Raw genomic sequence first — 115343 nt, 5'->3', positions numbered from 1 at the left:
CGTAGACCATGCGGCCGCCGGTGTTGGCGATGAGGAGCGGCAGCAGGTAGGTCACCATCGGGCCGACCAGGCCGACGTACGTGGTGAAGGTCGCCCCGTCCTCGCTCTGCGCGAGGGCGGTCATCGCACCCTGCCAGCCGATGGTGGCGGCGTCGCCGAACCCGCCGAGCAGGTTGGCGACGGGGTACCAGCCGCCCAGCCAGCCCGCCGAGATGAAGAGCATCGTGATGAAGCCCCAGGCGATGAACGCCGCGATGTTGGGCATGATCATACCCGACAGGAACGTGCCGAACCGCTGCACGCCGACGCGTGCCCGGTTCACCCCCGTGGTGGGTGTGGACGCCGTTGTCATGGTGTGTTTCTCCTTCGGGTGGACCGCGACTACGCGGCGTGCTGAGCCGCGGCCTGCGCCGCTGCTCGGGCGGATGCCGCGTCATCGGCGGCAAGGGCGGCCTGGGCGATGCGCTGGGCGTCGGCGAGGTCGTACTGCAGAAGCGATGCGCGCACGTCGGCAAGAGCCGTCGGCGCCATCGAGAGTGTCGTCGCGCCCATGCCGACCAGCGCGACTGCCAGCAGCGGGTCGGCCGCGGCCTCGCCGCAGATGCCGACCGGCTTGCCGTTGGCCTTGCCGCCGTCGGTGGTGGCCTTGATGAGGCGCAGCACGGCGGGATGCCACGGGTCCTGGAACGAGGCGACCGACCCGAGCAGACGGTCGGCGGCCATGGTGTACTGCGTGAGGTCGTTCGTGCCGATCGAGGCGAAGTCGGCGATCTCCAGCACACGGTCGGCCATGAGCGCCGCCGAGGGCACCTCGACCATGACGCCGGCGGTCTTGATGCCGTACTCCTTCGCGAGGGTGACGAAGTACCGTGTCTCCTCGACGGTCGAGACCATGGGAGCCATGACCCACAGGTCGGCCTCGGTTGCGGCATCCGCGTTCGCGAGGGCGGTCAGCTGCTCGCGCAGGATGTCCTCGCTCGCGCGGAGGGCACGGAGGCCCCGGAGGCCCAATGCCGGGTTGTCCTCGTGCGCGTCGTTGAGGAACGCGAGGGGCTTGTCGGCGCCGGCATCCAGCGTCCGCACGACGACCTTCTTCCCGGGGAAGGCCTGCAGCAACTCGGTGTAGGCCTTCGTCTGCTCCTCGACGGTCGGTGCCTGCGTGGCGGAGAGGAAGAGGAACTCGGTGCGGAACAGGCCCACGCCCTCGGCGCCGAGTTCGACCGCCTCGGCGGCGCCGCTGGGCTTGCCGAGGTTCGCCAAGAGCGGGACGCGCGTGCCGTCCTTCAGTGCGCCGGGCGTGACGGGGGCGGATGCCGCGGCCGCCCGCGCGTCGGCACGGTGCTGCGCCTGCGCCAGCTCGTCGGGGGTCGGGTCGGTCGTCACGACGCCCTTGGCGGCGTCGACGATGACGGTGTCACCGTCGACGAGGTCCTCCGCGCCCGCGACGCCCACGACCGCGGGGATCGACTTCTCGCGGGCGAGGATCGCGGTGTGCGAGGTGGGACCGCCCTCGGTGGTGACGAGGGCCAGCACCTTGTCGAGGTCGAGCAGGGCCGTGTCGGCGGGGGCGAGATCCTTCGCGACGAGCACGAACGGGTGGCCGGGGTCGGGGACGCCCGGCGCCGGCAGGCCGCGCAGCCGCGCGATGACACGCTGGGCGACGTCGTCGAGGTCGGCGGCGCGCTCACCGAGGTAGCCGCCCATCGCCGCGAGGGTGTCGCGGAAGCTCGCGAAGGCGTCATGGACGGCGAACTCAGCGGTCTTGCCGGCGTTCACCCGGGTCTGGACCTCGGCGTCGAGGGTGGGGTCCTCTGCCATCATCGCCTGCGCCTCGAGCACCTCGCGGGCCATTCCGCCGGCGCGGGAGCCGCGCTCCTCGAGCTCGCGGGCGACGGCGGCGACCGCCTCGCGCACCCGGGCGAGCTCCTCCTCCGGAGTGAGGGTGCTCGCGGCATCCGACGGCGCCGGCAACGGCTCCGCCATCCGGGCGACCGGCCCCTGGGCCACTCCCAGTCCGATCCCGACTCCACGCAGTTGTGCCATCTCTTCGTCTCCTTCGGCTTCAGTTCTCGTCGTGATCGGTGGTCAGCAGTTCGGCGAGGGTGTCGAGCACCTGCTCGGCGTTGTCGCCGTCGGCCGCGAGGGTGACGTAGTCGCCCTTCTCGGCGCCGAGGGCGATGACGCCCAGGATGCTGGCGGCGTTGACCGGCGCCCCCGAGCCCTTGGAGATGGTGACCGGGATGCCGGAGTCCTTGACCGCCTGCGCGAACAGCTTGGCGGGGCGGGCGTGCAGGCCATTGGACGATCCGATCCGGATCGTGCGCGTCACAGCGGTCATGCGGGGTTCCTCTCGGTGGGGGCGTTCTCGGTCTGCAGGGGGCTCGGCGCCGGGACGTCCGGCGCGCCGGCGGCCAGTGCCGCCTCGACGAGCGCCAGCGTGCGGCTGCCGTCGAGGTCGGTGAAGATGTCCGGCGGCAGCAGCACGACGCGGGTCTCGCGGGGTTCCGCCTCCCGACGGATGCGCTCGAGGGCGTGCTGCAGGTGAGGACCCACGAGCACGACATCGGCCGCATCGAGGTCGATCGGCAGCGACTGCTCCGTTCCGGCGACGGCGCTGAACCCGCGCCCGGCCGCCTGCGCGGCATGGCGGATGCGCTGCGCCACGAACGTGCTCGACGCTCCCGCGCCGCACACCACGAGGATCCTCATCGATCCGCCTCCTTCACGGCCATTCTTGTGAAAGCGCTGGGAGCGGACAACCACTCTCCTTTCCGCGGGGGCGGAAACTCCCGGCGGGTCGCATGGTTGACTGGACGACGTGAGCAGAGCGCGCCAGGACCGGGTCATCGCGCTGCTCTCCCGGGAGGGCGACTGGGTCACCGCCGCCGAGCTCGCCGACGTCGTCGGGGTCACGCCTCGCAGCATCCGCAGCTACGTCACGGCGCTGAACGCGCGCGTGCCCGGCGGTCTCGTCGTCGAGTCGGGACCGCTCGGCTACCGCGCCGGGCCGGACGCGACGACCGCGCTGCGCGCCGCCGTCGACACGGCCACCCCCCGCGAGCGCGTGCACCGGCTGGTGCGCGCGCTGCTCGACGGTCGCGACGGCATCGACGTGTTCGAGGTCGCGGAGCAGTTCCACGTCAGCCCCGCGACCCTCGAGGGCGACCTCGGCCGGGTGCGGGCGCTCCTCGGCGACAGCGAGCTGACGCTCGAGCGCACCGGCGCGCGGGCGCGGCTGCGGGGCACCGAGATGGCGCAGCGGCGCCTGCTCAGCAGGCTCGCCCACGACGAGACCGACGACGGCACCTTCGACCTTGAGGCCCTCCGACGCAGCCTCGGCGAGGGCTCGATCGGCGAAGCGGTGTTCGGCCCCTTCAAGGCCGAGCTCGTCTCGGGCCTCGGCGACCTCGGCTACTTCGTCAACGAGTTCGGCATCGGCGACGTCATGATGCACATCGCGATCACCGCCGACCGGGTGGCGCACGACCGCGCACTGGCGACGACGCTCGCCGCCGTCGTGCCGCCCGCGCAGGAGCAGGTGGGGGAGCTGCTGGACCGGCTGTGCGCCCAGTACCTCGGCGTGCAGCTGGGAGCGGGCGACCGCCGGCACCTCGCCGCGCTGGTGCTCAGTCGCGTCGTCGCGCCGGGAGCGGGGGAGCCGGCATCCGTCATCCGCTCCCGCCTGCAGCCCGATGTCGAACAGGCCGTCCGCGATGTCGTGCAGCGCGCGGCCGCAGAGTTCCTCGTCGACATCGCGCACGAGGACTTCGTGCTGCGCCTCGCCCTGCACGTGCAGAACCTCCGTCTGCGCGCGCGGGAGCAGGCATGGTCGCGCAATCCGCTGACGCGGTCGCTGAAGTCGTCGTACCCGATGATCTTCGAGGTCGCGGTGTACATCGCCGACGGACTGCGCGGGCTCCTCGGCATCCCCATCCTCGACGACGAGATCGCGTACATCGCCATGCACGTGGGTGGACGGCTGGAGCGCAGCCGCCGCGGCGGCACGCAGCTGACCGCCACGATCGTCTGCCCGGGGTACTACGAGCTGCACGAGCTGCTGCGCTCGAGCGTCGACCGTTCGCTCGGTCAGGCCGTGGACGTCGTGGGGGTCCAGACGCGCGCCGACCCCGACTGGGACGCCATCGACACCGACCTCATCCTCACGACGATCGACCCGCCGTTCGCGGGCGACCGCGTCGTGCGAATCCAGCCGTTCCTCACGGAGGGCGACGTCGAACGGGTGCAGGCCGCCGCCGGCCGCGTGCGCCGTGCCCGCCGGTTGGCGCGGCTGCGGGCGGAGCTGGAGCGGTACTTCTCGGCCGACGCCTTCGTCGCTGAGGTGCCGCCGGATGCCGACGAAGAGAGCGTCATCCGGATGCTGGGGGCGCGACTGGTCGCGCAGGGCGTCATCGACGAGGACTACGTGGAGCGCACGCTCGAACGCGAGCGGCTGTCGTCGACGGCGTTCACCGACGCGCTCGCCGTCCCGCACGCGCTCGGCATGACCGCGAGCCGCACCGCGATCGCTGTGGCGCTCGCCGATCCTTCGATGCCGTGGGGCCCGCCGTCACCGGCGGGAGATCAGGGGCGCGTGCAGGTGATCGCGATGGTCGCGTTCTCGCAGAGCGACCGCGAGGCGTTCCAGACGGTCTTCGAGCAGCTCGTCGAGGTGTTCAGCGAGCGCGAGAGCGTGCAGCGGATCGTCCGCCGCGGCACGGCGTTCGGGCCGTTCCTCGATGAGCTCGTCGCCGTCGTCGACGGCTGAGGAGCGCGGTGGGGTGGGGTGCTGCGCCTGCCGGTGACTGTGCGCGAGTGCCCGTGCCCGCCGCCGTGCCCGCCCGTGCCCGCGAACTGCAAGGTCGCGTGGGCGACACGCCGCGGATGCCGGGGCGGCAGCGGCGTGCCGCTGACGATCCCTTGCAGTTAGCGCGCGGCCAGCGCGATGAGGCGGGGCGACGGGCGCGTCAGCCGCGGGCGAGGCGCGCCTGCAGTCCGTTGCGGACGGCGGGCCACTCGTGCGGGAGGATCGAGTACACGACGGTGTCGCGCAGCGACCCGTCGGGTCCGCGGCGGTGATTGCGCAGCACGCCGTCGCGCTTGGCGCCGAGCCGCTCGATCGCCGCGCGCGACTGGCGGTTGTGCCAGTGGGTGCACAGTTGCACCGCGATCACCTCGCACGCCTCGAACGCGTGGCCCAGGATCAGCAGCTTCGCGGCGGTGTTGACGGCGGTGCGCTGCACCGTCGGCGACAGCCACGTGTAGCCCACCTCGACCCGCGGGCTGTCGAGGTCGATCCCGCAGAAGGTCGTCATGCCCACGGCGCGGCCGCCGACGATGACGGCGAAGGGGTTCATCCTCCCGGCATCCCGCTCGGCGAGACGGTGCGTGATCTCGTCGGGCACCGATGCCGGGACCGACGTGTACCACGCGTACTCCAGCCCCTCGCCAGCGTCGGTGAGGTCGTCCGCGTGGGCGTGGCTGAGCGGTTCCAGCCGGACGAACGGGTTCTCGAGGACGGCGGGGTCGGTCAGCAGCACGGGTTCGAGCCTACGCGTGTTCCTAACTCAGTCCGCCCGTGCCAGGCCCGCGCGCTCGCTCCCGGGATTCCGGGCTGAGGCTGCCGGGCCCGCGGCGAGGAGACTGAATACGGCCCGGGCCCGGCCCGCCACCCGCCCCGGCGCCACCCGGCCAGGCCCTCACCCGCGCGCCCGCCACCCGACCGCCACCCGCCCAGCCGTCACCCGCCCGGGCGCTCAGGCCCTGGCGGCCGCGATCAGCCCTGCGCCGCCGCGATCAGCTCTGCGCCGCCGCGATCAGCTCCCGCGCGGCGGCGTCGAGTGCGGCCAGACGGGCGGCGGCGTCGGCCGCGGTCTCGCCGCGCACGTCGAGGTACGCCTTGAGCTTCGGCTCGGTGCCGCTCGGGCGCACGATGACGCGCGACCCGTCGGCCAGCCACAGCCGCAGCACGTCGCCGGGCGGGAAGCCGTCCACGCCTGTCAGCAGGTCGTCGATGCGCGTGACGGCCACGGTGCCGAGGGCGGCCGGAGGGGCCGCGCGCAGCACCGCCATGATCCGGGAGATCACCGACACGTCCTCCACCCGCAGCGACACCTGCCCGGACTGGAAGAACCCGAAGGTCTCCTGGAACTGGGTCAGCAGGTCGGCGAGCGTGTGACCCTGTTCGCGCGCCTCGGCGATCATGCCGAGGATCGCGACAGCCGCGGAGATGCCGTCCTTGTCGCGCACCGTCTCGGGATTGACGAGGTAGCCGAGGGCCTCCTCGAAGCCGTAGACGATCCCGGGGGCGCGGGAGATCCACTTGAAACCGGTGAGGGTCGCGTGGAAGTCCAGGCCGTAGTGCTCCGCGACGGTCTGCAGGCCGGGGGAGGAGACGAGCGAGCAGGCGAGCGAGGCTCCGGGGCGGGCCTCGCCGGCCGCGCGCGCGGCGGCGCGCCAGCCGAGCAGCAGGCCGATCTCGTTGCCGGTCAGGCGCCGCCAGCCACCGTCGGCGGCGGCGTCGGGGATCGCGACCGCCAGGCGGTCGGCGTCGGGGTCGTTGGCGATGACGAACTCGGCATCCGCCTGCCGCGCGGTCTCGAAGGCGAGGTCCATCGCGCCCGGCTCCTCGGGATTGGGGAACGCGACGGTCGGAAAGCGCCCGTCGGGCGCGATCTGGGCTTCGACGACGGTCGGCTCGGGGTAGCCGGCGAGATGCAGGATCGCGCGCAGCGTCTCGTAGCCGACGCCGTGCATGGCGGTGTAGACCCAGGTCATCCCCGCCGCTCCCGCCGACGCCGGGGCGACGGTCGCGGTCGCCGCGATGTAGGCCTGCACGACGGACTCGTCCGCCGTCTCGTACGCGCCGCGGGGCAGGTCGGCGACGACGGATGCCGCGGCCACCCGATCGATGTGCGCGGCGATCTCGGCGTCGGCCGGCGCGACGATCTGCGACCCCTCGTCGGCGCCGCCGAGGTACACCTTGTAGCCGTTGTCGTCGGGCGGGTTGTGCGACGCGGTGACCATGACGCCCGCGGCGGCGCCGAGGTGCCGCACCGCGAACGCGAGCACCGGGGTGGGCAGCAGCCGCGGCAGCAGCACGGCGCGCAGGCCCGCTCCGGCGAACAGCTCCGCCGAGTCGCGGGCGAACACGTCGGAGTTCCGGCGTCCGTCGTAGCCGATGACCACCGTGGGCGTCGTCCCGGGGGCCGCCTTCTCCCGCAGGTAGGCGGCGAAGCCTGCGGCGGCCTGCGACACCAGCACCCGGTTCATCCGGTTGCTGCCGGCGCCGAGCCGGCCGCGCAGGCCCGCCGTGCCGAACTGCAGTCGGGCGCTGAACCGGTCGGCGAGCTCGGCCGCGGCATCCGCATCGCCCGCCTCGTCGCGCGCGATCAGGTTGGTCAGCTCCGCCTGCGTGTCGGGGTCGGGGTCCTGCGCGAGCCAGGCCCGCGCGGCGGCCCGCACGTCGCTCACAGCGCGCCGATCACGCGGGCGAGGAGCGCGGAGATGACGGGCTCCGCGGCCTGTCCGGCCTCGATGACCTCGCGGTGGCTGAGGGGCGTCGTCTGGATGCCGGCGGCCATGTTGGTGATGAGCGAGAACCCGAGGAGCTCCATTCCGGCCTGACGCGCGGCGATCGCCTCGAGCGCCGTCGACATGCCGACGATGTGACCGCCGATCGTCTTGGCCATGCGCACCTCGGCGGGCGTCTCGTACTGCGGCCCGCGGAACTGGCAGTACACGCCCTCGTCGAGCGTGGGGTCGATCGTGCGGGCGAGGTCGCGCAGGCGCGTGGAGTACAGGTCGGTGAGGTCGATGAAGGTGGCGCCCTCGAGCGGCGAGTCGCCGGTGAGGTTGATGTGGTCGCTGATGAGGACCGGGGTGCCGGCCTTCCAGGTCGGCTTGATGCCGCCGGCGCCGTTGGTGAGCACCATCGTCTTCGCGCCCGTCGCCGCGGCGGTGCGCACGCTGTGCACGACGCGGCGGACGCCGTGGCCCTCGTAGTAGTGCGTGCGCGCGCCGATGACGAGCACCCGCTTGCCGGAGGGGGTCAGGATGCTGCGCAGCGACCCGACATGGCCGGCGAGGGCAGGTGCGCTGAACCCGGTGACCTCGGTCGCGGGGATCGTCACGGTGGTCTCGCCGACGAGTTCGGCGGCCTTGCCCCAGCCACTGCCGAGCGTGAGGGCGATGTCGTGACGCTCGACTCCGGTGAGGCGGGCGATGTCGGATGCCGCGGCGGCGGCGATCTCGAACGGGTCGGCCGCGGGGTCGTCGAGGGGGTTGCTGTACGAGTCGGACATGGCTCCCACTCTAGGAAACCCGGCCGGTGTTCGGACAGAGCGGGCCGGCTGAGACAATGGAGCAATGTCTTCGAGCTTCGTGAACACCCAGTCGGTCGCCGTCCTCGGCGGCGGCCCCGGGGGATACGAGGCGGCGCTGGCCGCCGCACAGCTCGGGGCGGAGGTGACCCTCGTCGAGCGTGCGGGGGTGGGCGGCGCGGCGGTCATCACCGACGTCGTGCCCTCGAAGAGCCTCATCGCCACGGCGGATGCCGCCGTCGCGATCGCGGAGGCGTCGGATCTCGGCGTGCAGCTGTTCGCGCACGGGGAGTCGGGGCGCCCTCTCAAGCCCGAGATCGCGATCAACCTCGCCGCGGTCAACAAGCGGCTGATGTCGCTGGCGCGCCAGCAGTCCGACGACATGCGCGCCCAGCTCGTGGATGCCGGCGTGCGCATCATCTCGGGGCACGGCCGCCTCGACGATCACCACTCGATCATCGTGGCCACCGGCCCCGGCGGGACCGACTTCGACCGCGTCGAGGCCGACACTCTCGTCGTCGCGGTCGGGGCGTCGCCCCGCCAGCTGCCGAGCGCCATGCCCGACGGGGAGCGCATCCTCACCTGGACCCAGCTCTACGACATGACGTCGCTGCCCGAGCATCTCATCGTCGTGGGATCCGGCGTCACCGGCGCGGAGTTCGCCTCCGCCTACATGAACCTCGGCGCGAAGGTCACCTTGATCTCCAGCCGCGACCACGTCCTCCCCGGCGAGGACCGGGATGCCGCGGCCGTGCTCGAGAAGGTCTTCACGCGCGGCGGGATGACGGTGATGTCGCGCTCCCGCGCCGAGACGGTGGAGCGGGCCGGCGACGGCGTCGTCGTGACCCTCTCCGACGGGCGCACCGTCGAGGGCAGCCACTGCCTGATGGCGGTCGGATCCATCCCCAACACGGCGGGCATCGGGCTCGCCGAGACGGGCGTGCAGCTCACCGACTCGGGGCACATCCGGGTCAACCGGGTCGCCCGCACCTCGGTGCCCAACATCTATGCGGCGGGAGACTGCACGACCTTCGTGCCCCTGGCATCCGTCGCCTCGATGCAGGGACGCACCGCGATCTTCCATGCGCTCGGTGACACCGTGATCCCGCTGGAGCGTCGCCGGATCACCGCGAACATCTTCACCGCTCCCGAAATCGCGACCGTCGGGCGGCAGGAGAAGGACCTCGAGACGGGCGCGATCAACGGCTACGTGCACAAGCTGCCGCTCGCCGCGAACGCGCGGGCGAAGATGATGGGCATCAAGGACGGGTTCGTCAAGATCATCGCGCGGGAGGGGAGCGGCACCGTCATCGGCGGCGTCATCGTCGCGCCGCGCGCGTCGGAGCTCATCTACCCCATCGCGATCGCCGTCGAGCGCCGCCTCACGGTCGACCAGGTCTCCCGCGTGTTCGCGGTCTTCCCGTCGCTGACCGGGTCGATCACCGATGCCACGCGCGCGATGCACCTCGTCAACCGCGACGACGACTTCTTCGGCTGATCGCACCCGGCGCCGCCGGGGGGATCCGCCGCCGTTCCGCGGGAGCCCCGCGCCCGGCAATCCTTCGTCCGTCGCAAATCGCGGCTATGGCCGCGTGATGACGCACTTTGCGTCGGATGAGCACCGCCGCGACGGCGGGCGCGCCCGCGCCTCAGGAGATGGTCAGCAGCTGATGCCCGGCCGACACCGTCGTGCCGGGGTCGGCGTTGATCGCGCCGATGACGCCGTCCTTGTGCGCCTGGATCGGCTGCTCCATCTTCATGGCCTCGAGCACGACGACGAGGTCGCCCTTGACGACCTGCTGCCCGTCGGCGACGGCCACCTTCACGATCGTCGCCTGCATCGGCGCCTTGACGGCGTCGCCCGAGGCTCCGGCAGACACCGTCGGCGCGTGCGAGCGCCGCGACGGCGGCACCGCGGCGGGGCGGCCGATCTTCGTGGGTGCCACGGCGATGCGGTCGGGCAGGCTCACCTCGAGCCGCTTGCCCGACACCTCGACGACGACGGTGTGGCGCGGCTCGGCGTTCTCGGGCGACTCGAGTTCGCCGTCCCACGGCGGGATGTCGTTGTCGAAATCGGTCTCGATCCACCGCGTGAACACGCCGAACCGGCCGTCCTCGGCGGTGAAGGCGGGGTCGCGCACGACCTTGCGGTGGAACGGCAGCACCGTCGGCATGCCGGCGACCTCGAACTCGTCGAGGGCGCGGCGCGCGCGTTCCAGCGCCTCGGCGCGGTTGCGGCCCGTGACGATGAGCTTGCCCAGCAGCGAGTCGAACGCGCCCGAGACGCTGTCGCCGGCGGTGACGCCCGAGTCGAGACGGATGCCGGGGCCGCCGAACGTCTTGAACTGGTGGATCCGGCCGGGTTGCGGCAGGAAGTTCCGCCCCGGGTCCTCCCCGTTGATGCGGAACTCGATCGAGTGACCGACCGGGGTCGGGTCGTCATAGTCCAGCGTGCCGCCCTCGGCGAGACGGAACTGCTCGCGGACGAGGTCGATGCCCGTGACCTCCTCGGAGACCGGGTGCTCCACCTGCAGGCGGGTGTTGACCTCGAGGAAGGAGATCGTCCCGTCGGCGCCGATGAGGAACTCGCACGTGCCGGCGCCGACGTAGCCGACCTCGCGCAGGATCGCCTTCGACGCGTCGTACAGGATGCGGTTCTGCTCGTCCGTCAGGAACGGCGCGGGCGCCTCCTCGACCAGCTTCTGGTGACGGCGCTGCAGCGAGCAGTCGCGCGTGGAGACGACGACGACGTTGCCGTCGGCGTCGGCGAGGCACTGGGTCTCGACGTGGCGCGGCTTGTCGAGGTACTTCTCGACGAAGCACTCGCCGCGGCCGAAGGCCGTGATCGCCTCGCGGGTCGCCGATTCGAACAGCTCGGCGACCTCGTCGAGCTCGCGGGCGACCTTGAGGCCGCGGCCGCCGCCGCCGTAGGCGGCCTTGATCGCGATGGGGAGGCCGACCTGCTGGGCGAACGCGACGACCTCGTCGGCGCCGGAGACGGGACCCGGGGTGCCGGGGGCGAGCGGGGCGCCGACCTTCTCGGCGACCGCGCGGGCGGTGACCTTGTCGCCCAGCGCTTCGATCGCCTCGGGCGAGGGGCCGATCCAGACGAGCCCGGCCGCCTGCACGGCGCGGGCGAAGTCGGCGTTCTCGGCGAGGAATCCGTAGCCCGGGTGGACGGCGTCGGCGCCCGAGCGGCGCGCGACCGACAGGATCTTCTCGATCGACAGGTACGTCTCGGCGCTCGTGGACCCCTCGAGGGCGTAAGCCTCGTCGGCGAGCTTGCTGTGCATCGCGTCGCGGTCCTGGTCGGCGTAGACGGCGACCGAGAGCCTGCCGCTGTCGCGGGCGGCGCGGATCACGCGGACGGCGATCTCGCCGCGGTTCGCGATGAGCACTTTGGTGATCTGCGGACGCGCGGGCGCCGTGTCCAGTGAAGGCATGGATGCCAGCCTACCCAGCAGTGGACCGCCTGCTTTGGATCACTCGCACAAGATCCCCGAGAAATCGTGGGCGGAAAGCTACGACGCGTGGGGGCGGTTCCACAGGTCGGTCCAGCAGATGCCGAGCCTTCCGCACAGGTGCCGCACGGTCGACAGGGACATCCCGACGACCGTGGACGGGTCGCCCTCGACGCGCTCGATGAACGCGCCGCCGAGGCTGTCGACGGTGAATGCGCCGGCGACCTGCAGCGGCTCGCCGGAGGCGACGTAGGCGGAGATCTCGGCATCCGTGATGTCGGAGACGAACGTGACGGATGCCGCGGCCACCGCGGACTCCTCGCGCGGCGCCCGACCGGGCTCGATCCGGATGACGCTGTGGCCGGAGTGGAGGATGCCGGTGCGCCCGCGCATCTGCTCCCAGCGGGCGGTCGCGATGTCGGGGAGGTGGGGCTTGCCGAGCACCTGGCCGTCGATCTCGAACATGGAGTCCCCGCCGACGACGACACCGTCGAAAGCGGGGTCGGCAGCGGCGAGGGATGCCGCGACATCCGCCGCCTTGCGACGCGCGAGCAGCAGCACGTGCTCGTCCGGCGGCAGGGTGCGGCCCTCGGCGGTTTCGGCGGCGGCGATCACGGCCTCTTCGTCGACGTCCGGCGCCTGCAGCAGCGGCTCGATGCCCGCCTGCCGCATCAGCATGAGGCGGGCGGGTGAGGTGGAGGCCAGGCACACGCGCATGGGACCACGCTATCCGCCCCCGGACGGCGGGGGAGCTAGCGTTGAGGGATGCAGCCCGGCGACCTCCTCGACCTCGACGTGACCGGTGTCGCCCACGGCGGTGTGTTCGTGGCGCGTCACGAGGGGCGGGTGGTGTTCGTCTCCGACGCGATCCCCGGCGAGCGGGTGCGCGTCCGCCTCACCGACACCGCGAAGAGCTCCTTCTGGCGCGCGGAGACGGTCGAGGTCCTGGACGCCTCGTCCCATCGCCGCCCGCATGTCTGGACGGCGGCCGATGTCGCCGTCGACCCCGACGACCGTCCCGGCGGCGCGGACTTCGGGCACATCGCGCTGCCCCACCAGCGCGACCTGAAGCAGCGCGTGCTCCTCGAGGCGCTGGAGCGGTTCGGTGGGTTCACCCCGCCCGCCATCACCGTCGCGGGAGCGACTCCCGTGCGCGCGGTGGACGGCGCGGTCCTCGCCGAGGAGACCCCCGATGCGACCCGCTGGCGCACCCGCGTCAGCCTCCACGTCGACGCCGACGGGCGTGTCGGTCCGTTCGCCGCCCGCAGTCACCGCGTCATCCCCGTCGAGGAGCTGCCGCTCGCGACGGCCGAGATCGAGGATGCCGCGCGCGCCCTGTCCGGCGCCGATCACGCGCCGGGGCGGATCGACCTCGTCCAGCCCGCCGACGGGCGGGTGCGTGTCCTCCCGCGCCCGGAGTCCGCGCGCCGCGGAGCGGAGGCCCGTCGCCGCGCCGGCCCCCGCCGCGGAAAGCGGCCCCGCGGCCGCACCGCGGCATCCGCCCCCGCGCCGCACACCCCGGCAGCCCACCCCCCAGCACCGCACGACCCGGCCCGTGAGGTCGTGCTCGAGCGGGTCGGCGACCGGAGTTTCCGCGTCGACGCCGGCGGCTTCTGGCAGGTGCACCGGCTCGCCGCGCATTCCCTCAGCGCGCTCGTCGCCGACGCGCTCGCGGATATCGGCGTCGATCCCGACGCGCACCACCTCGACCTCTACGGCGGGGTCGGCCTGTTCGCGGCGGCGCTGGCGGATGCCGGGGGACCGGCCACCCGCGTGACCAGCGTCGAATCCGATCCGCGGGCGACCGAGCACGCCGGCGAGAATCTCGCGGCGTGGGTCGGCGCGCGCGCCGAGACCGACCGCACCGAGCGCTACCTGACGCGGCTGCTCGCCCAGGCCGGCGCGGCGGAGCGCGCCCGCCTGGCGCACGGCGTCGTGCTGCTCGATCCGCCGCGCGCGGGCGCGGGACGCGAGGTCGTCGAGAGGGTGGCGGCGCTGTCCCCGGCATCCGTCGTGTACGTCGCCTGCGACCCGGTCGCGCTCGCGCGCGACATCGGGACCTTCCGCGCCCACGGATATCAGCCGCAGCGCATCGACGCGCTCGACCTGTTCCCCCACTCGCATCATCTGGAGGGGGTCGCCGTCCTGAGCCGCGACGGTCGCGCTCGATAGGCTGACCCCATGACGCGGGTGGCCCTGATCGACGACCACGAGTCGGTGCGGCTCGGCCTCCAGGCCGCCTGCGCCCGAGCCGGGACGACGCGCGTCGTGTTCTCGGGGAGCACGGTTCGCGCCTACCTCCGCTGGCACGCCGAGAACGGCGGCGCGCCGGCCGACGTGATCGTGCTCGACCTGACGCTCGGCGACGGCACCACCGTGACCGAGAACGTGCAGCGGCTCGTCGCCGACGGATCGCCGGTCTTGATCCACAGCGTCGCCGACCGGCCCACCGCTGTGCGTGAGGCGCTCGCCGCGGGCGCAGCCGGCGTCATCAGCAAGGCGTCCCGCATCGACGACGTGCTCGCGGCGATCCGCACGATCGCGGCGGGAGAGGCGCTCGACAACATCGAGTGGGCCAGCGCCGTCGAGGGCGACCGCGCGTTCGCCGACGCGCAGCTGTCCAAGCGCGAACGCGACGTGCTGCGCCTGTACGCGGCGGGCCTGCCGCTGAAGGCGGTCGCCGAGCGCCTGGGCATCGCGTACTCCACGGCGAAGGAGAACATCACCCGCGTGCGGGTGAAGTACGTCGACGTGGGCCGGCCGGCGCGCACCAAGATCGACCTGCTGCACCGCGCCATGGAAGACGGACTCGTCACGGGCGGCGCCGGCGGCGACGGTGACCGCTGAACCCCTGCCGATCGCCGTCGATCCGGCGGTGCGCCGGCCCCTCGGCGACATCGCCGCCGGTGCGGAGCGCTTCACGCAGGCGCGCGTCGAGCGGATCATCGGCGTCGTCGTCGCCCTCGGCTTCGCCGTGCTGGGCGTCCAGGCGTTCCTGAACGCGCTCGGCTCCACCCAGGAGAGCCCGCCGTGGCACCTCGCGCTCATGATCGGGGTGTTCGCCCCGCTCGCGCTCGCGATCCTCGCCTGCGCGACCGGGATCGGCGTGCGGGTGTGCACGGGGCTGCTCGCGGTCGTGCTGCCGCTCGCCGTGATCGCGTGGCCGGTCGCGACGGCCGGGCGCGGGGCGGATGCCGGAGTCGACGCGGCCGTGACTGTCACCGAGCATCCCTGGGTCTGGTACCTGCTCAACGTTGCGACGGTCGCCGCCGTCATGGCCTTCCGCATGCCGCTGCAGATCGCCTGGGCGGTGCTCGTCCCGGTGCTGTACGCCGCCGCGCGCCTCCTGCAGATGGACGCCGCCGCCGCCGTGACGGCCGCCGTGATCCTCGACGCGGTGTTCGCGATGATCCTCGCCGGGGTCGTGATCGCGCTGGCGTGGATGCTGCGCACCGTCGCCCTCGGCATCGACCGGGCGCGCCGCGACGCGGTCGACTCCTACGCGGCGGCGGCCGCGGCCGACGCCGCCGAGACCGAGCGCATCGCCGTCGCGGCCCTCATGCACGACAGCGTGCTGGCCGCGCTGATCGCCGCCGAGCGCGCAGAGACGCCCCGCGAAGAGGCGCTCGCCGCCGCGATGGCGCGGGAGGCGCTCACCCGCCTCGCCAACGCGGACCACGACTCCGGTGAGGGCCCGGATGACCCGGTCGCGCCCGCCGGTGTCGCGGCGGGGATCCAGGCGGCGGCGCGGGAGCTCGGTGCCGCGCTCACCGTCCGCGCCGAGGTGGCGTCGGATGCCGGGGCGCTCCCCGGCCGCGTCGCGCGCGCGCTCGTGCTCGCGGCGACCCAGGCGATCGCCAACGCGGTGCAGCACGCGGGCGCCGCGGGACTTCAGGTCACGGTGCAGGCGCGCGCCGCCGGCATCCGGGTGCGCATCGCCGATGCCGGGGGCGGTTTCGATCCCGCCGCGATCCCGGAGGACCGCCTCGGGATCCGCGGCTCGATCGTCGCGCGCACCGCCGCCGTCGGCGGACGGGCACGGGTGCAGACGACGGCATCGGGCACGGTCGTCACGCTGGAGTGGGGGCGGCGCGCGTGAGTGTCGGCATCCGCGCCGCGCTGTCGGTGCTCGCGGTCGGCTTCACCGGCTACCTCGCCGTCGGGGCGCTGCTGTGGACGACACCGCCCGCCAATCCGATGGTGCAGCTGGTGGCGGTGGCGTGCTACCTCGTGACGACGTGGCTGTGCATCTTCTGGAAGGCGCAGCGGACCGCTCGCGCCGACCCGATCACCGGGGAGCTCGGCCGCGGCGCGCTGCTGCCGGCGTGGGCGGCCGTGCTGGCGCTCGCGGCGGCGGTGCTCGTCCCCAACGCGAGCTGGGTGGCCGCAGGCCCCGAGGCGCGGTCGCTGGACTTCGCGACGTGGAGTCTCGGGGCGATCGGGGCGCTCATGGCGATCGTCATGGTGCGGGGCCGCCCCTGGGTGGCGTGGACGGGGGTCGTGATCCTCGCGGTGGAGGCGACGGCCTGGATCGGCCCGGCGGCGGCACTGGCGCTGGGTGTTGTCGGGGCGGTGCTGTGGGTGGCGATCGCGCAGCTGCTGACGTGGCTGGTCGACCGGGCGGCATCGGACACCGCCGCGCTCACCGAGCTGCAGCGGGCGGCGTCGGAGTGGCTCGCGACGCAGGAGGGCACGCGTCGCGAGCGCCGCACGCAGGTGCAGCGGGCGCTGGCGCTGGCCGGTCCCGTCCTCACACGCACGATCGAGCAGCAGGGCCGGCTGGATGCCGCGGACAAGCAGCGGGCGCGGATCGCCGAGGAGGCGCTGCGCGACGAGCTGCGGGGCGCGGCGCTGCTCGACGACGCGGTGCGGCACGCGCTGGGGGCGGCGCGTGATCGCGGGGCCGTGGTGTCCGTGCTCGATGAGGGCGGGCTCGAGGGTCTGTCCATCGAGGAGCGCGCCCGGATCCGGGCGGAGCTCGCGCGGGTGCTGACCGGGGCGATATCGGAGCGGCTCTACGTGCGGGCGTCGCGGCATGACGAGATCGCGGTCACGGTCGTCGGGCGGTCGGCATCCGACGACGGAGACGACCGCGTCGACCTCTGGCACGAGATCGCCCGGCAGGCGTGAGCCGGGAGGCGTGAGCGCCTGCGCGCGCGTGCGGCGAGGCTCGTGCATCGAGGAGCTCATGCGTGGAGGAGAGGGAGGCGAGGGGCGGCGAAGCCGCCCGCCCCTCGCCGTGCGAGCGGTTACCCGAAAACCGGCTCGCGAGGGCTGAACACGCTGAGATCAGCGCGGTCAGCCGAACGCAGAAGCGTTCCAGCGGTTCCAGTTTGGCGGCTGGTGCGCGCGCTGTCTGTAGGTATTTTGGGGGACAAGCCCATCGCGACCCGCGCAGGCCTTGCGATGGCCAGCGCGCGCACCGGGCACGGGCTCAGCCGGCGAAGCGGCCCCAGGCGACGTCGCGCCGCAGCGGGGCGCGCAGCGCGCGCGCCGAGACCTGCCACGCGGACGGGCGGGCCTCCTCTTCGGCGACGGCGGCGGACGCCTCGCGTTCGTACGCTTCGGTGACGACGGCGATGACGGCGGCGAGCTCCTCGGGAGTCGGGTCCCCTCGCAGCACGTCGAGACGCACGGCATCCGGTGCCGGGGTCGACGTCGGGGCCCCTGCGGGGCGCTGCTCTGCCGGGCTCACAGCGGGATGTTCCCGTGCTTCTTCGCGGGCAGGCTCGCCCGCTTTCCGCGGAGTGCGCGCAGGGCCTTGGCCACCGAGACGCGCGTCTGCGCCGGCTCGATGATGCCGTCGAGTTCGCCGCGCTCGGCCGCGAGGAAGGGCGACGCGACGTTGTAGGTGTACTCGCTCGCGAGACGCGCGCGGACGGCCGCGACGTCTTCGCCGGACTCCTCGGCGCGCTTGATCTCGCCGCGGTAGAGGATGTTGACGGCGCCCTGCCCGCCCATGACCGCGATCTCGGCGGTGGGCCAGGCGAGGTTGACGTCGGCGCCGAGCTGCTTGGAGCCCATGACGATGTACGCCCCGCCGTACGCCTTGCGGAGGATCACGGTGACGAGGGGCACGGTCGCCTCGGCATACGCGTACAGCAGCTTCGCGCCGCGGCGGATGACGCCCGTCCACTCCTGATCGGTGCCGGGAAGGTAGCCGGGCACGTCGACGAGGGTGAGGATCGGGATGGAGAACGCGTCGCAGAACCGCACGAACCGGCTCGCCTTCTCGCCCGCCTCGATGTTGAGCGTGCCGGCCATCTGCGACGGCTGGTTGGCGATGACGCCGACGGTGCGCCCCTCGACGCGGCCCAGGCCGATGACGATGTTCGGCGCGAACAGCGGCTGCACCTCGAGGAAGTCGCCGTCGTCGACGATGTGCGAGATCACCTGGTGGATGTCGTACGGCTGGTTCGGAGAGTCGGGGATGACGGAGTTGAGCACGCGATCGGCATCCGTCGTCTCCCACTCGAACCCGTTCTCGTAGACCGGGATCTCGGCCATGTTGTTGTCGGGGAGGTACCCGACCATGGTGCGGACGTAGTCGATCGCGTCGTCCTCGTCCTCGGCGAGGTAGTGCGCGACGCCGGAGCGGGTGTTGTGCGTGTAGGCGCCGCCGAGCTCCTCCATGCCGACGTCCTCACCGGTGACGGTCTTGATGACGTCGGGGCCGGTGACGAACATCTGGCTCGTCTTGTCCACCATGACGACGAAGTCGGTGAGGGCGGGGGAGTACACCGCACCGCCGGCGGCCGGACCCATGATGATCGAGATCTGGGGGATGACGCCGGATGCCGCGGTGTTCAGGCGGAAGATCTCGCCGTACTTGCCGAGGGCCACGACGCCCTCCTGAATGCGGGCGCCGCCCGAGTCGAGGATGCCGATGATCGGCATGCCGCCGCGCAGGGCGAACTCCATGACTTTGATGATCTTGTCGCCGGCGACCTCGCCGAGCGATCCGCCGAAGGTCGTGAAGTCCTGCGCGTAGACGGCGACGGTGCGGCCGTGGATCGTGCCGACGCCGGTGACGACCGAGTCGCCGTACGGACGGGAGCGGTCCATGCCGAAGGCGCTCGTGCGGTGGCGCACGTACTCGTCGAGCTCGACGAACGAGCCCGGGTCCACGAGCAGTTCGATCCGCTCGCGCGCGGTCATCTTGCCCTTGGCGTGCTGCTTCTCGCGGGCGACGACCTCGGCGTCGACGACGGCCTCCTGGTAGCGCGCGCGGAGGTCGGCGATCTTGCCGGCGGTCGTGGACAGGTCCGGCTGGTCGGACGAGGCGGACGGCGCGGGCTGGTCGGGCTGCTGTGGCACGCATTCCACCCTAGCGAGCGGGCCGTGCGCGCGGTTGGGGACCTGCGACAACGGGAACGGCGATCCGCTGTGGGGTATGCCACTCGATCGCGCGGTCTGCACCCCCGGCGTAGGGTGGCGGCATGCCGATTCCGTCTGAGGGATTCCCGCTGTCCGCCGCCGTCTCGCCCCGCGTGCACGTGATCGAGACGGTGGACTCGACGAACGCGAAGCTGCTGCGGGATGCCGCGGAGGACCCCGACGGGCATCCGCACCTGTCCGTGGTGGTCACGCGCGACCAGCGCGCGGGCCGGGGCCGGCTCGATCGCGCCTGGACGACCCCGCCCGGGTCGGCGCTCGCCGTCTCGGTGCTGCTGCGGGTGGGCGCCGTCGCCACGAGCGATCGCGGGTGGATTCCGCTCCTCGCGGGAGTGGCGATGGCGGATGCCGTCGCCGCACAGCTCCCGTCGATGCGGGCGGGTCGCGATGTACAGCTCAAGTGGCCGAACGATGTGCTCGTTCAGGGGCTGAAGATCAGCGGCATCCTCGCCGAGGTGCTGCCGACCGACCCGCACACGGTTGTGCTGGGCGCGGGCGTCAATACGACCATGGCGAAGGTGGATCTCCCGGTGCCGACCGCGACGTCGTTCGCCGCGCTCGGGGCGACCGCGGACGAAGACCGGCTGCTCGCCGATTTCCTCACCGGTCTGCGCGACGGCATCGCGCGCCTGGCCGTCGACGGCTCGGCGGCGGTCGCCGACGACGTGGCCGCGCACTGCGCGACGCTCGGCGCAAGGGTCACGGTGTCGCTGCCGGACGGCACGACGCTGCACGGCACGGCGGTGCGCCTCGACGCCGACGGGCGGCTCGTCGTCTCGGCCGACGGGGTCGAAGCCGTCGTGTCCGCCGGCGACGTGGTGCACGTGCGCTGACCTGCGGGCGCGTTGCCGACGCGGGCACGCCGCGCCCGGCGGGATCCGGCGGTCGTGACCCATCTGCCGCCACAATGGTGGGGTGACCCAGCCGATGGCGTACCCGGGCCGCCCCGCGGCCCCTGCTCCGGGCGCCGCGACGCCCGAGTTGCGCATCGCGCGCGTGCGGCCGCACGCGCGCCGACTGTTCTGGTCGGCTCTCGTGCTCGTAGCCGCCGCCGCGGCGGTCGGGTACTTCACCGACAACCTGCCCGAGCCTTTCGAGGACTGGATGCTGTGGGCTGTGGCCGGTGCCGTCGTGCTGCTGCTGGTGGTGCTGCCGTACCTGCGATGGCTCGGTCACACCTACACCGTCACGACGCGACGGGTGATCGCGCAGGCGGGCCTGTTCGGCCGGAACCGGCGCGAGCTGCTGCACGCCCGCGGGTACACGATCTCCGAGCGTCGCGGGCCGCTGCAGCGGATGTGGGGAGCGGGCACGCTCACCCTGTCCAACGGTGTGGACGAGCCGCTGCGGATGGCGAACATCCCGGCCGTGCGGCTCGTGCACGAAGTGCTCAGCGACCAGGTCGAGGTGAGCCAGATCCTCGCCCACCGCGATTCGCACAGCATCCCGGTCATCGGCGATCCGCCGCCGCTTCCCTGATCCGCGCCGCCGGCACCGGCATCCGCCTCGCCTGTGCCGGCCCGCCCGGCGAGGTTCGGCCGCGACGCTCACGCGCCGAAAGAACAACTGCCCGCCGAGGGAACGGGTGTTGCCCGTGCTCTCGGCGCGCAGTTGTTCTCTCGCGGGGGATGGCGCGGTATCCCGCCTGCAGACCTGGGAGGATGGGGGTGACGAAAGGGAGCACGTATGGCGCTGACACTCGGGATCGTCGGGGGCGGGCAGCTGGCCCGAATGATGATCGCTCCGGCGGTGGAGCTCGGCGTCGACGTGCGCGTGCTCGCCGAGGAGCCCGGCATGGCCGCGGCGCTGGCGGCGACCGCGACCGGCGATTACCGCGACCTCGAGACGGTGCGCGCGTTCGCGCGGGGCGTCGACGTGCTGACCTTCGACCACGAGCACGTGCCGCAGGAGGTGCTGCGAGCCCTCGTCGCGGACGGGGTCCGGGTTCATCCCGGTCCGGATGCGCTGCAGTTCGCGCAGGACAAGCTGCTCATGCGGGCGCGGCTGGCCGGGCTCGGCATGCCGCAGCCGGAGTGGGCGAGGGTGACGGATGCCGCGGGCCTGCAGTCCTTCCTCGACGAGCACGGCGGGCGGGCTGTCGTGAAGACGCCGCGCGGGGGGTACGACGGCAAGGGCGTGCGCGTCGTCGCGGACCCCGAGGAAGTCGCCGACTGGTTCGACGGCGGCGAACTGCTCGCCGAGGAACTGGTGGACTTCACGCGCGAGCTCGCGCAGCAGGTGGCGCGGCGGCCGTCGGGTCAGCTCGTCGCCTATCCGGTCGTCGAGACGGTGCAGCGCGACGGGGTGTGCGCCGAGGTCATCGCGCCCGCACCGCACGGGTCGACGCGGCTGACGGAGGTGGCGGCATCCATCGGCACTGCGATTGCGGAAGGGCTGGGTGTGACGGGGATGCTGGCGGTGGAGCTGTTCCAGACCACCGATGACCGGCTGCTGGTGAACGAGCTGGCGATGCGTCCGCACAACAGCGGGCACTGGGGGCAGGACGGGGCCGTGACGGGACAGTTCGAGCAGCATGTGCGCGCCGTGCTCGACCTGCCGCTCGGCGATCCTGCGCCGCGGCAGCCGTGGTCGGTGATGGTGAACATCCTGGGCGGTCCCGCGGACGGCACGCTCGAGAGCCGGTTCCCCGCCGTTCTCGAGGCACATCCGGCGGTGAAGGTGCACACGTACGGCAAGGCACCGCGGCCAGGTCGCAAGGTGGGCCACGTCAACGCCGTCGGCGACGATCTGGACGCCGTCGTCTACGAAGCCCGCGCCGCCGCCGCCTTCTTCGCCGACTGACCCCCGTTCTGGTCGCCCCGCGAGGGAGCGCCAGCGACCGAGACGACACGGCGTGACCCGCCCCGCTGGTCGCCCCGCGAGGGAGCGCCAGCGACCGAGACGACACGGCGTGACCCGCCCCGCTGGTCGCCCCGCGAGGGAGCGCCAGCGACCGAGACGAAACGGCGTGACCCGTCCCGCGCCGCGCGCCGCTCCGGCGATCTTCCAGCCTGCCGCCCTAACCTTGTCGGGTGACACGGCTCCTGCATTCCTCGGCATCCCCTCTCGTCGGCGTCGTCATGGGATCGGATTCGGACTGGCGCGTCATGAGTGACGCGTCGCAGGTGCTCAGCGAGTTCACGATCGCGCACGAGGTCGAGGTCGTCTCGGCGCACCGCACTCCCGACAAGCTGCTGCGCTACGGGCGTGAGGCGCGTGAGCGTGGCCTGAAGGTGATCATCGCCGGTGCCGGCGGCGCCGCGCATCTGCCGGGCATGCTGGCGTCGGTGACGGCGCTGCCGGTGATCGGCGTCCCGGTGCAGCTGGCGACCCTCGACGGGCTCGATTCGCTGCTGAGCATCGTGCAGATGCCCGCCGGCATCCCCGTGGCGACCGTTTCGATCAACGGCGCGAAGAACGCCGGACTGCTGGCCGCGCGCATCCTCGGTGCCGCCGACGATCGCCTCGCCGATCGCGTCGAGCAGTACGCCCGGGCGCTCGAGGAGCAGGTCGAGGAGAAGAACCGCCGCCTGAAGGACTCGCTGTGAGCGTGTCGGCTCCGCCCCGTCCGCCGGCGCCTGCACGGGGAGCGGATGCTGGGGTGATCCTGGGCGAGCAGCCGATCCGGCGCCCCGACACGCGCTCGCCGAAGGTGATGACACGGCGGGCGTGGTGGCTCGTCGCGATGAACTTCCTCGTGCCCGGTTCTGCTCAGGTGCTCGCGGGCAACCGTCGGCTCGGCCGGGTCGGGCTGGCCGCGACCCTCGTGATGTGGGTGCTGGTCGTGCTGACGCTCGTCGCGGCGCTGGTGTGGCCGACGCTGATCGTCGACCTGGGCGTCAACGGGTTCGTCCTCCTCGTGGTGCAGCTCGTGCTGCTGGCGTACGCCGTGCTGTGGGTCGTGCTGACCGTCGACACGCTGCGGCTCGTGCGGCTGGTGAAGACACGGCCGGGGGCGCGTCCGCTTGTCGCGGTGACGGCGATCCTGGGGCTCGTCCTCGGGTCGGGCGGCGCTGTCTACGCCGCGCAGCAGCTTCTCGCGCCCGCGCGGGAGGCCCTGGCATCCATCTTCACGAACAACGCGCCGCCGGTGCCGCCGTCCAACGGGTACTACAACATCCTGCTGCTGGGGGCCGACAGTGGCCTTGGGCGCGATTCGATGCGGTTCGACAGCATCTCCGTGGTGTCGGTGAATGCCGATACCGGGGCGGTGCACATCACCGGCATCCCGCGCGATCTCGCGCACGTGCCGTTCTCGGCGGGGCCGATGCAGGATCTGTATCCCGACGGGCTCGAGGGGCACATCTCGCAGACGTGTGGCTGGGGTCCCGGGATCAATCAGCTGATGAACGCGGTGGAGGTCTGTCGCGAGGATCGTGGCGCGGGTCTGTATCCGGATGCCGCGGCGAACAGTTCCACGCCGGCGATCGAGGCGACGAAGGATGCCGCGGAAGGAATCCTCGGGATCGAGATTCCGTACTATGCCTTCGTCGACATGAAGGGGTTCGCGGACATCGTCGACGCGCTCGGCGGGGTGGACATCACGGTGCAGGAGCGGCTGCCGAAGGGCGGCGGTCCCGCGTATGACGGGCAGAGCGCCGAGGATTGGGCGATCGGCTGGATCGAGGCCGGGCCGCAGCACATGGACGGCGACACGGCGCAGTGGTACGCACGGTCGCGGTACACGACGAGCGACGCCGATCGGATGCGGCGGCAGCGAGAACTGCAGCAGGCGATCCTCGCGCAGGCGAACCCGGCGAACGTGCTGACGCGCTTCCAGGAGGTCGCGGCGGCGGGGGAGGACCTCGTGCAGACGGACATTCCGTCGTCGCTGCTGGGCTTCTTCGTGAACCTGGCCGTGAAGGCGAAGGACCAGCCCGTGCAGACGCTGGAGCTGACGCTCGACGGCGCGGGGATCGACACCGACGAGCCGACGCCGGAGGCGTATGCGCACGTGCGGGAGCTCATCCAGCAGGCGCTGTATCCGCCGTCGCCGACGCCCACCCCGGAGGGCTGAGCCGTGTCAGCCGTGTTGCGGGTCGTGCTGGATCAGGTGGTGTCCCCGACGGATGCCGATTTGGCGATGGCGTCGGGGGAGCTTGCGCGGGCGCTGGTGGCGTCGACGCCGAGCGGGTGCGAGGTGGCGGCGATCGTCCCGTCGGGCGCGGATGTCGCCGGGACGGTGGAGGGCGCGGTGCCGGGGTTGGCCTCGCTTGCGCGGATGCCGCTCGCGCGGCGGGAGCTCGCCGCGTCATGGCAGCTGGGTGTCGCGCCCGGGGTCGGGGGCGGGATGATCCACTCTCCGACGCTGCTCGCGCCGCTCGTCAAGCACGATCGGGTGCACGATCACGATCAGACCGTCGTGACCCTGTGGGATCTGGACGCGTGGGAGCGCCCCGCGGAGCTCGCACGGGGCGCGGTGACCTGGCACAAGGCGATGCTCAAGCGGGCCGCGAAGCACGCCGATGCGGTCGTCGTGCCGACCCATGCCGCGGCGTCTCGGGTGGCGGAGCTCGGTGGTTTCGGGGATCGGATCCGCGTGATCTCGGGGGCGGCGCCGGCAGGGTTCCGAGTGCCGACCGACGAGGTGGGGCGTCGGCGGGCGCTGACCGTGCCGGACGGGTGCGTCGTGATGTCCGGCTCGTCGGCTCCGTCGGCGGGACTTGCGGCGGGCTTCGCGGCCATCGCTGCGGCGGGCGCGGATCTGCCGGTCGTCGTGCTGGGCGCGCCCGAGGGGGACGAGCCGGCGGTGCTCGATCTGGCCGCCGCGGCGGGCGTCGCACAGGAGCGGGTGCACGTGCGCGGTGCGCTGGAGGATGCCGATCGGGCCGCGGTACTGGGCGCCGCTGTGGCGCTGGTGGCACCGTCGGAGTTGACGGCGTTCCCGTGGCGCGTGGTGGAGGCGCTCGCCGTCGGCGTTCCCGTCGTGGCGGCGGAGTCGGAATCACACCGCGAAGTCGTGCTCGATGGGGGAGTGGTCGGCGACATCGCGGCAGGGCTGGCAGAGGTGCTCGGGTCGACCGCGGCCGTCGAGCGCTACGCCGTGCTGGCCGGTGACCGGGGCCGCGCGTTCTCGTGGCTGGGCGCCGCGGAGCGCGTCTGGCAGCTGCACGCGGACCTCTGAGGTCGCTTCGATCGGCGTGTCTTTGGCGTGTCGGGCGGCGGTTAGGTGGTAACAGCAGATTACTTCCGTCACAATGGTCCCATGGTCCCCCGAAGCCAAGCCCCCCGTCGTGCAGTCTGGACAGCGCCACGCACGGCTGTCGCGGCGATTGTGGCGTCAATCGCGCTGATAGGGTCGCTCATCGCTGCGAACCCCGCAATTGCGGCGCCCGGCGCAACGACTGATGCCACGACAGCTGTAGGCGGAGGCTCCCTGGCGGACACCGGAATGGTGAAAGCCGCGGCCGTGGTCGGCTTCAACCCCGAGAACATCATCTCCGACGCGCTGTTCTATGACGGCAATGCGATGACGTCGGCGGAGATCCAGACTTTCCTCGATTCGAAGATCGGTACTTGTCGAAACGGCAAGTGCCTGAACGTACTGACGACCGGAATCTCCTCTCGGGATGCGGTGTATTCGCAGTCCACGGGAAATCTCATCTGTTCCGCCATCCAAGGTGGTTCGATGAAGGTTTCGGAGCTCATCTATCGGGTGCAGGTGGCCTGCGGTATTTCCGCAAAGGTCATCCTCGTAACGCTGCAGAAGGAACAGGGCCTGACGACGAGTAAGGAGCCGTCGGACTGGAACCTCAAGGCCGCCATGGGCGCTTCCTGCCCCGACACCGCGCCGTGCGACCCGGCCTTCGCGGGAGTCGGTCCCCAGATCCTCAAGGGGACGCAGCAGCTGAAGACGTACAAGGCGGCTAAGTTCGCGAAGCAGCCGGGTCGCAACTACGTTGGCTACAGCCCAACCGAATCTTGCGGTGGCACCTACCTGAACATCCAGAACTACGCGACGGCAGCGCTGTACAGCTACACCCCGTACCAGCCGAATGCGGCCGCACTCGCGGCAGGTTACGGCCTGGGCGATGGGTGCTCCAGCTACGGCAACCGCAACTTCTACAACTACTTCACGGCGTGGTTCGGGTCCGCGCAGTATCCCCAGACGGATACGCCATTCGTTGACGTTTCGTCGGATGCCAACTCCACCTGGTTCAGCGTGTTCTCGAGCGACATCGTCTGGATGTTCAACTCCGGCATTTCGCAGGGCTGGCGGTTAGCGCCGGGGTACCAGGAGTACCTCCCCACGCAGAGCGTTACTCGTGACGTCATGGCAGCGTTCTTGTACCGCTTAGCTGGATCCCCGTCGTTCAGCCCGCCATCCGTGTCTCCCTTCGCCGACGTCTCTCCGGCCGATGTGTTCTACAAAGAGATTGCATGGCTGACTATCAACTCTCCCTCGCTTTCGTCCGACGAGAGGTTCCGTCCGAGTGAGCCGGTCACGCGCGAAGACATGGCGGGGTTTCTCTACGACCTTGCCGGTCAGCCGCCCCACGCCGCGGCTGCGCAGTCGCCATTCATTGATGTTGCGGTATCGTCACCCTCCTACAGATCGATTTCTTGGCTTGCGGCGGCGGGGATTAGCAGCGGATGGGATGAGGCTGCGGGGCGAGCGTTCCGACCTGCTGCGCCGGTGACGAGGGACGTAATGGCCGCGTTCCTGCGCCGGATGTACAACTATCTCAACCCGTTCACGGATGTTGCGTCCATGACCTCCCTCGCGACGTACAGCGTATTTGCCAATGACATTGCGTGGCTGGCTTCGGCTGGCATCACGCAAGGCTGGGAAGTAGGCGACCGCACTCGCGTGTACCGCCCCTTCGAGTCGGTCACCCGTGACGTTATGGCCGCCTTCCTCTATAGGCTCGCGGGTTCCCCCGATTTTTCGGCCCCGTCGATCTCACCATTTGCAGACGTTCAGGTTGGACAGGTGTTCTACAAGGAGATCAGTTGGCTCGCCGCGGAAGGCATTAGCGAGGGCTGGCAAGAGGGCGCGACAAGAGTATTTCGGCCTGCCCAGCCCGTCTCTCGCGACGTGATGGCGGCGTTCCTCTATCGCATGGCAGGCTCGCCAGAATCCAGCCCGTCCGGATCTCCCGCTTTCGTTGACGTCGCGGTGGATGGTTCCTTCTATCGGGAGATCGCGTGGATGGCTTCGAGCGGTATCAGTTCCGGGTGGTCTGTCTCGGAAACTCGGAGTGAGTATCGCCCGTTCCAGACTGTATCGCGCGACGTAATGGCGGCCTTTCTCCACCGCTTCAAGCAAATCCTCGAGGAATGAGAAGCATTCGTCAGTCGTGCAATCCCAACTCGCGGATCCTCTTCATCATGATTACGAGTGACTCGCGAGTCATCGGTTGGTTGGGGCGGAAGGCTGGGGGACCAAGCGGATCTTCCCAGCCGCGGGCAACATCCGAATAGAAGAGCCATGCGATTGCCTCGGCTTGTGGTGCGTCCGCGGAAACATCACTGAATGGGATCGGGCCGCCTGGACGCGGTCGGCCTGCGATTGCATATATGTAGCTGGCGAACGCGGCTCGGGAGATCGGCTCTCCCGTGACGTTGAAGGGCCGGACGCTCTCGGCGGCCGCCACAAGCGGATCCTGCGCCGCGAGATCTCGCTCGCTACTCGCAGTCTGATCGAAGTGAGCGCGCAGGACACGCTCGACCGCTCTCAGATCTACGGCTTCGTCCGGGCGGAACTCCGTCTGTCCCGTTGTCGCCGTGTAGGCAGGGAGAACGCCTGATTGTACGAGATCGACGATCTCATCAAAATATGGGTGGGACCGTTCGATGTCCACGAAGGGCGATCGCGAGAGATCTCGGAGTGCTCGGACCGCCTCGGTGGAAGGTCCGTCGAACACCACCTTGCCGTCTTTCAAGACGATGCCGCGAGTGCATAGGCGCGAAACCATCCCGAGGTCATGGGAGACAACCACCAGAGTCTTGCCATCCCTGTGGAGTTCCCGGATACGTGCGAGGCACTTCTTCTGGAAGGGCTCGTCGCCGACGGCAAGGATCTCGTCGATCAGCAGGACGTCGAGTTCCGTGTGAATCGCAACTGCAAACGCAAGGCGAAGGAACATGCCGGAGGAGTAGTGCTTCACCTCCGTGTCGATAAACTGTTCGATCTCGCTGAAGGCCACGATCGCGTCGAACCGAGCGTCGGTTTCCTCGCGCGTCATGCCGAGGATCGCCGCATTTAGGTAGATGTTCTCCCTGCCGGAGAGGTCGGGATGGAACCCCGCGCCGACCTCGATCAGTCCCGCAACGCGGCCACGAGTAAGGACCTCGCCACTGTCGGGTGTGAGAACGCCTGAAATGAGCTTCAACATCGTCGACTTGCCCGATCCGTTGAAGCCGAGCAACGCGACTGACTCGCCCTCGTCAATCGTCAGACTCACGCCGTCGAGAGCGTAGAAGTCCTCGGTGAGCGGCTTTCGCTTGAGGGCGGCGATGAAGGTTTCCTTCATCGAGTGTGTGTGGCGCAACCTGAAGCGTTTGTGGGCTTCTCGTACGACGATGCGAGGACGCACAGCCGAATCAGAGGTCCTGTGCAAATCGACCCTCCAAGCGACGGAATACGAACTGGCCAACAATGAGAAGAATGACGGACGTCGCTAAGGCGTAGCCAGAAAATGACCAGAGGTCGTCGATCGGCGGCGAACTTCGAGGGTCTAGCGGCTCCCAGATGCCATAGTGAAAAAGCTCCACAGCCATGGTTACGGGGTTCAGACGGTAGACGGTGTAGAGCCAGTCAGGTGCAGCCGCAGCGACCATCTCCCAGCGGTACATCACGGGAGAGGCCCATATTGCGCACATGACAATGATCTCGACGAAGCTCTGAGCGTCCCGAAACACCACGTTTATGGCACCGAACAGGAGGCCCAGTCCTACCGCCAAGACGGCCACGATGATGACGGCGAGCAAGAGGGCGGCGATCTGCAGGAACGACGGCGCCCAACCGAAGAAGATCGCGATGGCCACAACAACAACTACTTGAGGCAGCGTGTTTACGAGAGCGACGAGCATGCTCGAAACCGGGAACATCTCGCGGGGGAGATAGATCTTCTTGATGAGCGCGGCGTTGTCGACCAGCGACCGCGTGCTGTTAGAAATCGCCTCGTTGAAGAACGTCACAATGGTGATGCCCGCCAGGATGTATATCGCGTAGTAGTCGATGGCCCTATTCATCGACAGGAACACCCCGAGAGCCACGTAAAACACAACGAACTGTACGAGCGGCTTTACATATGACCACAGCCATCCGAAGAGAGACCCGCGGTAGCGGATCTGGATCTCCTTGCGCACGATGAGCGATAGGAGGTGGCTTCGTGTGAAGATGTCGACGAGTCCGCGGGTTCGTCCCGGTGCCGTGAGTTGGTCGGCTGTGGCGGGCGTTCGCATGTGTGTCAGTCCTTCGCCGGAGTCTTGCCGACCATCTCAGCGCGGGGATTGAAAGCTATGGCAGCCAACAGGCGTCCCGTAATGTGGCGGCGGATGCGCCACGGCAGCCGTCCGCGATGCATAAGAATCTCAACTCGAGCGAAGAAGCGCAGGTACGAGATCAACGACTCGTGGTGGAGGTGGAACGATGCCTCATTACGTGCTCCATACGCGAACTTCCAGAGACTCCGCTCATCGATGCGCGAGAAGTCGCCCGCGATGTTGTCGGGCGTGTCGTGGACTACCTTGCTGTCAAGCACGCACACTCCTGGTCCGACACCCACGCTGGCCATGCGTGCGTACGCCGCATCGTCGAACCAAATGAAGTACTCGCGTAGAGGAAGGCCGATCCGTTCGACCGTCTGCCGCGTATACAAAGCAGAGACGAAGGAGCAGGTCTGGACCAGAATCGCACGCTGACCTGTGACCCAAAGCCGGGCCCATTTCCAATCTGGAGCCGCGATGTTCATCTCGGCGAGTTCGTCATCACCGAAGTGTACGAGCGAGCATGCGAACGGAACGCCGCCGGGCATCGCGGTCATGGCCTCGGCATGGCCCGCGACGAGAGCTTCCAGGGCAGACGCTTCAGGATAGCAATCGTCGTCCATCAGCCAGAAGAGATCAGCGCCGAGGTCATAAGCGTGCTTGATGCCAGTGGCGAATCCGCCTGCGCCTCCGGTGTTGGTCTCCAGTCGCACGATCTCCAAATGCGAGTCGTTGAGCCCGGATAGGTACGCATCGGTGCCGTCCGAAGAGGCATTGTCTACGATGACGATCCACTCCGGGGGCGTGGTTTGTGCGTCTAGCCGGGCGAGAACGGTCTTCAGCTTCTCCAGGCGGTTGAAGGTGACGACGACGGCTGCAACGCGTTGCGACACGGTGTTAAAGGACCTCTCTATAAGACGATTGAGGTGGAGAGTGGATTTGCTCAGCGACCGAAACGGCGTGGACGTAGTTTCTGTTTGAAACGAGCGAGCGCGCGGCGGACTGTTTGCTGGAGGGAATAGTACCTGGCTGTCTCTTCGATGTACCGAGACAGATAAAGCAAGCCGCCGATCCCGTTGCGGTCGATGTAGTCGCTGATCTCGCGGTCCCGGACCAAACGGTCGAACTGGAGGTGTTCCACGCTTTCGCCAAAGACACTGTTGGACGCCGCGCCAGTGGCATGGGGTCGTTGGTGCCAGAAAGCCAGAGGTCTTTCACCAACGAATATCACTCGGCCGTGACGAATGAGTCGAAGGTTGAACTCCCAGTCCCCGACGGCGCGCAGAGTGGGGTCGTACCAACCGATCTCGTCGTATACAGCACGCCGGATCAGCAAGGAAATGGGGACAAAACGGTTCGTCTGCAGAAGATCGTAGAGCGACACCATCTCTGCCGGTGGAACGAAGGGCGCACGGCCGGTCTCCACGTACACCCCACTCTGTAGCCTTTCAAAGATGATCTCCGTGCGTGCCGTTGCGGCGACTGCTTCAGGATCTGCTTCCAAAGCACTGATCATCGTGTCGAGAAAGGTTGGCGCCCACGTGTCGTCGTCATCATGGATAACCACAAACTCCCCCCGCGCACGCTGGGCGCCGAGATTGGCGGCAGCCTCCATGGAGCCAGAACCGCCTTCGACATGTAGAACTTCGAGCCGCCCCTTGAACGCGCCTTCGCGCTCGGCTACGAGCTGATCGACGGGTGCGGTGGCGCCGCCGTCGTTCACCAGGACAACGTGCCAGTCCGTGCAGGTCTGGGCGAGGACGTCGTCGAGCGCGCGCCGGAGAAGGTCGCCACGGTTCTTCGTCCGAATGACGATACTGACGCGTTCGCGGTAGTCAGACACTTAGGAAACCTCAATACTCGGGATACATCACGGGTGTTCGGGGGTCCCCGCGGCAGCGCATTTTCACCAGCGCCACTCAAGCCTACTCGGCGAGGAACGCCGCAACCTGAGCGTCGGCCCGCGGTGGCAGAGGTTTCTCGGGGAGATTCCGCTAGGGTATCCCGCGGCTGAGGTGAACTACCCCCTCGCCGGGAGGATGCGCTGGACGTGTGGTGGGAACTCGCCTGGGCTGCGACCGTGTTGGTGGCGACCCTACTCACGGTCGGCGGTGTCGTCGGCTGGGGATTAGGTCTTCGGGGACTGTGGCTGTACGCCACCGCTCCGGTCATCGCTGTGCCGCTCGTAGGCGGCGCCGCGATTATCGCGCCCCTTGCCGGAGTTTCATGGTCGATACTGCCAGTTCTTGCGCTGGCCGGGATTACGGGCGCCGTGGTGTGGCTAGTCGCACGGCGTTATGGGGCCGTGATGCCCGTCTCGGGAGCTGCAGGGCCACGTATCGCGGTGGCCCTCGTGATCCCGGCGGTCATCATCGCGTGGCAAATCCTGGGAGCGATCGGGTCACCTGAGAACTTCTCCAACACATTCGACAACGTCTTCCACCTAAACGTTGTTCGCTTCATCCTCGACACCGGTAACGCATCCTCGCTCTGGGTCGGCCACTTAACCGACCACTCAGGCACTGCTGCGTTCTACCCCGCTGCCTGGCACGATGTCGTGTCGCTCGTCGCGCAGTTGAGCGGTACGGATTCCAGAGTCGCAGTAAATGCTATGACGTTGGTCATCAGCGCCGTCATCTGGCCAGCCGGCACTGTGCTGCTTACTCGGCAACTCTTCGGGCTGAATCGTGCGGTGCTGCTGTCCAGCGGAGTCCTCGCCGCCGCATTTCCCACCTTCCCGCTGCTGATGATGGACTACGGCGTTCTCTACCCCTACCAGCTCGGCGTTGCGTTGGTGCCCGCTACGCTTGCCGTCACGCTCAGAGCGGTCAAAGTTGGTTCAAGACACCCGTCGATGCCCACGTGGCAGAGCTGGCTGCTTCTCCTAGGGATCATCCCCGGCGTTCTTCTCGCACATCCGGGCGCGTTCGTCGCGTGGATGGCTTTCACGGTGCCTATCGCCACGCTTCTGTGCGTTCGAGCGCTCAACCGTGCGCGCGGTTGGGCCACGCGCGTTGGCGTGGTCGGTGCATTGCTCGCTTACTTGGCGGTGGGCTTCGTCTTGTTGATGGTCCTTCGGCCGAGCAGCGGGAGGGACTGGCCCATCGAGTTGCGCGTGCGCGGTGCCGTCGCAGAGGTGCTCACGGGTGCAGTCTGGTACGAAGTGCCCGCGATAGCTGGCGTGTTCTTAGTCATCTGTGGGGTGGCCTGGGCTCTGGTGCGTCGTCGCCCGGTCGCGACGGTCACCGTCGCGATGCTGGCCGTAGCGGTCGTCCTCTACATCGTGGTGACGGCGCTGCCGTATCCTCACTTGCGGGACGCGCTCACTGGCAGTTGGTACAACAATCGCCCCCGCCTCGCAGCGCTTCTTCCGCTCCTTGCGGTTCCTCTTGGTGCATACGGAGCTGGCGCGACGTGGGTGTGGATCCGCTCTCGTCAGTGGACTCGTGACCGCGCGCGGAAGGCCCCTCGGCTGGTTAGGCGAGCGGTGCCGGTTGCCCTTCTTGCGGCGGTCTGCGTAACGACGCAGTTGCCGACGATCAGTCCGGTGCCCGCCGCAGTGGAGCGGGCTGCAGAGTCCTACCGCACTTCTCCGTCGGCTCGCTTGATCACATCCGACGAGCTTGCTCTTATCGACCGATTGGACGAAAACGTTCCGGCCGATGCCGTCATCGTCGGCAGTCCCTGGACCGGCACGGCGCTCGCGTATGCTCTCGCCGATCGGCGGGTCGTGCTACCGCATATGTTCACGACCACGTCAGCGGCGGAGGACGAAGTGCTCAGCACGTTGAACGTAGCAACGCCAGGGAGTGCAACGTGCGCGGCACTACTCCAGACGGGGGTCGACTACGTGCTCGACTTCGGAACACAGGAGATCCACGGAGCGTCGCACGTCTATCCGGGCTTAACCAGCCTGGACGTATCGCCGGCGCTTGAGTTGGTCGACCAGCAAGGTCAGGCGAAGCTGTATCGCGTGGTTGGCTGTTAGCTGGACGGAGCGTCGAAACCGTGAGGGTTGAGTTGCTGCCAATGCCACGCGTCGCGGGCCATGTCGTCCAGAGTTAGGCGAGCGGACCAGCCCATCTGTTCCTGCGCCAGTGTCGGGTCGGCCCACGCGCTCGCGATGTCTCCAGCGCGACGTTCGATGATGGTGTATGGGATCTTCGTTCCGGACGCGCGCTCGAATGCATCGACAAGCTCGAGGACCGTCGTCGCGACGCCAGTCCCAAGGTTCCAGATGCGCAGACCGCGAGCCTGGTCCAGTGTGGTCAGCGCTGTGATGTGGCCGTCGGCAAGATCCTGCACATGGATGTAATCGCGCGCACCGGTTCCGTCGGCGGTTGCGTAGTCACCGCCGTACACCGAAAGTTCGGGGAGCCGGCCGACCGCTACCTGGGTGATGTACGGCGCGATATTGTTTGGAATGCCGCGCGGGTTTTCGCCGATGAGGCCCGACGGGTGCGCGCCGACTGGGTTGAAGTACCGCAGTAGAGCGATATCCCAGTTCGCCGCCGCACGCGAAAGATCCGAAAGGATGCGCTCGATCATTACCTTCGTTTGGCCATATGGATTGGTGGCCTCGAGGAGGTCCGCGTCCTCCCGGAAGGGAGGAACACGCCGGTCTCCATAGACGGTTGCGGATGACGAGAAGACGAGCCGGCGCACCCCGGCACTCTCCATGGCGTCGACCAGATTGAGGGTTGAGACAATGTTGTTGCGGTAGTAGCGCAAGGGCTCGGACACGCTCTCCCCGACGGCCTTCAGGCCGGCGAAGTGAATCACGGCATCTGGGGCAGCCTCCGAGACCGCACGATCCGTATCGCCGCGGTCGGTTAAATCGATGGCGTGCAACGACGGGCGACGACCGGTGATCTGTTCGATCCGGTCGATAACGACGGGACTGCTGTTTATGAAGCTGTCGACAATGATTGGCTCATGACCAGCCTCGATCAGTTTGACGACCGTGTGGGAGCCGATGAAGCCGGCGCCTCCGGTGACGAGTACACGCATGCGCTCTTGCCTCCTGAGTGGGTTACGTCGGGCGATGGGGCTGACAATGGGTGTAAGACGACACTATCGAGTCGGTACGGCCGTCGCTTCAAGTGCCGCACGACAGATCTCGGCATACTCATGCGCTCGCGTTGGCCACAACCAATCGGCGATCAAGGCGTCCGAGGCGGGTACCCATTCAGTGCCCACGGTGTCACGGAGCACGTCTAGCAGTTCGTTTGAATCTGCATTGCTAGTGACGCGGATCGGCGCTCCGCGGTCTTGGAGCGTTTTCGCGCCGGGGACGTCGAATGTGACGACTCGTCCAGACTCGGCGATGGACTCGAGCAAGGTCGTCTGAAACCCCTCGGCCAGGATGGTCGGATTGACGAGGGTTGCTCCGCGCAGAGTCGCTCGGACCGCGGGTTGCGAGACTCGTCCGTGCACGACAACGACGTCCTTCAAGCCGAGCCTTCCAATTGCTCGTTGGAGGTCGGGCATATCCGGCCCGTCGCCGACGACGTCGGCTGCGACGGCGACGCCCAGCGTTCGAAGAGCAGCCACAGCCTCCAGAAACACATCCCAACCCTTACCTGGGACTAGCCTTCCCACGAACACGACACGATTCACGTCGTGGATGCGCACTGGGTCATCTGCGGTGGAGACGTCGATCGCGTTGTAGAACACTCGTGCCTCCACGCTCGCTAAGCGCATCACAAACGCGGCCACGGATTCGGAGACCGCCAGCACACGATCCGCCCGCCGCAGCACCCATCGTCCGACGGTAAGGTCGACCAACCGACTGGCGACTCGGATCAAGGGTGAGTCAGTAACGACATGGCCGCTTCCGTGCTCGGTGTGCACCACTACTACTCGCGCTCGCCGCGCCGCGCGAACCCCGATAGCAGTGACTGGAAAGAACCGGGTGTGGACCGACACGATGTCCACTCTCTCGTCGCGCAGGGCACGCGCGAGGCGTCGAGTCGAGCCGAGCGGCGGAAACCCGAGCGTGTCCCCGATACGCCAACGCTCGGTCAACGTAGTGACAACGACGGCGCCGTCGCGGCGCGTTCCTGTATCAGGCCCGAGTGTGTATACATGAACTGAGTGGCCCAGGGCAGCGAGCTCGCGTGCTAGCGATTGAACGTGGAACTCGACGCCGCCCGCGCGCGGTGGGTAATTGTTCACGATGAAGGCGATGCGCAAGGATTGCGTCCTTTCGGCGGGAATCAATATTCGTGCCCAGGTCTCGTAACCCGGTGGTAGCGCGCGTACTGCGCCGCGCGCCAGAGGGCGTCGCGGGCAGCAACCGAGAGCCGGTTCATTCCGAGCGCGCGACCAAGTGTGCGGCGCGCAACCGAGATACGCTGGATGTGTAGCCCGTAAGGGGTTGCGCCGCGGCTGAGTTGGCCGGGATGGATGCGGTACTCCGTGAGCAGGGACGTGAGCACCGGCACCGGTCCGAGGACGGACAATCGCAGGATGAGGTCATAGTCCTCCATCTGCTCCAGCGATTCGTCGTATCCCCCTACCTCCTCAAGTGCCGAGCGACGCAGCATCACGGATGAGTGAGGGATGCAGTTAAAAAGCACGAGGTGACGTCGCACGTCGTCGCCGGATGGCATCCTGATGTTGCCCGCGGGCTCCCCTTCGGGTGTGATCCTGCTGGTCGCCGTGCCGACCAAGGGGGCTGTCGGCTGCGCGCGCAATCGCGCGACCTGTTCTGAGAGGCGGAGTGGGAGCATGCGGTCGTCGGCATCAAGACGCGCGACGAATTCTCCCCTCGCGCGCGCGACGCCCTCAATCATCGCGCGCGTCGGCCCGAGCCGCGACCGCTCGTGGACGAGAACGACGCGTGGATCCGCGGTCCACGACCTCGGCTCAAAGGACGCCGGGCCGTTGATGACGACGATCACTTCAATGCTGACATCGGAGCTGTCCAATGCTGATTGCACGGCTTCATCGAGCCACGAGTCCACTCGGTTGGTGGGGATGATCACGCTGACAGTGGGTGTCACCGCCGAGTCTCCTTCCGCCCCCGCAGCGCAAGGATGACGGCCGCCAGGGCAGCTCGCGACGCGACGGCAACCATGACGGCCCAGAAGGCCCCGGCCAAGCCCATCGACGGAATAAGCACGATGCACGCGGCCAGCGAAAGCGCGGTGGAGCCCACCGCCAGTGTCAGCGTGTGCGCGTAGTCGTTTCGGATAGCGACGGCGGTGGCTAGGAAATGCGCGGCCGGGAGAAGAACCACCGCGAAGCCGAGAGGAACCGCCTCGAGGAGCGACAGGGTGTAGGTAGGGCCGAACACGAGCGGAATCAGGACAGATGCGAGGATCAGGCCAACAGCTGTTATCGGGACGTAAGCTATCGTCCACGAGCCCGCGTGACGTGCCGTCACCGCCAGCAAACGCGCGCTTCGGTGAGTGTGCAGCTCGAGTCGCTGGGCCTGTGGAATCCAGGCCTGCGAGACCACCCCTGTCACGATGTCCGCCAACGCATAGATGTACAAGAGAACCGCTAGTCGCGCCGTCTCGGCCTCACCAAAGGCACTCGTCACTATGTACTGAGGCGCCGTGGAAATCAACGACATCAGAGACATCGCAACGCCCAAGGGAAGGCCTGCGAGTACGATGCGTCGAATCTCGCCAGCTTCGGGAGCATGGTACGACACGCTGTCCTCCGCTCCCGCAGTCACCCTTCGAGCGGGACGGAAGAGGAGCACATAAGTGCAGATGAGCGATGACACCGCGAGCGCCGTGAGGCTCGCGGTGAGGTTTCGTGTGGCGTAGATGACGACGGCCGTCGTAATCGATACGAGTGCCGCAGAGAGGAGGCTGCCGACAAAAACCGTGCGCGCCCGGTCGTGCCGCTGCAGTGATCCGGACACGAAATCGGCGAAATTATCGGACACCTTTGACAGACCCGCGCACGCAAGGATCAGGACTGCCACTGCCGAGGCCAGTGACCCGAAAATGAGCGCGGCCACCAGGGCGCCCGCAGCGGCAGTCGCTTGCACGAGCGTGTAGTGGCGGAATCGGGCTTCCGGCTGCAGCGTGAGCGTAACCGTCCGCATGCCGAGCTGGGCGAAGACAAAGAACGGGGTTACCAGAGCCAGTGAGAGCGAGTAAGTCCCGACGGTCTCGGGTGTGGTCAATCGAGCCAGAAGCAGGAGAATGATCAGCGGACCGAGGTTGCGCAGAAACTGTGCGCCAAGTAGGTAGACGGTGCTCGTGGCCGTACTGACGCTCATGGCTGCCTTCCGGCCGCGGCCGACGGGAGGCGCTGGTATGACCATGCGTTACACCTCGGATCCGCCTTCGTGCGCGCCTTCCGGCGTGATGTATAGCTTATCAGCGAGCGTCTAGCGTCAGCCATTCGGGGAGCAGTTGATCGTGGCCGCTCTGTCCATCCGCTCGCCATGGTCGAGGTGCAACGACGGGAGCAGTCGGCTTCCTTCGCGTAAGCAGCCAGGCGGCCCACCAACTGAAGGATGAGTTACTCATCGCGAACGCCGTACCTCGACTCATCGCACGTATGGTCGCGAGACCTCTGAGGTTGCTCGGCTCGTCGACGAAGCTCACGTCTCCGAGATGAGATAGTTCGCGGCGAGCCATTTCGGGCGAATCGGAGAACACGCGAATATGTGAAGTGGGTGCGGCCAGCGCCCGCAACGTTGCAATCGCCCGGGTGAAATAGGCGCCGCTGGCGATTCCGTGGTGCAGCGCCGTCTGCGGGTTCAGGTAGTCACCTCTTCTCACGTGCGCGGTGATGGCGGCCTCGTGTTCAAATGGGCGGAGCCATCGGGACTCCTCGTCGCTCAGGACGGCTTCCTCTAGCGTCGTTGCTAGTTGCTCGGCGACGCGGTCGAAGTATCGAGGTGACTGGAAGTAGCCAAGCAGGGTGGTCCCTGGAGTGACGAGGTTCACCTCCTCGTGATATCCGAATGTTGGTTGTCGCCACACCTTGAGGTGCCGCGAACTACGGCCTGTCCGGCGAATGACGGCTGGCCTGCGGGGTGAGTTGCGATACCACGGAGAGTCCGCTTCGATCAGGATCCCGCGTCCCTCTAGACCTGATAGTTCGTAATCACGCGGAGTCTCCTTGGCCCGCTCGAGCGGGTCACCCGCGAGAAACCGCGAAGCATCGATGTAGAGAGGGCAACTGAGACGGTCTGCCTGCTGCCAAGCCGCAGCCAGGATGAAGAGCTGATTCCCAAAGCCGCCCTGCAGATACGCGCAGATACCGTCGCTGATGTCACGTGCCGAGGTCATGGATTGCTTTCGAGGGGCGCTACTCGCGCGAATTCGCTGAAACTGAGACTCTACTCCCTCCGGTCGAACGCCTTGCCCGCAGCGCGCAGGGATCTCCCGGCTCAGCATCACTAGAATCTCCCCAAGTCTCCCGATATCTGCCCCGAGGAATCATCCATGCCGTCGCCCAACGCCGACACCTGGGTTGTCATACCCCTGTACAACGAGGCTGCCGTCGTACGCGAGGTTGTTCTTGGCGTTCGTGGGGTTTTCCCGAATGTTGTGTGCGTGGATGACGGCAGTAGGGATGAGTCGGTCACCGAGGCGTTGGCTGGTGGTGCGGTCGTAATCAGGCACCCGATCAACCTCGGCCAGGGCGCAGCGCTGCAAACCGGTCTCGAGTTCGCGCTCGAGCAAGCTGGCGCCCGCTACTTCGTCACCTTCGATTCTGATGGTCAGCACCGCGTCGAGGACGCGCTCGCCATGGTGGAGCGTCTGCGCTCGGAGCCGCTGGACATCGTCGTGGGGTCGCGATTCCTCGCTGCAGGGACCAACGCGAGCGCCATGAAGCGGCTTGTGCTGCGCCTCGCGGTTCTGTTTGAACGAGTCTCAACAGGAGTGAAGCTAACTGATGCGCACAACGGGTTGCGTGCACTGAATCGCACCGCGGCAACGAGGATTCGCATTACCCAAAACCGGATGGCTCACGCGAGCGAGATTGTCGCTCAGATTGGTGTCGAGCATCTGCGCTATGCCGAGCAGCCCGTGCAGATTCTCTACACTGAGTACTCCCGTGCAAAGGGGCAGTCGATGTGGAACTCCGTGAACATCCTCAGCGAACTGTTCATTAAGTAAGGCGGCTTCGTGGATCAACTCATCATCAAGGTGCTGCTGATCGCAGCCTTCGTCGTATTTGCAGTGGTGTTGCTGCGCCCCACGGGCTCGGCGCGTGGGCAGGCACTTCGTACGATCGCGCTACTTTTGTTGTTCGTTGCGGCGGTTCTCGCGGTCATCTTTCCGACGATCATCAACGATGTCGCCGTCGCAGTCGGCGTCGGACGCGGAACCGATCTACTCCTCTACGGTCTCATCGTGGTTTTCGTTGCGAATGCTCTCACCGCCGCCCGCCGTCGGCGTGAGCAGGACATCCAGATCACCCGACTCGCTCGACGCGTCGCGCTGGATACCGTGCATTACCCGGATCGCGGCGACGAGCGGACGCTGCCGGATGTCTGACCGCCTCCTCGCGTGAGCGTTCGAATCCATCCTGGTGCCGACGCTGGTTTGGCGCGCCAAACTGCGAAGGGCGGGTTCCGTAAGGACATCCAAGCGCTGCGTGCCCTAGCGATTACGGCGGTCCTCCTAAACCGGCTCTTCGGACATTCGGTGGGGGTGAGGCTCGCCGGGTGAGGTTCGGCGGGTAGGGGTCGAGGTCCCCGAGGATCAGTAGCTCCAACTGCTGCTCCAACCGAGGACCTCGACGTGTCTCACGATAGTTCGGGGTGCGCTGACGCGTGCTCTGCCGCCTGCCCGTGTTCCCGCTGCGACTTGCTGCTCGGCCTCGATGGGGTCCATGTCAAGGACGTTGACCGCCGTGACGGGCTGCTGATCGTGACCGTCTCGAGCCCGGCGGCACCGACCGGCTGCCCGTCGTGCGGGGTCGTCGCGACCGGCCGCGGACGTCGCCGACGGGTGCTTCACGATGTGCCCGGCGTGACGCGGGTGCGGATCGTGTGGCGGCAGCGGGTCTGGCGGTGCGACGAGGTGGGATGCGTGCGACGGACGTTCGTGGAGCAGCTCCCGGGTCTGGTGGCCCGGCGCGGGTCGATCACCACGCGCGCCGTCGGCTGGGCGATCGGGCAGCTGCGCCGCGAGCACGCCACCGTGCACGGTATCGCCCGTCAGCTCGGAACGTCGTGGAAGACGGTGTGGCGGGCCGTCGAGCCCGAGCTGGTCAAACTGGCTGAGGACGAGTCCCGGTTCGAGAACGTCACCACCCTCGGCGTCGATGAGCACATCTGGCATCACACAGACCCCCGAAAGCGCGGCCCGAAGGAGCTGACCGGGATGGTCGATCTCAGCCGCGACAGCACCGGAAAGACGCGGGCGAGGCTGCTCGACCTCGTGCCCGGCCGCTCCGGGAAGGCCTACGCGTCCTGGCTCGCCGAACGCGGCGAAGCGTTCCGGCAGAACGTGAAGGTCGCAGCTCTTGACCCGTTCGCCGGCTACAAGACCGCGATCGACGACAAGCTCGAAGACGCCACGGCCGTGCTGGACGCGTTCCACGTCGTCAAGCTCGGCACCGCCGCCGTCGACGAGGTCCGCCGCCGCGTCCAGCAAGACACCCTCGGGCATCGCGGTCGGACCGGCGACCCGCTCTACGGGATCCAGACCATCCTCCGCGCCGGCGCCGAGAACCTCACCGAGAAGCAGCGGACCAGGCTCGCGGCAGCGATCGAGGCCGACCCCGCGCACGACGAGGTGTTCGTCGCATGGCAGTGCGCCCAGCAACTGCGTTCCGCCTACCACCAGAAGGACCTCGCCGAGGGGCGGCGGATCGCCGAGAAGGTCGTCGACACATTCCACACCTGCCCGATCCCCGAGATCGCCCGCCTCGGCCGCACCCTCCGCCGCTGGCGAGCCGCGTTCCTGGCCTACTTCACCACCAGCCGGGCGAACAACGGCGGCACCGAAGCAGTGAACGGCATCATCGAACTCCACCGCCGCCTCGCCCGCGGCTTCCGCAACCGCGACAACTACCGGCTCTGTGAGTCTTGAACCGGCTGGTCCGGGACCGGCTGCCAGGATGGTGTCGGCCGCCTCGCTCGGCGTGTGACTCATACCGGCTATGTCCTCCTCGTGGAGTGTCTTCATTGCGGACATGTCCACGCTGAGCGGGTGGCCGGCGCCGTCCCGGCCCACTTGGCGACTTGATCAGAAGACTGCCCGATCCCGCGGGGTCGTGGCCCATCACAGAGCTGTCCCAGTGACTCCTTCCCGGTCCGGCACCGGCCTCAGCGACCGGTCCTGTTCCCAGATCAAGGAAGGAGCGTCGATCGCCATGGCCATCGTCGCGCATACCCATCCATTTGTCATCGGAGTCGACGCTCACGCGAAGACGCATACCCTGGCGATCCTCGCTGCACCGTTGGGAGAACTGGTCGACACTGCACAGTTCCCGACCACTCACGCGGGTCTTCAACGCGCAATCGACTGGGCCGGGCGGCGCACCGGCGCGGACCTGGACGTTTTGTGGGTCATCGAGGGGATCGGCTCCTACGGGGCGCGACTCGCGCAGACGGTCGCGCAGACCGGCTACCAGGTCGCTGAAGCACCCCGGATGAATGCGCGCACGAACCGAGGGGTGGGCAAGTCCGACCCGCTTGATGCCCGCCGAATCGCAGCAGCTGCGCTGCCGCTGGAGATCACGCACCTGAGGAACCCGCGCGACGACGACGGTGAACGCGCCGCTCTGCGCGTGCTCGTCACCGCCCGAGAACACATGACCACCGAACGCACCGGCACCATCAACGCGCTCACCGCGCTGCTGCGGACTGTCAACCTCGGCATCGACGCCCGCCGACCATTGACCAGCACTCAGGTCACCGAGATCACCCGGTGGCGTGCCCGGGCCGAAACAGTCGCTGCCGCTACGGCCCGCGCCGAAGCCATCCGTCTCGCCAAACGAGTGACCGCCCTCAATGACGAACTCGCCGAGAACAGGTTACGAATGGAAGCGCTCGTTCATGCCACTCCAGCGGCGACACTGCTTGACGAGCCTGGCATCGGTGTCGTGACGGCCGCGATCACGATGACCGCCTGGTCACACGTCGGTCGGCTCCGCTCCGAGGCCGCGTTCGCGTCTCTCGCCGGTGTCAACCCCATCCCCGCCTCTTCCGGAAACACCGCCCGACACCGTCTCAACCGTGGCGGTGACAGGCGGCTGAACCGAGCCCTGCACATGGCCGTCGTCACCCGCATGCGCTGCGACCCCGCCACCCGCGCCTACGTCGAACGACGCCGCACCGAAGGCCGCACCAACAAGGAGATCCGCCGCTGCCTCAAGCGCTACCTCGCCCGACGGATCTATCGTCAACTGAACCGTGCCGTAACGCCGACTTGACACACATAGAAGAGTCCGCATGCTCCTCGCCGCCGGCGGACTCACCCCATGACCCCCACCGAATGTCCGAAGAGCCCCTAAACCATCTTTGGCCAACGCGTCTTCCCGGTGGCTACGTAGGTGTAGACGTATTCTTCGTGATCTCGGGGTACCTCATCACCGCGCATCTTCTGAAAGAAGTCGTGATGACGGGTGGCATCCGGCTGGGCGCCTTCTATGCACGTCGTATCCGGCGGTTGCTGCCGGCAGCGCTGCTCGTACTCGCTGCATCGGCGACGCTCGTTTTCGTGTACCTGCCGTACACGCGGTGGGAGCGAAACGGCACCGAGATCGCCGCAAGCGCAGGGTACGTAGAGAACTGGTGGCTGGCTCACCTATCCGTCAATTACTCTGCGCTCAATGACTCTGCGAGCGTCGCGCAGCATTACTGGTCTCTTTCGGTCGAAGAGCAGTTCTACCTGGTGTGGCCGCTCCTGATCGTCGCTGCGCTGACGATATTCTCATCCCGCATCGGGGGTACTGCAGCGCGACGTGGGACAGTCGTCGGATTGCTCGCCGTGGTCTTCGCCTCATCGCTAGCCGCTAGCATCGTGTTCACTCAGTTTGAACCGAGCCAAGCCTACTTTGTGACCTTCACGCGAGGCTGGGAGTTTGCGGTCGGAGGTATACTCGCGGCGATGGGCGGCGCCCGTCTGCGAATGCCACAGCCTGTCGCGAACATCATGGCAGTGGCCGGCATCGTAGGCATCCTTTTCAGTCTCCTGGCTTTCGGTCCGGAGACACCCTTCCCTGGGGTGGCTGCGCTCGTGCCCGTGCTCGGCACCGCCGCTATCATCGCCGCAGGGACTCGTGAGGGCGGGCTCGCGCACTCCTGGGTGACTGGCAATGCGTTCACTCAGTGGCTGGGCGGGGTGTCGTACTCGTTGTACCTCTGGCACTGGCCAATCATCGTGATCGCGCCGTTCGTGCTGGGGACGGAACTCACTGGGCTGTCGAGGATCGGTCTACTCGCCATTGCACTCGTCCTCGCCTGGCTCACAAAGGCCCTGGTCGAGGACCCGGCTCGCAACTGGGTGTTCTGGCGGTCCAGCACCCTGAGGTCGATCGTTCTCATGGTGGTCGGGGTACTAGCCGTCTTGGCGTGTGCCGGAGGGCTCCTAATCGGATCCGCGCTGCGCTCGACCGCAGACAGGCCTGACGCGCCTCTAGCAACCGGGTCGTGCGACGGTCCGCATGCGCTGTCCAATGCAGCGGACTGCCCTAGCGTCTTCGACCTTGCCGACTCGCCGTACATGGGGAAGCGCAACGAGTACTTCTTCTACCCCCCACAATGCGGTCCAACACAACCGGATCCACACGGTGGCGATGTAGTCCCCATAATTGTCTGCGACTTCAGTAACGAATCGGGTCCGAAGAGCAACGTGTGGGTCGTAGGCGACTCGCACGCTCAGCAGTGGCAGGGGGCAGTCTTCGAGCTTGCTCGACGAGAGGGCTGGATTGTGACGCTCGCCTACCGCGGTCACTGCCCGCCAGCCGATGTGGCCTACATCGGCTTCCGGACGGTGTTGAGCGCTGGCGAGGTCAGCGGATGTCGCGAATGGAGTCGGGCCGTGACAGGTGCCGTCGAGGAGGCTCGACCGGAGATGGTCTTCACCGGTATGGCCGCGCGTCAGTACCTCGTCGACGATGGCAGCGGCCGCTCGGCAGCGGAACAGATGATCGACGGCATGACGTCCGATTGGGCGGCATGGTCGTCCGTCGGTTCGCGCGTCATTGCAATGGCGGATCCGCCATTCAACGGTGAAGTCAGGGATCCGGATTGTGTGATCCTGAATACTCAGGATCCTGTTGCGTGTGCGCGGCCGCGCTCCGAAGCTCAACCCGCCGACCCAGTAGTTTCCGCCGTGTCCCGAATGGGCGATGAACGTGTCTCCCTCGTCGACCTCACCGATCACTTCTGTGACGTCGACACCTGCTATGCCGTCGTTGGGGGTGTCCCGGTCTACTATGACGCTGACCACTTGAACCTGGTCTACGTGAGAATGCTTGCCGACGATATCGCAGGCGCTGTGGGGATTCGCTGAATGGCTGATCAGCATCTACTGGGCTCATCAGACTGGTTCGAAGCGGAGTTCTCGCAACGTCTGTACATGTGACAATCTCTTACAACGCAGTGCGCGACGCGCACGGTAGCACCGGACCGCACCCGACCAGGCCCGGATTGAGGAAAACCATGCTCCACCGCCGACGAGCACCCGCGCGCCCGTACTACTTGGTTTCCGCAGCGGGGCTACCTAACTACGGTGACGAGATCCTGACACGTGTTTGGCTAGACTGGCTGGCAAAGAATCGGCCAAACACGCCTGTCTGGCTGGACTGCCCAGAGCCGGGTCGCGCGAATCACCTCTTTGCGGATGCGCATCCGCTGCTTCGAACGACCAATACCCTCTGGCACCTTGCCTTCAGCTCCAAGGGACTTGAGCTAAACGAGGCCGCGTCGCGTGCAGAGCAACTTGTGTCGAGCCTGGGCTCTCCGAGATTCGACTTGGGATTGCTCGACCTCCGACAGATGCAATCGGTGCACCTTCTCGGCGGCGGCTACCTGAACTCCATCTGGCCGGAGCACCTGGCGCTTCTGCCTGCTGTGGTGACATTGAAGAAGCTTTTCGGCGTTCCTGCTTTCGCTACTGGTCAGGGGCTCATGCCGCTTGACGATGAAGCGCGTCAACGCGTCTCCGAGTGGGCGAACGCATTCGATGTCTTCGAGACCCGTGATGAGGCCAGCGCTGCGGCCGTCGGAGTTGGCGCCGGGTTTGACGACGCTTTCCTGGCCTTCGCGAATGACCGGATGCTCTACTCGAATGAGGATGCGCCGGAGGTGATGCTGGTGATCCAGGGGGATTTCATGTCACCGGACGCCGCGGAAGACACTGTGGATGCTGTCGAGGCGTTTGTACGGCGACGAGCTAAGGGTCACCGCGTTGGGTTGATTGAGTCCATCCCCCCTGACGACGCCTGGATTCTACATCGCTTGGGGGAGCGTGGCATCGACGTGGAGTTTTACCCTTTTAGTCGAATCTGGAAGGAAGGGCTACCAGCCAGGGCTGGGCAGGAGTGGCTGACAACGCGCTTCCATTTTCACCTGCTCGCGGCTGCGGTAGGGGCGCACGGCGCGGCGATCGAACTTCACCCAGAGTATTACGCTGTCAAGCATGGGTCGCTGCGGTCCCTCGGTACCGGCTGGGCGCAGCCCTCCATCGCAGATGCCGGCAACGTAGTCCCGGCTGCGTCGAAAGCGTTCGCCCATACCGTAAGAGAACTCTCGCGACGCAAAGCGTCACTCGCCAGGTCGCTCTACCCCCGCTGATTGCCAGGTGCGTCTCGGTAGTCCGACGGCGTCCTGGATAGGATAAGGAGCCGCTTCCGCGTTTGCGATTCGGCGAGAACTACGTAGTTGTGTACATCGACGGGATCGAGAAGCAAGTGACCAAGCGCGCACTGATCACAGGTATTACGGGTCAGGATGGCTCTTATCTTGCGGAGCTTCTGCTCGCGAAGGGGTATGAGGTTCATGGTCTGATTCGTCGGGCGTCGACGTTCAACACGTCGCGGATTGACCACTTGTATGTGGATCCGCATGACCCCGAGGCGAAGCTGTTCCTGCATTACGGTGATCTCAGTGATGGCGCTCGGCTGGTGACGTTGCTGGGTGAGATCAACCCGGATGAGGTGTACAACCTCGCGGCGCAGTCGCACGTGCGGGTGTCGTTCGATGAGCCGGAGCACACGGCGGACACGACGGGGACGGGCACGATCCGCCTTCTGGAGGCGGTGCGGATGGCGGGGATCAGTCCGCGGTTCTATCAGGCGTCGTCGTCTGAGTTGTATGGGGCGACGCCGCCGCCGCAGAATGAGGAGACCCCGTTCTACCCGCGTTCTCCGTATGCGGCTGCGAAGCTGTACAGCTACTGGATCACGAAGAACTACCGGGAGGCGTACGACCTGTTCGCCGTCAACGGGATCCTGTTCAACCACGAGTCCCCGCGTCGTGGTGAGACGTTCGTGACGCGTAAGATCACGCGTGCGGTCGCGCGGATCAAGGCGGGGGTTCAGAAGGACCTGTACCTGGGGAACCTCGACTCGATCCGGGACTGGGGGTACGCGGCGGAATACGTCGAGGGGATGTGGCGGATGCTGCAGGCCGACACCCCGGAGGACTACGTCCTCGCGACGGGTGTCGGGTACACGATCAAGGACTTCCTGGAGGTCTCGTTCGGTCACGTCGGGCTGGAGTGGCAGAAGTATGTGAAGTTCGATGAGCGGTATCTGCGTCCCACCGAGGTCGACGCGCTGATCGGCGACTCGACGAAGGCGCAGGAGAAGCTGGGCTGGACGCCGACGATCGACGGTGCCCAGCTGGCGCGGATCATGGTCGATGCGGATGTGGAAGCGCTCGAGCATGAGGGGCGCCCGTGGATCGACAAGGTGTCGCTGGAATCGTGGGGACTCAAGTGACGTTGGCTGCTGAGTGTGGGCGTTTCGGCTCGCTGCGCTCGCTCAACGACCGGTGAGGAACCACCTGTGACTGCATCTGACGGACTGGATTTCACACCCTCCGAGCTGGACCGGGATGCGACGTTCTACGTCGCCGGGCACCGGGGGCTCGTGGGTTCGGCGATCGTCCGGAAACTGGAGGCCGAGGGCTTCGGCAACATCGTCGGGAAGACGTCCGCTGAGCTGGATCTGAAGGACCGGGACGCGGTGTTCGCGTACATGGCCGAGATCAAACCGAAGTACCTGGTGCTGGCGGCGGCGAAGGTCGGCGGGATCCTCGCGAACTCGACCTACCCGGTCGACTTCCTCAGCGACAACCTCCGCATCCAGACCAACGTCCTCGACGCGGCCCTCGCCAACGACGTGGAACGGGTCGCGTTCCTCGGGTCGTCGTGCATCTACCCGAAGTTCGCCGAGCAGCCCATCCGCGAAGACTCGCTCCTCACCGGGCACCTCGAGCCCACGAACGACGCGTACGCGATCGCGAAGATCGCCGGCATCCTCAACGTTCAAGCGGTGCGCCGTCAGTACGGGCTGCCGTGGATCTCTGCGATGCCGACCAACCTCTACGGCCCGAACGACAACTTCTCCCCGAAGGGGTCACACGTCCTCCCCGCGCTGATCCGCCGCTACGACGAGGCCGCCCGTACCGGGGCAGGTACGGTGACGAACTGGGGCACCGGGTCCCCACGCCGCGAGTTCCTGCACTCCGACGACATGGCCGACGCCGTCCTGCACCTCCTCGAGCACTACGACGGCCCGGAACAGGTCAACGTCGGCACCGGGACGGACGTCACCATCAAGGAGATCGCCGAGACCATCGCCACCGTCACCGGCTACCAGGGCGAGACGGAATGGGACACCACCAAACCCGACGGCACCCCCCAGAAACTCCTCGACGTGTCAAAACTCGCAGACGCAGGCTGGACCGCGAAGATCACCCTCGAAGAAGGACTCGACCGCACCGTCACCTGGTACCGCGACCACGCGGACGCACTCCGTCAGTAGCGATCAATGGATCCGTGGTGGTGGCCTCCCGTCAGACCGCGCCTGGCCCGCGCCCACCTCGCCAGTGCTTGTGTTCACTACCCCAGACCAGTGAGCGCCTCCGAATCAGCGGACCTGCGCGGATACACTAGTCCGGGTTGTCGCGCGAGCACACACCAACGCAAAACGAAAGCAGCACATGGATCTCCTGATTGTCGGTTCGGGTTTCTTCGGTCTCACGATCGCTGAGCGAGCCGCTGCGGCTGGCCGGAAGGTGACGGTCATCGATCGTCGTCATCACATCGGTGGGAACGCGTTCAGCGAGGATGAGGCGACGACCGGGATCGAGGTGCATCGGTATGGGGCGCACCTCTTCCATACGTCGAACGCGACGGTGTGGGAGTACGTCAGCCGTTTCACGACCTTCACGAACTACGTGCACCGGGTGTACACGAACCACAAGGGTGTCGTGTTCCCGTTGCCGATCAACCTGGGGACGATCAATCAGTTCTTCCAGGCCGCCTATACGCCGGATGAGGCGCGGGCGTTGGTGCACGATCTGGCGGGGGAGTTCGACCCAAAGACGGCGCAGAATCTGGAGGAGCGGGGGATCGGTCTGATCGGTCGCCCGCTGTACGAGGCATTCATCCGTGACTACACGGCGAAGCAGTGGCAGACGGACCCGAAGGAACTGCCTGCGGAGATCATCAGTCGCCTTCCGGTGCGGTACACGTACGACAACCGATACTTCAACGACACATGGGAGGGTCTGCCGACCGATGGGTACACGGCATGGTTGGAGCGGATGGCCGACCACCCGAGTATTGAGATGAAGCTGTCGACGGACTTCTTCGACGAGTCGCAGCCGTTGAACAAGAAGGCGACCGTGGGGCAGGTGCCGGTCGTCTATACCGGTCCCGTGGATCGCTACTTCGACTACGCCGAAGGTGAGCTGTCGTGGCGGACGTTGGACTTCGAGGAGGAAGTCCTTGACGTGGGCGATTTCCAGGGCACAAGCGTCATGAACTACGCGGATGCCGGGGTGCCGTACACCCGTATCCACGAGTTCAAGCACTTCCACCCGGAGCGCGCGGACCGGTATCCGACCGACAAGACCGTGATCATGCGGGAGTTCTCCCGGTTCGCGACCCGTGACGACGAACCGTACTACCCGGTGAACACTCCGGAGGACCGGGCTGGCCTGCTCGCTTACCGAGAGCTCGCGAAGGGGGAGACGGACGTCCACTTCGGCGGACGGCTCGGCACTTACCAGTACCTCGACATGCACATGGCCATCGGCTCAGCGCTGTCAATGTGGAATAACCACCTCGCCTGAACCCTCCGGCCAACGGAGTCCGCCCGCAAAACGACTAGCGTCGATCCTTTCGCAGGTACTCCCGTAGGACCATCGAGCTATCGCGGGGTGAGAATGAGGTCCGTGTTAGGCGCGCAAGATCGAGGGTGCCGTTTCGAGGGCGGGGCGCTTTCGCACCCGTGTCTAACTGGTGGTACTCCGGCGTCGAGACCGCGGTCACGCGATCGGGATGGCTCCCCAGAAGAGCGAATACTCCGCGCGCGACGTCCGCCCACGACTGAGGTTCGCCCCCACCGGTGAGGTTGTAGGTGCCATAGTCCGCGCCGGTCTCGAGCAGATGACGGATGCCGCGGGCGATGTCGTCGGTGAGGGTGAGTCGGCCGAATTGATCGTCGACGACGTTAGGGTTGACGCCGCGTTCGGCGAGTGTAGCCATCGTACGCACGAAGTTGTTGCCGTCGCCGATCACCCAGCTGGTCCGCACGATGTAATGGCGGGGGACGGTCGATACGATCGCATCACCGGCGGCCTTCGTCTGGCCGTAGACGCCGAGCGGGCAGATCGGGTCGTCCTCGCGGTACGGGCGGTTGAGCGTTCCGTCGAAGACGTAGTCGCTCGAGACGTGTACGAGCGTGATGCCGTTCTCGGCGGCGAGGCGGGCGAGCGCGGCGACACCGGTGACGTTCGCGGCCCAGGCATCCTTGCGCCCCTCGGGGGTCTCGGCGAGATCGACCTTCGTGTAGGCGGCAGCGTTGATGATCGTGCCGTAATCGCGCCAACGACGCGCGGTGGCGAGGTCGGGGGACGAGATGTCGAGGGTCGCGCGGTCGGCGTACTCGATGTGCGGCGCGTCGCCGTATTCTGCGCGGAGCGCCCGCCCGAGCTGGCCGTTCGCGCCCAGCACGAGGATCTTCTTCGGCGGGATCGGCGTGACATCGGCGAGGCGCGGGTGAGCGAGATCCTTCGCCGAGATCTCGACGTCGGTCAGGGGGATCGGCCAGTCGATCGCGGCGGTCTCGTCGGCGAGGTTGAGGAACGAGTATGCGGCGTCCGGTGACCAGTGGTCGTTCACGAGATACGTGTACGCCGTGTCGGGCTCGAGGGTTTGGTACGAGTTTCCGACGCCCCGGGGGACGAAGATCGCCTTCGACGGGTCCAGCTCGGTCGTGAACACGGCACCGAACGTGGGGCCCTCTCGGAGGTCGACCCAGGCCCCGAAGATCCGGCCGGTCGCGACGGAGACCCACTTGTCCCATGGTTCGGCATGAATCCCGCGGGTGGTGCCGACCGCGTCGTTGAACGAGATGTTGTTCTGCACCGGGCCGAAGTCAGGCAGACCCAGCGCGGTCATCTTCTCGCGCTGCCAGTTCTCTTTGAACCAGCCGCGGGCGTCGCCGTGCACGGGGAGGTCGAAGACGACCAGGCCCGGGATATTCGTCTCGGTGACGCCGAGCTGCTTGCCGTACGTGGTCATACCGGTCACTGCCCCTTCGACGCGTAGAACGCCTCGACGCCGTCCTTGTCTGCGGCCCACCACGCCTCGTTCGCCTTGTACCAGTCGATCGTCGCGGCAAGCCCAGCCTCGAAATCGCGGTACTGCGGCTGCCAGCCGAGCTCAGCGCGCAGCTTCGTCGAGTCGATCGCGTAGCGCAGGTCGTGGCCCGCGCGGTCAGTGACGTGGTCGTAGGCGTCGGCCGGCTGGCCCATGAGCTCGAGGATCAGCTCAACGACGGTCTTGTTGTCCTTCTCGCCGTCCGCGCCGATGAGGTACGTCTCACCGATGGCACCCTTGTCGAGGATCGTGAGGACGGCGGACGAGTGATCGTCGGCGTGGATCCAGTCGCGGACGTTCTCGCCCTTGCCGTAGAGCTTGGGACGGATGCCGCGGATCACGTTCGTGATCTGGCGAGGGATGAACTTCTCCACATGCTGGTAGGGGCCGTAGTTGTTCGAGCAGTTCGAGATCGTCGCCTGCACCCCGAAGGAACGCACCCAGGCGCGCACGAGCAGGTCGGAGCCCGCCTTCGTGCTGCTGTACGGGGACGACGGGTTGTACGGAGTGTTCTCGGTGAACCGTTCGGGATCATCCAACTCCAGGTCGCCGTAGACCTCGTCGGTCGAGATGTGATGCAGGCGAGTGCCATGCTTCCGGGCCGCCTCGAGCAGCGTGTACGTCCCGATGATGTTGGTGTCGAGGAACGGGCGCGGATCATTCAGCGAGTTGTCGTTGTGCGACTCCGCGGCGTAGTGGACGACAGCATCCGCGTCGGCGAAGAGTCCGTCGACGAGGGTCGCGTCGGCGATGTCGCCTTCGACGAACGTCAGCCGATCCTCGGGTAGTCCGTCGAGGGATGCCCGGTTACCGGCGTAGGTGAGCTTGTCGAGCACGGTGACGTGATCGTCGGTGTGCTCGATGACGTGGTGGACGAAGTTCGAGCCGATGAAGCCGGCACCACCGGTGACGAGCAATCTGCGCATCAGAGGCCTCTCTCCAGGACATTGAGCAGATAGGAGCCGTAGCCGGACTTGACGAGCGTCTCGGCGCGTTCGCGCAATCCGTCGTCGGTGAGGAAGCCCTGACGCCATGCGACTTCCTCGGGCACGCCAATCGACATGCCGGTGCGTCGCTGCATCGTGCGTACGTACTCCGCGGCATCCGTCATCTGGTCGAAGGTCCCGGTATCGAGCCACGCCGTGCCGCGGGGAAGTACCTCCACCCGCAGTTTGCCGCGATCAAGGTACGCCCGGTTGATGTCGGTGATCTCGTACTCCCCGCGCGGGCTCGGCTGCAGGCCGCGCGCGATCTCGATGACATCGTTGTCGTAGAAGTAGAGACCGGGGACCGCATAGTTGCTCTTGGGTTGAGACGGCTTCTCCTCGAGCGAGACCGCGCGTCCGGTGCTGTCGAACTCGACCACGCCATATGCGGTCGGCTCACTGACCCAGTAGGCGAAGATGGCGCCGCCGTCGACATCGGCGTACTGCTTGAGCTGGCGGCCCAGGCTCGGTCCGTATAGCAGGTTGTCCCCCAAGACCAGCGCGACCTTCTCGTCCCCGATGAAGTCAGCACCGATGGTGAACGCCTGGGCGAGGCCATCTGGTGACGGCTGCTGGGCGAATGACAGCCGGATTCCGAACTGCGAGCCATCCCCCAGAAGTCGTTCGAAGAACGGCGCATCATGCGGTGTCGTGATGACGAGGATGTCGTCGATGCCCGCGAGCATGAGCGTCGACAGCGGGTAGTAGACCATCGGTTTGTCGTACACCGGGATGAGTTGCTTCGAGACGCCTAGGGTGACCGGATGCAATCGCGTGCCCGAACCGCCGGCGAGGATGATGCCTTTCACCAGGCCATCGTGACATAGGAAACCTGGCGTCCCCGTGTTCCAAGGCGAGCTGTGTCTCGGGTGCGTCTCATAGACTCATTCCCGTGACCACCGCCGTCGTCGGCGCTCCAGGCTCGGCCCGGCGCTACCTCCACTCGCTGTGGTTGCTGTCGGCCCGTGACCTGCGGGTCCGCTACGCGACGAGCGCGCTCGGATACCTCTGGTCGGTGCTCGATCCGCTCGTGATGAGCATCATCTACTGGTTCGTCTTCACGCAGGTGTTCCAGCGCGGCGATATCGGAGCGCAGCCGTACATCGTGTTCCTCATCTCCGGACTCCTCCCATGGGTGTGGTTCAACTCCGCCGTCACCGACTTCACACGCGCCTTCAACAAAGACGCCCGCCTCGTCCGGTCGACGGCGATCCCGCGCTCGATCTGGGTCAACCGCATCGTCTTCAGCAAAGGCGTCGAATTCCTCTTCTCGCTCCCGGTGCTCGCGCTCTTCGCGATCTTCGCCGGCGCCACCGTTGGCTGGGGGCTGCTGCTTCTTCCGATCGCCGTTCTCCTGCAGGTCATCCTGCTCGTGGGGCTCGGCCTGCTCGTCGCTCCCCTCTGCGTGCTCTGGAGCGACCTTGAGCGCACGACGCGCCTCATCCTCCGCGCCCTCTTCTACGCCACTCCGATCATCTACGGCGTCGCCGACCTTCCCGGCGTTTTCCGCGATCTCGCGGTCTTCAATCCCCTTGCCGGCATCTTCACGCTCTATCGGGTCGGGCTGTTCCCGCAGGAGTGGGACACGCTCGCTGTGGGCGTCGGGGCCGCCATGAGCGTCGGCATCCTGGCCCTCGGCATCCTCGTCTTCCGCCGCCTCGAGTCCGCCGTGATGAAGGAGCTGTGATGGGCTCCGACATCGCCATTCGCGTCGATGGGCTCGGCGTCCGCTTCCGCCGCAACCGGCGCGGCCGACGGAGTCTCAAGGACCTGTTCGCGGGCTCGACGCGCCGCAATCGCCCGGGGGAGTTCTGGGCACTCCGTGGCGTCAGCTTCGACGTCACGCACGGCGAAGCGATCGGGGTGGTCGGCCGTAACGGCCAGGGCAAGTCCACGTTGCTCAAGCTCGTCGCCGGTGTTCTGCTCCCCGACGAAGGCGGCGTCGACGTGCGCGGGGGAGTGGCGCCGCTTATCGAAATCACCGGTGGGTTCGTCGGCGACCTCACGGTGCGCGAGAACGTCCGTCTCACGGCCGGGCTGCACGGGATGTCCAAGGCCGAGGTTTCGCGTCGCTTCGACGACATCATCGCCTTCGCCGAGATCGCCGATTTCGTCGACATGCCCTACAAGCACCTCTCCAACGGCATGAAGGTGCGGCTGGCGTTCTCCGTCGTGTCGCAGCTCGACGAGCCGATCCTTCTCGTCGACGAGGTGCTCGCCGTCGGCGACAAGGCATTCCGCGAGAAGTGCTACCGCCGCATCGACGAACTGCTCGCCGAAGGCCGCACCCTCTTCTTCGTCAGCCATAACGAGAAGGACCTGCGCCGCTTCTGCACGCGCGGTCTGTATCTCGACAAGGGCGCGCTGAGGCTGGATGCCTCGATCAGCGACGTCCTCGACGCGTACAACGCGGACTACAACGGCTGATGTTGCGCCCTCGCGGACGCGACTGTCCGCTATCAGCGGCAACCCTCCCGCAGTGCGTAGCCCACAGCGGGAGATTTGGTAACGCCGCGCGCGTGACGTGCGGCGACGTCACTCATGGCTGTGGATGATCGCGCCGTTGTGGCTAGATGGTTCCAACTTCGCGTGCTACTACACCTGACGCCAGCGCAGCCGGGCATCCGTCGATGAGACGCTGCACCGCACGAGGACTCCGCCGGACGTGTACCCGTACCAACCAGAGACCGCAACAGAGCAAAATGCTCCGGCGGTGACCGCGCCTTGAATGAGGGGTTTCGGCGGCGGAGCGCATGTGTTGCCGGCGAGCGGTGTTGTGCCACCCGTTTCCGCCCGATAGATGAACGCGGCCATCTCGGAACGGGTCACATTCTGGGGTGACGTCCCCTGGGGTGGTGGGTTTTCCGGCAGGGTCGTCGGCGTCGTAGACGTTGGTGAGCCATCGTGCGATGGTCAGTGAGTACCGATCAAAGTCACTCACAGGAAGACACAAACGCACGATGGCTCTTAACCAGTCTGCCCTCCTCGAGCTCCTCGGGGAACTGAAACTCACCGATGTCACCGACCGGATCCGAGTCGCGACCGAGACGCTCTATCAGGAGCTGATCGACGCGGAAGCGGCGGCGTTCATCGGCGCCGCCCCGTATGAGCGCACCGAGGGCCGCGTCGCGGTCCGCAACGGCTCCAGGCCCCGCACCCTGTCGACGACAGCCGGGGATCTGGAGCTGCGGATCCCGAAGCTGCGGGCCGGGTCCTTCTTCCCGTCGCTGCTGGAACGCCGCCGGAGGGTCGATCAGGCGTTGTTCGCGGTCGTGATGGAGGCCTACGTCCACGGCGTCTCGACCCGCAAGGTCGACGACCTCGTCAAGGCGCTGGGCGCGGACACCGGCATCTCCAAGTCGGAGGTGTCGCGGATCTGCGGCAACCTCGACGAGGACGTCGCGGCGTTCCGGGACCGGCCCCTCGCCGACAGCGCCTACCCGTACGTGTTCCTCGACGCGACCTATTGCAAGGCCCGGGTCGGCCGGCGGGTGGTCTCGCAGGCGGTCGTCGTTGCCGTGGGAGTCGCGGCCGACGGGCGGCGGGAGGTGCTCGGCTTCGAGGTCGGAGACACCGAGTCGCAGCCGTTCTGGACCACGTTCCTGCGCTCGTTGAAGGCGCGTGGGCTGGACGGGGTGAAGCTCGTGATCAGCGACGCGCACACCGGGCTGATCGCAGCGATCGAGACCGTGTTCGTCGGCTCCGCCTGGCAACGCTGCCGAGTGCATTTCATGCGGAACGTGCTCGCCAACGTCCCGAAGACGGCTGGCCCGATGGTCGCGTCGATCATCCGCACGATCTTCGCGCAGCCGGACACGGAGCACGTGTTCGCGCAGTTCCACGAGGTCGTCCGCATGCTCGCCAGGTCGCATCCGAAGGTCGCGGACATGCTCGAGGACGCCAAGAACGACATCCTCGCGTTCTGCGGATTCCCGCAGCAGCACTGGCGGCAGATCTGGTCCACGAACCCGCTCGAACGCGTCAACAAGGAGATCAAACGCCGCACCGACGTCGTCGGAACCTTCCCCAACCCCGCCGCGCTACTGCGCCTGGCCGGGCACGTCCTCATCGAGCAACACGACGAATGGGACGGCGCCGACCGCCGCTACTTCAGCGAACACTCCATGAAGCTCCTGCAAGTCGAAGCAGAGGAGGTCGCGATCCCCGAACTCGCTGCGGCATAATCACAGAAGCTGACCCGCACGGTGTCGAGAAACTCCACCAACCAGCGGGACGTCACCCATTCTGGAACGGACGATACTCATGGCAGCCGTGGCCAGTGTCCCAGCCGGTGGAGATGCCTTCAGACGCCAACCACAGGATCTCATTCGCGAACACGGTCGACCCCGTCACATCGGTGAAGGGACTGATTGTTGTGGCGAGACTCGGGGGCCGGTAGTAGCGATGCAGGAACGCCGCCATCACGTCGCGCGAGGTCGCGGCGAACGGGCGGAACTCCACGCCACCGGGCGTCTCCCATCCCCGGGAGATGCCCGTGCTCGCCAGCCACGCGATCTGCTTGTAAAAAACGAAGTCCGTGGACACATCCAGGAACGGCGAAACGTTCGGAGGAACGTAAGACGGTTCGCCAGCTAGACGGTACAGGAAGGTTGCCATCTCTCCGCGGAGTATCTCTGCGTTGGGACGAAACTCGTGTCGCCCGGGAGAGACCTCCCACCCTTGCGTGATCCCCTTGCCCGCGAGCCAGTTCACTTCCTTCTCGAACGAGTGTCCGGGCATGTCAGTGAACAGTCGAGGGGTAGAGGGCTCGGCGTAGCCAGCCGGCGTGATGCTGCCGTCGGTGTTGGCATGCACGCCGCCAGATGAGAGAGAAATCGGGGTTGCCTCGCCGAGTGATCCCCGTTTATCCCACCACTGCTCACGCGTGTCGGTCCCCGTGGTCGCAAAGTCGCTCTCGAAGCCGACCGTGTAGGTTCCGGCAGGGACTGCGAGCGCGAACGAGGTGGTACCGTTCTGATTCGCGTCGAAGCGGGCGCCATCGTCAGGGAGGCGAACCCACTGGTCGCCGATCCGCTCGTAGAAGAGCGCGCTGCCCAGTACGTTATCAATCGGCGACTGGCTGAAGCCTGCGGTGGTCATCGTGCCGGAGATCCTGGCGTTGACGGGGCGCGCCGTCAGCGTCATTTCCGTGAGTTCCTCGCCAGTCTTGACTGTGAACGTGCTTTCATCACCGTTGCGGAGGTACTGCGCCGACCACGGAGTGCTCTGACTACTCGTCTCATCCCAGGTCGAGCTGGTGACAGCGATGCGGTAAGTGCCCGGTGCGAGACCTGCGAAGTCGAAGCTGTAGCTGTCCTCGGAGATATCGCCGCCCCAACCGGAGTACATGGTGAGACCGTCGTCGCTCATCAGGTAGGTGCCGTAGCTCGGTACATCGTCCGGGACCGCGTTCTGCAGGGCGGTGATATCGATCGAGCCAGCCAGGCGAGCTCCGTAATCGAGCTCCACATCGATGTTGGCTACGTCGCCATCTCGGGTGGATACCGGGGTGGCGGCATCTACGGTTCTGGAGTTGTCGTAGTACTCAGAGGCGAGCCGAGGCTGTGAGTATGCGGCGCCGTTCCAGTACCCACTCGCGGAGAACCAGATTCGATGCTCACCAGCGGGAAGCCTCTCGAGCGTGTAGGCCCCAGTCGCAGGATCGATGGTTGAACCACCTCCGATTGATTGACCGTCTGCCCCGACCGCAGAAACATGAACCTCCCGGAGCAACTCTGAAGGGGCGCCCTCTGGAAGGGAGACGACGCCCGAGATTGCCGTCCCCTCCGCCAGAAACGCGTCCACTCCCGCCGCATCGGTCATCGTCACATCTACGGCTGTCGCTCCGTCGCGAGTCAACGAATCCGGGTAATACTCCGAGACGAGGTTGGGGGTGAACTGTGTTCCTTCCTCGTAGACGGCATTTACGGCGAACTGGAGCACGTACTTACCCGCCGACAGGCCAGCAATCGTGTACCGACCTGTCGTCGGGTCCACGGAGGCGCTGCCAAAGCCGCCATCGTTGTTGGATGCGACTACATAGATCCCTCGCCGCCAACCAGGGTCAATGCCATCAGGGAGCGAGACTGTGCCGGAAATCGAACGTCCTCGAGTAAGGAGTGCGTCGACCCCGGTCGCGTTCGCCGTAGTGACGTCCACCAGTCGCGCGGAGTTGTAGTCGGTGACGTTGTCGTAGTACTCGGACACGAGGTTCGGCGACACCGAGGCAGAACCGTCCCAGTAAGGGCTGACGTTGAAGCGCAACCTGTACGAATCAGGACTGAGCCCAGAGATGATGTACGCGCCCGAACCTGGATCCACAGCGGCGTAGCCCGACGAGGCGCCCGAGGCCGAGGAGGCGGCGACAGATATGCCCCTGGATCGTGTCAGTTTAGTGCCCCACGCCCGGCCGGAGTGCGGCGATGATGTCGGCGGCTTCCCCCGTTGGCGGGGTGGTCGCGGTGAGTTCGTGTCCGTCGATGGTGATCGTGACGTCACGCAGCGGGCGCAGCGCGCGGACGATACGGCGGACCGTCACGCCGGTGGTCTTGTAGAGGTGCCGGCTGATCGCGAGAGCGCAGAACACGACGGTGAGGTGCGCGTGGATCGAGTCCGCGGTCGACGCGAACATCGGCCTCGCCCGCAGGTCGGTCTTTGCCATCCGGAACGTCGCCTCGACCTGGAACAGGTCATGGTAGGCCGCCACGATCTCTGCAGCGGAAGCCGTCGCGGTGCTGAGGTTGGTGACGTACCCCTTGAGGCCGATGTATTCGCGGGCCTTCTCGACTCTTGCCCAGTTCACGCCGGGCTTGGTGCCGAGGGTGACGAACCGGTCCTTCTTCGCCGGGCGGGTGCCGGCAGCGATCTGCTCGGCGCGTTCGATCTGCTTGTTCAACGTGATGTTGTCGCGGATCTTCCGCTTGTGGGAGTACTGCCACACCACTCGCCGCTCCCGCGCGTTCACACCCGCACCCATGGTTCGGGTGGTCTCGACCGTCTCCCCATCGGTGACGATGTTCCCGACGGTCGCGTAGTGCTCGGCGAGATCGTATGGCGCGGAGGAGGTGCGGGAGCCGACGATGAAACCGAACCCGGCGTCCTCCAGCCGGTTCAGGTTCGCTGCGGACAGCATGCCGGCGTCCGCGACGACCACGACCTCGGTCGCGGAGTGACGTTCGCGGAACTGGTCGAGGACGGGCAGCAGGGTGAGAGTCTCGCCCCTGTTGCCCGCGAACTCGTGGACTTCGAGGGGGAACCCGCCCTGGTCCACGAGGAGGCCGACGAGGATCTGCGGGTCGACGCGGCGCTCTTTGCTCATCCCGACCTTGCGGAGCTTGTCTTCACGCTCCGCCTCGAAGTAGAGGGTGGTGACGTCGTAGAGCACGACGGTGAGCGGGCCAGATCGGGTCGCATGCGCGTAGGCTGCGGCGGCGATCTTCGACCGCCAGTCCTGCTCAACGCTGCGGGCGAGGGTCCGCCACACGGTCGACAGCGACGGCGCACCCGGGACACCGAGCTCGTCCCACACCCGCAGCGTGTCCGCCTTGCTGGTCGGCTCGACGACGCGGGCCAGGACCAGCTTCTTGAATGTGTCGTTGCCGACCGCGTCGAACCCGAGACGGGCGTAGGCGTCCTCGAGGACATCCCACAACAACCTGGACCTCGACCCGGTCACCGTCGGCGCGGTCGTGGCCGGCGGCGTCGCGCCCAGCCCGTCCAGATCGAACGGGACATGCCCGGCCAGCTCCGCGATCCGCTCCCGCGCGATCGCGACCAGCACCGCGAGCTGCTCATCGTCGTGCGCGGAGCCGAGGTGCTCCACGATCGTCCGCACACCACGGGTCTTCGACGCGATCTGCACCGCCGTCGCACCCGACGCGGTGCGCACCTTCCGCACGAACCACCCCACCGAGCGAGTCTAGATCGACGCCGTTAGTGCCCCGCACGAGGCACCAACACCCCCGGAAAATCAAGCCTCAACGATCCTCAACCCGCGAAATCACCCGACGGTGACACGATCCAGGTTGTAGTCGGTGACGTTGTCGTAGTACTCGGACACGAGGTTCGGCGACACCGAGGCAGAACCGTCCCAGTAAGGGCTGACGTTGAAGCGCAACCTGTACGAATCAGGACTGAGCCCAGAGATGATGTACGCGCCCGAACCTGGATCCACAGCGGCGTAGCCCGACGAGGCGCCCGAGGCCGAGGAGGCGGCGACAGATATGCCACGTAGCCAGGCCCCGTCGGCGTCGGCGGGGATTGTCACTCTTCCCGCGATCGACATACCTTCGACGGCGGAGGCAGGAGCGGGGCTCACCGCGGCGATCGAAAGCATCGTCGCGAAGGAGACGATAGCTGAGACGAGTGCGTGAACGCGACGATGCGTGTGAGATGAAACCAACGTGGTCTCCAGTCAGATTCCCCAGAAAGCCGACCTGGCAATCAGAGCAAACGTACCAGGCTCACCAGGACCTGAGGGTCCTGAGTAGGCCCCGTGATAGTGGAGGAGAGCGCGCTGCGGGGGATCGTGACTTACGTGCCCGCCGGCACCAGCGCCGGCATCGGCTTCCAGTCGCGGTCGCGGGCGATGGTGCCGCCGTCGCGCAGGCCGCGGAACAGGTTCGACATGCCGCGCGCCTTCCGCTCGACGAACAGCAACCGGATGACCTCCTTGCCGAAGGTCAGCGCCGTGCCGAGCGCGAACGAGACGGGGTGGTAGACCCCGAGCGCCCGGTAGTACTGCTTGATGTGCGCGCGGTTACGCATGATGTAGTACCGGTAGGCGTCGCTCGACGCGTTCATGTGGCGGATGCCCATGTCCCACTGCTTGATCTCGCGAGTGCGGCGCAGCACGAACTCGTCGACGATCACCGACGTCGTCACCCGCGACGCGAGCCAGCCGTACGTCTGATCGTCCCAGTAGATGAAGAACCGGGGGTCCGGCAGGCCGATCTGCCCGACGACATCGCGGTGGATGAACATCCCCTCGAAGCAGCCGGAGTTCATCTCCTTGTACCCCGACTCGTCGAATCCGCTCGGCGCGAAGGGAATGGGGATGCCGAGGCGCTCGGCCACCCGGTACTGCCAGTAGAACTCGCTGCCGTCGAAGTCGTAGCGCCGTCCCTGGATCGACCGGAACCGCGGCGCCCACTTGCCCATCTTCGCCAGGCCATCGGGCACGACCTCGACGTCGTCGTCCATCAGCCAGATCCACGTCGAGCCCAGCTCGTACGCGACCCGCATCCCCTCGCTGAAGCCGCCCGACCCGCCGGTGTTCGTGTCGAGACGCCGGTAGACGATCTCGGTGCCGATCGAATCGCGGAACGACTCCACGACGTCGGTCGTGTCGTCGGTCGACGCGTTGTCGATGATGACGACATGCCCGGGCTTCGGATCCATCGCCGCGATGCTCGTCAGAAGGCGCGTCAACAGCCCGGAACGGTTGAAGGTGACGATCGTGATCGTCGCGCTCGACGGCGCAAACTGCTCGTTCTGAGCCGCGTCGGGGCGCGAAGAAGTGAGTGTCATGACCGGACCATCCTATCCCGGCGCCCTGTGAGAGCCTGAGCCCAAGATCTGCGCGAACGCGCAGAACTGGATGCCGAGACCCGCCGCAGCTGGCTCCAGCATTCTGAATCTGCACGATCGTGCCGACCGCATCCGCTTGGTCGCGCGCACTCTCGCCCACCGCCGCCAGCCGGCGGCGTGAGCGGTCAGGGGCGAAACGGCGGCTGGAGGCCCTCGAACATCGGGAAGTGTCTGGTGTTCAGTGTCGCCACCGTCGCTCCGACCGTGTCTGCCGTCCCTGCGATCAGATAGTCGCCCAGGGAGATGCCTTGGTGGCTGCGTCGGAACTCCCGCTGCAGATCGCCAGCGCGCGCCGCGATGACCTCGCTCACCGGTATCGCGGGCAGCGCTGACAGCAGCGCGCGCACGGCTGTGCGCTCAGCCGAGCGCATGCCGCCCATGATCTCCGCGACGGTCGCGACGCTGATCGCGAGATCCTCATCGGCAGCAACACGCCGGAGCCACGCGTGAGCGCTTGTGGAGCCTCGGAGATGGGCGATGAGCACGTCGGTGTCGACGATGATCACACGGTGTCCTGTCGCAGTCGCTCGAGCCACTGCTCGCGCTCGCTCCCTGCGCGTGCGGGCACAGACAGCTCCGGGGCCGCACCCGCCGACGCGTCGATGGCCGCGAGGAGAAGGTTTCGCCGATCCGCGCCTGTGTCGAGCGCACGGTCGATGAGTCGACGGATGATCTCCGCCCTCGACGTCCCCTCTGCGTCGGCGAGCCTGTCGAGAGCGCGGGTCTGGCGCTCCTCCAGGTAGATGTTCGTGCGCCGCATACACCAGATCATACGCCGCGATCCGCGTCGCTGGCGGCGCGAGGGGCTACCGCGGCAGCGAGAACGACCCCGTCGGGACATCGCCGGTCAGCCGGGCGCGCCACGACCGCGACTGCCCGGCCCGCACCGCGCACAGGCACAGCAGCATCCACCCCACCCCGAACAACGCGACCGACTCGAACACGCTCGTCACCGCGAGCGCCACGAGCATCAGCGGCGTCCACGCATAGACGATCGAGCGCCGCTGGCTCGCGGTCATCCACGACCGCACAAGCGCCACGCCCCCGAGCGCGCACAGCAGCAGCAGGCCCGCCCACCCCAGCTGCAGCAGCACGTCGACGTAGGCGTTCAGCGCCGTCGTGTGATGCTGCCCCAGCAGCTGATTGATCGTGAAGAACGGCTGCTCGTCGACCTCCCACGGCCCGAACCAGCCCCAGCCCTGCACCGGCCGCTTCGACGTGTAGAACCCCGCCAGCGACCACAGTCGCGTCCGCATCGACAGGTCGTCGGTCGCTCCGAGCGCGTCGAGGATCCGCGCGCGCTGCACGTACCCCGCGACGGATGCCGCGGCCACCACCGCCGCGAGCGACCACTGCACCGCGCGGCGTCGCTCCGCCGGCACGGCGCGCACCAGCATGAGCACCGCCGTCGCCGTGCCCACCGCCACCGCGAGCACGAGGACGGTCGGCGACGCCGACAGCAGACCGAGCGCGGCCGCCAGCGTCAGCGACGCGGCCGCCGTCCCCGGCCGCACCGACTGCGTGCGCATCTCCACCGCGAAGGTGATCATCGCGACCACCGTGATGATCCCCAGCATGTTGCGGGTGCCGAAGATCCCCTGGATGGGGCCGAGCGCCGCGATGTTCCCCTGGATCCCGAGGAACTTCAGCGGCACGTCCAGCAGAATGCCGGAGAGCACCTCGAGCCCGAGTGAGAGCCCCAGCGCGGCGCGGAGCACATCGCCGAGCGCCCGCACCGTCTGCAGCGTGTCGCGGATATGCCCGATCGTCACCGCCAGCAGCGCCACCGCCGCCATCGCGGTCCACCGCCCGAGGCTCGTGAACGGGTCGGAGCTCCAGAACACGCTCGCGAACGCCCACGCCACCAGCAGCAGCAGCGTCGTCGGCACGAGGCGCAGCAGCGAGATCTCCTCACGCCGCGCCCAGAGGATGCCGAGGGCGAACACGCACAGTCCCGCCACGACCGCGCGCAGCGTCACGATCCCCGCCAGCCGTTCGATCAGGTGCGACCCCACGAGCGCCGCGAACGTCGTCAGCGTGAACGCTCGCGCGAAATCGGCCGACCCCAAGAGCCGCCGCACCGCACCGCTCGCGTCGCGGCCGCGACCGGCGTCGCGGGGGCCGGTGCCGGCGGCATCCGCCGTCATCGCGCCATCCGTGCGAGCTCGCCCTGCTCGCCGACCAGGCGCTGCTCGGACGGTCCGCGACCGACGAGCGGCGCCTGCTTGATCTTGAACGCCAGCATGATGACGAAGAACCAGCCCCACCCGAGCAGCGGCCCCGACTCGGCGAGCCCCTGCACGAGCAGAATCGCCGCGACGAGCGTCGGCAGCAGCGTCACCGCCGAGTACGGCCGGTCGGCCACGAGGTCCCACCGGGGCCGGTCCACGGCGAAGAACCACGACCGCCAGACGTACGCCAGGAACGTCAGCGCGACCAGGACCAGCCCGATGATCCCCAGCTGGAAGTACACGTCCAGCCACATGTTGTGCGCCTGCATGACGGTCTCGCCGTGGTCGGTGATCCAGCCGTCGAAGAACGGATCGCTCGGCACCCACGGTGTGGAGAAGCCCCAGCCGATCACCGGGCGCTCGGCCGCCTTCTGCGCGACGACCTCCCAGATCCCCTCCCGCCCGGTGAGGTCGGACGACCGCCCCAGCACCGAGAAGATGCGCTCGCGCAGCAGCCACAGGGCCGTGAGCCCACCGATGCCGACGACGGCATATGCCACGTAATACCGGGTGCGCTCGCCGGCGCGCCGGGTCGTCCGCATGAGCAGCGCCGTGGTGAGCACGACGACGACCGCCACCGCGGCCAGCCACGCCGTCGCCGATCCCGCCCGCACGAACAGGAACGCCGCCAGCGCGAACCACGCCACGAGGAGGCTCCGCCTGGGGGCCCGCGACGCGAACCGGATGGCGAAGACGATCATGCCGAGCAACGCCGCATAGGCGAGCGGGTTGGCGTTGCCGAACAGCCCCTGCAGCCGTCCGCCGTCGAACAGGTTGTCGCGCACCCAGTACACGATCGGGTCGTACCGGGTGCTGGGGTCGGGTCGGACGAACCCCGGCAGCATCGGGCCGTGCCAGAAGAGCGACACCCACAGCTCGAGCAGGAGCGACAGGGCGAGGATCCACTTCAGCGCCGACGCGATCGCCCGCACGAGTTCGCGCCAGGTCAGCACCGACCCCACGAACATCGCCTGCACGGTCGTCGTGAGAAGCAGCAGCAGCGTCAGCGTCGTCGCCGACGGATACGCCGTCCACAGCAGCGATGCGACCGCCCACACGACGTACAGCACCGCGAACCACGGCAGGCGCCGCCACTGCACCTCGGGGCGCAGCACCAGCCACAGGACGATCGAGACGATCCCCGAGCCGAACGCGACGACGCCCGCGCCGACGGTGCCGAACGCCATCAACCAGGAGGTGCCCGCGATCGCTGCGGTGATGACGAAGATGCACCAGCCGCGCAACAGGATGTGGCCCGTCTTCTCCCGGATCGGCGCGGACGGCGGCGCCGCGACGGGATGCTTCGTGTGGACGGCCATGGTGTGATCAGGGTATCGCGCGCACCCGTGCCCGACCGGGCGCCGCCGGGACCGTTCTCGGAGCGGTTCTAGGCTGGTCGCATGCTGATCCCGATCTCCAACACCCCGCGCGACTACTCCTGGGGATCGGTCGATCTCATCCCCGCGCTGGAGGGGCGCGAGCCCACCGGGCGCCCCGAGGCCGAGGTCTGGTACGGCGACCATCCCGGCTGCCCCTCCGTCGTCGCCGGCGGGTCGGGACAGACCCTCGACGAGGCCCTCGCCGCCGCCGGCGAGCAGCCGCTGCCGTTCCTGCTGAAGGTGCTGGCGGCGGCATCCTCGCTGTCGATCCAGGCGCACCCGACGATCGCGCAGGCCCGCGAGAGCTTCGCACGCGAAGAGGATGCCGGGGTGCCGCGCGACGCCGCGGATCGCCTCTATCGCGACGCCAACCACAAGCCGGAGATCATCGTCGCGCTCAGCGACGAGTTCCGCGCGCTCGTCGGGATCCGCCCGCTCGACGACACCCGGCGCCTCGTGGCGGCGCTGGGGGAGGGGCCCGCCCGCGCCGCGCTGATGCAGCGGCTCGGGGCGCCTGTCGGTGCGGAGGGCGCCGACGGTGCGGCGACGGGGGCGGATGCCGCGGCCCCGGCATCCGTCGTCCGCGATCTGCTGGCGTGGGCGCTCACCGACGCCGATGCCGACCTCGTCGCGGACCTCGTCCGGGCGCTCGAGCGCGCCGACAGCGATGAGTTCGCCGAGGAGATCGCCACGCTGCGCGCCGCGGCCGCCGACTTCCCCGGCGACCCGGGCCTCATCGTCGCGCTGCTGATGAACCTCGTGATCCTCCGGCCCGGTCAGGCGCTCTTCGCCCCCGCCGGCGTGCTGCACGCCTACCAGTCGGGGCTCGGCGTCGAGCTCATGGCGGCCAGCGACAACGTCCTCCGCGGCGGACTGACCCCCAAGCACGTCGACGTGCCCGAGCTCATGCGCGTGGTCGACGTCGCAACCGGGCCCGCCCCGCTCGTCGTGCCGCAGGAGATCGCGCCGGGCGTCCGCGAGTACGCCCCGCCGGTCAGCGACTTCGCGCTCACGGCCGTCACCGTCACCGCCGACCAGCCGGTCACGGTGGCGCTGCGGGGCCCCGCGATCGTCTTGGCGACGGCGGGCGAGGTCGAGGTGCGCACCGCGGATGCCGTGGTCTCGCTCGTTCCCGGCGCCGCCGTGTACGTCGGGCGCGAAGACCGGGTCGAAGTCTCCGGCGCCGGCGCCGTCTTCGTCGCGCAGCCCGGTCGCGCGTAGGGGCCCTCGCGCGGATCTTGCGCGGATCTCCCGCCGGGTTTCCACCGGCGACACGCCGGGCGGGGCGCGGGTGAAGGTTCAATCCGGCCTTGAGGGTTTACGATCCGCGACTTGACCGCGGCGAATGACAAGGGTGTAATTATCCCAACACGCGCACCAGCGCCAGCCGAAAACGTGGGGAGAACGATATGACGGGTTACCGCTCCGGCGTCCCCGACAACTGGTTCGTCGACCCGGTCAATCTCGGCGTCCCGGGAGTCCGTCGCCCCTCCGCTGTCGATGAGGACAGCGCCCTGGCGTGGCAGGCCGATGCGCTGTGCGCACAGACCGACCCCGAGGCGTTTTTCCCCGAGAAGGGCGGATCGACCCGCGACGCGAAGCGCATCTGCACATCGTGCGACGTCCGTGGCGAATGCCTCGAGTACGCCCTGCAGAACGACGAGCGCTTCGGCATCTGGGGTGGCCTCAGCGAGCGCGAGCGCCGCAAGCTCAAGCGCCGCGCCTGACCCGCGGGGCGTTGGGGCGTTTCGTCTCGGTCGCTGGCGCTCCCTCGCTCAACGACCGTTGGGGTTCGGCGCGTTCCGCACCCGCCTCGGTCGTTGAGCGAGCGAGGAACGAGCGAGACGAAACGGGGTTCCCCAGCCCCGCCGAGTGGGCTCGATCTGGAGACTCGCGGCCGATCTGCGCGGTGCCGGCGAGGCCCCGCCTAGGCTGACGACGTCATGCCCGCCCGAGTACACGCGCTGCTGGTCGTGCGCCCCGAGGGGCGCGTGGCCGCAGATATCCACCTCCGACGCACGCTCGACGCGCTCGCCGCGCAGACCCGCCCGGCCGATGTGCTCACGATCGTGCTGTGCGGCGCGCACGCGACCGACCGCACCCTCGCCCAGATCGCGGGGGAGTCGGGCGCCGAGGGGGTCATCACCGCCGACCGCGGCACCTCCTTCGCCGAGGCGCTGAGTCTCGCCAGCCGCCGCATCGACGGCGACGCGGTGTGGTTGCTCTCGCAGGAGACGACCCCCGCCCCCGATGCCCTGCTTCGCCTGGTCGGCGCGCTGGAGACCTCCCCGTCGGTCGCCCTGGCCGCCCCCAAGCTCGTCCGCGCCGACGACAACGACCGCATCGTCTCCCTCGGCGTATCGTTGTCCCGCGGTGGCCGCACCGTCGGTCTCGCCGACGGCGAGCACGACCAGGGCCAGCACGACACGGGCGATGACGTCCTCGGCGTCGATGTCCGCGGCATCCTGATCCGCGCCGACGCGTGGACGGCGCTGCACGGTCTCGACACCGCCCTCGCCGGCGCCGACGAAGGGCTCGACCTCGGCATCCGCGCGCGTCTGCGCGGCGGCCGTGTCGTGCTCGCGCCGCAGGCGCTCGTCGCGATCGCCGGCGCGCACGCCTCGGCATCCGACCCCGCCCACCCCGGCATGCGCGAGACATACGCCCAGCGCACTGCGCAACTGCACCGCCGCCTCGTGTACGCGCCGGCGTGGGCGGTCGTGCTGCACTGGCTGTCGTACCTGCCGCTCGCCCTCGTCCGCACGATCGGGATGCTGCTGGCCAAGCAGCCCGGCGACATCCTGCCCGAATGGGGCGCCACCCTCACCGTCATGGCGCGCCCGGCCGCCGTCGCCCGCGCGCGTCGCGGCATCCGCACCGGACGCGCCGTGTCGTGGGCGCAGCTCGCCCCGCTGCGGGTGACCTCCGCGCAGCTGCGACAGCGCCTCGACGACGATGTGGTCGAGGGTCCCGGTCGCGGAGAGCTGCGTTTCTTCTCCGGCGGCGGAGCCTGGATCGTGCTCGGCGCCCTGCTCGTGTCGGTCGTGGCGTTCCTGTCGCTGCTGGCCTGGCCGGTCCTCGCCGGCGGTGCGCTCGCGCCGCTGCGGGCGACCCTCGCGCAGTTGTGGGCCGATGCCGCCTACGGCGCCCGCCCGCTCGGCTGGGCGACCATCGGCCCCGCCGATCCCTTCAGCGCCGTCGTCGCCGTGCTCGGCTCGCTGTGGCCGGCGGCGCCTTCGCGGGTCATCGTCGTGCTGTGGGTGCTCGCCCTGCCGCTGTCGGCCCTCGGCGGCTGGTTCGCCGCGACGCGCTTCACCGGCCGCGGCGTCGTCCGCGCCGCCGTCGCGATCGGGTGGGCGCTCGCGCCGAGCCTGCTGGACGCGCTCGTCACGGGGCGCCCTACGGACGTCATCGCGCACCTGCTGCTGCCGTGGCTGCTGTGGACCGCCGCCGTCGCGCACCGCTCCTGGAGCTCGGCCGCGGTGGGATCCATCGCCGCCGTCGGCGTCGTCGCCGCGGCCCCCTCGCTGGCACCGGCGCTCATCGTGCTGTGGATCATCGCGATCATCCTCACCGCGGGCCTCGGCCACGGCCGCGGGCTCGCGCGCGTGATCTGGCTCATCGTCCCGGCGGCGGTCGTCTTCGCCCCGATGATCTGGCACCGCCTCAGCACCGGCGACCCGTGGGCGCTGCTCGCCGACCCCGGCGTGCCGCTCGCGGGCGACGCCTCCACGGACCTCGTGCGCCGGCTGCTGCTCGGCCTCGGCTTCCCCTCCGGCGACGCGAGCCGCTGGGGTGAGCTGATCGGCCCCGGCGCGGCGTGGATGCCGCTCCTCGTCGTCCCGGTGCTGATCCTCGCGGTCGCGGCACCCGTCGTCGCGCGCATCGTCCCCGCCGCGGTCACCCTATTCGCGGCGCTCCTCGGACTCGGCACCGCATCCATCGCCATCGGCATCACCGTGACGACGGATGCCGCCGCGTCGATCGTCCTGTCGCCGGCCCCCGCGCTCAGCCTCTTCTGGCTCGGAGCCCTCGCCGCCGCCGCGCTCACGCTCGACGCGATCCCCGACGCCGCGCGCGTGCGCGCTCCCCTCGCGGCCCTCGTCATGGCGACGCTCGCCGTGAGCGCCGTCCCCGCGCTGACCGCCCTGCCGCGCGGCACGTCCGCCCTCACCGAGGGGGCGACGAGCACGCTGCCCGCCTACGTGGAGGCCGAGGGGCGCGCGGGGCTGCGCAACGCGACATTCGTCATGACCCCGGCATCCGACGGCGCCGTCATCGTCGACGTCGTGTGGGGGGAGACCTCCGCGCTCGGCGGGCAGTCGACCCTGCGGTCGGCACGGCTCGAGGCGGACGCGGGCGATGAGGATGCCGCGAGCCTCGCCGCGGCGCTCATCGCCGACCCGTCGGGCAGCGCCGTGACCGACCTCGCCGACCACGGCGTCGCGTTCGTCCTCCTCGGGACCGAACCCGGCGGCGACAGCGACGCCGCCCGCGCCGTCCGCATCCAGGCGGAGACCGCGCTCAACCAGCGCGACGATCTCGAGATCGTGGGCGATACGGGCAAGGGCAAGCTGTGGCGCATCACGGCGCCGATCACCGACCGGGCGGATGCCGCGACGCCCGCGACCTCGCCGATCGCGCTTCTGCAGCTCGGTGCCGTCGCGATCGCGCTGCTGCTGGCGATCCCCACCCGGCGCTCGCTCGCCGACAGCCGCCGCCGCTCCCGCATCGTCGGCGCCCGGAAGGGAGACGCGGCATGACCGATCCACGCTCCGACGCCCGCCACGAGGTGGGGGAGCCCGCCGGGGACGCCGTGCCCGGGGACGCCGTGGCGGGCGTCTCGCCCGACGCCGCCGTGGCGGCCGCCGGTGCCTCGGCTGACGGGGCGCCGGCTGTGGCGGGCACCGTCTCGGCCGACGACGCCGCGGCCGCGCGGGCAGGAACGGCCCCCGCCGCCTCCGCCGAGGCACCGGTGCGCCCGGCGCCCGCGCCCCGGCATCCGTCCGGCAGATTCGGGCCGGTGCGGCTCGGGATCGGCCTGGTGGTTGCCGTCGTGGCCGCCTCGCTCGGCGTGAGCGTCGCGGTGCTGCCGGTGTCGGGCCTCCTGCCCGCCGCGGCCGGCGACCGTGCCGCGGTCGAGCTGGCCGCGCTGCCGCCGGCGGGACCGTCGATCGCGACCTGCGCCGGACCGGTGCTCGCGGCCGGGCGCGACACCGCCAACGCGTCGATGCTCGCCGACGCGGCACCCCAGGCGCTCACCGACGGCGCGGCCGGGGGCGTCGCTCCCGAGACCACCACGCTCCGAGCGCCCGACGTCGCCGACGGCGCCGGCCCCACCGTCCTCACCGTCCCGCCGACCGACGGGGCCGTGACCGATCTGGCCGCTGCAGGCTCGGCGACGGTCGCGGCATCCGACCTCAGCGGCTTCGCCGCCTCGGCCTGCACGCGCGCCGCGATGGAGTCGTGGATCGTCGCGGGATCGGCCACGACCGGCGCCGCCGACCTCGTCGTGCTGGCGAATCCCGGCGACGTCGCGGCGCGGGTGACGATCACCGTCTACGGCGCGACCGGCCCCGCGGTTCCCGCCGCAGGCGCCGGGATCGTCGTCGCGGCCGGCACCCAGCGCGTCGTCCCGCTGGCCGCCCTCGCCCTCGGCGAGGAGAACCCCATTCTGCAGATCACCGCCGCGGAGGCACCGGTACGCGCGTCGCTGCAGGCGAGCCTCACCCGCATCCTCGTGCCGGGCGGGCTCGACCAGGTCGGCGCCAGCGCCGTGCCGACGGAGCAGATCGTCATTCCCGGCGTGCCCGTCGTCACCGCTCCCGGCACCGCCGGCGAGAGCGACGTCGTGACATCGCTGCGCCTGCTCGCCCCGGCCGCCGACGCCAACGCGTCGGTCGTGATCCTGCGGAACGGCGGGGCCGGCGGCGCTACCTCACAGCCGCAGGACGTCGCCCTCACCGCCGGGATTCCGCTGCAGCTCGACCTGTCGGGGCTCGAGGTCGGCACCTACACGGTGGTCGTGACGGCGAGCGCGCCCGTCACCGGCGCGGTGCGCGCGGCATCCGGCTTCGGGGCCGGCAGCGACTTCGGCTGGTTCGCGGCGGCGGACGAGGTGACGGCGCCGGCACTGGTCGCCGTCGCCGACGGTCCCGTCCCGCAGCTGACGCTCGCGTCCACCTCCGACACGGCGCAGACCGTGGGGCTCACCGGCATCGACGGCGAGCGGACCGACGTGACCGTGCCCGCCGGAGGGAGTGTCACCGTCCCGGTGACCGCCGGTGCGGTGTACCGCATCGAGCCCGGCGACGACGGCATCCGGGCGGCCGTCACCTACGCCACCGGCGGCGCCGTGGCGGGGTACCCCGTGCCCGCGGGGGATGCCGCGGCATCCGCCATCACCGTCTACCCCCGCTGAACCGTCTCCCCGCGCTGGGCGCCGCGTCAGTAGTGGAAGCGGTCGGGGCCGAGGTCCCACGGGTCGCGGTCGAGGTACTCCGCGGCGGCGCGGAAGACGCATGCCTCGATCGCCATGCGCCGATGCAGGTCGTCCTCGCGGTGCAGCTGCCCGAGCCGCTCGATCGGCAGCCGGTACAGCACGATGCGCTGCTCCGCGGGCAGTGAGCTCCAGCGGGGGATCCCGTCGTCGTCGGATGCCGGGGGCATCGCCGCCACCTCGAAGCGCACCTCGCGCAGTTCCGGCCAGGCGCTGCGCAGAAACTCGGCCGCCGTCCCGACGGCGAAGTCGAACCGCTCCTCGCGGGTCTCCAGCGGCAGCAGGGGCGGCCGGACGACGGGGCTGCGGTCCTCGCGGCCGTGCCGGCCGTGGCGGGACGCGCGCCGCGGGGGAGCCGTGACGCGCTTCCTCACCATGCGATCAGTCTAGGCGGGACCGTCCGGGCCGGCGGGGTGGCTGGGGTCGGTGGGGCGGGTGAGGTGGTCGGCTGGGGCGGGTGGGGCGGTGGGGCGGGTGAGGTGGTCGGCTGTGGCGGGTGGGGCGGGCGGGGCGGCTGGGGCGGTCGGGGCGGCTGGGGCGGTCGCGCCGGGTCTGCCGGTCGCGAAAGCAGGCTGAAACGGCACTTTCGCTCCGCCGGGGTGCCCCTTCGGCCGATCGAGCCTGCTTTTGAGACGGTGGCGGCGCGGCACCCGGCCGCGGACGGGGTGAACGGGGCACGGCTCGGCCGTCGGGTCCGGGCGGGCTGCCGGTCTCGTCTGCCGTCGCGAAAGCAGGCTGAAACGGCACTTTCGATCCGCCGGGGTGCCCCTTCGGCCGATCGAGCCTGCTTTTGAGACGGTGGCGGCGCGGCACCCGGCCGCGGACGGGGTGAACGGGGCACGGCTCGGCCGTCGGGTCCGGGCGGGCTGCCGGTCTCGTCTGCCGTCGCGAAAGCAGGCTGAAACGGCACTTTCGATCCGCCGGGGTGCCCCTTCGGTCGATCGAGCCTGCTTTTGAGACGGCGGCGGCGCGGCACCCGGCCGCGGACGGGGTGAACGGGGCACGGCTCGGCCGTCGGGTCGGGACGGGCCGGTGACGTCCCGCTGGTTGGTGGAGTTTCTCGACACCGTGCGGGTCAGCTTCTGTGATTATGCCGCAGCGAGTTCGGGGATCGCGACCTCCTCTGCTTCGACTTGCAGGAGCTTCATGGAGTGTTCGCTGAAGTAGCGGCGGTCGGCGCCGTCCCATTCGTCGTGTTGCTCGATGAGGACGTGCCCGGCCAGGCGCAGTAGCGCGGCGGGGTTGGGGAAGGTTCCGACGACGTCGGTGCGGCGTTTGATCTCCTTGTTGACGCGTTCGAGCGGGTTCGTGGACCAGATCTGCCGCCAGTGCTGCTGCGGGAATCCGCAGAACGCGAGGATGTCGTTCTTGGCGTCCTCGAGCATGTCCGCGACCTTCGGATGCGACCTGGCGAGCATGCGGACGACCTCGTGGAACTGCGCGAACACGTGCTCCGTGTCCGGCTGCGCGAAGATCGTGCGGATGATCGACGCGACCATCGGGCCAGCCGTCTTCGGGACGTTGGCGAGCACGTTCCGCATGAAATGCACTCGGCAGCGTTGCCAGGCGGAGCCGACGAACACGGTCTCGATCGCTGCGATCAGCCCGGTGTGCGCGTCGCTGATCACGAGCTTCACCCCGTCCAGCCCACGCGCCTTCAACGAGCGCAGGAACGTGGTCCAGAACGGCTGCGACTCGGTGTCTCCGACCTCGAAGCCGAGCACCTCCCGCCGCCCGTCGGCCGCGACTCCCACGGCAACGACGACCGCCTGCGAGACCACCCGCCGGCCGACCCGGGCCTTGCAATAGGTCGCGTCGAGGAACACGTACGGGTAGGCGCTGTCGGCGAGGGGCCGGTCCCGGAACGCCGCGACGTCCTCGTCGAGGTTGCCGCAGATCCGCGACACCTCCGACTTGGAGATGCCGGTGTCCGCGCCCAGCGCCTTGACGAGGTCGTCGACCTTGCGGGTCGAGACGCCGTGGACGTAGGCCTCCATCACGACCGCGAACAACGCCTGATCGACCCTCCGGCGGCGTTCCAGCAGCGACGGGAAGAAGGACCCGGCCCGCAGCTTCGGGATCCGCAGCTCCAGATCCCCGGCTGTCGTCGACAGGGTGCGGGGCCTGGAGCCGTTGCGGACCGCGACGCGGCCCTCGGTGCGCTCATACGGGGCGGCGCCGATGAACGCCGCCGCTTCCGCGTCGATCAGCTCCTGATAGAGCGTCTCGGTCGCGACTCGGATCCGGTCGGTGACATCGGTGAGTTTCAGTTCCCCGAGGAGCTCGAGGAGGGCAGACTGGTTAAGAGCCATCGTGCGTTTGTGTCTTCCTGTGAGTGACTTTGATCGGTACTCACTGACCATCGCACGATGGCTCACCAACGTCTACGACGCCGACGACCCTGCCGGAAAACCCACCACCCCAGGGGACGTCACCGGACGGGCCGCGCCGGTCTGGTCTGGTCTGCCGTCGCGAAAGCAGGCTGAAACGGCACTTTCGCTCCGCCGGGGCGCCCCTTCGGCCGATCGAGCCTGCTTTTGAGACGGCGGCGGCGCGGCACCCGGCCGCGGACGGGGTCGGCGGCTACCGTGAAGGCGATGCGTACTCGACTGTGCTCGAAGGTGGGCTGCGCCCGCGAGGCCGTGACGACCCTGACCTACGACTACGGGGACCAGATGGCCGCGCTCGGCCCGCTCGGCGGCGCAACCGATCCGCATGCGCACGACCTGTGCGCGATCCACACCGACCGGCTGTCGGTGCCCAAGGGCTGGGTCGTCGTCCGCCACGAGACCCTGCGCGTCTAACCCCTCTCCCGCACCCTCCCGCGAGATCGCCGCCCCGCGCGCGAGCTTGCCGGCGACCTCGGCGTGAGACCGGCGACCTCGGCGACGAACCGGCGACCCCGGCGTGGAAGAGGCGACCCCGGCGTGGAAGAGGCGACTCCGGCGACGGACCGGCGACCTCGGCGTGGAACCCCGGGGGACCGGGTGAGGCGACGGACCGGCGACCTCGGCGGGGGTGGGAGAATGGGCGGATGCCGACTGCCACCGCCTCCACGCACGACTTCGTCGTCGCCGACCTGAGCCTCGCCGACGCGGGCCGCCACCAGCTGCGCCTGGCCGAGAACGAGATGCCGGGCCTCATGGCGCTGCGCGAGGAGTACGGCCCCAGCCAGCCGCTGGCCGGCGCCCGCATCGCCGGTTCGCTGCACATGACGGTCCAGACCGCGGTCCTCATCGAGACGCTCGTCGCGCTCGGCGCGCAGGTGCGCTGGGCCAGCTGCAACATCTTCTCCACGCAGGACGAGGCCGCCGCCGCCGTCGCCGTCGGCCCCACGGGGACGGCGGACGAGCCCGCCGGCATCCCCGTGTTCGCCTTCAAGGGCGAGACCCTCGAGGAGTACTGGCAGCTCGCCGACCGCATCTTCGACTGGTCGGCGGAGGGCTTCGACGGCCCGAACCTCATCCTCGACGACGGCGGCGACGCCACCCTGCTCGTGCACAAGGGCGTCGAGTTCGAGAAGGCCGGCGCCGTGCCCGCGGCATCCGACACCGACTCCCTCGAGTACCGCATCGTGCTCGACACCCTGCGGGCGAGCCTCGCGCGCGACCCGCAGCGCTTCACCCGCATGGCGGAACAGATCGTGGGCGTCACCGAGGAGACGACGACCGGCGTGCACCGCCTCTACGAGCTTGCCGCGGCCGGAAAGCTGCTGTTCCCGGGTATCAACGTCAACGACTCCGTCACCAAGAGCAAGTTCGACAACAAGTACGGCATCCGCCACTCGCTGCCCGACGGCCTGAACCGCGGCACCGACGTCCTCATCGGCGGCAAGGTCGCGTTCGTCGTCGGCTACGGCGACGTCGGCAAGGGCGCCGCCGAGGCCCTGCGCGGCCAGGGTGCCCGCGTCATCATCGGCGAGGTCGACCCGATCTGCGCGCTGCAGGCGGCGATGGACGGCTTCCAGGTCGCCAAGCTCGAGTCGGTCATCGACCAGGTCGACATCCTCATCACCGGCACCGGCAACACCCGCGTCGTGACGACCGAGCATCTTCAGGGCCTCAAGCACCTCGCCATCGTCGGCAACGTCGGCCACTTCGACGACGAGATCGACATGGCGGGCCTCGAGGCGATCCCGGGCGTGGAGAAGGTGGAGATCAAGCCGCAGGTGCACGAGTACCGCCTGCCCGGCGGCACCAGCATCCTCGTGATGAGCGAGGGACGCCTCATGAACCTCGGCAATGCCACCGGTCACCCCTCCTTCGTCATGAGCGCCTCCTTCACCAACCAGGTGCTCGCCCAGATGGAGCTGTGGACGAAGCCGGAGGAGTACCCCGTCGGCGTGTACGTGCTGCCGAAGATCCTCGACGAGAAGGTGGCGCGCCTCCACCTCGCGGCCCTCGGCGTGGAGCTCACGGAGCTCACCGCCGAGCAGGCGGCGTACATCGGCGTGCCCGTCGAGGGACCGTACAAGCTCGATCACTACCGTTACTGAACGGGCGGATGCCGGGGTGTTCACCCGCCGTTCTACTTTTGTCTAGTTCAAAACAACGCTAGGCTGGGGGCATGACTCCCGCCCACGCCGCCGACGCGCTCCGCGCCGCGGGGCTCCGCGTCACGGAGTCGCGCACCGCGGTATACGACGCGCTCCGGGAGCACCCGCATGCCAGCGCCGAGGACGTCTTCGGGCACGTGCTGCCGCGGCTTCCGCGCGCGAGTCGGCAGTCGGTCTACAACGCGCTGAACGACTTCGCGGATGCCGGGATCGCGCGCCGCATCGAGCCGGCCGGGCGATCGATGCTGTTCGAGCTGCGCGTCAGCGACAACCACCACCACCTCGTCTGCACCCGCTGCGGCGCGGTCCGCGACGTCGACTGCGTCGTCGGCGAAGCGCCCTGCCTCACGCCGTCGCACGACCACGGCTTCGCCGTGCACGCCGCCGAGGTGACCTTCTGGGGTTTGTGCCCCGACTGCGCCGCCGAGCGCGCCGCCTGAACTGAAACCGCTGCCCACCCGACCCCACGGAAGGAACACCATGAGCACCCCCGACGAGACGGTCCAGCCGATCGGCGAGAACCCGACCGACACCGATCAGGCCGTCACCGACATCGACACCCCCGTCGATGACCGCGAGGACGGCGAGACGCGCCCCCGTCCCAACCCCGACGAGGCCGGCGCCTGCCCCGTCATCCACGACGACCGCCAGCCGCACCCGACGACGGGTTCGGCCAACAACCGGTGGTGGCCGAACCAGCTGAACCTCCGCATCCTCAAGAAGAACCCCGCCGTCGGCAACCCGCTGGGCGAGGGCTTCGACTACCGCGCCGCCTTCAACGCCCTCGACCTCGACGCCGTCAAGAAGGACATCGACGAGCTGCTCACCACGAGCCAGGACTGGTGGCCCGCCGACTTCGGCAACTACGGCCCGCTCATGATCCGCATGGCATGGCACAGCGCCGGCACCTACCGCGTGACCGACGGCCGCGGCGGCGGCGGGACGGGACAGCAGCGCTTCGCGCCGCTGAACTCGTGGCCCGACAACGTGAGTCTCGACAAGGCCCGCCGCCTGCTCTGGCCCGTGAAGAAGAAGTACGGCCAGGCGATCTCGTGGGGCGACCTCATGATCCTCGCCGGCAACGTGGCCCTGGAGAACATGGGATTCGAGACGTTCGGCTTCGCCGGCGGCCGCCCCGACGTGTGGGAGCCGGACGACGACGTGTACTGGGGCCCCGAGACGACGTGGCTCGGCGACGAGCGCTACACCGGCGACCGTGACCTCGAGAAGCCCCTCGCGGCCGTCCAGATGGGCCTCATCTACGTCAACCCCGAGGGCCCGAACGGCAACCCCGACCCGATCGCGTCGGCGCGCGACATCCGCGAGACGTTCGGCCGCATGGGCATGGACGACGAGGAGACCGTCGCCCTCATCGCCGGCGGCCACACGTTCGGCAAGACCCACGGCGCCGCCCCCGACACCAACATCGAGGACAACCCCGAGGCTGCGGGGCTGGAGATGCAGGGCCTCGGCTGGAAGAACAACTTCGGCACCGGCAAGGGCGACGACACGATCACGTCGGGCCTCGAGGTCACCTGGACCTACCACCCGACCCGCTGGGACAACGAGTTCTTCCACATCCTCTACGCCTACGAGTGGGAGCTCATGCGCAGCCCTGGCGGCGGCCACCAGTGGCGCCCCGTCAACGGCGGGGGCGCCGATATGGTTCCGCTCGCGCATTCGAACGGGCGCCGCGAGCCCCGCATGCTCACGAGCGACCTGGCGCTGCGCATGGACCCCGACTACGACGCGGTCTCGCGCCGCTTCAAGGAAGACCCCGAGGCGTTCCGTGACGCGTTCGCCCGCGCCTGGTTCAAGCTCACCCACCGCGACATGGGTCCCATCGAGCGCTACCTCGGACCCGAGGTGCCCCAGGAGGAGCTCATCTGGCAGGACCGCGTACCGGCCGTCGACCACCCGCTGATCGACGCCGACGACGCCGCCGAGCTGAAGAAGCGCGTCCTCGACTCCGGCCTCACGGTGCCCGAGCTCGTGTCGACGACGTGGGCCGCGGCATCCACCTTCCGCGGCAGCGACAAGCGCGGCGGCGTCAACGGCGCCCGCATCCGCCTCGAGCCGCAGAAGGACTGGGAGGTCAACAACCCCGCGCAGCTGCACAAGGTGCTGGGCGTGCTGGGCGGCATCAAGGCCGACTTCGACGCGCAGGCCGCCGGCGGCAAGAAGGTGTCCCTCGCCGATCTCATCGTGCTCGCGGGCAACGCGGCCGTCGAGAAGGCGGCGGCGGATGCCGGTGTGTCGGTCGACGTGCCGTTCCACCCCGGCCGCACCGACGCCAGCCAGGAGCAGACCGACGTGCGCTCGTTCGGGCACCTGGAGCCGGCGGCCGACGGCTTCCGCAACTACCAGGGGCCGGCGGCGACGGCGGCGGGCCTCCCCGCGGAGCACCTGCTCGTCGACAAGGCGAACCTGCTGACCCTCAGCGCCCCGGAGATGACGGTGCTCGTCGGCGGCCTGCGCGTGCTCGGCGCGAACTGGGACGGCTCGGACCACGGCGTCTTCACCGACCGCGTCGGCGTGCTCACGAACGACTTCTTCGTGAACCTGCTCGACCTCGGCACGACGTGGAAGCCGCTCGACCCCGGGTCGCACGCGTTCCTCGGCACGAAGGACGCCACCGGTGAGAAGGTCGGCGTCGGCACCCGCGTCGACCTGCTGTTCGGTTCGAACTCCGAGCTGCGGGCGCTCGCCGAGGTGTACGCCTCCGACGACGCGAACGAGAAGTTCGTCCGCGACTTCGCCGCCGCGTGGGGCCGCGTCACCGAGCTCGACCGGTTCGACCTGCACGCGTGAGACGGATGCCGGGGCGCGCGCCCCGGCATCCTCACCACAACGGCCCCGCCTCATCCGAGGCGGGGTCGCTGTCGTGCGGGCGCGGCGGTCAGCGCGCCGGCTTCGCGTCGAACAGGGCGCGGTGCACGAAGCCCGCGAGCAGGCCGCCGACGATCGGGAACACGAGGAACACCCACAGCTGCGCGAGGGCGTCGGGGCCGCCGTAGATCGCGGCCGCGAGCGAACGGGCCGGGTTCACCGACGTGTACCGGGAAGCCGTTCTCGGCGAGGCCGTTGTTCGCTGCGAACAGCGCCGTGCCGACGCCGCCGAAGACGAGGAGGAAGGTGCCCGCCGCCTCGGCGGCGAGCTTCGTGGCGGTCGACGGCGCATCGCGCGTGTCCGCCGCCGCGACGTGCGGCCCGGTCCCAGACGGGTCCGATACTGTGTTCCTGCGCCCTGCCGTGACGACGGCATCCGGCCGACCCGAAGGACGAATCAGGCCACATGACTTCCCGCATCCTCGTTGTCGACGACGACACCGCGCTCGCCGAGATGATCGGCATCGTGCTGCGCACCGAGGGCTTCGAACCCGTGTTCTGCGCCGACGGCGCCGCGGCCGTCGACGTCTGGCGCGCCCAGCGCCCCGACCTCGTGCTGCTGGACCTCATGCTGCCGGGGGTCGACGGCATCGAGATCTGCACCCGCATCCGCGCCGAGTCGGGCGTGCCGATCATCATGCTGACGGCTCGCACCGACACCGCCGATGTCGTCCGTGGCCTGGAATCCGGCGCCGACGACTACATCGTCAAGCCCTTCAACCCCAAGGAGCTCGTGGCGCGCATCCGCACGCGGCTGCGCCCGAGCGCCGAGCCGGAGAGCGGCAACCTGCGCATCGGCGACGTCGTCGTCGACGTCGCCGCCCATGAGGTGCGTCGCGGCAGCGAGGTCATCGCGCTGACTCCGCTGGAGTTCGAGCTGCTCGTCGCGCTGGCGAGCAAACCCCAGCAGGTGTTCTCCCGCGAGATGCTGCTCGAGCAGGTCTGGGGCTACCACTACAAGGCCGACACGCGCCTGGTGAACGTGCACGTGCAGCGCCTGCGCGCGAAGGTCGAGATCGACCCCGACAACCCGAAGATCGTCATGACGGTGCGCGGTGTCGGCTACCGCGCCGGCGCGGTGGTGTGATCGAGGCGTCATGACGCCGACGACGGCGAGCGTGCCGACCCTGACCGGATGGCGCGACTGGCGCGCGTGGCCGCAGCGCGTGCGCTACGCCTGGCGCCGGTCGCTGCGGTTCCGCACCCTCGCCATCACGCTCGGCGCGACGGCGCTGGCGATCCTCGTCGCGTTCGTCGCGATGGCTCTCGCGATCCAGAACGACCTGTTCGAGTCGCGCGTGCAGCAGGTGCAAGGATCGGTGCAGCGGGCGACCGAGGCGACGCAGCGCACGCTGAACGCCGCGCAGGTCGAAGGCGACGCGGTGGCGCTGCAGACGCTGTACGACAACGCCGTCGACGCGATGTCGCGGCAGGCGGGCACCGACCTCATCGCCGGGTTCCGCGTCTCGGGAGCCCCCTCGGCGATCGCCCCGCAGGACGTGCAGCGCGGTGAGATCGCGGGCCTGATCACCCCCGGGCTGCGCGCGGCGGTGCAGCGCGATGGCGAGCAGCGGTGGTGGCAGTCGATCGCGCTGCCGGGCCCCGGCGGCGGTGCGGTCCCGGGTGTCGTCATCGGCCAGCAGGTGGAGTTTCCCGAGGTCGGCGCGTACGAGTTCTACTTCGCCTACGACCTCGCCGCGGAGCAGCAGACCCTGCAGTTCGTGCAGGTGACCCTGTGGCTCGTCGGTGCGGGCCTTGTGCTGCTGATCGCCGCGATCTCGTGGGTCGTGCTGCGCTCGGTCACGGTGCCGGTCGCCGAGGCGGCGCACACCAGTGCGACCCTCGCGGCGGGCGACCTCGGCGTGCGCCTTCCCGTCCGCGGCGAGGACGAGTTCGCGACGCTGGGGCGCTCCTTCAACGCGATGGCCGACAGCATCGAGTCGCAGATCAAAGAACTGGCTGAGCTCTCGCTCGTGCAGCAGCGGTTCGTCTCCGACGTCTCGCATGAGCTCCGGACGCCGCTCACGACGATCCGCCTGGCCAGCGACATGCTCAACGACCAGCGCGAGAGCTTCGACCCCACCACGGCGCGCGCCGCGGAGCTGCTGCACGCGCAGGTGCAGCGGTTCGAGACCCTGCTGACCGACCTCCTCGAGATCAGCCGGTACGACGCGGGCTCGGTGCAGCTGGAGTACGAGCCGACCAGTCTGGCGCACCTCGCCGAAGATGTCATCGCCTCGATGCAGCAGCTCGCCGAGCAGCACGGCACGGACGTGCGCCTCGTCGCCCCCGGCGGCTACTCGCCGGTGGAGATGGACCCCCGGCGTGTGCGGCGCGTGGTCCGCAACCTCCTCGGCAACGCGATCGAGCACGGTGAGGGGCGGCCCATCGTCGTCACCGTCGACAGCGATCAGCACGCCGTCGCGATCGGCGTGCGCGACTACGGGCTCGGCATGAGTGCGGCCGACTCCGAGCGCGTCTTCGACCGGTTCTGGCGGGCCGACCCCTCGCGCAAGCGCACGATCGGCGGCACGGGCCTCGGCCTGTCGATCGCCCTCGGCGACGCGCACCTGCACGGCGGAACTCTGGCAGTGTGGAGCGAGCTCGGTCGCGGCACCCACTTCGTGTTGACCCTGCCGCGGCACGGGCAGCAGCTGGGCGGGTCGTCGCCGATCCCGGTGGACCCGGGCGACGACGGGGTGTCGCTCGACGACCTCGGTCTCACGCAGCCCATCGCCGTCTTCGAGAAGGGGGACCGCCGATGATGCGCCTGCGCGCTCTGGCCGCCGCCGCCGCGACGGCACTCGCCGCCGCCGTCCTGACGGCGTGCGCCGGCCTTCCGACCTCCGGGCCCGTCAACGCCGGCGTCGTCATCAGTGACGACGGCGCGTCGGGCGATGTCGTCTTCATCCCGAAGGGACCGGTCGACGACGCCACCCCGCAACAGGTCGTGGAAGGCTTCATCGCCGCCGGCTCCGGCCCCGGCCCCGGCGCGAACTGGGCGACGGCGCGGGAGTTCCTGGCGCCCGAGTTCCGCGACCAGTGGAAGCCGTCCGGCGTCACCGTCTACAGCCCCGGGCAGCGGCGGATCGAGGAGATCTCCGAGAGCCAGTTCCAGCTCACCGTGACGCCGATCGCCACGGTGGATGCCGCCGGCGAGCTCCTCACCGCCGACAGCAGCGAGATCCCGCTCGACTTCACGCTCGCCCAGCAGGACGACGGACAGTGGCGGATCACCCAGGCGCCGAACGGCATCGTCTTGGACGAGACCCGGTTCAAGACGGTGTTCAAGATGTACTCGCTGATGTACTTCGACTCCACCTGGACCTACCTCGTCCCCGACGACCGGTGGTTCCCCCGTGTGAACGCCGCGACCAGCATCGCGCAGGCGCTCGTCAACGGCTCGCCCAGCCCGTGGCTGGAGGGCGCCGTCTCGACGGCCTTCACGGACGACGCACGCCTGGCGCTGGCGGCGGTGCCGGTCGATGCCGACAACGTCGCCAGGGTGAGCCTGGAGGAGGGCGCCCGGGGACTCGACCAGACGGTGCTGAACCGCATGCAGACGCAATTGACGAGGAGCCTCGCGACCGCCGGCATCCAGGGAGTCGACATGGTCGTCGACGCCCAGACGCTGCCGGCGGAGACGGTGCCGTGGCGCCCCACCACCGTCGACTCCCGGCCGCTCGTGCGCACCGCGGACGCCTTCGGTTTCGCCAGCGGCAGCTCCGCCGGATCGGGCACGTCGATCGAGCCGATCGCGGGGCTGTCGGAGGCGATGCTCACGGTCGACGCCACCGACATCGAGGTGAACGCCGACCGCACGACCGCCGCCGTCCGCGACGCCGCCGGCGCCGTGCTCATGGTGGGCGCCGATGACGCGATCGCGACGCTGGACCGGCGCACGGGACTCGTGGCGCCCTCGATCGACCCGTTCGGGTTCGTATGGAGCGTGCCCGCCGCGAGCCCCACCGCCGTCTTCGCATACTCCGAGACCGGGGCGCAGTCGGCGATCGCCGGCGCCTGGCCGGGGGCGGTGCAGATCGTCGCGCAGCGGGTGTCGCGCGACGGCACGCGCATCGCCGCCGTCGTCCGGGACGGCAGCCGGTACGCGCTGTGGGTCGCCGGCATCCTGCGCGATCGCGACCACGCTCCGACCGCCCTCGGCGCCCCCAAGGTGCTGGCGACGCTCGCCGGTGCGCCGACCGCGCTGGCCTGGCTGGATGCCGGGACGCTCGCGGTCCTCGAGTCCGACGACGCCGAGGCGGTGCTGTATACGCACGAGATCGGCGCGTTCGGCGAAGCGTCGCGCGGGCCGGCGGGCGCGACCACCGTGGCCGGCGGCCTGCCGTCCGGCGTGCGGGTGCGGGCGGCTGACGGCGAGCTGTACGCACAGCGCGGCGCGAACTGGCAGCACCTCGCGTCCGGCATCGAGGTGCTCGCCGTGCAGCAGGGCTCTCCGCGGTGACCCGCACGGGCGGCTGACCCGCACGAGCGGCTGATCCGCTCACCGCCCTCTCCCCAGGCGCCTCGGTTCGCGCGGTGTCCACAGATCGGCCGTGCGCCCCGTCACGGCCGCCGTCGCCGGGCCAGAGTGGAGGGATGCCGACCCTCCCCGAATCCGTGCGCGGTGCGCTCAGCGGCGCGCTGTCGCTGCTGCTGCCCGTCTGGTGCGCCGGCTGCGACGCGCCGGACGTTGTGCTGTGCGGCGAGTGCCGGCGGACGCTGGCGGCCGAGGCGGCGGCGCCCGGCCCGCCGCGCACGCTCCACGGCGGGCTGCGGGTGCACGCCGCCGTCGAGTTCTCGGGCGTCGCGGCGCGCGCGATCCGGGCCTTCAAGGAGGAGGGGCGGACCGCCCTCGCCGGGCCCCTGGGTGCCGCGCTCGCGGTCTCCGCGGCGGCGGCGCTGACCGCAGCATCCGACGACGTCGTCTTCGTGCCCGTGCCGTCCTCGCGCGCGGCGTACCGGCGCCGCGGACACCACATCGCCGAGCTCCTCGCGCGGCGGGCGGGGCTGCCGGCGGCGCGGATGCTGCGGGTGCACGCGCCCACCGCCGATCAGCGGCTGCTCGGTCGCACCGAACGTGCCGCGAACGTCTCCGGAAGCATGCGCGCCCGCGGCGCCGCCGGCGCGGCGGTCATCGTCGTCGACGACGTCGTCACGACGGGGGCGACCCTCGTCGAGGCGGCCCGCGCTCTGCGGGCGGGCGGGGCACGGGTGCTCGGGGCGGCGACGGTGGCATCGACCACCCGCACCGGATTACTCCCAGTGATTCCTACGTGACACCGGCCGTGCGCCCGGATAGCGTGGGACAGACCAAGGCGAACTCAGGGTCCGCCCTTGACCGGGCGGACCGGAACAAGGAGGTCAAGGATGGAAACCAGCATCGTCGGCGTCGGAGTGAGCATCTCCGATCGGTTCCGCACCGTCACCGAGGAGAAGTCCGTCCGGATCGGAACGCTCGCGCCGCGGGCGCAGCGCCTCGACGTCAAGGTCACGCATCGCGCCTACCACAACGGCAGCCGCGAAGAGGAGACCGTCGAGCTCACCGTCACGGGGAAGGGCCCGCTGGTGCGGGCCGAGGCTACCGACGGCGACAAGTTCACCGCGCTCGACCTCGCCGTGGACAAGCTCGCCGAACAGCTGCGGCGCGCGAAGGAGAAGCGCGTCGACTCCCGCAACCACCCCCGCGGAGCGAAGCTCGACAAGGGCAGCGGCTCGCTCGCCGGGATCGATGTGCAGCCGGCATCCGCGGACGTGCTGCGCGCTGTTGCGACCGGCGCCGTGCCGGTCATCGCCGGTGACGAGGCGGACGAGGACTACACGCCCGTCGTCATCCGCACGAAGGCCTTCGACGCGGAGTGGATGACCGTCGAGGAGGCCGTCGACCGCATGGAGCTGGTCGGCCACGACTTCTTCCTGTTCATCGACGCCCGCACCGACCACCCCAGTGTGGTCTACCGCCGCAAGGGCTGGGACTACGGCGTCATCTCGCTGACCGCGAGCGCCCCGCCGGTGCAGGAGGAACTCGCCTCCTGAGCACGCGCGAAGGCCCCGCATCCGCCTCGTCGGATGCGGGGCCTTCGCGCGCCCGGGTCACAACCGCAGCGCCCGGGTCAGAACTGGAACACGAATCCGACCTCGCGCCCGCGCAGGCGGTCGAGGGCGCCGCGGCGCATCCGCTTGCCGTGGTCACGGAGCACCGGATTGCCGCGGAAGTCCACCTCGCCCGACGACGGCAGGTCCAGCATCCCGCGGATGTTCAGCAGTGTCGACGTGCCCGATCCGCTGCGCCCCACGATCGCGACGGTTAACGAGGAGAAGGGCGGATGCCGAGGACCGAATCCCGGCATCCGCCCCGCTGTTGCCGACATCTCCTCGGAATCCGACGGACCGCGGGGTGCGCCCACGGCCGCGGCGCGCGAATGCTCAGTCGAAGATGCCGTCGAGGATCGAGCCGATGACGAGGCCGCCGAGGATGCCGCCGACGACGTCGCCGCCCGCGCCGCGGCGTCCGCCGCCCCAGCCGCCCTGACCGGGGCCGCCCCAGTTGTCGTCGTTGGGGCGCGAGGAGTCGATGTCGCGCTGCGCGAGCTGCAGCGCCTCGGCCGCCAGCTGCCCGCAGCGGCGGGCATCGGCCAGCGCCTGTTCCCGATCGTCCTCGGCGATGGGCTGACCGGTCAGCGTCGACAGCTCGAGACGGATGCGCTCGGCCTCGGCGAGCCGGGTGCGGGCGTCGGCGCCGATCCAGCCGCGGTGGCCGGAGATCACGCTGCGGGCGACACCCAGCTGTCGGTCGGCGTCGTCGATCGCGTGACGCACGTGCGCCTCGGGCGGCGGCGGGTTGGCCGCGCGTGCCCGGGCCTTCGCGACGGCGGCGTCCAGCGCCGCGTTCGCCTCGCGCAGGCGGGTCAGCTCGGTGAACGGGTCGGGCTTCTTGCCGGCCGGCGTCAGCTGCGACAGCTCGCGGTCGAGGGTCGCCATCGCCGCGGTCACGGCCGGCACGTGCAGCAGATCCTTCGCCGCGACCAGGTCGCCGCGGGAGTCCTCCACGATCGCGTCGAGCGTGGACTCGGCGCGCAGCGCCTCCACCTCGAACGCGTCGACGGCGTCGAGCAGGGTCGTGGCACGACGCACCGCCTCGATCGCGGTCTCCAACGCCAGGTTCGCCTGCTCGCGCTGCCCCGACTCGCGCCGGGCGGTGGAGACGTCCGCGCCGTGTGCGGCGAACTCCAGCAGCTGCGCCGCCTCGCGCGGGTTGCCGGCGATCTTGTGCAGGGCCTCGGGGGAGTAGCGCGCCTGCAGTCGCTGCAGCGTCGCCTCGGCGCGGGGCACGCGATCGGTGCCGCGGGCGACCTCGGCTCGGATCCCCTCGATGATCTCCGGCGCCCGCCGCGCGCGGGCGACCGGCTCGGCGAGGGCCTGCAGCCGATCGTCGAGAAGGTCCTCGGCCCAGTCGCACAGCTGGATGATCCGCGCGTTGCGGGTGCGCAGCTCTTCCGGGGTGTCGGGGATGTGGTCGTGGTTGAGCTGGTTCAGCGTGAACGCCTCGCCGAGGTGAGTGCGCACGGCATCGAGCGCGTCGCGCAGGTCGCGGGTGGCGTCCCTGCCGAGTTCCAGCTCGGCGAACAGCAGCTCGTCGGCGGTCGTGCGCAGCCGCTCGTCGGCCGCGACGAGGGCGGCATCGGCACGACGGCCGAGCTCGGCATCCGCCGCGTCGCGCTGTGCGCGTTCCTGCTTGCGGGCACCCCAGAATCCAGCCATATCCCGATCCTATGCGCGGCAGCGACGGCCGCTGCGGTACGGATGCCGGGTGCACAGCCGATTCACCGCGACCGCCGCACTGGGCGGCAGGGCCGGCGCGACCCGCGTCCAGGTGCGGGTCAGCCAAGGAAAGTCACAGCCGGGTAACATGACGAGGTATGCCGTGCGCCGTCGCGCCCGGTACCGGGCGGCACCCGACGTCGCCCGCATCCGACAGATGGAGATCCTCCGTGGCCAACCCCCTCGAGAAACTGCTCCGCGCCGGCGAAGGACGCATCCTCCGGCGCCTCCAGCAGGTCGTGAAGGCCGTGAACGCCCTCGAAGAGGACTACGCGCAGCTCACCGACGAGGAACTGCGCGGCGAGACCGCCGAGCTGCGTGCCCGCCACGAGGCGGGGGAGTCGCTCGACAAGCTCATGCCGGAGGCGTTCGCCGCCGTCCGCGAGGCCGCCAAGCGCACGCTCGGCCAGCGCCCCTACGACGTGCAGATCATGGGCGGCGCGGCCCTGCACCTCGGCAACATCGCGGAGATGAAGACCGGTGAGGGCAAGACCCTGACGGCGACGTTCGCGGTCTACCTCAACGCGATCGCCGGCAAGGGCGTGCACGTCATCACCGTCAACGACTTCCTCGCGAGCTACCAGTCCGAGCTCATGGGCCGCGTGTACCGCGCGCTCGGCATGACGACCGGCACCATCATCGCGGGTCAGACCCCCGAGGTGCGCCGCGAGCAGTACAACGCCGACATCACCTACGGCACGAACAACGAGTTCGGCTTCGACTACCTGCGCGACAACATGGCCTGGCAGAAGCAGGACCTCGTCCAGCGCGGCCACTTCTTCGCCATCGTCGACGAGGTCGACTCGATCCTCATCGACGAGGCCCGCACGCCGCTCATCATCTCGGGCCCCTCCTCGGGCGAGGCCAACCGCTGGTTCGTGGAGTTCGCGAAGATCGCGAAGACCCTCGAGGCGGGCGTGGACTACGAGGTCGACGAGAAGAAGCGCACGATCGGCGTGCTGGAGCCCGGCATCGAGAAGGTCGAGGACTACCTCGGCATCGACAACCTCTACGAGTCGGCCAACACCCCGCTCATCTCCTTCCTCAACAACTCCATCAAGGCGCTCGCCCTCTTCAAGCGCGACACCGACTACGTCGTCATGAACGACGAGGTCATGATCGTCGACGAGCACACCGGCCGCATCCTCGTGGGACGCCGCTACAACGAGGGGATCCACCAGGCCATCGAGGCCAAGGAGAACGTGCCCGTCAAGGCCGAGAACCAGACCCTCGCGACGGTCACCCTGCAGAACTACTTCCGCCTGTACGACAAGCTCGCCGGCATGACCGGTACCGCCGAAACCGAGGCGGCCGAGTTCATGTCGACGTACAAGCTCGGCGTCGTCCCGATCCCGACGAACAAGCCGATGATCCGCAAGGACCAGCCCGACCTCGTCTACAAGAACGAGCAGGCCAAGTTCGCGCAGGTCGTCGAGGACATCGCGCGCCGCCACGAGACCGGCCAGCCCGTGCTCGTCGGCACCGTCAGCGTCGAGAAGAGCGAGTACCTCTCGCGCCTGCTGGCGAAGAAGGGCATCAAGCACGAGGTCCTCAACGCCAAGAACCACGCCCGCGAGGCGGAGATCGTCGCCCGCGCCGGGCGTCTCGGGGCCGTCACGGTCGCCACGAACATGGCCGGCCGCGGTACCGACATCATGCTCGGCGGCAACGCCGAGTTCCTCGCCGTGCAGGAGCTCAAGGCGAAGGGCCTCGACCCGGTCGAGACGCCGGAGGAGTATGAGTCGGAGTGGGATGCCGTGTACACGGCCATGCGCGACACGGTCGCCGAAGAGGCCACGAAGGTCGTCGAGGCCGGCGGCCTGTACGTGCTCGGCACCGAGCGCCACGAGTCCCGCCGCATCGACAACCAGCTGCGCGGCCGCTCGGGACGACAGGGCGACCCCGGTGAGAGCCGCTTCTACCTGTCGCTGACCGACGATCTCATGCGCCTGTTCCAGTCCGGCGCGGCCGAGGCGATCCTCGCGCGCACGAACTTCCCGGACGATGTCGCGATCGAGTCCACGATGGTCTCCCGCGCCATCAAGAGCGCGCAGAGCCAGGTCGAGGCGCGCAACGCCGAGATCCGCAAGAACGTCCTGAAGTACGACGACGTCCTCAACCGGCAGCGCGAGGCGATCTACGCCGACCGCCGCCACATGCTCGAAGGCGACGACCTGTCCGAGCGCGTGCACCACTTCATCGAGGACGCGATCGGCGCGATCATCGACGACCACACCTCCAGCGGTCACGCCGAGAGCTGGGACTTCGACGCGCTGTGGACCGAGCTGAAGACCCTCTACCCCGTGTCGGTCACGATCGACGAGGTCGTCGCCGAGAGTGGCAGCAAGGGCCGGGTGACGGCCGAGGTGCTCAAGCGCGAGATCCTCTCCGACGCCAAGATCGCCTACGCCGCGCGGGAGGAGAAGCTCGGCTCGCCGGCGATGCGTGAACTGGAGCGCCGCGTCGTGCTGCAGGTGCTCGACCGCCGCTGGCGCGACCACCTCTACGAGATGGACTATCTGAAGGACGGCATTGGCCTGCGCGCGATGGCGCAGCGCGACCCGCTGATCGAGTATCAGCGCGAGGGCTACCAGATGTTCCAGGCGATGATGGGCCAGATCAAGGAGGAGTCGGTCGGCTTCCTCTACAACCTCGACGTCGAGGTGCGCGCCACCGGCGACGGCCAGGTCGAGGCCAAGGGGCTGCAGGCGCCTCCCGTGGAGGCGCAGAAGCTGCAGTACACCGCCGCCGGTGCCGACGGTCAGGTCGAGGTGCGCAACGACCGCGGCCAGGTGCAGCAGGCCGCGACTTCCAAGGTGCGCCAGCAGGCGGCCGCGGCCGTCGCCCCGCAGGAGCAGCCCGCAGCCGAGGCGCCCCGCGGCGCGTTCGGTCAGAAGACGGATGCCGCGGCATCCGCCCCCGCCGCCGCTCCGCAGAACCGCGCCCAGCGCCGCGCCGCCGACCGCAAGAAGTAGCCGACGCGGAGTTCTACGTGTCGCCTCCGGTCGATTCGACGCGACTTGTGATTCTGCGTACCACTCGGCAGCGCGGTCGTCGAAGGGGATGCCGACGCCGAACACCCGCTGGAGCTCTTCGAGCGCGGCCATCCGCGCTCCCGCGACGTCGGCGGACCGCGCCATCGAGATCCCGAGGCGCAGCTCTGCATACGTCAGACTGCTCACGGCGACCCGGTCGAACGAGGAGACGGTGAACGCGCACTCCTCCCGGAACAGCGCGATGACCGTCGACCTGTCGAGCAGTGCGCGCTCGTTCATCCCCACAGATCACGCCCGGGCTCGTCGCGCGCAGCGGCCAGGTCGGCCATCAGGTGCGGATCGAGATCGAGCTGTCTCAGTCGCGCCATGACCTCGGCGCCGCTCACTCCGTAAGCGGGTAGACAATTGTCTACGCAGCAGCGAAGAGGCGCCTGCGTCCGTCGCGCTGTGGGTCGCGGGCCACGGCGGGGCGATTGGCATGCGGCCTCAGAACGGGGCGGCAATGCCACGGGCATATCCTGATGCGATGAGTCCCCGCATCCTCGACCAGTCATCCAAACTCAAGGACGTCCTCTACGAGATCCGTGGAGCCGCACTGGTGGAGGCTGACCGGCTCGAGGCCGACGGGCACCGCATCCTCAAGCTCAACACGGGCAACCCGGCGATCTTCGGGTTCGAAGCCCCGTACCAGATCGTCCGCGACATGATCGAGGCGATCCCGCACGCGCACGGCTACAGCGACAGCCGCGGCATCATGTCCGCGCGCCGCGCCGTCGTGTCGCGCTACGAGGAGATCACCGGCTTCCCGAAGTTCGACCCCGACGACGTGTACCTCGGCAACGGCGTCTCCGAGCTCATCACGATGACGATGCAGGCGCTGCTGGACACCGGCGACGAAGTGCTGATCCCGTCGCCGGACTACCCGCTGTGGACCGCCATGACGAGCCTCGCCGGCGGCACGCCGGTGCACTACCGCTGTGACAACGACAACGACTGGCAGCCCGACCTCGAAGACATCCGGTCGAAGATCACCCCCTCGACGAAGGCGATCGTGGTCATCAACCCCAACAACCCCACCGGTGCGGTGTACTCCCGCGAGGTGCTGGAGGGGATCGTGCAGATCGCGCGCGAGCATTCGCTGCTGCTGCTGTCCGACGAGATCTACGACCGCATCCTGTTCGACGACGCCGTGCACATTCCGCTCGCGACGCTCGCGCCCGACCTGCTGTGCCTCACCTTCAACGGGCTGTCGAAGACGTACCGCGTCGCCGGGTACCGGTCGGGCTGGCTCGTGATCACCGGCCCCAAGAAGCACGCCGCCGGGTTCCTCGAGGGCATCCAGCTGCTGGCCTCGACGCGGCTGTGCCCCAACGTCCCCGCCCAGCACGCGGTACAGGCGGCGCTGTCGGGTGTGCAGTCCATCGACGCGCTCATCGCCCCGACGGGCAGGCTCCACGAGCAGCGGGATGCCGCGTGGAAGGCCCTCACCGCCATCCCCGGCGTCACGTGTCACAAGCCACGCGGAGCCCTGTACGCGTTCCCGCGGCTGGATCCCGAGGTCCACGACATCCGCGACGACGCCAAGTTCGTCTATGACTTCCTGGTCGCCGAGCACGTCCTGCTCGTGCAGGGCACCGGGTTCAACTGGCCGACCCCCGATCACTTCCGCATCGTCACGCTGCCCGAAGCCCGGGTGCTCACCGAGGCCGTGGAACGGCTCGGGAACTTCCTCGCCTCTTACCGCCAGTAGCGGGCGAGGCTCACAGCAGGCCCAGCGAGGTCGCCCGCCAGCGGCCGTCCCAGCCCTCCAGCCGCACCGCCACCGCGCGGGTGCGGGCGGGTCCTGCCGTGATGACGACGCCCTCCACGACGCCGTCGGCGGGGGAGGTGGTGTGGGTGGACAGGATGCGGTACGCCGGGCGTGCCGGGGTGACCCCCCGCGCGTTGCGGGCGCGGGCGGAGAGGTTGGCGCGGGTCACCAGCGCGCGGAAGGCATCCTCGCCGAGCCAGCGCGCCAGCTGGTCGACCTCGCGGACGCCGGCGAGCACCTCGAGGACGCCGATCGTGAGGTTCTTCAGCAGCGGCTCGGGGGCGGGCAGCGCATCGGTCGAGGTGCGCTGCGGGGCGAAGTACTCGGCGACGTCCAGCGCCGAACCGTAGCGGGATGCGGCGCCGGGGGCACCGCCGGGGGGAGGGGCCATGAGCCGAACCTCCTGTCGTTGTACCGGATGGGGAGCGGGATGGGTGACGGTGGCATGAGTACAGCACAGCGGCCGAGGCCGTGGGATGAGAATCCTCCAACCTGTGGACAGAGCGCCTGTGGACAGAACGGGCGGCTCCGTCGGCATCCGCGTACGCTCCCCTCGTGCGCTGGGATCGATTCTTCGAAGACCTGGAAGACCAGCTCGACTCCGAATGGGAGGCCGAGCGCGCCGCGCTGGACACCGAGTCCGAGCGGCTGCGGCTGTCTCGGGTGCGGCTGCGCGAGCGGCTCGTCGCGATCGCCGCGGCAGGGTCGGCGCGGCCGGTGTCATGCGAACTCGCGGACGGATCGGTGCTCGACGGCCGTGTCTCGCGGGTCGGGGCGGACTGGTTCGGGCTCACCGGCGCCGCGCACGGCGACGGGGAGCGGCGCCTCGCCGTGCGGCCCCTGTGGATCGTCCCGCTCGCCGCGGTTCAGGCGCTCGCCCTGCCCGTCGAGGACATGCTGGGGAGCGTCCGTGACGCCGCCGCCGGCGACACGCTCGGTCAGCGCATGGGGCTCGGATTCGTGCTCCGCGACGTCGTGCGCCGCCGCGTCGGGGTGACGGTGCGGCTGACCACGGGCAGGGTGCTCCACGGCACGATCGACCGGGCCGGTGCCGACCACCTCGATCTCGCCCTGCACGACGCCGGGCAGCCGCGCCGATCCGGCGCCGTCACCGGGTTCCGCGTCGTGCCGTTCGAGGCGATCGCCGCCGTCGCCCTGGACGCGCCGCTCGATCTGCCCTGACTGCGGCCGCGGAGCGGACCTCAGTCCGGGTTGCGGACCGCGCCCCGCCCCCACAGCTCGGGGAAGCTCGCCGCGTTGGACTCCCGCCACAGCGCGATCCGCCGCGCCTCCTCCGCCTGATCGTCGAGATACCCGGCCAGGCTGTCGGCTTCGATGCGCCACCGGGCGGGCGTGCCGATCCTGGCGCCGCGCAGGCGCCCATCGAGCACCAGCGCGATCACCTCGTCGACGGGGAGCTGCAGCATCTCCGCGACCTGCGACGGGGCGAGCAGGCGCACACCGGAGTCGGTGGGTTCGGGCATGAGGACATTATGCGTGCGTCCCGATCACGGCAGTCCGGCCCACGCCGAGGCTGTGGATAACCTCGGCGCGAGATCGCGCGATCGGTGACGATGAGGACATGAGCGAGCTTCCCGTCACGGCGCGGCCGCGGCCGCGCGCCTTCTGGGCGGACGTGAGATTCCTCCTGGGCATCGCCCTGGTGATCGTCTCCATCGCGGGCGTCTGGTTCGTGGTCGCGGCCGCACGTCAGACCGCGCCGGTGTTCGCCGCGGCGCGCACCATCGTGCCGGGGCAGGCGGTGGATGCCGATGACCTGCGTGTCGTCGAAGTCGCGCTCGGTCCGCTCGAAGACGCGTACGCCTCGCCGGCGACCCTGACCCCCGGCGCCGTCGCGACCCGCACCGTCGCCGCCGGCGAACTGGTGCCGCGAGACGCCGTCGGCGACGCGGCGCAGGCGCGCACGACGACGATCGTGATCCGCAGCGCCACTGCCGTGCCGGCCGTCGTCGCTGCGGGCGCGACGGTCGAGGTGTGGGCTGCGCCGCAGCTCGAGCGCGGCGTCTACGACACCCCGCGCATCCTCGTCGCATCGGCGACCGTCGTGTCGGTCGACCGCGACGAGAGCATGATGGGCTCGGCGGGCACGGCCGTCGAGCTCGTGATCTCCCGCGCCGACGTCGCCGCCGCGCTCGCGGCGGTCGCCGACGGCTCCAGCCTCTCGGTCGTGCCGTCGTCGGGGACGACGCCGTGAGAGTGATCGTCGCGTGCGACGGTTCGGTCGGCGACCGGCTGGCGGAGCGGCTGCGGCGTGAGGACGTCGATGTGCGGCTCGTGGTCGCGGCATCCGCCCCCGCTGCGGCCGCCGCCGACGCGATGACGGGCCGCGCCGCCGCCGAGCTGCTCGGGGAGTTGGCCGGCTCCGACGCGCTGGCCGTCGCCGCGACCCGGGAGGCCCTGACCGCGCAGCTCGTGACGGCCTGCGATCGCTTCGGCGTGCGGATCGTCGCCGTCTGCGCGGATGCGGCAGAGCGCCGCCTGGCGGAGATGTTCGGCGTCGTGGCGGCAGATCCCGACGAGGCGGCGGCGGCCGTCGTCCGACCCGTACCGGCGCCCGAAACACCGCCCGCCCGGGGCCGCGTCCTCACGGTGTGGGGGCCGGCCGGAGCCCCCGGGCGCACGACGATCGCGATCGAGCTGGCGTGCGAGCTGGCGCGCGACGGACGCCGCGTCGCGCTCGTCGACGCGGACGCGCACGCCCCGTCGATCGCGATGCTGACCGGGCTCGCCGACGAGGGACCCGGGTTCGCCGCGGCGTGCCGCGGCGCCGAGCGGGGCACGCTGACCGTGGCGGAGCTGTCGCGCATCGCGGTGCCGCTCGGCGAGATCGAGGTGCTGACGGGACTGAACCGTCCCGGCCGCTGGCCCGAGCTCTCCGCCGCGCGGGTGGGTGCCGCGCTCGACCACTGCCGCGCCTGGGTGGACGACATCGTCGTGGACGTCGCCGCGTCGCTCGAACGCGACGAGGAGATCGTCAGCGACCTCGACGGCCCGCGCCGCAACGCCGCCACGCACGCGGCGCTGGCCGCCGCCGATCTCGTCGTGGCCGTCGTCAGCGGCGACCCGGTCGGGGTCTCCCGGTTCGTGCGCGCCCACGCCGATCTGCGCGCCGCCGTCGGCGCGACCCCGGTGCGCGTGCTCGTCAACAAGACCCGCGCCGCCGCACTGGGCCTCGATGCGCGCGGGCAGCTGCGTCGCACGCTCGAGCGCTACATCGGGCTCGACGAGATCTGGTTCGCCCCGTGGGACCCGAAGGCGACGGATGCCGCCATCCTCGCCGCCGAGCCGGTCGCCCGCGTCGCGGGCCGCTCCGCGCTGTCGGGCGCGGTGCGCCGCTTCGTCGGCGAGGCCGTGGACCCGCCGGTGCCGGTGCGGATGTCGCGGTCGGCGCGGGTGGGGCAGGAGACGGCGCGGCGCGGCATCCGCGGCCGTCGTGCCGCGCGCACGGCCTGAGGCCCGCTCACCTAGTCTGGAAGACGTGTCCACGCTCAGCGACCTCGTCTATGCCCAGGGCCGTTCCACCGACGCCGACGTCGAGTGGCTGCACCGCCTCGCCGGCGACGGGCAGCTGCTGGCCGACCTCGCGTTCGCCGACATCGTCATCTGGGTGCCCACGGCCGACGACTCATTCATCGCCGTCGCCCACACGCGCCCCTCGGGTGCGGCGACCCTGTTCTACCGCGACATCGTCGGCGACCTCGTGCGCCCGCAGTGGCGCACGCAGGTGCGCGACGCGTTCACACGCGCCGAGATCGTCGACTCCGCCTCGCCGGACTGGTTCGAGGAGACCCCGACGCGCGTGCGTGCCGTGCCGATCGTCCGGGAGCGGGGGTCGGCCGAGCATCCGCCCCGTGTCGTGGGCGTGCTCACCCGGCACACCAACCTCGGCGAGGCGCGGACGCCCTCGCGCCAGCAGATCACCTTCAACGACTGCGCCGACGACCTGTTCGGCATGGTCGCCTCGGCCGACTTCCCCGACCTCGCAGCCCCGACCTCGCCGCGCCGCGGCGCGCCCCGCGCGTCGGACGGCCTGATCCGGATGGACGTCGACGGGATCACGACCTTCGCGAGCCCCAACGCGCTCTCCGCGTTCAACCGGCTCGGGTTCGACGACGAGCTCGAAGGCGAATCGCTGCTCGAGGTCGCCACCGGCATCCTGCCGAAGGGACGCGACTTCGACGAATCGCTGCCCATCGTCATGGCCGGTCGCGCGCCGTGGCGTGCGGATATCGAGGCTCGGGGCGTCACGGTGTCGCTGCGGACCATCCCGCTGAAGGACCGCGGCCACCGGATCGGTGCGATCGTGCTGTGCCGTGACGTCACCGAGATCCGCCATCAGGAGCAGGAGCTCATCACCAAGGACGCGACGATCCGCGAGATCCACCACCGTGTGAAGAACAACCTGCAGACGGTCGCGTCGCTGCTGCGCATCCAGTCACGGCGCACCCACTCCGACGAAGCGCGCGACGCCCTCACGCACGCGATGCGCCGCGTCTCGGCGATCGCCGTCGTGCACGACACTCTGTCGGAGGGCCTGGCGCAGAACGTCGACTTCGACGACGTGTTCAACCGGGTGCTCAAGCTCGTCGCCGAGGTCGCCGCGTCGCCGAACACCCGCGCGCGCACCTCGAAGACCGGCACGTTCGGCACCCTGCCGAGCGAGTACGCCACCCCTCTCGCCCTCGCGCTGACCGAGCTCGTCACCAACGCCGTCGAGCACGGCCTCGCCGATCAGGAGGGGGAGGTCGAGATCATCGCCGAGCGCACCGAGGAGCGTCTGGGGGTCAAGGTGCGCGACACCGGCGTCGGCCTGCCGGAAGGGCAGGTCGGGAGGGGGCTCGGCACCCAGATCGTGCGCACGCTCATCCAGGGCGAGCTCAGCGGCACGATCGACTGGCACACGCTCGTCGGTTCGGGTACCGAGGTGACGATCGAGATCCCGATGCGGTACCTCGATCGGACGCGGGCCTGAGGTCGGCGCGGGTCAGCTCGCGCGGCGGGCGCGGGCGGCGCGACGCTTGAGGGCGCGGCGCTCGTCTTCGGAGAGACCGCCCCACACGCCCGAGTCCTGACCGGTCTCGAGGGCGTACTGCAGGCAGATCTCGGTGACCGTGCAGCGGGCGCAGACGGCCTTCGCCTTCTCGATCTGGTCGACCGCCGGCCCGGTGTTCCCGACGGGGAAGAACAGCTCGGGGTCGACAGTGAGGCAGGCGGCTTTGTCGCGCCAATCCATAGGGGTGCTCCTTGATGCGGGATGAGAAGTTTCGGGTTCGGGTCGGACGCCGGGCGTCCGTTACCCTGGTGGGTGTGCGAGCTCTGCTCGCCCCACTTCGCTGTGGGAGCACACGAATAGATCCATGGTCCCATGGCTATTCAGATGAATCAAGGGTGAACATGGCATTTCCTCTAGGAATTGCTGTGGATCGCCTCCACGACGCCGGCTTCACCCGTGCCGGACGCGTGAGACGAGGGGGAGCGCCGTGAGGACGACCGTCGCCGAGCGTCAGGCCGCCGGCATCCTCGGCCTGCAGGCCATCGCCCTGCTCGTGATGGCGGGGTGGGAGGTCACCGCGCTCGTCTCCGGCGACACCGACGACGTCGGCAGCTCCGTCGCCCTGCTCGTGCTGACGGCCATCGGGGCAGCCGCACTGGCGGCCTTCGCCGTCGCCGTCGCCCGCGGCGGGTCGTGGGGACGATCGGGGGGCATCGTCGCCCAGCTGCTGCTGCTGGCCGTGGCGTTCGGCGCGTTCACCGGACCGACGGCGGCACCCGCCGTCGGCATCGCGCTCGCGGTTCCCGCGCTCGCGGGGCTGGGGCTGCTCATCGTCGCCGCCCGCGCGGCCGCCCGCCGCGCCGAGTAGCGGCCGAACCGGCGCGGACCGGGGCCGGTCAGCCGACGCCGAGGAGCGTGCGGATGCGGGCGACGTGCCCGGTCGCCTTGACGTTGTACAGCGCGTGGGTGACGACGCCGTCCGCATCGATGATCACGGTGGAGCGGATGGCGCCCTCGACGAGCTTGCCGTAGTTCATCTTCTCGCCCCACGCCCCGTACGCCTCGTGGACGGCGTGGTCGGGGTCGCTGAGCAGCGGATAGGTCAGCCCGTCGCGCTCGCGGAACGCGCGCAGCTTCGCGGGATCGTCACGGGAGATGCCGACGACGGCGTACCCGGCGGCCTGCAGCGGGGCGAGGCTGTCGCGGAAGTCGCACGCCTCCGTCGTGCATCCCGGCGTCATCGCCGCGGGGTAGAAGAAGAGGATGGCGGGTGCGCCGCGGAGGTCGTGCAGCGAGACCGGGCGGTCGTCCTGGTCCACGAGGGTGAAATCGGGCGCGGGCTGTCCGGGTTCGAGGCGGGGCATGCTTCCAGCGTACGGCTCGCGTGGCATCCTGCTCCCCGCGGATGCGGGCGCGCCCGGTCAGGCGAAGGTGGCGAGCAGACGCTGCAAGGAATCCAGACGCGCCGCACCGCGGTCGCCGAGGCGCCCCTCGGCGACCGCCTCGACGATCGCGCAGTCGGGGGCGTCGGGCATGTGCGTGCAGCCGCGGGGGCAGTCCTCGGCCACCGCGGCCAGGTCGCTGAAGGCTTTGAGGATGTTGGCGGGGTCGACGTGCCCCAGCCCGAACGAGCGCACGCCCGGGGTGTCGATGACCCAGCCGCGGGCGGCCGGGTCGGCGGGGTCGACATAGCGCAGCGACACCGTCGAACTCGACGTGTGGCGGCCGCGGCCGGTCACCTCGTTGACGTGGCCGGTCGCCCGGTCGGCGCTCGGCACGAGAGCGTTCACGAGCGTGGATTTACCGACGCCGGAATGGCCGACGAACACCGTGGCGTGGCCGATCAGCCGCTCGCCGATCTCCGCGACCGGCATCTGACCGCGACCGCTCGTGAACACCTCCAGATCGTCGAGACCCTCGAAATGGGCGAGGAATCCGCTCGGGTCGGCGAGGTCGGTCTTCGTGACGACAAGGAGGGGATGAATGCCGGCATCCAGCGCCGCGATGAGGTACCGGTCGACCAGACGGGGTCGCGGCTCCGGGTCGGTGGCGGCGACGACGATGAGCATCTGGTCGGCGTTGGCGACGACGACGCGCTCCACCTGATCGGTGTCGTCGGCGCTGCGCCGCAGCAGCGACGTGCGCTTTTCGATCCCCACGATGCGCGCGAGGGTGCCGATCTCCCCGCTCGTGTCGCCGACGATGCGGGCGCGATCGCCCGTGACGATCGGCTGCTTCCGCAGTTCGCGGGCCCGTGAGGCGAGGACGGTGTGCTCGTCGGGGCCGTCTTCGTCCACGAGCACCGTGTAGCGTCCGCGGTCGACGCCGATCACGCGCGCGATGCGGGCGTCGGCGTGCGCGGGACGGCGCTTCGTGCGCGGGCGGTTGGCCTTCGGGTTCGGGCGCACCCGCACGTCGGCCTCGTCGAACTCCGGCTCGTCGTCGTCGACGTCGTCCAGCCAGCTCATCTCACCCGCTCACTCCGCGGGGGTGGCGTCGAGCATGTCGTGCCACAGCGCGGGGAACTCCGGCATGGTCTTGGCGGTCGTGCCGATGTCGTCGACCTCCACGCCCGGCACCCGCAGCCCGACGAGGGCTCCCGCAGTGGCGATGCGGTGGTCGTGGAAGGCGCGCCACACTCCGCCGCGCAGCGGACGGGGGTTGATCCGGATGCCGTCGGGCAGCTCCTCGGCGTCGCCGCCGAGCGCCCGGAGGTTCGTCACGAGGGCGTCGATACGGTTCGTCTCGTGACCGCGGATGTGCCCGATGCCGTGCAGCGTGGTCGGCGCGTCTGCGAACGCCGCGAGGGCGAACAGCGTGGGGGTGAGCTCGCTCGCGGCGGTGAGGTCGAGGTCGACGCCCGCGATGCGGGGGCCGCCGACGACCGTCAGCGCCCCGCCGCGGCGGGAGACCTTCGCACCCAGGAGGGACAGGATCTCCGGCAGCAGCGCGCCGGGCTGCGTCGAGCTGGCCGGCCACGCCGGGATCGTCACCGACCCCTGCGTCAGCAGGGCTGCCGCCAGGAACGGCGCCGCATTCGACAGGTCGGGCTCGATCGCGGCATCCCGCCCCCGCGGAATGCCGGCGGGCACGAGCCACTCGTTCGGGGCGGGGCGCTCGACCTGGATGCCGCGGCGGCCGAGCGTCTCGATCGTCATGTCGATGTGCGGCAGCGACGGCAGGCGCTCACCGGAGTGGATGACGTGCAGGCCGACGTCGAAGCGGGGAGCGGCCAGCAGCAGCCCGGAGACGAACTGGCTCGATCCGCTCGCGTCGATCGTCACCTCGCCGCCGCGGATGTGGCCGCGGCCGCGCACGGTGAACGGCAGCGACCACGTGCCGCCGTCGTCGATGTCGGCGCCGATCTCGCGCAGCGCCTTGATCATCTCGCCCATCGGGCGGTGCAGGGCGCTGTCGTGCGCGGTGATCGTGACATCGCCGTGCGCGAGGCCGGCCAGGGGTGCGATGAAGCGCATGACGGTGCCGGCCTGGCCGCAGTCCACGACGGTGTCGCCGCGGAAGCTCGTCGGCGGGACGACGTGCAGGTCGGGGCCGAACCGGCCGGTGCCGGCGACCTCCTCGATCTCGACGCCGAGAGCGCGCAGCGCCCCGATCATGCGCGCCGAGTCGTCCGAGTGCAGCGGCGAGGACAGCACGCTCGGGCCGTCGGCGAGGGCCGCCAGGACGAGCTTGCGGTTCGTCAGTGACTTCGAACCCGGCACGCTGACGGTGGCCTGGACGGGTCCGGTGGCGGGCCGTGCCGGCCATCCGGAATCCGAGGCCGGATGGGGGAGGGAATACCCGGTCGCAGTCATCGGGTTCTACCCTAGCGAACCCGTCCGACGCCGCAGAAAGAAGGTGCCCCAGTTGACAGCGACTCTCGCGCCGGTTAGAGCGGATGCCGCCGACGTAGACTGGGCCCTGATGGAAGAGCAGGCGGCCACAGAACCGCAGACCACCGAGGATCCGCGCACGCAGTTCGAGCAGCAGGCGCTGCCTTTCATGGACCCGCTGTACGCCGCGGCCATGCGGATGACCCGCAATCCGGCCGACGCCGCCGACCTCGTGCAGGAGACGTTCGTGAAGGCGTTCGCCTCGTGGGCGTCGTTCACCCAGGGCACCAACCTCAAGGCGTGGCTGTACCGCATCCTCACCAACACGTACATCAACACGTACCGCAAGAAGCAGCGCGAGCCCTATCAGGGCACGATCGATGAGCTCGAGGACTGGCAGCTCGGCGGTGCCGAGTCGACCACGGCCACGAGCAGCCGGTCGGCCGAAGCCGAGGCGATCGACCACATGCCGGCATCCGTCGTCAAGGATGCGCTGCAGTCCATCCCGGAGGACTTCCGGCTCGCGGTGTACCTCGCCGACGTCGAAGGCTTCGCGTATCAGGAGATCGCGGACATCATGAAAACCCCCATCGGCACGGTCATGAGCCGTCTGCACCGTGGCAGACGGATGCTGCGTGACCTGCTGGCCGATTACGCACGAGAGCGCGGCATCGAGGTGCCCGCCCCCGCATCTTCATCGAGGAGCAGGAAATGAACGACTGCGGCTGCGACAAAGCGCGCAAGGATCTGGAGGAGTACCTCCGCAACGAAGTCTGCAAGACGGAGCACTCCGACATCCGGGAGCACCTGGAGAACTGCCCGGCCTGCCGGGATGAGGCCCTCGTCGCGACGACCCTCACCGCCGTCGTCGCGCGCGCGTGCAAGGAGACGGCTCCCGAGGAGCTGCGCGACCAGGTGCTCTCACGCCTGCGCGCCGAGCAGGCCACCCACCACTGACGGGCTCCGGCCCGGTCACGCGCCGAACACGCGGAGGGCCGCCGGCACCACCTCGACCCGCAGCGGCAGCGCCCCGATCGGGTCGCCGTCGGCGTACGCCGTGACCCCGGGCGAGGACAGCTCCACGGCGCGCAGGCGCCGCGTCTCGACCTCGGCGATCGCGGTGTGCGTCCCGCGGTACACGCGCGGCAGCAGGCGCAGCAGCCGCAGCCGGCCGGCGACGACCACGGCGTCGGCGCCGACCTCCAGCGCGGTGCGCAGCAGCGGCGGCGCGCATCGCGGCGCCGGTGTGGGCGCCCGAGCGCGCGGCGGGCTTCGTGAGGAGCACGACGTCCATGTCGTCCTTCCGGACGGGCCGGCCTCTCGTGTCCTGACGACGACGGGTCGGATGCCGCGGCATCCGACCCGTCGTCGTGCGCGTCTCAGACGGTGAGCGCCTTCTCGATGATCTCGGCCTGCTCGCGGGCGTGCACCTTCGGCGACCCGGTGGCCGTCGACGCGGCCGCCGCACGCGAGACGCGGCGGATGGTCCGGCCGTGGAGGTGCTTGACGACCTCGAGGGCGATGAACGGCCAGGCGCCCTGGTTCTCGGGCTCGTCCTGCACCCACACCAGCTCCGCGTTCGGGTAGCTGTCGATGACCGCGTTCAGCTCGTCGATCGGCGCCGGGTACAGCTGCTCCAGGCGCACGAGCGCGATCTGCGGGTTCGGCTTCTTGTCCAGCTCGGCCTTGAGGTCCCAGTGGATCTTGCCGGAGTGCAGGAGCACACGCGTCACGGCGCTCTTGTCGATGCTGCGGTCATCGTCCAGCACCGGCTCGAACCGGCCCGTCGTGAACGCCTCGACGGGACTCGTCGCCCCGCGCAGGCGCAGCATCGCCTTCGGCGTGAAGACGATCAGCGGGCGGCGCGGGCGGGCGTAGGCCTGACGGCGCAGCAGGTGGAAATAGGATGCCGGGGTCGACGGCCGCGCGACGATCATGTTGTCCTGCGCGCACATCTGCAGGTAGCGCTCGATGCGGCCCGAGGAGTGGTCGGGACCCTGCCCCTCGTAGCCGTGCGGCAGCAGCAGCACGACGCTCGACTGCTGACCCCACTTCTGATCGGCGGCCGAGATGTACTCGTCGATGACCGACTGGGCGCCGTTGGCGAAGTCGCCGAACTGGGCCTCCCAGAGGGTGAGGGTGTCGGGGCGCTCGACGGAGTAGCCGTACTCGAACGCCATCGCCGCGTACTCGCTCAGCAGCGAGTCGTAGACGTAGAAGCGACCCTGGTTCTGCGACAGGTTCGCCAGCGGCAGCCACTCCTGACCGTTCTGACGGTCGTGGAGCACCGCGTGGCGCTGCACGAACGTGCCGCGGCGGGCGTCCTGACCGGCCAGGCGCACGTTGGTGCCCTCCATGAGCACGGAGCCGAACGCGAGCAGCTCGCCGAAGCCCCAGTCGATCTGGCCGTTGCGGCTCATGTCGAGGCGCTTCTCCAGCAGCTGCTGGAGCTTGGAGTGCACCGTGAAGCCGTCGGGCTTGTTGACGAACGCATCGCCGATCTGGTGGACGACCTCCACTGCGACACCGGTCGTCTCCGGCTCGCCCACGGCCTGGTCGATCTCGCCGCTGGCGGGGGAGACGATGCCCGTGGCTCCGGTCTCGGCGGCGTGCGTCTCGGCGAACGCGATCTCCAGGCGGTTCTGGAAGTCGGCCTTGGCCTTGTCGTACTCCTCCTCGGTGATGTCCCCGCGACCGACGAGAGCCTCGGTGTACAGGCGGCGGACGGAGCGCTTGGCCTCGATCAGGTTCGTCATGAGCGGCTGCGTCATCGACGGGTCGTCGCCCTCGTTGTGACCGCGGCGGCGGTAGCAGACGAGGTCGATGACGACGTCGCGCTGGAACTGCTGGCGGTAGGCGACGGCCAGTTCCGCGACGCGGACGACGGCCTCGGGGTCATCGCCGTTGACGTGGAAGATGGGCGCCTGGATGGTCTTGGCGACGTCGGTGGCGTACACCGACGTGCGGCCGTCCTGCGGCAGGGTCGTGAAGCCGACCTGGTTGTTGACGACGACGTGCACGGTGCCGCCGGTGCGGTACCCGCGCAGCTGCGACATCTGCAGGGTCTCCACCACGACGCCCTGACCGGCGAACGCCGCATCGCCGTGGACGAGGATCGGCAGCCACGAGTACGTGCCGATCGGCATCCGGTCCTGCTTGGCGCGGACGATGCCCTCCAGCACGCCGTCGACCGTCTCCAGGTGCGACGGGTTGGCCGCCAGGTACACCGGCAGCTCCTCCCCGGCATCCGACACGAAGGTGCCCTCCGTGCCGAGGTGGTACTTGACGTCGCCGGAGCCCGACTTCGACCCGATCGCGACGGACCCCTCGAACTCGCGGAAGATCTGGCTGTAGGTCTTGCCCGCGATGTTCGTCAGCACGTTGAGGCGCCCGCGGTGGGCCATGCCGATCGCGGCGCCGTCCAGGCCCGCGCCGGCCGCTCCCTGCAGGATCTCGTCCAGCAGCGGAATGAGCGACTCGCCGCCCTCGAGGCTGAAGCGCTTCTGGCCGACGTACTTGGTCTGCAGGAAGGTCTCGAACGCCTCGGCCTGGTTCAGCTTGTCGAGGATGCGCAGCTGCTCGTCGTGGCTCGGCTTCTGGTACTTGACCTCGACGTTGTCCTGGAACCACTTGCGCTGGGTCGGGTCCTGGATGTGCATGTACTCGACACCGATCGTGCGGCAGTACGAGTCGCGCAGCACGCCCAGGATGTCGCGCAGCTTCATCGTGCGTCGGCCGCCGAAGCCGCCCGTCACGAACTCGCGGTCGAGGTCCCAGAACGTCAGCCCGTGGTTCTCGATCTCGAGGTCGGGGTGCGTGCGCTGCACGTACTCGAGGGGGTCGGTGTCGGCCATGAGGTGGCCGCGCACGCGGTAGGAGTTGATGAGCTCGACGACGCGGGACTGCTTGTCGACGCGCTCGGCGAGGTCGACGTTGATGTCGCTGGACCAGTGGATCGGCGCGTACGGGATGCGCAGCGCCGCGAAGATCTCCTCGTAGAAGCCGCGCTGGCCGATGAGCAGCTCGTGCACGATCTTGAGGAACTCGCCGGAACCGGCACCCTGGATGACGCGGTGGTCGTACGTCGACGTGAGGGTGATCGTCTTGCCGATGGCGAGCTCGACGAGCGTCTTCTCGCTCGAGCCCTGGAATTCGGCGGGGTACTCGAGGGCGCCGGCGCCGACGATGCAGCCCTGACCCTTCATGAGGCGCGGCACGGAGTGGACCGTGCCGATGCCGCCGGGGTTGGTCAGCGAGATCGTCGTGCCCTGGAAGTCGGTCGCAGTGAGCTTGTTGCCCCGCGCGCGCTTGACGAGGTCCTCATAGGCGGAGAGGTACTCGCTGAACGTCAGCGACTCGGCCTGCTTGATGCTCGGGACCATGAGGGCGCGCGTGCCGTCGGGCTTCGGGAGGTCGATCGCGATGCCGAGGTTGATGTGCGCGGGTGCGACCACCGAGGGCTTGCCGTCGATCTCGGCGTAGGAGACGTTCTGGCTCGGGAAGACTTTCAGCGCCTGGATGAGCGCCCATCCGATGAGGTGCGTGAAGCTGACCTTGCCGCCCCGCGTGCGGGACATGTGGTTGTTGATCACGATCCGGTTGTCGATCATGAGCTTCGCCGGAACGGTGCGCACACTCGTGGCGGTGGGGACAGTGAGGGACTCGTCCATGTTCGCCGCGAGGGTCTTCGGCATGCCGCGCAGCGGCGTGACGACGTCTTCGCGGGCGGCGGTCTGGGCGGGCTCGTCCTTCGGCGCCTGCGCCGGCACCGGCTGCGGGGCCGCCGGACGTGCCGTGGTGCGGGCGACCGGCTGGGGGCCGCCGACGACGGGGATGGGTGCGGTCAGCGGGCGGGCCTCCGAGGCCGGCGTGGCCGCTGGGGCGGGGGCGGCGGGGGCGGATGCCGCGGGCTGCGCCGCGGACGGGGCCTGCGGTTCACCGGCCGGAGCGGGGGCCGTGCCGGCATCCCGTTGCGTCTTCTCGTACGCCTCCAGCACCGGCCACCAAGCCTGGTCGACCGAGTTGCGATCCTTCGCGAATTGGTCGTACATCTCGGCGACGAGCCACTCGTTGGCCCCGAATTCGCCGTCGCTCGAAGTACCCACGCCGGTCACCTGACTGGACACGGTTGCGCCTGCTTTCATCGATGAAGTTCAGTCCGTACGGGGCATCCAGGAGCCCTCACGCACACATCCATCAAGGGTATCCCAGGTTTTCTGTCGGTACCGTGGGTACATGCAGTTCTCCGGCGCCCAGCCCACCGTCGATCTCACCTATTCCGACGTGTTCCTCGTGCCGCGGCGGTCGGGGATCACGAGTCGCCTGGATGTGGACCTCTCGCCGCAGGACGGCACGTCGGCGACGATCCCCCTCGTCGCCTCCAACATGAACTCCGTCACCGGACCGCGCCTGGCCGCCGCGCTCGCGCGCCGGGGCGGGCTGGGCGTGCTGCCGCAGGACATGCCGCTGCAGGACATCGACGCCGCCATCCGGTGGGTCAAGGAGCAGCCGGTGCCGTGGGACACCCCGCAGGTGCTGACCGCCGACGCGACCGTCGCCGAGGCGGCGGCGTTGCTGCCGGCGACCGAGGGCCACGGCATCGTCGTCGTGGCGGCGCTCGCCGACCGCATCCACGTCGACGACATCCTCGGCGTCGTCCCGGCGAGCCGGCTCGGCACCGCGCTGCCGGATGCGCGGCTCGGCGACCTCGCGCGCGGCCGCACCGCGTCGATCGATGCGGACGACGTGACCGACGCGCGCCACGCGTTCGATCTGCTCGTCGCCGCGGAGGCCGAGACGGTGTGCGTGCTGCACCACGGCTACCTCGTCGGGACGCTCTCCCAGCGTACGGCGCTGCGCTCCACCCTGTACCGGCCGGCGGTCGACGCGAACGGGCGTCTCATCGTGGCCGCCGCCGTCGGCATCAACGGCGACGTCGCCGCGAAGGCGCGCGCGCTCGCCGCCGCCGGCGTCGACGTCCTCGTCGTCGACACCGCGCACGGTCACCAGGAGGGGATGCTGCGGGCGCTGCACACCGTCGCGGGCCTGAACCTCGGGATCCCCCTCGTCGCCGGCAACATCGTCACCGCGGAGGGCGCCCGCGACCTCGTCGCGGCGGGCGCGTCGATCCTGAAGGTCGGCGTCGGCCCCGGCGCGATGTGCACGACCCGCATGATGACCGCCGTCGGCCGCCCGCAGTTCTCGGCCGTGCTGGAGACCGCGCAGGCGGCCGCAGAACTCGGCGCGCACGTCTGGGCCGACGGGGGAGTGCGCTACCCGCGCGACGTCGCACTGGCGCTCGCGGCGGGCGCGGCATCCGTCATGATCGGCTCGTGGTTCGCCGGGACCATCGAGGCCCCCCGCCAGCTGCAGGTCGACGAGGAGGGGCGCGTGTACAAGGAGTCGTGGGGGATGGCCTCCACGAAGGCCGTGCACGGCCGGTTCGGGCGCCTCGACCCGTACGAGCGGGCGCGCAAGGAGCTTTTCGCCGAGGGCATCTCGTCGTCGAAGATCTACCTCGACCCGCTGCGGCCCTCGGTCGAGGACCTCGTCGACATGATCACCTCGGGGGTGCGGTCGTCGTTCACCTACGCCGGCGCCGCCTCGGTGCCCGAGTTCCACGAGCGCGCGACCGTGGGCCTGCAGTCCGCCGCCGGCTACGAAGAGGGCAAGGCGCTCCCCGTCAGCTGGTGACCGTCCCCGGCGAGGTGCCGTAGAATCGTCGGCACAATGGACGACCCTCCTAGTTGTAGACGATCGCCCCACCGACCCTCCTCCCGCCTGAGCGGGGGTGACGTGTGATGGATTACGTCATGTTGGGCGTGGGGCTGCTGCTCACGATCGGGACCGGCCTGTTCGTCGCGAGCGAGTTCGCGCTCGTGAACCTCGACCGCGCCGACCTCGAAGCCCGCCGGGCCGCCGGCGAGTCGCGGCTGTCACTGACGATCGACGCGCTGAAGATGACGTCGACCCATCTCTCCAGCGCGCAGCTGGGCATCACGCTGACGACGCTGCTCACCGGCTACACGATGGAGCCCGCCCTCACGAACCTGCTGAGCCCGCTGTTCACCGCAGCAGGAGTGCCGGATGCCGTGGCCCGCACGATCTCCACGGTCGTCGCCATCGCGATCGCCACGATCTTCTCGATGATCCTCGGCGAGCTCGTGCCGAAGAACTTCGCCCTGGCCATCCCGCGGCAGACGGCCAAGTTGGTCATGCCGTTCCAAGTCGGCTTCACGACCGTGTTCCGCCCCGTCGTCGCGGTGCTCAACGGCAGTGCGAACGCCATCCTGCGCAGCATGGGGATCGAACCCAAGGAGGAGCTGTCGGGCGCTCGAACGGCCGACGAGCTGTCGAGTCTCGTGCGGCGCTCCGCGAGCGCGGGTGTGCTCGAGCAGGACACCGCGTCACTGCTGAACCGCACCCTGACCTTCGCGCGGCTGACGACGGCGGATGTCATGACCCCGCGCCCGTCGATCCACGCGGTCGCCGCCAGTGACAGCGTCGAGGATGTCATCCAGCTCGCGCGCCGCACCGGCCACAGCAGGTTCCCCGTGTACGCCGAATCGATGGACGACATCACGGGCATCGTGCACCTCAAGCAGGCCGTCAGTGTTCCCCGCGACCGCCGCGCCGAAGTGCCCGCCGCCGCCATCGCCGAGGAGCCGCTGCGCGTTCCCGAGGCGGTGCACCTGGATGCCGTCATGGCGGAGTTGCGCGCCCGCGGCTACCAGATGGCGATCGTCGTCGACGAGTACGGCGGGACGGCCGGCGTCGTGACGCTCGAGGACCTCGTCGAGGAGATCGTCGGTGAGGTGCTCGATGAGCACGACCGGAGCCGCGCGGGTGTCGTCCGCGTCGCGGATGCCGTCATCTTCCCCGGTGAGCTGCGCCCCGACGAGGTGCTCGACCGCACAGGCATCCGCGTGCCCGAAGGTGAGGTCTACGACACCGTCGGCGGGTTCGTGATGTCGACGCTCGAGCGGATCCCCACCGTCGGCGACAGCATCGAACTCGAGGACGGCACCCTCGAGGTGCAGCGTATGGACGGTCGCCGCGTCGACCGCGTGAAGTTCACCCCGCGTCCGCTGCCGGAAGGGGCCGAGATCGAGGGAGGTGAGCGGCGATGAGCGACTGGGCAGGCCTGGCATGGCTGGTCGTGCTGCTCGCGTTCAACGGATTCTTCGTGGCATCCGAGTTCGCGGTCATCTCGGCCCGTCGCTCACAGATCGAACCGCTCGCCGAGAAGGGGTCACGCGCGGCGAAGACCGCGCTGTACGCGATGGAGCACGCGACGCTCATGCTGGCGACCTGCCAGCTCGGCATCACGATCTGCTCGCTGCTGATCCTGAACGTGTCGGAACCGGCGATCCACCACCTGCTGGAGGGGCCGCTGGGCCTCACCGGCTGGAGCGAAGCCGTCATCGGCGGGGTCGCGTTCGCGATCGCGCTCGTCGTCGTGTCGTACCTGCACGTGGTGTTCGGTGAGATGGTGCCGAAGAACCTGGCGTTCTCGCTGCCCGATCGCGCCGTGCTGATGCTGGCGACGCCGCTCGTGTGGGTGTCGAAGCTCTTCTATCCGATCATCGTGGCGCTGAACTGGATCGCGAACCACATCGTGCGCCTGTTCCGCGTGGAACCCAAGGACGAGGCGGCATCCACCTTCACGCTCGACGAGGTCGCCACGATCGTGAACCAGTCCCGCATCGAGGGTGTGCTCGACGACGCGTCGGGCGCCGTCGCCGCGGCCGTGGAGTTCACCGACAAGAAGGCCCGGGATGTCGCCGTGCCGCTGTCGGAGCTCGTCACCCTGCCGGAGATCACGACGCCCGACGAGATCGAGCGGGCCGTCGCCAAGCACGGGTTCTCACGGTACGTGATCGTGGATGCCGAGGGCGTGCCCATCGGCTACGTGCACCTCAAGGACGTGCTCCGCGCCACCGAGGGCGCGGATGCCGAGAACGACGTCGCCGCTCCGATCAAGCCCAAGCGGATCCATCACATGGTGCCGGTGGCCGAGACGACCGATCTCGAGGACGCGCTCGCCCTCATGCGCCGGTCGAGCCGGCACCTCGCGCAGGTGCGGAACGCCTCAGGGGAGACCACCGGGGTGCTGTTCCTCGAGGACATCATCGAGGAGCTCGTCGGCGAGGTGCACGATGCGACCCGCCGCGGCGGGTACTGAGTCACACGGCAAGAAACCACCCGTTGAGCGGCTCGCGCTAGTGGGGCCGGGCGCGGACGTACTGCGGAGGCCACAGCGATGCGTCGGTCTCGCCGAGCTCGGTGGCGGCGCGCAGCGCGAAGTGCGGGTCGCGCAGCCACTCCCGCCCGGCGAGGATCACGTCGGCGTCGCCCGACTGCAGCACCGCCTCGGCCTGGGCGCCCGACGTGATCTCGCCGACGGCGCTCACCGGCAGGCCGCTGGACCTGCGCACCTCGGCGGCCAGCGGCACCTGATAGCCCGGGCCCGTCGTGATGCGCTGGTGGGCGACGAGTCCGCCGCTGGAGATGTCGAACAGCACCGCGCCGCGCTCGGCCGCCCACTGCGCGACGGCCGCCGTCTGCGCGGCGTCCCAGCCGCCGTCGGCCCAGTCGGATGCCGAGAACCGCACCACGAGCGCCGCCTGCGGCGCCGCGGCGCGCACCGTCTCGACGATGCGCAGCAGCAGCCGGGCGCGGTTGTGAAGGCTTCCGCCGTACTCGTCGTCGCGGAGGTTCGACAGCGGGGAGAGGAACTGGTGCAGGTGCAGCAGGTAGCCGTGCGCGGCGTGCACTTCGAGCACGTCGAACCCGGCGGCGACGGCGCGCACCGCCGCAGCGCCGAACGCCTCGACGATCCGATCGATGCCGGCGGTGTCGAGCGCGACGGGCTCGGCGAAGCCCTCGAAGGCGACGGCGGAGGGCGCGACGGTCGTCCAGCCCCCGGCATCCGTCGGCACGGAACCGCGGTGACCGGAGAACGGCGACCAGGTCGAGGCCTTGCGCCCCGCGTGAGCGAGCTGGATGCCCGGCAGCGCGCCGCGCGCGCGGATCGCGGCGGCGATCGGCGCCCACGCCTCCTGCTGCGCGTCGTTCCACAGTCCGGTGTCCTCGGGGGAGATGCGCCCTTCGGGCACGACCGCGGTGGCCTCGGCGATGACGACGCCCGCGCCACCGGACGCGAACTGCGCCAGGTGCACGTGGTGCCAGTCGTTCGGCACGCCCTCGCTCGCCGAGTACTGGCACATCGGCGCGACCCACAGGCGATTGCGCACGGTGCGTCCGGCGAGGTCATAGGGGGAGAACAGCAGGCTCATCGGCGACCTTCCGAGTGGGGACGGGGCGGGCCGGCGCCGGGGCCGGCCGGGTACAGTGTCGCGCATGAACGCGTCACGGGAATGGTCCGCGGCCGACGCGGCGGCGGTCCTCAGGAGGCCAACGGCCCACGATGACAAGTATTCCCGCGGCGTCGTGGGGCTGCGGACGGGGTCGGACGCCTATCCCGGCGCCGCCGTCCTCGGCGTGGAGGCGGCGTGGCGCACCGGTGTCGGGATGGTCCGCTACCTCGGACCGGAACGCCCCCGCGCGCTTGTGCTGCACCGCCGCCCCGAGACCGTCACCGCCGACGGTCGCGTGCAGGCGTGGGTGATCGGATCGGGGACGGATGCCGCGGACCGCACCCCCGACGAGACGGCCGCGCTCCGGGGCGTCCTGCAGGCGGATGTCCCCGTGGTCGTCGACGCCGGAGCCCTGGACCTCATCGGGGCGCTGTCGCGCGTCGATCGTGCCGCGGATGCCGAGACGGCCGCCGCCGACGCGCGCCCGCCGCGGGTGCTCACTCCGCACGACCGGGAGCATGCCGCGCTGCGGAAGAGTCTCGGCCTCGGCGAGCAACCCGACCGGGTCGCGGCGGCGGCCGAGACGGCGGCGGCCACCGGTGCCGTCGTGCTGCTGAAGGGCGCGACGACGATCGTGGCAGCGCCGGACGGCGGCATCCGCACCGTCACGACGGACGTGCCGTGGCTCGCCACGGCCGGGACCGGCGACGTGCTCGCCGGCATCCTGGGGGCGCTGCTGGCGGGCGCGACCGCCGCACCGAGTGGCAGCGACGGCGATGGCGGCGGTGATGGCGGCGGCGACGGCGGCGCGGGGGCGACGCCGCAGGCCTGCGCCGCGACGGCGGCGTGGCTGCACGGCCGGGCCGCCGCGGCAGCGTCGGAGGCACACCGGGGCGGACCGGTCGTCGCGCTCGAGGTCGCGGAGGCCGCGGCATCCGTCGTCGGAGGCATGCTCGCGGGAGGCTGAGCCGGCGCCGGCCCCGGGAACCGGGTCCGGGGACGCCGTCCCTAGGATGGAGGGATGTCGAGGCGCGCGGTGCTGTGGAACGCGTTCGCGGTCGTCCACCTGGGCGTCGCGTGGCTCGGGTTCCTCATGCCGAACCAGCCCATGGGCGACGTGCACAACGTGTACGACCCCTGGTCGCGGATGGCCCTCGACGGCAGCGCGATCGTCGGGATCACCGAGCCCTGGGTGTACCCGCAGCTCGCCCTGCTGCCGATGATCGCGGCGCAGGGCCTCGCCCCGCTCGCGGGCTACTACCTCGCGTGGGCACTCGTGGTCACCGCGGTCGACGCCCTCGCCTTCGCCGTGCTCGTCGGCCGCGCGCACGCCGTCGGCCGGGTCACCGCGGCGTGGTTCTGGCTGTCGTTCATCGCGCTGCTCGGGCCGGTCGGCCTCTACCGCCTCGACGGCTTCACGACCGCGCTCGCCGTGCTCGGCTGCCTGTGGCTCGTGGGCCGGCCCTGGCTCGCGTCGATCCTGCTGGCGGTCGCCACGTGGATGAAGGTGTGGCCGGCCGCGCTGCTCGCCGCCGCCGTCATCGCGCTGCGCCGTCGGGGCGCGCTCGTCGGCGGCGCCGTGATCGTCTCCGCGCTCACGCTCAGCGGCGTCGTCCTCGCGGGCGGCGCGGCGAACGCGTTCGGGTTCATCGGCGACCAGACCAGCCGGGGCCTGCAGGTGGAGGCCCCGGTCAGCACGCCGTACCTGTGGGGCACCTTCTTCGACCCGCGCACCTTCTGGGTGTACTACGACCGCGACATGCTGACCTTCCAGGTGACGGGGACCGAGGTCGACACGGTCATCGCGCTCATGACCCCGCTGCTGCTCGTCGCGATGGCGGGCATCGCCGCGCTCGGCGTCGTCGCCGTCGTGCGCGGCGCCCGCTACGCCACGCTGTTCCCGCCCCTGTCCCTCGCCCTCGTCCTGGGATTCATCGTCTTCAACAAGGTGGGCTCTCCGCAGTACCTCTGCTGGCTCGTGCCCTCGCTCGTCGTCGGCCTCGTGCTCGACCGGCGCCGGTGGGCGCTGCCGGCGACCGTCGCCCTCGGCACCGCGCTGCTCACCCAGTTGGTGTACCCGCTGCTGTACGGTGGCATCCTCACCCCGGCCCTCGTGCCGGTGACGGTGCTCACCGTCCGCAACCTCGCGCTCATCGCGCTGCTGGTCTGGATGGTGGTGCGCCTCGCGGCCATCGTCCGGTCGCCGGTGCGCGACGCGGCCGCGCTGCGCGCGGCATCCTTCGCCTGAGAACCGCCCGCCACCGAATCGAGGAGTTCCATGCTCATCGCCTTCTCCGTCGCCCCGTCCGGGACCGGTCGCGCCGACGGGTCCGTCCACGACGCCGTCGCGGCGGCGGTGTCCGTCGTCCGCTCCTCGGGACTGCCGCACCGCACCACGTCGATGTTCACCGAAATCGAGGGGGAGTGGGACGAGGTCTTCGCGGTCGTGAAGGCGGCGACGGATGCCGTCCTGCCGTACGGTTCCCGCGTCTCGCTCGTGCTCAAGGCCGACATCCGCCCCGGGCACACCGGTGAGATCGACGGCAAGATCGAACGCCTCGAGCGCGCGATCGAGTCTCGCCCGCACGACGACTGACCCGCCGCCTGGCCGCTAGCATGATGCGGTGACCTCCTCGACACCCTCGAGGGGCGCGGCGACGTGGACGCTCCTCTCCCTCGCCATCGGATCCTTCGGCATCGGCATGACCGAGTTCGTCGTCATGGGCCTGCTGCCCCAGATCTCCGCCGACCTGCTGCCGGACCTCACCGCCGCCGACCCCGAGGCCGCCATCGCGCAGGCGGGCTGGCTCATCTCGCTGTACGCGCTGGGCGTCGTCGTCGGAGCGCCGACCATCGCGGCATCCGTCGCGAAGTACCCCCGCCACCGGGTCATGCTGGGCCTCGCCGCCGCACTGACGCTGTTCAACGCGCTGACCTTCCTCATGCCGAGCTTCGAGTTGATCGCCGCCTCGCGTCTGCTGGCGGGGCTGCCGCACGGCGCCTACTTCGGCATCGGCGCGCTCGTGGCCGCCGACGTACTCGGCCCCGGCTCGCGGGCCAAGGGGGCGGCGTTCGTGCTCACCGGCCTCACGCTCGCGAACGTCGTGGGCGTGCCGCTCGGCACGTTCCTCGGCCAGCAGCTGGGCTGGCGCATCGCGTTCGCCATCGTCGCCGGCATCTTCGCCCTCGCAACGGTCCTCATCGGGCTGTTCGTGCCCGCCCACGCCGGCGACCCCGACCGCACGCTGCGCGCCGAGCTGCGGGCGTTCGGCATGCCTCAGGTCTGGTTCGCGATCGGCATCGGCGCGATCGGATTCGGCGGGTTCTTCGCCGCCTACAGCTACATCGCGCCGGTCGTGACCGACGTGGCCGGAGCGCCGGAGTGGGCGGTGCCGATCGTGCTGGTGCTCATGGGCCTCGGGATGACGATCGGCAACCTCGTCGGCGGCCATCTCGCCGACATCGACCTGAAGCGCACCCTCCTCGGCGGGTTCGTGCTGTTCATCGTCGTGCAGGCGCTGCTGGCGCTGACGGCCGCCTGGATCGTCACCCTCGGCGTGTTCGTCTTCGCCCTCGGCGCCATCACCTCCGCACTGTCGCCGACGATACAGTCGCGGCTCATGAGCGTCGCCGGCGACAACCAGTCCATCGCCGCGGCGCTGAACCACTCCGCGCTGAACATCGGCAACGCGCTCGGAGCCTTCCTCGGAGGACTGGTCATCGCGCACGGGTTCGGCTTCGTCGCGCCGATGTGGGTGGGGCTCGTCCTCGCCGTCGCCGGGTTCGCGCTGGCGCTGGTCAGCTACGCGCTGCAGGAACGTCGGCCCGCCGCCGTCCCGGCCTGACGCGCGGGCGGGTCAGGCCTGCAGCAGGCGGCGCAGGTGCGCGCCGACGGCGGCGGTCTCGATGAGGAACCCGTCGTGGCCGAAGTCGCTGGAGAGGACGACGGCGCCGTCGTCGATCGTCGAGCGGATGCCGCGGGCGATGCGGTGCTGGCCGTCGACGGGGAACAGCCGGTCGCTGTCGATGCCGAGCACGAGCG

The 115343-nt window shown here is 69.4% G+C and carries 101 protein-coding genes and 1 pseudogene (2 of these 102 cut by a window edge); 55 read left to right on the top strand and 47 right to left on the bottom strand.

The genetic code is table 11. The annotated features are described in order from the left end of the window. The 4 genes in view from JOD60_RS15215 to JOD60_RS15200 are tightly spaced (at most 29 nt apart) and all read right to left on the bottom strand, a layout consistent with a single transcriptional unit that may run on beyond the window. Positions 1 to 352: the beginning of a PTS mannitol transporter subunit IIBC gene (locus JOD60_RS15215; protein ID WP_076691450.1), read on the bottom strand. Its footprint begins 1319 nt before the window's first position; the window shows 352 of its 1671 coding nt (coding positions 1-352); the start codon lies at positions 350 to 352; the stop codon falls past the left edge of the window. Positions 353 to 381: 29 nt separating this feature from the next. Beyond that, complete coding sequence (gene ptsP / locus JOD60_RS15210) at positions 382 to 2043, bottom strand: phosphoenolpyruvate--protein phosphotransferase (protein WP_076691449.1); 1662 nt, start codon at positions 2041 to 2043, stop codon at positions 382 to 384. A 19-nt stretch (positions 2044 to 2062) separates the two neighbouring features. Then, positions 2063 to 2338 (bottom strand): HPr family phosphocarrier protein, encoded by a 276-nt coding sequence (locus JOD60_RS15205; protein WP_076691448.1) that lies wholly within the window; start codon positions 2336 to 2338, stop codon positions 2063 to 2065. Next, complete coding sequence (locus JOD60_RS15200; RefSeq protein WP_076691447.1) at positions 2335 to 2709, bottom strand: PTS sugar transporter subunit IIB; 375 nt, start codon at positions 2707 to 2709, stop codon at positions 2335 to 2337. Before JOD60_RS15200 ends, JOD60_RS15205 begins: the two co-directional genes overlap by 4 nt. Positions 2710 to 2818: 109 nt before the next feature. Between JOD60_RS15200 and JOD60_RS15195 the strand changes: the two genes are divergently transcribed. Continuing rightward, positions 2819 to 4765 (top strand): BglG family transcription antiterminator, encoded by a 1947-nt coding sequence (locus tag JOD60_RS15195; protein WP_076691446.1) that lies wholly within the window; start codon positions 2819 to 2821, stop codon positions 4763 to 4765. A 199-nt stretch (positions 4766 to 4964) separates the two neighbouring features. On the opposite strand, the gene JOD60_RS15190 is transcribed toward JOD60_RS15195, so the two are convergent. From JOD60_RS15190 to JOD60_RS15180, 3 genes are all read right to left on the bottom strand, one after another. Next, complete coding sequence (locus tag JOD60_RS15190) at positions 4965 to 5537, bottom strand: GNAT family N-acetyltransferase (protein WP_076691445.1); 573 nt, start codon at positions 5535 to 5537, stop codon at positions 4965 to 4967. Positions 5538 to 5793: 256 nt separating this feature from the next. After that, a complete protein-coding gene (locus JOD60_RS15185; RefSeq protein ID WP_076691444.1) occupies positions 5794 to 7470 on the bottom strand; it encodes a phospho-sugar mutase in 1677 nt (558 codons plus the stop codon). Next, positions 7467 to 8300 (bottom strand): purine-nucleoside phosphorylase, encoded by an 834-nt coding sequence (locus tag JOD60_RS15180; RefSeq protein ID WP_076691443.1) that lies wholly within the window; start codon positions 8298 to 8300, stop codon positions 7467 to 7469. Before JOD60_RS15180 ends, JOD60_RS15185 begins: the two co-directional genes overlap by 4 nt. A 64-nt stretch (positions 8301 to 8364) precedes the next feature. On the opposite strand from JOD60_RS15180, the gene JOD60_RS15175 reads away from it, so the two are divergent. Beyond that, positions 8365 to 9816: an NAD(P)H-quinone dehydrogenase gene (locus JOD60_RS15175; RefSeq protein ID WP_076691442.1), complete on the top strand. Its 1452-nt coding sequence runs from the start codon at positions 8365 to 8367 to the stop codon at positions 9814 to 9816. Between the two features lie 151 nt (positions 9817 to 9967). On the opposite strand, the gene JOD60_RS15170 is transcribed toward JOD60_RS15175, so the two are convergent. Next, positions 9968 to 11761 carry an acetyl/propionyl/methylcrotonyl-CoA carboxylase subunit alpha gene (locus JOD60_RS15170; protein ID WP_076691441.1) on the bottom strand — a complete coding sequence of 598 codons (1794 nt, stop codon included), beginning with the start codon at positions 11759 to 11761 and terminating at the stop codon, positions 9968 to 9970. 78 nt (positions 11762 to 11839) lie between these two features. Further along, on the bottom strand, positions 11840 to 12496 hold the full coding sequence (locus tag JOD60_RS15165; RefSeq protein WP_076691440.1) for a Maf family protein: 657 nt from the start codon (positions 12494 to 12496) through the stop codon (positions 11840 to 11842). 48 nt (positions 12497 to 12544) lie between these two features. On the opposite strand from JOD60_RS15165, the gene JOD60_RS15160 reads away from it, so the two are divergent. From JOD60_RS15160 to JOD60_RS15145, 4 genes are read left to right on the top strand one after another with little or no spacing between them, the layout of a single operon-like run. Then, positions 12545 to 13951 (top strand): class I SAM-dependent RNA methyltransferase, encoded by a 1407-nt coding sequence (locus JOD60_RS15160; protein ID WP_076691439.1) that lies wholly within the window; start codon positions 12545 to 12547, stop codon positions 13949 to 13951. A gap of 9 nt (positions 13952 to 13960) precedes the next feature. Continuing rightward, positions 13961 to 14626, top strand: a complete 666-nt coding sequence (locus JOD60_RS15155) for a response regulator transcription factor (RefSeq protein WP_076691438.1) — start codon at positions 13961 to 13963, stop codon at positions 14624 to 14626. Beyond that, complete coding sequence (locus JOD60_RS15150) at positions 14616 to 15878, top strand: sensor histidine kinase (RefSeq protein ID WP_084202038.1); 1263 nt, start codon at positions 14616 to 14618, stop codon at positions 15876 to 15878. The genes JOD60_RS15155 and JOD60_RS15150 overlap by 11 nt, the downstream gene beginning before the upstream one ends. After that, the gene (locus tag JOD60_RS15145; protein WP_076692248.1) at positions 15875 to 16909 is read left to right on the top strand and encodes a hypothetical protein; all 1035 of its coding nucleotides are present in this window, start codon (positions 15875 to 15877) and stop codon (positions 16907 to 16909) included. The genes JOD60_RS15150 and JOD60_RS15145 overlap by 4 nt, the downstream gene beginning before the upstream one ends. 304 nt (positions 16910 to 17213) lie before the next feature. Here the strand turns inward: JOD60_RS15145 and JOD60_RS15140 are convergent, their stop codons facing one another. Beyond that, positions 17214 to 17474, bottom strand: a complete 261-nt coding sequence (locus JOD60_RS15140) for an acyl-CoA carboxylase epsilon subunit (protein ID WP_076691437.1) — start codon at positions 17472 to 17474, stop codon at positions 17214 to 17216. Further along, positions 17471 to 19096 (bottom strand): acyl-CoA carboxylase subunit beta, encoded by a 1626-nt coding sequence (locus JOD60_RS15135; protein ID WP_076691436.1) that lies wholly within the window; start codon positions 19094 to 19096, stop codon positions 17471 to 17473. The genes JOD60_RS15140 and JOD60_RS15135 overlap by 4 nt, the downstream gene beginning before the upstream one ends. Before the next feature lie 122 nt (positions 19097 to 19218). Between JOD60_RS15135 and JOD60_RS15130 the strand changes: the two genes are divergently transcribed. The 7 genes from JOD60_RS15130 (at position 19219) to JOD60_RS15100 (ending at position 27458) form a co-directional block, all read left to right on the top strand. Then, complete coding sequence (locus JOD60_RS15130; RefSeq protein ID WP_076691435.1) at positions 19219 to 20007, top strand: biotin--[acetyl-CoA-carboxylase] ligase; 789 nt, start codon at positions 19219 to 19221, stop codon at positions 20005 to 20007. 82 nt (positions 20008 to 20089) lie between these two features. Beyond that, positions 20090 to 20653 carry a PH domain-containing protein gene (locus JOD60_RS15125; protein ID WP_076691434.1) on the top strand — a complete coding sequence of 188 codons (564 nt, stop codon included), beginning with the start codon at positions 20090 to 20092 and terminating at the stop codon, positions 20651 to 20653. Between the two features lie 207 nt (positions 20654 to 20860). Continuing rightward, positions 20861 to 21976, top strand: coding sequence for a 5-(carboxyamino)imidazole ribonucleotide synthase (locus JOD60_RS15120; protein WP_076691433.1), 1116 nt, complete (start codon positions 20861 to 20863; stop codon positions 21974 to 21976). Between the two features lie 278 nt (positions 21977 to 22254). Further along, positions 22255 to 22722, top strand: coding sequence for a 5-(carboxyamino)imidazole ribonucleotide mutase (gene purE / locus JOD60_RS15115; protein ID WP_076691432.1), 468 nt, complete (start codon positions 22255 to 22257; stop codon positions 22720 to 22722). Then, entirely contained in the window at positions 22719 to 24191 is a 1473-nt protein-coding gene (locus JOD60_RS15110) for an LCP family protein (protein WP_076691431.1), read from the top strand. Before purE ends, JOD60_RS15110 begins: the two co-directional genes overlap by 4 nt. Positions 24192 to 24194: 3 nt before the next feature. Next, complete coding sequence (locus JOD60_RS15105; protein ID WP_076691430.1) at positions 24195 to 25298, top strand: glycosyltransferase; 1104 nt, start codon at positions 24195 to 24197, stop codon at positions 25296 to 25298. A gap of 267 nt (positions 25299 to 25565) precedes the next feature. After that, the gene (locus JOD60_RS15100) at positions 25566 to 27458 is read left to right on the top strand and encodes an S-layer homology domain-containing protein (RefSeq protein ID WP_076691429.1); all 1893 of its coding nucleotides are present in this window, start codon (positions 25566 to 25568) and stop codon (positions 27456 to 27458) included. A gap of 10 nt (positions 27459 to 27468) precedes the next feature. Here JOD60_RS15100 and JOD60_RS16865 read toward each other — a convergent pair whose 3' ends face one another. The 5 genes and pseudogenes from JOD60_RS16865 to JOD60_RS15080 all read right to left on the bottom strand — a co-directional run bounded on the left by JOD60_RS16865 (position 27469) and on the right by JOD60_RS15080 (position 31451). Continuing rightward, positions 27469 to 27771: an S-layer homology domain-containing protein gene (locus JOD60_RS16865; protein ID WP_232321789.1), complete on the bottom strand. Its 303-nt coding sequence runs from the start codon at positions 27769 to 27771 to the stop codon at positions 27469 to 27471. 228 nt (positions 27772 to 27999) lie between these two features. Further along, a pseudogene (locus JOD60_RS16860) lies at positions 28000 to 28650 on the bottom strand (ABC transporter ATP-binding protein); the annotation flags it as partial. A 70-nt stretch (positions 28651 to 28720) separates the two neighbouring features. After that, positions 28721 to 29488, bottom strand: coding sequence for an ABC transporter permease (locus tag JOD60_RS15090; RefSeq protein WP_307823876.1), 768 nt, complete (start codon positions 29486 to 29488; stop codon positions 28721 to 28723). Positions 29489 to 29589: 101 nt separating this feature from the next. Then, positions 29590 to 30501 (bottom strand): glycosyltransferase, encoded by a 912-nt coding sequence (locus JOD60_RS15085; RefSeq protein ID WP_076691427.1) that lies wholly within the window; start codon positions 30499 to 30501, stop codon positions 29590 to 29592. A 50-nt stretch (positions 30502 to 30551) separates the two neighbouring features. Next, positions 30552 to 31451, bottom strand: coding sequence for a glycosyltransferase family 2 protein (locus JOD60_RS15080; RefSeq protein WP_076691426.1), 900 nt, complete (start codon positions 31449 to 31451; stop codon positions 30552 to 30554). A 207-nt stretch (positions 31452 to 31658) separates the two neighbouring features. Between JOD60_RS15080 and JOD60_RS15075 the strand changes: the two genes are divergently transcribed. Beyond that, positions 31659 to 33596, top strand: coding sequence for a DUF6541 family protein (locus JOD60_RS15075; protein ID WP_076691425.1), 1938 nt, complete (start codon positions 31659 to 31661; stop codon positions 33594 to 33596). On the opposite strand, the gene galE is transcribed toward JOD60_RS15075, so the two are convergent. The 5 genes from galE to JOD60_RS15050 all read right to left on the bottom strand — a co-directional run bounded on the left by galE (position 33593) and on the right by JOD60_RS15050 (position 38871). Further along, positions 33593 to 34618, bottom strand: coding sequence for a UDP-glucose 4-epimerase GalE (gene galE / locus JOD60_RS15070; RefSeq protein ID WP_076691424.1), 1026 nt, complete (start codon positions 34616 to 34618; stop codon positions 33593 to 33595). The two genes, JOD60_RS15075 and galE, sit on opposite strands and share 4 nt — an antisense overlap. Positions 34619 to 34681: 63 nt before the next feature. Continuing rightward, complete coding sequence (locus JOD60_RS15065) at positions 34682 to 35803, bottom strand: glycosyltransferase family 4 protein (RefSeq protein WP_076692247.1); 1122 nt, start codon at positions 35801 to 35803, stop codon at positions 34682 to 34684. Between the two features lie 23 nt (positions 35804 to 35826). Beyond that, positions 35827 to 36597 carry a glycosyltransferase family 2 protein gene (locus JOD60_RS15060; protein ID WP_198159064.1) on the bottom strand — a complete coding sequence of 257 codons (771 nt, stop codon included), beginning with the start codon at positions 36595 to 36597 and terminating at the stop codon, positions 35827 to 35829. Between the two features lie 14 nt (positions 36598 to 36611). Continuing rightward, the gene (locus JOD60_RS15055; protein ID WP_076691422.1) at positions 36612 to 37850 is read right to left on the bottom strand and encodes a lipopolysaccharide biosynthesis protein; all 1239 of its coding nucleotides are present in this window, start codon (positions 37848 to 37850) and stop codon (positions 36612 to 36614) included. Positions 37851 to 37950: 100 nt separating this feature from the next. Next, positions 37951 to 38871 (bottom strand): alpha-1,2-fucosyltransferase, encoded by a 921-nt coding sequence (locus JOD60_RS15050; protein WP_198159063.1) that lies wholly within the window; start codon positions 38869 to 38871, stop codon positions 37951 to 37953. Positions 38872 to 39027: 156 nt separating this feature from the next. Here JOD60_RS15050 and JOD60_RS15045 point away from each other — a divergent pair, with 156 nt between their 5' ends. The 9 genes from JOD60_RS15045 (at position 39028) to glf (ending at position 49850) form a co-directional block, all read left to right on the top strand. Further along, positions 39028 to 39705 (top strand): glycosyltransferase family 2 protein, encoded by a 678-nt coding sequence (locus tag JOD60_RS15045; RefSeq protein WP_076691420.1) that lies wholly within the window; start codon positions 39028 to 39030, stop codon positions 39703 to 39705. Positions 39706 to 39714: 9 nt separating this feature from the next. Continuing rightward, complete coding sequence (locus JOD60_RS15040) at positions 39715 to 40086, top strand: DUF2304 domain-containing protein (protein WP_076691419.1); 372 nt, start codon at positions 39715 to 39717, stop codon at positions 40084 to 40086. A gap of 246 nt (positions 40087 to 40332) precedes the next feature. Continuing rightward, entirely contained in the window at positions 40333 to 41628 is a 1296-nt protein-coding gene (locus JOD60_RS15035) for an ISL3 family transposase (protein ID WP_420811363.1), read from the top strand. A 283-nt stretch (positions 41629 to 41911) separates the two neighbouring features. After that, complete coding sequence (locus tag JOD60_RS15030) at positions 41912 to 42973, top strand: IS110 family RNA-guided transposase (protein ID WP_076688513.1); 1062 nt, start codon at positions 41912 to 41914, stop codon at positions 42971 to 42973. 62 nt (positions 42974 to 43035) lie between these two features. Beyond that, positions 43036 to 45057 (top strand): acyltransferase family protein, encoded by a 2022-nt coding sequence (locus JOD60_RS15025; protein WP_076691417.1) that lies wholly within the window; start codon positions 43036 to 43038, stop codon positions 45055 to 45057. 149 nt (positions 45058 to 45206) lie between these two features. Next, positions 45207 to 46340, top strand: coding sequence for a polysaccharide pyruvyl transferase family protein (locus JOD60_RS15020; RefSeq protein WP_076691416.1), 1134 nt, complete (start codon positions 45207 to 45209; stop codon positions 46338 to 46340). 116 nt (positions 46341 to 46456) lie between these two features. After that, positions 46457 to 47488, top strand: coding sequence for a GDP-mannose 4,6-dehydratase (gene gmd, locus JOD60_RS15015; RefSeq protein ID WP_076692246.1), 1032 nt, complete (start codon positions 46457 to 46459; stop codon positions 47486 to 47488). Between the two features lie 66 nt (positions 47489 to 47554). After that, positions 47555 to 48535: a GDP-L-fucose synthase family protein gene (locus tag JOD60_RS15010; RefSeq protein WP_076691415.1), complete on the top strand. Its 981-nt coding sequence runs from the start codon at positions 47555 to 47557 to the stop codon at positions 48533 to 48535. A gap of 178 nt (positions 48536 to 48713) precedes the next feature. Next, the gene (gene glf / locus JOD60_RS15005) at positions 48714 to 49850 is read left to right on the top strand and encodes a UDP-galactopyranose mutase (RefSeq protein ID WP_076691414.1); all 1137 of its coding nucleotides are present in this window, start codon (positions 48714 to 48716) and stop codon (positions 49848 to 49850) included. A gap of 34 nt (positions 49851 to 49884) precedes the next feature. Here glf and JOD60_RS15000 read toward each other — a convergent pair whose 3' ends face one another. From JOD60_RS15000 to rfbA, 3 genes are read right to left on the bottom strand one after another with little or no spacing between them, the layout of a single operon-like run. Beyond that, positions 49885 to 51303 (bottom strand): sugar nucleotide-binding protein, encoded by a 1419-nt coding sequence (locus JOD60_RS15000; protein WP_076691413.1) that lies wholly within the window; start codon positions 51301 to 51303, stop codon positions 49885 to 49887. Between the two features lie 5 nt (positions 51304 to 51308). Then, positions 51309 to 52307: a dTDP-glucose 4,6-dehydratase gene (gene rfbB, locus JOD60_RS14995; RefSeq protein ID WP_076691412.1), complete on the bottom strand. Its 999-nt coding sequence runs from the start codon at positions 52305 to 52307 to the stop codon at positions 51309 to 51311. Further along, positions 52307 to 53176, bottom strand: coding sequence for a glucose-1-phosphate thymidylyltransferase RfbA (gene rfbA, locus JOD60_RS14990; RefSeq protein WP_076691411.1), 870 nt, complete (start codon positions 53174 to 53176; stop codon positions 52307 to 52309). Before rfbA ends, rfbB begins: the two co-directional genes overlap by 1 nt. 83 nt (positions 53177 to 53259) lie before the next feature. On the opposite strand from rfbA, the gene JOD60_RS14985 reads away from it, so the two are divergent. The 3 genes from JOD60_RS14985 (at position 53260) to JOD60_RS14975 (ending at position 56551) form a co-directional block, all read left to right on the top strand. Next, positions 53260 to 54054, top strand: coding sequence for an ABC transporter permease (locus tag JOD60_RS14985; RefSeq protein WP_076691410.1), 795 nt, complete (start codon positions 53260 to 53262; stop codon positions 54052 to 54054). Next, positions 54054 to 54794, top strand: a complete 741-nt coding sequence (locus tag JOD60_RS14980) for an ABC transporter ATP-binding protein (protein ID WP_076691409.1) — start codon at positions 54054 to 54056, stop codon at positions 54792 to 54794. The genes JOD60_RS14985 and JOD60_RS14980 overlap by 1 nt, the downstream gene beginning before the upstream one ends. A 533-nt stretch (positions 54795 to 55327) precedes the next feature. Further along, entirely contained in the window at positions 55328 to 56551 is a 1224-nt protein-coding gene (locus JOD60_RS14975; protein WP_076688550.1) for an IS256 family transposase, read from the top strand. Positions 56552 to 56603: 52 nt separating this feature from the next. Here the strand turns inward: JOD60_RS14975 and JOD60_RS17240 are convergent, their stop codons facing one another. From JOD60_RS17240 to JOD60_RS14935, 8 genes are all read right to left on the bottom strand, one after another. After that, positions 56604 to 58574 carry an S-layer homology domain-containing protein gene (locus tag JOD60_RS17240; protein ID WP_157127962.1) on the bottom strand — a complete coding sequence of 657 codons (1971 nt, stop codon included), beginning with the start codon at positions 58572 to 58574 and terminating at the stop codon, positions 56604 to 56606. 184 nt (positions 58575 to 58758) lie between these two features. Next, a complete protein-coding gene (locus JOD60_RS14965) occupies positions 58759 to 60276 on the bottom strand; it encodes an IS1634 family transposase (RefSeq protein ID WP_076689818.1) in 1518 nt (505 codons plus the stop codon). 90 nt (positions 60277 to 60366) lie between these two features. Then, positions 60367 to 60702 carry a hypothetical protein gene (locus JOD60_RS14960; protein ID WP_157127961.1) on the bottom strand — a complete coding sequence of 112 codons (336 nt, stop codon included), beginning with the start codon at positions 60700 to 60702 and terminating at the stop codon, positions 60367 to 60369. Between the two features lie 197 nt (positions 60703 to 60899). Next, positions 60900 to 61895, bottom strand: coding sequence for a glycosyltransferase family 2 protein (locus tag JOD60_RS14955; protein WP_076691406.1), 996 nt, complete (start codon positions 61893 to 61895; stop codon positions 60900 to 60902). Positions 61896 to 62080: 185 nt separating this feature from the next. After that, positions 62081 to 62461, bottom strand: coding sequence for a type II toxin-antitoxin system VapC family toxin (locus tag JOD60_RS14950; protein ID WP_076691405.1), 381 nt, complete (start codon positions 62459 to 62461; stop codon positions 62081 to 62083). Further along, entirely contained in the window at positions 62458 to 62715 is a 258-nt protein-coding gene (locus JOD60_RS14945; protein ID WP_036285596.1) for a ribbon-helix-helix domain-containing protein, read from the bottom strand. Before JOD60_RS14945 ends, JOD60_RS14950 begins: the two co-directional genes overlap by 4 nt. 46 nt (positions 62716 to 62761) lie before the next feature. Next, complete coding sequence (locus JOD60_RS14940) at positions 62762 to 64102, bottom strand: O-antigen ligase family protein (RefSeq protein ID WP_232321633.1); 1341 nt, start codon at positions 64100 to 64102, stop codon at positions 62762 to 62764. After that, positions 64099 to 65505, bottom strand: a complete 1407-nt coding sequence (locus JOD60_RS14935; RefSeq protein WP_076691404.1) for an O-antigen ligase family protein — start codon at positions 65503 to 65505, stop codon at positions 64099 to 64101. The genes JOD60_RS14940 and JOD60_RS14935 overlap by 4 nt, the downstream gene beginning before the upstream one ends. 81 nt (positions 65506 to 65586) lie before the next feature. Here JOD60_RS14935 and manA point away from each other — a divergent pair, with 81 nt between their 5' ends. The 4 genes from manA (at position 65587) to JOD60_RS14915 (ending at position 71986) form a co-directional block, all read left to right on the top strand. After that, positions 65587 to 66786, top strand: coding sequence for a mannose-6-phosphate isomerase, class I (manA, locus tag JOD60_RS14930; RefSeq protein WP_076691403.1), 1200 nt, complete (start codon positions 65587 to 65589; stop codon positions 66784 to 66786). Positions 66787 to 66974: 188 nt separating this feature from the next. Continuing rightward, positions 66975 to 67292, top strand: a complete 318-nt coding sequence (locus JOD60_RS14925) for a WhiB family transcriptional regulator (RefSeq protein WP_076691402.1) — start codon at positions 66975 to 66977, stop codon at positions 67290 to 67292. 216 nt (positions 67293 to 67508) lie between these two features. Continuing rightward, on the top strand, positions 67509 to 70328 hold the full coding sequence (locus JOD60_RS14920) for a glycosyltransferase (RefSeq protein ID WP_076691401.1): 2820 nt from the start codon (positions 67509 to 67511) through the stop codon (positions 70326 to 70328). Then, a complete protein-coding gene (locus JOD60_RS14915) occupies positions 70325 to 71986 on the top strand; it encodes a DUF5719 family protein (RefSeq protein WP_232321632.1) in 1662 nt (553 codons plus the stop codon). Before JOD60_RS14920 ends, JOD60_RS14915 begins: the two co-directional genes overlap by 4 nt. A 26-nt stretch (positions 71987 to 72012) precedes the next feature. Here JOD60_RS14915 and JOD60_RS14910 read toward each other — a convergent pair whose 3' ends face one another. Together JOD60_RS14910 and JOD60_RS14905 are read right to left on the bottom strand one after the other, a co-directional pair. Further along, positions 72013 to 72441, bottom strand: coding sequence for a metallopeptidase family protein (locus tag JOD60_RS14910; RefSeq protein WP_076691400.1), 429 nt, complete (start codon positions 72439 to 72441; stop codon positions 72013 to 72015). 711 nt (positions 72442 to 73152) lie between these two features. Beyond that, positions 73153 to 74376, bottom strand: coding sequence for an IS256 family transposase (locus JOD60_RS14905; protein ID WP_076688550.1), 1224 nt, complete (start codon positions 74374 to 74376; stop codon positions 73153 to 73155). A gap of 285 nt (positions 74377 to 74661) precedes the next feature. Here JOD60_RS14905 and JOD60_RS14900 point away from each other — a divergent pair, with 285 nt between their 5' ends. The 4 genes from JOD60_RS14900 to katG all read left to right on the top strand — a co-directional run bounded on the left by JOD60_RS14900 (position 74662) and on the right by katG (position 79430). Continuing rightward, positions 74662 to 74868, top strand: coding sequence for a DUF3499 family protein (locus JOD60_RS14900; protein ID WP_076692243.1), 207 nt, complete (start codon positions 74662 to 74664; stop codon positions 74866 to 74868). Between the two features lie 230 nt (positions 74869 to 75098). Continuing rightward, a complete protein-coding gene (ahcY, locus tag JOD60_RS14895) occupies positions 75099 to 76559 on the top strand; it encodes an adenosylhomocysteinase (RefSeq protein ID WP_076691399.1) in 1461 nt (486 codons plus the stop codon). Between the two features lie 71 nt (positions 76560 to 76630). Next, positions 76631 to 77059 (top strand): Fur family transcriptional regulator, encoded by a 429-nt coding sequence (locus JOD60_RS14890; protein WP_076691398.1) that lies wholly within the window; start codon positions 76631 to 76633, stop codon positions 77057 to 77059. 40 nt (positions 77060 to 77099) lie between these two features. After that, positions 77100 to 79430, top strand: coding sequence for a catalase/peroxidase HPI (katG, locus tag JOD60_RS14885; RefSeq protein ID WP_076691397.1), 2331 nt, complete (start codon positions 77100 to 77102; stop codon positions 79428 to 79430). An 88-nt stretch (positions 79431 to 79518) separates the two neighbouring features. Here the strand turns inward: katG and JOD60_RS16850 are convergent, their stop codons facing one another. Next, positions 79519 to 79668 (bottom strand): aquaporin, encoded by a 150-nt coding sequence (locus JOD60_RS16850; protein WP_338039508.1) that lies wholly within the window; start codon positions 79666 to 79668, stop codon positions 79519 to 79521. A gap of 246 nt (positions 79669 to 79914) precedes the next feature. Between JOD60_RS16850 and mtrA the strand changes: the two genes are divergently transcribed. The 5 genes from mtrA (at position 79915) to hpf (ending at position 85544) form a co-directional block, all read left to right on the top strand. Then, positions 79915 to 80595, top strand: coding sequence for an MtrAB system response regulator MtrA (gene mtrA, locus JOD60_RS14875; protein ID WP_076691396.1), 681 nt, complete (start codon positions 79915 to 79917; stop codon positions 80593 to 80595). Positions 80596 to 80605: 10 nt separating this feature from the next. Next, positions 80606 to 82273, top strand: coding sequence for an MtrAB system histidine kinase MtrB (gene mtrB / locus JOD60_RS14870; protein ID WP_076691395.1), 1668 nt, complete (start codon positions 80606 to 80608; stop codon positions 82271 to 82273). Next, positions 82270 to 83973: an LpqB family beta-propeller domain-containing protein gene (locus JOD60_RS14865; RefSeq protein ID WP_076691394.1), complete on the top strand. Its 1704-nt coding sequence runs from the start codon at positions 82270 to 82272 to the stop codon at positions 83971 to 83973. Before mtrB ends, JOD60_RS14865 begins: the two co-directional genes overlap by 4 nt. 134 nt (positions 83974 to 84107) lie before the next feature. After that, on the top strand, positions 84108 to 84788 hold the full coding sequence (locus tag JOD60_RS14860) for a ComF family protein (RefSeq protein ID WP_076691393.1): 681 nt from the start codon (positions 84108 to 84110) through the stop codon (positions 84786 to 84788). 90 nt (positions 84789 to 84878) lie between these two features. Further along, positions 84879 to 85544 (top strand): ribosome hibernation-promoting factor, HPF/YfiA family, encoded by a 666-nt coding sequence (gene hpf, locus JOD60_RS14855; RefSeq protein WP_076691392.1) that lies wholly within the window; start codon positions 84879 to 84881, stop codon positions 85542 to 85544. Between the two features lie 77 nt (positions 85545 to 85621). On the opposite strand, the gene JOD60_RS17065 is transcribed toward hpf, so the two are convergent. Together JOD60_RS17065 and JOD60_RS14845 are read right to left on the bottom strand one after the other, a co-directional pair. Beyond that, on the bottom strand, positions 85622 to 85879 hold the full coding sequence (locus tag JOD60_RS17065) for an ATP-binding cassette domain-containing protein (protein WP_157127960.1): 258 nt from the start codon (positions 85877 to 85879) through the stop codon (positions 85622 to 85624). A 55-nt stretch (positions 85880 to 85934) separates the two neighbouring features. Continuing rightward, on the bottom strand, positions 85935 to 87269 hold the full coding sequence (locus JOD60_RS14845; RefSeq protein WP_076691391.1) for a hypothetical protein: 1335 nt from the start codon (positions 87267 to 87269) through the stop codon (positions 85935 to 85937). Positions 87270 to 87499: 230 nt separating this feature from the next. On the opposite strand from JOD60_RS14845, the gene secA reads away from it, so the two are divergent. Both secA and JOD60_RS14835 read left to right on the top strand, forming a co-directional pair. After that, on the top strand, positions 87500 to 90304 hold the full coding sequence (gene secA, locus JOD60_RS14840; RefSeq protein ID WP_076691390.1) for a preprotein translocase subunit SecA: 2805 nt from the start codon (positions 87500 to 87502) through the stop codon (positions 90302 to 90304). A 547-nt stretch (positions 90305 to 90851) separates the two neighbouring features. After that, positions 90852 to 92075, top strand: coding sequence for a pyridoxal phosphate-dependent aminotransferase (locus JOD60_RS14835; RefSeq protein ID WP_076691389.1), 1224 nt, complete (start codon positions 90852 to 90854; stop codon positions 92073 to 92075). A gap of 10 nt (positions 92076 to 92085) precedes the next feature. On the opposite strand, the gene JOD60_RS14830 is transcribed toward JOD60_RS14835, so the two are convergent. Continuing rightward, positions 92086 to 92526, bottom strand: a complete 441-nt coding sequence (locus JOD60_RS14830; protein WP_076691388.1) for an Rv3235 family protein — start codon at positions 92524 to 92526, stop codon at positions 92086 to 92088. Between the two features lie 164 nt (positions 92527 to 92690). Here JOD60_RS14830 and JOD60_RS14825 point away from each other — a divergent pair, with 164 nt between their 5' ends. Beyond that, positions 92691 to 93317: a hypothetical protein gene (locus JOD60_RS14825; RefSeq protein WP_076691387.1), complete on the top strand. Its 627-nt coding sequence runs from the start codon at positions 92691 to 92693 to the stop codon at positions 93315 to 93317. A gap of 20 nt (positions 93318 to 93337) precedes the next feature. Here the strand turns inward: JOD60_RS14825 and JOD60_RS14820 are convergent, their stop codons facing one another. Further along, positions 93338 to 93619, bottom strand: coding sequence for a helix-turn-helix domain-containing protein (locus JOD60_RS14820; protein ID WP_076691386.1), 282 nt, complete (start codon positions 93617 to 93619; stop codon positions 93338 to 93340). 98 nt (positions 93620 to 93717) lie between these two features. Here JOD60_RS14820 and JOD60_RS14815 point away from each other — a divergent pair, with 98 nt between their 5' ends. Genes JOD60_RS14815 through JOD60_RS14805 form a run of 3 tightly spaced genes read left to right on the top strand, consistent with a single transcriptional unit; the run spans position 93718 to position 97128 of the window. Further along, positions 93718 to 94350, top strand: coding sequence for an SAF domain-containing protein (locus JOD60_RS14815; RefSeq protein ID WP_076691385.1), 633 nt, complete (start codon positions 93718 to 93720; stop codon positions 94348 to 94350). Then, entirely contained in the window at positions 94347 to 95609 is a 1263-nt protein-coding gene (locus JOD60_RS14810) for a CpaE/TadZ family protein (protein WP_084202032.1), read from the top strand. Before JOD60_RS14815 ends, JOD60_RS14810 begins: the two co-directional genes overlap by 4 nt. A 25-nt stretch (positions 95610 to 95634) precedes the next feature. Next, positions 95635 to 97128: a sensor histidine kinase gene (locus JOD60_RS14805; RefSeq protein WP_076691384.1), complete on the top strand. Its 1494-nt coding sequence runs from the start codon at positions 95635 to 95637 to the stop codon at positions 97126 to 97128. 12 nt (positions 97129 to 97140) lie between these two features. Here the strand turns inward: JOD60_RS14805 and JOD60_RS14800 are convergent, their stop codons facing one another. Beyond that, positions 97141 to 97389 (bottom strand): WhiB family transcriptional regulator, encoded by a 249-nt coding sequence (locus tag JOD60_RS14800; RefSeq protein WP_039397845.1) that lies wholly within the window; start codon positions 97387 to 97389, stop codon positions 97141 to 97143. A gap of 247 nt (positions 97390 to 97636) precedes the next feature. Between JOD60_RS14800 and JOD60_RS14795 the strand changes: the two genes are divergently transcribed. Further along, entirely contained in the window at positions 97637 to 98017 is a 381-nt protein-coding gene (locus JOD60_RS14795) for a histidine kinase (protein ID WP_076691383.1), read from the top strand. Between the two features lie 28 nt (positions 98018 to 98045). On the opposite strand, the gene bcp is transcribed toward JOD60_RS14795, so the two are convergent. Genes bcp through aroA form a run of 3 tightly spaced genes read right to left on the bottom strand, consistent with a single transcriptional unit; the run spans position 98046 to position 100964 of the window. Next, positions 98046 to 98513 (bottom strand): thioredoxin-dependent thiol peroxidase, encoded by a 468-nt coding sequence (bcp, locus tag JOD60_RS14790; RefSeq protein WP_076691382.1) that lies wholly within the window; start codon positions 98511 to 98513, stop codon positions 98046 to 98048. 57 nt (positions 98514 to 98570) lie between these two features. After that, positions 98571 to 99617 (bottom strand): ribosome small subunit-dependent GTPase A, encoded by a 1047-nt coding sequence (gene rsgA, locus JOD60_RS14785; protein ID WP_076691381.1) that lies wholly within the window; start codon positions 99615 to 99617, stop codon positions 98571 to 98573. Between the two features lie 9 nt (positions 99618 to 99626). Beyond that, entirely contained in the window at positions 99627 to 100964 is a 1338-nt protein-coding gene (gene aroA / locus JOD60_RS14780; RefSeq protein WP_076691380.1) for a 3-phosphoshikimate 1-carboxyvinyltransferase, read from the bottom strand. A 109-nt stretch (positions 100965 to 101073) separates the two neighbouring features. Between aroA and JOD60_RS14775 the strand changes: the two genes are divergently transcribed. Continuing rightward, positions 101074 to 101697 (top strand): sigma-70 family RNA polymerase sigma factor, encoded by a 624-nt coding sequence (locus JOD60_RS14775; RefSeq protein ID WP_198159061.1) that lies wholly within the window; start codon positions 101074 to 101076, stop codon positions 101695 to 101697. Then, positions 101694 to 101939 (top strand): zf-HC2 domain-containing protein, encoded by a 246-nt coding sequence (locus JOD60_RS14770; RefSeq protein ID WP_076691378.1) that lies wholly within the window; start codon positions 101694 to 101696, stop codon positions 101937 to 101939. Before JOD60_RS14775 ends, JOD60_RS14770 begins: the two co-directional genes overlap by 4 nt. Before the next feature lie 15 nt (positions 101940 to 101954). Here JOD60_RS14770 and JOD60_RS14765 read toward each other — a convergent pair whose 3' ends face one another. Both JOD60_RS14765 and JOD60_RS14760 read right to left on the bottom strand, forming a co-directional pair. Further along, on the bottom strand, positions 101955 to 102167 hold the full coding sequence (locus tag JOD60_RS14765) for a hypothetical protein (RefSeq protein WP_232321631.1): 213 nt from the start codon (positions 102165 to 102167) through the stop codon (positions 101955 to 101957). A gap of 194 nt (positions 102168 to 102361) precedes the next feature. Beyond that, positions 102362 to 106108, bottom strand: a complete 3747-nt coding sequence (locus tag JOD60_RS14760; protein WP_084202031.1) for a multifunctional oxoglutarate decarboxylase/oxoglutarate dehydrogenase thiamine pyrophosphate-binding subunit/dihydrolipoyllysine-residue succinyltransferase subunit — start codon at positions 106106 to 106108, stop codon at positions 102362 to 102364. A gap of 109 nt (positions 106109 to 106217) precedes the next feature. Here JOD60_RS14760 and guaB1 point away from each other — a divergent pair, with 109 nt between their 5' ends. The 3 genes from guaB1 (at position 106218) to JOD60_RS14745 (ending at position 110166) form a co-directional block, all read left to right on the top strand. Further along, positions 106218 to 107675, top strand: a complete 1458-nt coding sequence (gene guaB1 / locus JOD60_RS14755; RefSeq protein ID WP_076691377.1) for a GMP reductase — start codon at positions 106218 to 106220, stop codon at positions 107673 to 107675. Between the two features lie 107 nt (positions 107676 to 107782). Next, positions 107783 to 109111: a hemolysin family protein gene (locus JOD60_RS14750; protein ID WP_076691376.1), complete on the top strand. Its 1329-nt coding sequence runs from the start codon at positions 107783 to 107785 to the stop codon at positions 109109 to 109111. After that, on the top strand, positions 109108 to 110166 hold the full coding sequence (locus tag JOD60_RS14745) for a hemolysin family protein (protein ID WP_076691375.1): 1059 nt from the start codon (positions 109108 to 109110) through the stop codon (positions 110164 to 110166). The genes JOD60_RS14750 and JOD60_RS14745 overlap by 4 nt, the downstream gene beginning before the upstream one ends. A 37-nt stretch (positions 110167 to 110203) precedes the next feature. On the opposite strand, the gene JOD60_RS14740 is transcribed toward JOD60_RS14745, so the two are convergent. Beyond that, positions 110204 to 111280, bottom strand: a complete 1077-nt coding sequence (locus tag JOD60_RS14740) for an NADH:flavin oxidoreductase/NADH oxidase (RefSeq protein ID WP_076691374.1) — start codon at positions 111278 to 111280, stop codon at positions 110204 to 110206. Positions 111281 to 111344: 64 nt separating this feature from the next. Between JOD60_RS14740 and JOD60_RS14735 the strand changes: the two genes are divergently transcribed. The 4 genes from JOD60_RS14735 to JOD60_RS14720 are packed head-to-tail and all read left to right on the top strand — an operon-like array spanning position 111345 to position 115146. Continuing rightward, positions 111345 to 112268 (top strand): ADP-dependent NAD(P)H-hydrate dehydratase, encoded by a 924-nt coding sequence (locus JOD60_RS14735; protein ID WP_076691373.1) that lies wholly within the window; start codon positions 111345 to 111347, stop codon positions 112266 to 112268. Positions 112269 to 112322: 54 nt separating this feature from the next. After that, a complete protein-coding gene (locus JOD60_RS14730; protein WP_076691372.1) occupies positions 112323 to 113549 on the top strand; it encodes a glycosyltransferase 87 family protein in 1227 nt (408 codons plus the stop codon). 30 nt (positions 113550 to 113579) lie between these two features. Then, on the top strand, positions 113580 to 113897 hold the full coding sequence (locus tag JOD60_RS14725; protein ID WP_076691371.1) for a thiamine-binding protein: 318 nt from the start codon (positions 113580 to 113582) through the stop codon (positions 113895 to 113897). A gap of 28 nt (positions 113898 to 113925) precedes the next feature. Further along, positions 113926 to 115146 carry an MFS transporter gene (locus tag JOD60_RS14720; RefSeq protein WP_076691370.1) on the top strand — a complete coding sequence of 407 codons (1221 nt, stop codon included), beginning with the start codon at positions 113926 to 113928 and terminating at the stop codon, positions 115144 to 115146. A 12-nt stretch (positions 115147 to 115158) separates the two neighbouring features. Here the strand turns inward: JOD60_RS14720 and metX are convergent, their stop codons facing one another. After that, a protein-coding gene (metX, locus tag JOD60_RS14715; protein WP_076691369.1) for a homoserine O-acetyltransferase MetX crosses the window boundary here: on the bottom strand, positions 115159 to 115343 show its 3' end. The gene runs 1018 nt beyond the window's last position; 185 of the gene's 1203 nt are visible here — the last part of the coding sequence; its start codon lies beyond the right edge, outside the window; its stop codon occupies positions 115159 to 115161.

It is taken from the genome of Microbacterium aurum (genome assembly GCF_016907815.1).
Lineage (GTDB): Bacteria > Actinomycetota > Actinomycetes > Actinomycetales > Microbacteriaceae > Microbacterium > Microbacterium aurum.
This window is presented reverse-complemented; position numbering and strand designations above follow the sequence as displayed.

Bases quoted from the DNA above. Each gene is read 5' to 3' on its own strand.
- ptsP (WP_076691449.1), bottom strand. From the start codon at position 2,043: ATGGCACAACTGCGTGGAGTCGGGATCGGACTGGGAGTGGCCCAGGGG.
- JOD60_RS15205 (WP_076691448.1), bottom strand. From the start codon at position 2,338: ATGACCGCTGTGACGCGCACGATCCGGATCGGATCGTCCAATGGCCTG.
- JOD60_RS15200 (WP_076691447.1), bottom strand. From the start codon at position 2,709: ATGAGGATCCTCGTGGTGTGCGGCGCGGGAGCGTCGAGCACGTTCGTG.
- JOD60_RS15180 (WP_076691443.1), bottom strand. From the start codon at position 8,300: ATGTCCGACTCGTACAGCAACCCCCTCGACGACCCCGCGGCCGACCCG.
- JOD60_RS15175 (WP_076691442.1), top strand. From the start codon at position 8,365: ATGTCTTCGAGCTTCGTGAACACCCAGTCGGTCGCCGTCCTCGGCGGC.
- JOD60_RS15170 (WP_076691441.1), bottom strand. From the start codon at position 11,761: ATGCCTTCACTGGACACGGCGCCCGCGCGTCCGCAGATCACCAAAGTG.
- JOD60_RS15165 (WP_076691440.1), bottom strand. From the start codon at position 12,496: ATGCGCGTGTGCCTGGCCTCCACCTCACCCGCCCGCCTCATGCTGATG.
- JOD60_RS15160 (WP_076691439.1), top strand. From the start codon at position 12,545: ATGCAGCCCGGCGACCTCCTCGACCTCGACGTGACCGGTGTCGCCCAC.
- JOD60_RS15155 (WP_076691438.1), top strand. From the start codon at position 13,961: ATGACGCGGGTGGCCCTGATCGACGACCACGAGTCGGTGCGGCTCGGC.
- JOD60_RS15130 (WP_076691435.1), top strand. From the start codon at position 19,219: ATGCCGATTCCGTCTGAGGGATTCCCGCTGTCCGCCGCCGTCTCGCCC.
- JOD60_RS15120 (WP_076691433.1), top strand. From the start codon at position 20,861: ATGGCGCTGACACTCGGGATCGTCGGGGGCGGGCAGCTGGCCCGAATG.
- purE (WP_076691432.1), top strand. From the start codon at position 22,255: ATGGGATCGGATTCGGACTGGCGCGTCATGAGTGACGCGTCGCAGGTG.
- JOD60_RS15100 (WP_076691429.1), top strand. From the start codon at position 25,566: ATGGTGAAAGCCGCGGCCGTGGTCGGCTTCAACCCCGAGAACATCATC.
- galE (WP_076691424.1), bottom strand. From the start codon at position 34,618: ATGCGTGTACTCGTCACCGGAGGCGCCGGCTTCATCGGCTCCCACACG.
- JOD60_RS15055 (WP_076691422.1), bottom strand. From the start codon at position 37,850: ATGAGCGTCAGTACGGCCACGAGCACCGTCTACCTACTTGGCGCACAG.
- JOD60_RS15050 (WP_198159063.1), bottom strand. From the start codon at position 38,871: ATGACCTCGGCACGTGACATCAGCGACGGTATCTGCGCGTATCTGCAG.
- JOD60_RS15045 (WP_076691420.1), top strand. From the start codon at position 39,028: ATGCCGTCGCCCAACGCCGACACCTGGGTTGTCATACCCCTGTACAAC.
- JOD60_RS15030 (WP_076688513.1), top strand. From the start codon at position 41,912: ATGGCCATCGTCGCGCATACCCATCCATTTGTCATCGGAGTCGACGCT.
- JOD60_RS15025 (WP_076691417.1), top strand. From the start codon at position 43,036: ATGTCCGAAGAGCCCCTAAACCATCTTTGGCCAACGCGTCTTCCCGGT.
- JOD60_RS15020 (WP_076691416.1), top strand. From the start codon at position 45,207: ATGCTCCACCGCCGACGAGCACCCGCGCGCCCGTACTACTTGGTTTCC.
- glf (WP_076691414.1), top strand. From the start codon at position 48,714: ATGGATCTCCTGATTGTCGGTTCGGGTTTCTTCGGTCTCACGATCGCT.
- JOD60_RS15000 (WP_076691413.1), bottom strand. From the start codon at position 51,303: ATGACCACGTACGGCAAGCAGCTCGGCGTCACCGAGACGAATATCCCG.
- rfbB (WP_076691412.1), bottom strand. From the start codon at position 52,307: ATGCGCAGATTGCTCGTCACCGGTGGTGCCGGCTTCATCGGCTCGAAC.
- JOD60_RS14980 (WP_076691409.1), top strand. From the start codon at position 54,054: ATGGGCTCCGACATCGCCATTCGCGTCGATGGGCTCGGCGTCCGCTTC.
- JOD60_RS14975 (WP_076688550.1), top strand. From the start codon at position 55,328: ATGGCTCTTAACCAGTCTGCCCTCCTCGAGCTCCTCGGGGAACTGAAA.
- JOD60_RS14960 (WP_157127961.1), bottom strand. From the start codon at position 60,702: ATGCTTTCGATCGCCGCGGTGAGCCCCGCTCCTGCCTCCGCCGTCGAA.
- JOD60_RS14955 (WP_076691406.1), bottom strand. From the start codon at position 61,895: ATGACACTCACTTCTTCGCGCCCCGACGCGGCTCAGAACGAGCAGTTT.
- JOD60_RS14945 (WP_036285596.1), bottom strand. From the start codon at position 62,715: ATGCGGCGCACGAACATCTACCTGGAGGAGCGCCAGACCCGCGCTCTC.
- JOD60_RS14940 (WP_232321633.1), bottom strand. From the start codon at position 64,102: ATGACGGCGGATGCCGCCGGCACCGGCCCCCGCGACGCCGGTCGCGGC.
- JOD60_RS14935 (WP_076691404.1), bottom strand. From the start codon at position 65,505: ATGGCCGTCCACACGAAGCATCCCGTCGCGGCGCCGCCGTCCGCGCCG.
- manA (WP_076691403.1), top strand. From the start codon at position 65,587: ATGCTGATCCCGATCTCCAACACCCCGCGCGACTACTCCTGGGGATCG.
- JOD60_RS14925 (WP_076691402.1), top strand. From the start codon at position 66,975: ATGACGGGTTACCGCTCCGGCGTCCCCGACAACTGGTTCGTCGACCCG.
- JOD60_RS14920 (WP_076691401.1), top strand. From the start codon at position 67,509: ATGCCCGCCCGAGTACACGCGCTGCTGGTCGTGCGCCCCGAGGGGCGC.
- JOD60_RS14915 (WP_232321632.1), top strand. From the start codon at position 70,325: ATGACCGATCCACGCTCCGACGCCCGCCACGAGGTGGGGGAGCCCGCC.
- JOD60_RS14910 (WP_076691400.1), bottom strand. From the start codon at position 72,441: ATGGTGAGGAAGCGCGTCACGGCTCCCCCGCGGCGCGCGTCCCGCCAC.
- JOD60_RS14905 (WP_076688550.1), bottom strand. From the start codon at position 74,376: ATGGCTCTTAACCAGTCTGCCCTCCTCGAGCTCCTCGGGGAACTGAAA.
- JOD60_RS14900 (WP_076692243.1), top strand. From the start codon at position 74,662: ATGCGTACTCGACTGTGCTCGAAGGTGGGCTGCGCCCGCGAGGCCGTG.
- ahcY (WP_076691399.1), top strand. From the start codon at position 75,099: ATGCCGACTGCCACCGCCTCCACGCACGACTTCGTCGTCGCCGACCTG.
- JOD60_RS14890 (WP_076691398.1), top strand. From the start codon at position 76,631: ATGACTCCCGCCCACGCCGCCGACGCGCTCCGCGCCGCGGGGCTCCGC.
- katG (WP_076691397.1), top strand. From the start codon at position 77,100: ATGAGCACCCCCGACGAGACGGTCCAGCCGATCGGCGAGAACCCGACC.
- mtrA (WP_076691396.1), top strand. From the start codon at position 79,915: ATGACTTCCCGCATCCTCGTTGTCGACGACGACACCGCGCTCGCCGAG.
- mtrB (WP_076691395.1), top strand. From the start codon at position 80,606: ATGACGCCGACGACGGCGAGCGTGCCGACCCTGACCGGATGGCGCGAC.
- JOD60_RS14865 (WP_076691394.1), top strand. From the start codon at position 82,270: ATGATGCGCCTGCGCGCTCTGGCCGCCGCCGCCGCGACGGCACTCGCC.
- JOD60_RS14860 (WP_076691393.1), top strand. From the start codon at position 84,108: ATGCCGACCCTCCCCGAATCCGTGCGCGGTGCGCTCAGCGGCGCGCTG.
- hpf (WP_076691392.1), top strand. From the start codon at position 84,879: ATGGAAACCAGCATCGTCGGCGTCGGAGTGAGCATCTCCGATCGGTTC.
- JOD60_RS17065 (WP_157127960.1), bottom strand. From the start codon at position 85,879: ATGTCGGCAACAGCGGGGCGGATGCCGGGATTCGGTCCTCGGCATCCG.
- JOD60_RS14845 (WP_076691391.1), bottom strand. From the start codon at position 87,269: ATGGCTGGATTCTGGGGTGCCCGCAAGCAGGAACGCGCACAGCGCGAC.
- JOD60_RS14835 (WP_076691389.1), top strand. From the start codon at position 90,852: ATGAGTCCCCGCATCCTCGACCAGTCATCCAAACTCAAGGACGTCCTC.
- JOD60_RS14830 (WP_076691388.1), bottom strand. From the start codon at position 92,526: ATGGCCCCTCCCCCCGGCGGTGCCCCCGGCGCCGCATCCCGCTACGGT.
- JOD60_RS14820 (WP_076691386.1), bottom strand. From the start codon at position 93,619: ATGCCCGAACCCACCGACTCCGGTGTGCGCCTGCTCGCCCCGTCGCAG.
- JOD60_RS14815 (WP_076691385.1), top strand. From the start codon at position 93,718: ATGAGCGAGCTTCCCGTCACGGCGCGGCCGCGGCCGCGCGCCTTCTGG.
- JOD60_RS14800 (WP_039397845.1), bottom strand. From the start codon at position 97,389: ATGGATTGGCGCGACAAAGCCGCCTGCCTCACTGTCGACCCCGAGCTG.
- bcp (WP_076691382.1), bottom strand. From the start codon at position 98,513: ATGCCCCGCCTCGAACCCGGACAGCCCGCGCCCGATTTCACCCTCGTG.
- rsgA (WP_076691381.1), bottom strand. From the start codon at position 99,617: ATGAGCTGGCTGGACGACGTCGACGACGACGAGCCGGAGTTCGACGAG.
- aroA (WP_076691380.1), bottom strand. From the start codon at position 100,964: ATGACTGCGACCGGGTATTCCCTCCCCCATCCGGCCTCGGATTCCGGA.
- JOD60_RS14775 (WP_198159061.1), top strand. From the start codon at position 101,074: ATGGAAGAGCAGGCGGCCACAGAACCGCAGACCACCGAGGATCCGCGC.
- JOD60_RS14770 (WP_076691378.1), top strand. From the start codon at position 101,694: ATGAACGACTGCGGCTGCGACAAAGCGCGCAAGGATCTGGAGGAGTAC.
- guaB1 (WP_076691377.1), top strand. From the start codon at position 106,218: ATGCAGTTCTCCGGCGCCCAGCCCACCGTCGATCTCACCTATTCCGAC.
- JOD60_RS14750 (WP_076691376.1), top strand. From the start codon at position 107,783: ATGGATTACGTCATGTTGGGCGTGGGGCTGCTGCTCACGATCGGGACC.
- JOD60_RS14745 (WP_076691375.1), top strand. From the start codon at position 109,108: ATGAGCGACTGGGCAGGCCTGGCATGGCTGGTCGTGCTGCTCGCGTTC.
- JOD60_RS14740 (WP_076691374.1), bottom strand. From the start codon at position 111,280: ATGAGCCTGCTGTTCTCCCCCTATGACCTCGCCGGACGCACCGTGCGC.
- JOD60_RS14735 (WP_076691373.1), top strand. From the start codon at position 111,345: ATGAACGCGTCACGGGAATGGTCCGCGGCCGACGCGGCGGCGGTCCTC.
- JOD60_RS14730 (WP_076691372.1), top strand. From the start codon at position 112,323: ATGTCGAGGCGCGCGGTGCTGTGGAACGCGTTCGCGGTCGTCCACCTG.
- JOD60_RS14725 (WP_076691371.1), top strand. From the start codon at position 113,580: ATGCTCATCGCCTTCTCCGTCGCCCCGTCCGGGACCGGTCGCGCCGAC.